Genomic DNA, 87,380 nt, shown 5'->3' with positions numbered 1-87,380 from the left:
CCCGGATCTTCAAACGCATCCGCCCCGGCTTCCGCTACGAACGCTCCCTGAGCGTCCTCACCGCCGCCAGGGAGGCGGGCCTGGTCACCAAGTCCAACCTCATCCTGGGGATGGGCGAGACCCGCGAAGAGGTCACCGAGGCGATGCGGGACCTGCACGAGGCCGGCTGTGAGCTGCTGACCATCACCCAGTACCTGCGCCCCTCCCCCCGCCACCACCCGGTGGAGCGGTGGGTCAAACCCGAGGAGTTCGTCGAGCTGAAGGACGAGGCCGACCAGATCGGCTTCGCCGGGGTGATGTCCGGACCGCTGGTGCGTTCCAGCTACCGCGCCGGCCGCCTCTACCAGCAGGCCATCACCGCCCGCCAGGCCCACTAGCCACCATGGCGATCAGTGTCTTCGACCTGTTCAAGGTCGGCATCGGCCCGTCCAGCTCGCACACGGGCGGGCCGATGGCGGCGGCCCACCGCTTCGCCCGGGGCCTGCTGCGCGACGGCCTGCTGGAGAAGACGGCGACCGTCCACGTCGTCCTCTACGGCTCGCTGGGGCTCACCGGCAAGGGTCACGGCAGCGACAAGGCCGTCATCCTCGGGCTGGAGGGCGACACACCGGAACGCGTCGACGTCGAGACGGCCGACACACGGGTCGCCGAGGTCCGCGAGCGCGGCGTCATCCGGCTGCTCGGCGAGCACGAGGTGCCGTTCGTGGTGGGCGACCACTTCGTCTTCGAGCGCAAGGTGTCGCTCCCTCACCACCCCAACGGGATGCGGTTCACCGCCCGCGACGCCGACGGCACCGAGCTGCGGGAGAAGGTCTACTACTCGGTCGGCGGCGGGTTCGTGGTCGACGAGGACGCCACCGGCGCCGACCGCATCAAGCCCGACGACACCGTGGTGCCCCATCCGTTCGCCACCGCCGCCGAGCTCCTCTACCGCACCCACGAGACCGGCCTGTCGATCTCCGCGCTGATGCTCGAGAACGAACAGGCCTTCGGCCGTGATCCGCAGGAGATCCGGGAACGACTGCTCGACCTGTGGCGCGTCATGCGGGAGAGCGTGACCCGCGGCTGCTCCCGCGAGGGCCTGCTGCCCGGCGGGCTGAAGGTACGCCGTCGGGCCCCGCATCTGCACCGCAAACTCGTCGCGGAGACTGCGACCGACCCGCTGCACGCGATGGACTGGGTGACGTTGTTCGCCCTCGCCGTGAACGAGGAGAACGCCGCGGGCGGGCGGATCGTCACCGCCCCGACCAACGGAGCCGCCGGCATCGTCCCGGCCGTCCTGCACTACTACGACAAGTTCGTGCCGGGCGCCTCCGACGACGGCGTCGTACGGTTCCTGCTGACCGCCGGGGCGATGGGCGTGATCATCAAGGAGAACGCCTCGATCTCCGGCGCCGAGGTCGGCTGCCAGGGAGAGGTCGGCTCCGCGTGCGCGATGGCGGCGGCCGGTCTCACCGAGGTCCTCGGCGGCACGCCGGAGCAGGTGGAGAACGCCGCCGAGATCGGCATCGAGCACAACCTGGGCCTCACCTGCGACCCGGTCGGCGGCCTGGTGCAGGTGCCGTGCATCGAGCGGAACGCCGTCGCCTCCATCAAGGCGATCAGCGCCGCCCGCATCGCGCTGCGCGGCGACGGCCGCCACTTCGTCTCGCTCGACCGCGCGATCAAGACGATGCGCGACACCGGCCGCGACATGCTCGACAAGTACAAGGAGACCTCGCGCGGCGGCCTCGCCGTCAACGTGATCGAGTGCTGATGCCCGACTCTGGGGGGTGACCGGTCACCCCCTAGGGTCGAGCGGGTGAGCACCTCATCTTCCTTCCCCGAGGGCGATGCCGAGACCATCGCCCGCAGAGCGTCGTCCTTCGGCGGCCAGGCGGCCGCCTACGCGGCGGAGCGCCCCGACTACCCCGACGCGGCGCTGCGCTGGGCGCTGGAGCCCGTCGCCGACCGCACTCCGCTGCGCCTCCTCGACCTGGGGGCCGGCACGGGCAAGCTCACCGAAGGTCTCCTGCGGTACACCGAGACCGTGACGGCGGTGGAACCCGACCCGGCCATGCTCGCCGAACTCCGTGAGCGCCTGCCGGAGGTGCGGGCGCTCGAGGGAACGGCCGAGCGGATCCCGCTGGCGGACGGGTCGGTCGACGCGATCATGATCGGGCAGGCGTTGCACTGGTTCGACCTGAGCCGTGCGCTGCCCGAGATGGCGCGGGTGCTCTCCCCCGGCGGCGTGCTGGCCGGGTTGTGGAACATCGATGACCACCGGGTTCCCTGGGTCAGAGGCCTCAAGGAGGTGTCCCGGGGGAAGGCGGCGCTGAAGGACTGGAACGCCGGGTCGGCGTTCGATCCGACGGCGGATTTCCCGAGGATCGAGCAGGCCGAGTTTCCGCACGCGCAGCAACGGACCGCGGAGTCGATGGCCGCGACGATCTGCACGCACTCGCACGTGCTGATCCTGCCGGAGGCCGAACGGGCGGCGTTGCGGACGAGGATCCTCGACTACCTGCACGCGACGCCGGAGACGGCGTCCGGGGAGTTCGATCTCCCGATCGTCACCCTGGCGATCCGATCGGCGCTCGCTCGCGACTCGTCGGCGTCGGGGTAATGTCCTGCGGGCACCGTGACAACGGCCTGGCGCCGGGCGGCCTGGTGGCGTCCAGACCGCCCGGTCCGGGATCCGGACGGAAGGGCGCCATCCATCTCAGTTCGCACGCCACTCGGCGCGGTCGGCGGCGAACCCGGCGTTCAGGGCATATTGCACGCTGACCACCGCCGCCTTCTTCGGCACGGCGAAGACGATGAACCCCGACCTGGCCTGACCCTGCTGGAGCTTGACGACCTTGGGGAAGCCGGGGCCGGCGGTCACCGTGGCCACGGTCGGGTCGTACGTCCGGCCGGCGCCGTCCACGACCTCCGCCCCGTAGGTCGGGCTGTCGTCGTACGCGGCGTCGCCGACGTTCTTCAGCACGAACCGCACGGCCACGAACCGCTCGCCCTTCCGGGGCTGCTGGAACGCGCCATGGCCGGTCGCCGTGGAGACGATCTGTTTGACCTTGACGGTGAGACGGAGCCGCCCCGCACCGCCCGAGTCGTCGGCGCCGCTCAGCGTGACGGCCTGGCCGACCTTGACCTGCTGGATCCGGATGCCCGGTGAGGGGGTGGGCGACTGGGAGTCCTTGGCGGTCTGCGCGGGGTTGCCGCACCCGGCGAGCAGCGCCGCCGCTCCGGCGGCAAGGATCAGCCTCCGCACGACGCCGCTCCCCCATTGGACGACCTGTCAGCACTGCTCGATCATGATAGAGGCCGCCACCGTCACCGGCGACCGAGCAGTCGCGGGTCAGGCGCTGGCCAGCCGCCGGAGTGCCAGCTCGGTGAGCAGCGCGGCCCCGTCGACCAGCACGCCGTCGTCGAAGACCGCGTCCGCCGCGTGGTTGAACGGGGCGGTGGCCGGGTCGCGGTCGGGAGGACAGGCGCCGAGGAAGACGAACGCGCCCGGCACCTCGTCCAGCACGAACGAGAAGTCCTCCGCCGCGGTCAGCGGATTCGGCGCCCAGACGAAGCGCTCCGGTCCGTACAGGTCACCGATCGTGGCCGCCGCGGCCTCCGCCTCGGCCGCGGTGTTGACCGTGACCGGGTAGCCCATCTCGTGGTGGACCTCGACGTCCAGGCCGTGCGCGGCCGCGATGCCGCGCAGCAGCTCTCCCGTGCCCTCGACGACCCGGGCGTGCGCTTCCCGGGAGAAGGAGCGGATCGTCAGGTCGAACCGTGCCTCGGCCGGGATGATGTTGGCCTTGCTGCCCGCGTGGAAGCTGCCGACCGTGATGACCACCGGGTCGAACGGGTCGAAGCGGCGGGTGGCGAACGTCTGCAGCGCCGTCACCATCTCGCAGGCCGCCGGGATCGGGTCCTTCGCCAGGTGCGGCTGCGAGCCGTGGCCGCCGGCGCCGTGGACGGTGACGTGCAGTTCGTCGGCGGCGGCCATCAGCGGACCGCGCCGGGTCATGAACCAGCCGCCCGGCAGCAGCGATGACGTGACGTGCAGCCCGTACGCTGCGACGGGCCGCGTCCCGGCCGCGTCGAGCACCCCTTCGGCGATCATGTGACGTGCCCCGGCGCTGCCCTCTTCACCCGGCTGGAACATGAAGACGACACTGCCCGCGAACTCCGCCTCCGCGAGGAGCCGCGCCGCCCCCACGAGCATCGCGGTGTGCAGGTCGTGGCCGCAGGCGTGCATCCGGTCGTCGATCCGGCTGGCGTAGTCGACGCCGGAGCGCTCGGTCAGGGGGAGGGCGTCCATGTCGGCGCGCAGCAGGACGGCGGGGCCGGGCGACGAGCCCCGCAGCACGGCGGTCACCGAGGACAGCGACCGCCCGAGGCCGATCTCCAGGGGAAGGCCGTCGAGGGCTGCGAGCACCTTCTCCTGGGTGCGCGGCAGCTCCAGCCCCAGCTCGGGCTCGGAATGCAGGTCGCGGCGGAGCCGTACGAGATCGTCCTGAAGATCGGCGGTGGCGCGCAGGGAGGGCATGGCACCTCAGGCTACGCCGCGGCCCTCTTCACGCACCACGTCGAAGATCACGACGCCGGTGATGTCGTCGCGGGCGAGCGCCGCCCGCAGGCGTGCCAGGGCCTCGTCGCGGATGCGCCGCCCCAGCCCGGCGAGGTCCGCGTCGGCGGGGCAGGTGACGCGGAGCAGCATCCGCGGGGCGGCCGCCCGGCCGGTCAGCCGCGCCCGTACCGCATGCACGCCGTCGTACGCCGTGACGTCCGCGACGACGGTGCGGACGGCGACGCGCGCGGCCATCCGCGTCGAGCCGGAGCGCGCGTCGCCGATCGCGAGCCTGCGCAGTCTCCGGTTCCGGCCGAGGGCGGCGAGCCATCCGGCCCCCAGGAGCGCGACCGCGCCGGCGATCGCGGCGGCGGCCGGCCAGAACCAGCCGTGCGCCGCGACCCACCGCGACGCCGTGGCCAGCCAGATCGGCCGGTGGGCGCGTCGTGGCCCGAACGCGCCGAGTCCCGTCGCCAGCGCCATACCGCCCGCGCACAGCAGCGCGAGGCCGGTCAGTGCGAGCCCCATCCGGTTCGTCACGTCAGTCCCTCCGCCAGTCGAGGCGTACGACGACCCGCGGCGCCCGCAGCAGGCCGATGTCGTCGATCCGCGCCCGTACGGCCTCGGCCGCGAGTTCCCGGAGGGTGCCGGGGTTCCGGTAGCCGGTGGCCGCGTACACGACAGCGCGCCGGCGAAGCGGCCCGCGCAACCGGACCCGCGCCTCGGCGATGCCGGGCACGTCCAGGGCGGCGGCCTCCAGCGCCGCGCACAGCCCCGACCGCCCGACGCCGAGGGCGCACCGGCGGGTGCTCCACACCAGCGCGGCGACGGACCCGCGACTCGGCAGCAGGGCGGCCAGCAGGAGCAGCAGCCCGGCGAGCGCGACGCCGCCCGCCATGGCGAGGACCACCGGGTCGCTCCACGCCGTCGTCCGCAGCAGCCGTGCCGCACGGGCGACGGCGGCGGTCCGCGGAACGGGGTGGCCGAGCAGGGTGGAGATCACCCTCGTCGCCGTCGCCGCGCCGGCGACCGTCAGCAGCGCGGCCGTGAGGATCCCGGCAGGCGTCCTGCGGGGCCGGAGGAGGCGTACGGCGGCCCCGCGCGCCCCGGACCGGTCGAGCGCCGGTATCTCGAGGGTCTGCACGATCGTGTCCTGCGCACCGTCGGCGTCAGCGATGGCCCGCTCCACGGCGACCTCCCGTCCGTCACCCGCCGCACGGCGCGTGACCATGCTCCTGTCGTGGGTTCGCCGGGAGGTCGAAGAGCTCACTTGAGCGTACGGAGCCCACGGTATTGGCTTCTCCCCCAGCCGGAGCAGAGGGACTCAACCCTCGCGGGTTGAGCTTTCTGCTTCACAGCCCGTTGCCGACCCGGAACACCGGCAAGGGACGGAATACCGCCCATCGGTCTTACACAAGCTCCACAGACCTGACATCCCGCCAGCCCGACGGTAGGCCCCGCGGGCTTGGTTTCTCACCCGCCGGACGAGAAGCGACACTACCATCAGTAATCGATTGCATGCACAGAGTTTGGCGGGTGTCTCCTCGGAGATTCTGGTGATCGATCCGCGGACGCCCGGGACGGGAGCTCAGCGGAAGACCACGGTTCGCTCGGCGTTGAGCAGGATCCGGTGTTCGGCGTGCCAGCGCACGGCGCGGGCGAGGGCCAGGCACTCCATGTCCCGGCCGACCGCCATCAGCTCCTCCGGTCCCTGCGTGTGGTCGACGCGGGCGACCTCCTGCTCGATGATCGGTCCCTCGTCGAGGTTCGGCGTGACGTAGTGCGCGGTCGCGCCGATCAGCTTCACGCCCCGCTGGTGCGCCTGGTGGTACGGGCGGGCGCCCTTGAAGCTCGGCAGGAACGAATGGTGGATGTTGATGATCCGGCCCGGCAGCTTCGCGCAGAAGTCGTCGGACAGCACCTGCATGTACCGGGCGAGCACGACGAGGTCCGCCTGGTAGTGCTCGACCAGCGCGAGGATCTCCGCCTCCTGCGCGGCGCGGGTCTGCGAGGTGACGGGAAGGTGGTGGTAGTCGATGCCGTACGACTGGGTCAGCGGCCGCATGTCGGGATGGTTCGAGGCGACGGCCACGACGTCGACGTCGAGCAGCCCGGAGCGCTGGCGGTAGAGCAGGTCGTTCAGGCAGTGCCCGTACTTCGACACGAGGATCAGCACCCGGGACCGGACGGCCAGGTCGTGCAGACGCCAGTCCAGCGCGAACTCCCCGGCGAGCGCGCCGAACGCCTCGCGCAGCGCGTCCTCGAGCCCTTCCGGCGCCTCGAACTGAATGCGCAGGAAGAAGCGCCCGGTGCTCCGGTCGCCGAACTGCTGGCTCTCCAGGATGTTGCAGTCGCGCTCGGCGAGCGCCCCTGACACGGCCGCCACGATGCCCGGCCGGTCGGGACAGGACAGCGTCAGCACGTATTCGGACATGGTCGTACCTTCAGGCGTCGATGCTCTGCGGTGCCGTGGCGGGGACGAACCCTTACGGACCGCGATGTCCCTACGAGACTAAGGGGCGTGACGGCCGGGACCTGCGATCACAACCAATACCGATGCCGGTCGGACGGCTCCACCGTCAGCGATGGGCAAAGACTCCGGCCGCAGGGCGGGACCGGCGGTGCGCCATGTGGGAAACGGCCATACTTCACCCTACGGACCAGGACTTTTAACGCGTACGGTAGGGCACGTTCCGACCGACGACCGTTATCCTCCGCACCGGGTTTCCGGATGCTCCAGGGAGATGATCAGGTGCTAAAAGGCCCGATCGCCGTGATCGTGTCGCTCGCCCTGACGCTGCTCGCGTCGTACGGCTCACCGGCCCGCGCCGCGACGGCGCCGCCCGCCCGGCACGCCGTGCTGATCGGCGTCCCGGGACTCCAGTGGAGCGACGTGAGCCAAGCCGCGACGCCGAACCTCTGGCGGCTCGCGCGGGGCGGTGCGACCGGGCTGCTGTCGGTCCGCGCGGTGGGCCGGCTGACCTGCCCGGGTGACGGCTGGGCCACCGTGTCGGCCGGAGCCCGGTCCGCGGCGGGCCCGTACTGCCGCCGGCCGATCACCGTCTCCCGCTCCGGGACGGGCGCCGTCGTGAACGACATCGCCACGATCCGCCGCGCCAACGCCGGGTTCGGCACCATCGGCCTGTTCGGGGACGCCGTGCGCCGGGCGGGCGGCTGCACCACCGCCGTCGGGCCCGGAGCCGCGCTGGCGGCCGGCGACTCCGGCGGACGCGTCGACACCTACGCGCCGGACATCGCCGCCCTGCCCGCCGGCGACTGGGCGCGCTGCGCCGCCACCGTCGTCGACGCCGGCGCCGTCGCCGGGTCGGACCGGGCGTCGGCGGCGCGCCGCGCCGACGCCGCGGTCGGGACGGTGCTGGCGCGCCTGCCGGCCGACGCCGACGTACTGGTCGCCGGGATCTCCGACCACGACCGGACACCCCACCTGCGGCTCGTGCTGGCGACCGGGCCGGGGACCGCCGGCCGCTACCTCGGCTCGGACTCCACCCGGCGAGCCGACATGGTGATCCTCCCCGATCTCACCGCGACCCTCATGGCCTGGCTCGGCGTGCCGACCCCGGCAGCGCTCATCGGCACCCCGCTGCTGCCCGACGCCTCCCGGCCGGCCGCGCTCGACTCGGCGGTACGGGACCTGCGGTCCCAGGACGTCGCGGCCCAGACCCACCGCGACCTCCTTCCCCGCTTCTTCGCGGCCTTCGTGGTCGTCCAGGTGCTGCTGTACGGCTCGGCGGCCATCGCGCTCCGGCTGCGGTGGGCCGGGCGGCGGCGCACCCGGATCCTCGCCGCCACACGCCTGACCGCCCTGGTCGCGGCCGCCATTCCGGTGTCGACGTACCTGGTCAACCTGGTGCCGTGGTGGCGCGGCGCCCATCCCCTCCCCTCCCTGGTAGCGGGGATCATGGCCGTGGACGCGCTCGTGGTCGCCGCCGCGGTCTGCGGGCCGTGGCGGCGCTGGGTGCTCGGCCCGGGGACCGTGATCGCGGGCGTCACCGCCGCCGTGCTCGGGGCGGACCTGGTGACGGGCAGCCACCTGCAGCTCAACAGCCTCATGGGGTACTCCCCGCTGGTCGGCGGCCGCTACTACGGCATGGGCAACATCGCGTTCGCGGTGCTGGCCACCTCGACCCTGCTGGCCGCCGCCGGGGTGGCGCAGTGGCTCGAACCCCGCCGGGGCCGCCGCGCGGCCGTCGCCGCCGTGCTCGCCATGACCTTTACCGCCGCGATCCTGGACAGCTGGACCGCGTGGGGCAGCGACTTCGGCGGCCTGATCGCCTTCGTTCCCGGCCTCGCCACGACGGCGCTGCTGGTGAGCGGCCGCCGCGTGTCCTTCATCCGCCTGCAGCTGCTGCGCGCGGCCGGCATGGCGCTCGTGCTCGGCGTGGCCTACCTCGACTACCTGCGCCCACCCGCACAACAGACGCACATGGGCCGCTTCTTCGGCCAGCTCGTCCAGGGGAACGCCCTGCCCTGGCTGGAGCGCAAGTTCACCGCCATGGTCCACACGTTCGGCAACCCGACGCTCCTGCCGATCGTGGTCGCGGCCTTCCTGTTCCTGCTCCTCGTGCTGCACCGGCCGGGCCGCGCGGGGGCCGGCGGGCTGCAACTCGCCTACGACCGCGCTCCCATGCTGCGGGCCGGCCTGTCAGGGGCGTTCGTGACCGCCCTGGTCGGCGGCGCGGTGAACGACTCGGGCATCGCGGTGCCCGCCCTCGCCCTGGCCGTGGCCGTCCCGCTGGCCCTCGCCGCGACCGTCACCGCCCTGCAGAGCCGCGAGGACACCGCCTCCCCGGCCCGCCCGGCCCCCGGCCTCACCCTCCGCCCAGCCGAAGGCTGAGCCCTCAATGGTGGCGAGAAACCAACGCTTCGTGTGAGTAGTTTTCGGGGGTTCGGGTGGGTTAGACCGGTGGCATGCGACGGGTTGCGGCGCTGGCGTTCATCGGTCTTCTTCTCCTCGGCGCGTGTAAGTCGCCGGATTCCGGACACCACGGCTCGCCTCGGGCGAAGGCCTCCTCGGGGCGCGAGGGGCCCAGGTCGGTGGGTGATGTTCCCACGGCGGCGGGCACGCATCGGATGAAGATCGATGTGGGGACGCCGGGTCATCGGGAGTATCTGGTCCACGTGCCGCCGGCCCTGGCGAAGCAGCGTTTCCATTCGGGGCGTCCCGCGCGGCCGCTTCCCGTCGTGCTGGCGCTTCACGGCGGGGCCGACAACATGACCGGGTTCGAGAAGAAGACCGGGTTCGATGGCGTGGCCGACGGCCACGGGTTCCTCGCCGTCTATCCCGACGGGGTCGCCTTCACTTGGAACGCCGGGGACTGCTGTGCGCCCGCCAAGCTGTTCCACATCGACGACGTCGGCTTTCTCACCAAGCTCATCGACCACCTGACCGGCATCGGGCTGGCCGACCCGAAACGGGTCTACGTGACGGGCTTCTCCAACGGCGGCGGCATGGCGTACCGATTCGCCTGCGAGGCCGCGGGGAAGGTCGCCGCGATCGGGGTCGTGTCCGCCGCGCTCGCCATGTCATGTCATCCCGGCCGGCCGGTGCCGGTGATGATCTGGCACGGCACCGCAGACCACAACGTCCCGTTCGACGGGGGTGGCCACCGGGACATCAACGACCGCCGCCCGTTTCCGCCGGTGAGCCGGGCGGTGGACTTCTGGCGCAGGGCGGACGGCCTGCCCGCGCTCCGGACGACCGAGGACGGCGGTTGCCGGTCGACCGGCCGCGGCGATGAGGGGGCGAAGGTCGCCCTCTGCGTCGTCAAGGGAGGTGGGCACCAGTGGCCGTCGGACGCGAGCCGGCGGCTTTGGGACTTCTTCGCCGCTCATTCCCGGACATGAAGCCTTTTCATATTCAGCCGATTTGTGGCACGCTGCGGGCATGACGCTGCGCAAACGGTACGACATGGCCACATCTCACCTAGAACCTCCGTTCGCCATGGTCGATCTCGCGGCGTTCCGCTCCAACGCGGCCGATCTGACCCGGCGCGCGCACGGCAAGCCGATCCGGGTCGCCAGCAAGTCCGTCCGCTGCCGGGCCCTCCTCGAACAGGTCCTGGCCATGGACGGGTTCGCCGGCGTCATGGCGTTCACGCTTCCGGAGGCGTTGTGGCTGGCCGAGGAGAGGGTCAGCGACGACATCCTCGTCGCCTATCCGACCGCCGACCGGACCGCTCTGGCCCGGCTGGCCGACGACGACCACGCCGCGTCCACCGTGACCGTCATGGTCGACTGCGTCGAGCACCTCGATCTCATCCACAAGGCGACCGGCGGCCGGCCCGTCCGGGTCTGCATCGACATCGACGCCGCGTGGCGCGCGGCGGGCGGCCGGATCCGCGTTGGAGCGCTCCGATCCCCGGTCCGCACGCCCGAGCAGGCCGCCGAACTGGCCCGGGAGATCGGCCGCCGCGCGGGCGTACGACTGGTCGGGCTGATGGCGTACGAGTCGCAGATCGCGGGCGTCGGGGACAACCCGCCGGGCAGGCCGCTGTTCTCCCGGGCGGTCCGGCTGGTCCAGGCGCAGTCGCGCGTCGAGCTGGCGCGCCGCCGGGCGCTGATCGTCAAGGCGGTCCGGGAGGTCACGGACGTGGAGTTCGTCAACGGCGGCGGGACCGGCAGCGTCGAGAAGACCGCGGCCGAGAAGGCCGTGACCGAGGTGGCGGCGGGCTCGGGCCTGTACCAGTCGGTGCTGTTCGACCACTACACGAACTTCTCCGGCAGCCCCGCGGCCCTGTTCGCCCTGCCCGTCGTACGGTGCCCCGCGCCGGGCGTGGTCACCGTCCTCGGCGGCGGCTACCTCGCCTCGGGCGTCGCGGACCGGAACCGGCTTCCGCAGCCGTACCTGCCCGCCGGGCTGCGCTTCGACGCGCGGGAGGGCGCCGGCGAGGTGCAGACCCCGCTGCTCGGCGAGGCCGCCGACGGGCTGCGGATCGGGGACCGGGTGTGGTTCCGGCACGCGAAGGCCGGTGAGCTGTGCGAACGGTTCGACGCCCTCCATCTGGTCGACGGCGACCGGGTCGTCGACTCCGTTCCCACCTATCGCGGCGAGGGCCGGACCTTCCTCTGACACCGGTGGTGCGGGAGCGCCCGAGGATCACCTGAGAGAGGGAAGGGGACTTCGCGAACACTCTCTCGGGAACGCTCCAGGACCGCGTACTGTCGTACGACAGTGATAAATCCCCAATTGAAGGGGAGGCGCCGTGGACCAAGTAAAACCGATGATCGCGCCGTCGGGCCGGCCGCCCGAGCCGCGGCTGGAAGACCCGTGCGTCGAGCGGGAGGTCGCCGCCGAGTTCCTGCACGGCAGTGGCGGGGGCCTGGACGTCTTCCTGGCCGGCACGGTCTTCATGGACATGATCTTCACCGGCCTGCCGGGGCTTCCGCCGCCCGGCACCGAGCTGATCACCGACGGGCTGGGGTCGGCGCCCGGCGGCATCGCCAACATCGCGGTGGCGATGAGCCGTCTCGGGCTGAACGTCGGCCTGGCCGCGGCGTTCGGTGACGACATGTTCGGCGCCTACCTGTGGCGGACCCTGTCCGAGCAGGAAGGCGTGGGGCTCGCTCACTCCCGGCGGCTGCCCGGCTGGCCCACGCCGGTGACCGTGTCGCTGGCCTACGACGCCGACCGCAGCATGGTCACCTACCACCGGCCCATGCCGGTGCTGCCCGAGGCCCTCGTCGGCGCCCCGCCCAGGGCCAAGACCTGCTTCCTCGACCTCGCCCACCCGGTGCCGACATGGGCCGCGACGATGCGCGAGAGCGGTGCCGCCGTCGTCGCCGACGTCGGCTGGGACCCCACCGAGACCTGGTCCGTCGACGTGCTCGACCGCCTGGAGCTGGTCGACGTGTTCCTGCCCAACGCCGTGGAGGCCATGGCCTACACCCGGACCAGCTCGCCGGAGGAGGCCCTCGACGCCCTGGCCGAGCGCGTCCCCGTCGTCGTGGTCAAACGCGGCGGCGACGGCGCGATCGCGATCGACACGACCACGGGCGAGCGCGCCGAGGCGGCCGCGCTGCCGGTCAAGGCCCTCGACCCGACCGGCGCCGGCGACGTCTTCGCGGCCGGCTTCGTCTACGGCACCCTCGCCGGCTGGTCCCTGGCCGAGCGGCTGCGGTTCGCCAACCTCTGCGCCGGGCTGTCCGTCCGGCACTTCAGCGGATCGCTCGGCTCGCCCTGCTGGGGGGAGATCGCGGCGTTCGGCGAGTCCGGCGAGGTCCCCGACGAGGTGCTGCGGGACTACGCCTTCATCGTCCCGTACATCCCCGACTCCTCGGTCGACACCGTCGCCCGGGCCGAGCCGACCGTACGGCAGGCGTGATCGTAACGATCCAAGACACCAGCAAGAAGATCTTCAGAGAAGATCTCGCCGCCGGTTCGGTTGACGAAGGAGCCCCCGCCATGCGGAAACCGTTCGTGGTCCTGACAGCGGCGCTTGTCGCCGTGTCCGCCTGCGCCCCCGGGTCGGGCGGCGACAAGCCCAAGCCGAAGGCGCCCTCCGCCGTCAGCACGGACATCGCCAAGGCCGGCCCGGTCACGCTGACCGTCTGGGACCAGGAGGTCCTGGGCGGTCAGAACGAGCAGATGGAGAAGCTCAACGCGGCCTTCCACGCCAAGTACCCCAACGTGACGATCAAGAGGGTGTCGCGGTCCTTCACCGACCTGGAGAAGACGCTGCGCCTCGCGCTGTCCGGCGCCAACCCACCCGACGTCGTCGAGGCCAACCAGGGGTACGGCATCATGGCCGCCCTCGTGAAGGCCGGCGCGCTCGTCCCCCTCGACCCGTACGAGCAGGCCTACGGCTTCCGTAAGCGCTTCCCCGCCGGGCTGACCCAGCTCAACAGCGTGACCCCGGACGGCAAGAGCCTCGGCTCCGGCAACCTGTACGGCGTGTCCATGACCGGCGAGGCCGTCGGCATCTACTACAACACCGACAAGCTCACCAAGCTGGGGATCAAGCCACCGACGACGTGGGCGGAGTTCGAGCAGGACCTGGCCACGGCCAAGGGCAAGGGCGAGACCCCGATCTACCTCGCCAACCTGGAGAAGTTCCCCGCCATCCACGAGTTCGGGGTGCTGCTCGGCCAGACGACGGGCAAGGACGCCCTGCGCAACCTCGTGTTCGGCCGCGGCGGCGCGTGGACCGATCCATCCATCGTGCAGGCCGCGCAGAAGCTCGCCGACTGGGCCAAGAACGGCTACTTCCCCTCCGACGTCAACGCCGGCAAGTACAACGACTCCCCCGGGCCGTTCGCCAAGGGCGAGGGCGTGTTCCTGATCGGCGGGCCGTGGTTCGCCGCGGACCTGCAGAAGAAGATGGGGGACAAGGTCCGCTACCTCCTCCCGCCGCCCGCCCAGGCCGGTGGGGCTCCCGCGGCCACGCTCGGCGGCCCCGGCCTGCCGCTCGTGATCACCTCGAAGTCCAAGCACCCCGACGTCGCCGCCGCGTACCTGAACTTCATGACCACGCCGCAGGCCATGGACGTCGTGACCCAGACCGGCGGGCTGGCCGCCGTCGCCCCGGCGAGCGCGCAGCCCACCACCGCTGTTGGGCGTGACCTGTCCGCAGCCTGGAAGACCGCGAGCGACAAGGACATCCTCGTCCCGTACCTCGACTACTCCACGACGACGTTCCTCGACACGCTCGGCGGCGTACTCCAGGAGATCATCGCGGGAAGGAAGACGGCGCAGCAGGGTATGCAGGAGGCCCAGCGCGACTACGCCGCGTTCCTGGCCAAACGGTGAAGCCCCTGCCCACCGAGACCCCCGGTACGGGCCGGGCGGGGGCCAAGCCGCCGGGCGAGCCCCGCCGCGTCGGCTACCTCTACGTGCTCCCGGCGCTGGTGGTCTACGCGGCGTTCCTGCTGTGGCCCCTGCTGCACGGCGCGTACCTCTCGCTGTTCCACTGGGACGGGCTCACCGTCGGCACCTGGGCGGGGCTCGGCAACTACACGCAGGCGATCAGCGACCCGCACCTGCGCGGGACGTTCTGGCACGCCGCCGTCCTCGTGTTCTTCTACGCCGTCCTGCCCTGCTGCATCGCCTTCCTCCTGGTCGCCGTCATGTCCCGGTCCCGGCCGCGCGGGCTGACGTTCTTCCGCACCGTGCTGTTCCTGCCGCAGGTGGTGGCGATGGTCGCGGTCGCGGTGGCCTGGCAGTGGATCTACTCCGACCACGGCCCGATCAACGGCACGCTCCGGCTCGTCGGGCTCGGCGGGCTCGCCCGCGGCTGGCTCGGCGACTTCACCTGGGCGCTGCCGTCCGTCGGGCTCATCGGCACCTGGGCCGAGATCGGGCTGGCCATGGTGCTGTTCCTGGCCGGCGTCCAGAAGATCCCCCGCGAGCTGTACGAGGCGGCGCGCGTGGACGGCGCCGGGGCCGTCCGCGAGTTCTTCGCCGTCACGCTGCCCGGACTGCGGCGGGAGCTGTCCGTGGCCCTGACGCTGACCGTCATCGCCGCGCTCCGCAACTTCGACCTGATCTACCTGACCACCGGCGGCGGTCCCGGCGACGCGACCCGGGTCCCGGCGTACGAGGTCTACAACCGGACGTTCAACACCGGGGAGGTGGGGCTGGCCTGCGCCATCGGCATCATGATCGCGATCATCGTGTTCGCCGTGACCGCCGGCGTCGGCCGCCTCGTGGAGGGCCGCGCGTGACACCCATGACCTCCCGCGCCGAGCGCACCACCACGTACGGCGTGCTGATCGTCTTCGCGGTGATCGCGGTGTTCCCGCTGCTCGCGGTCGCCTCCCAGGCGTTCGGCCTGCCGCACTTCTCCGTCGACGCCTTCACCGGGGCGTGGCGGAAGGGGCACTTCGCGCGGTACCTCACCAACAGCCTCATCGTCGTCACCGTGGTCGTCGTCGCGGCCTCGGTGCTGTCGGTCCTGGCCGGGTACGCCCTGGGAACGATGGAGTTCAAGGGCGCGACCGTGCTGTTCTACGTGTTCCTCGCCGGGCTGATGGTCCCGACCGAGGCCATCGTCGTGCCGCTGTACTTCGACCTGCGCTCGGTCGGCCTCGACAACACGCTGCCCGGCCTCATGCTGCCGCAGATCGCCCAGTCCGTGTCGTTCGGGGTTTTCTGGATGCGTGCCTACTTCCGGTCCGCGCCCCGCTCCCTCATCGAGGCGTCCCGCATGGACGGAGCCTCCAGCTGGACCACCCTCTGGCGAGTGCTGCTACCCGTCGGCCGCCCCGCGATCCTCACCATGGTCGTACTGATCGCCATGTGGACCTGGAACGAGTTCCTGCTCGCCCTGGTCATCATGAACTCCAACGAGGACCTGCGCACCGCCCCGCTCGGCCTGTCGATCTTCCAGGGCCAGCACCAGACCGAGTACCAGATGCTGATGGCCGCCGCGCTGATCGTCGCCGCGCCCGTCGTCCTCGTCTACGTCTTCCTCCAGCGCCGCTTCATCGCCGGAATGCTCTCGGGAGCGATCAAGGAATAGAACTTTTCCGATCATGAAAGTAGGCTCCGCTCGGGGAACGTGATCCCATCAAGGAGTTGACGCCCATGCGCAAGACGCTCGCCCTCTCCCTGACACTCGCCGCGGGCCTGATGGGCCTCGCACCTCCCGCCCACGCCGTCCCCCACCCGCCGGGTCGGCTCGACGTCCTCTTCGTCGGCGCCCACCCGGACGACGAGTCCTTCAACCTCTCCACGTACGGGCAGTGGCACGAGAAGGCCCACGTCACGACCGGCGTCCTGACCATCACCCGGGGCGAAGGCGGCGGCAACGCGGTCGGCACCGAGGAGGGCCCCGCGCTCGGCCTGCTCCGCGAGGGCGAGGAACGCGCCGCCGTCGCCAAGGCGGGCATCTCCGACGTCCACTACCTCGACAAGGTCGACTTCTACTACACCGTCAGCGACCGCCTCACCCGCGACGTCTGGGACCACGACTCGACCCTCGCCAAGGTCGTCCGGCTCGTCCGCGAGACACGCCCCAAGGTCATCACGACCATGACGCCGTCCCCCATCTCCGGCCAGCACGGCAACCACCAGGAGGCCGGGCGCCTCGCCGTCGAGGCGTACTACCTCGCCGCCGACCCGAAGGCCTTCCCCGAACAGCTCACCAAGGAGCACCTCAAGCCCTGGCGCGCCGCCCGCCTCCTCCACCAGGAACACCTGGTCAAGAGCGGCACCGGCCCCTCCTGCGAGTCGACCTTCACGCCCACCGACCCCAGCGCCGACGGATATGGCGTCTGGGACGGCCGCGCCTCCGCGAGCGGCAAGACCTGGGCCCAGATCGAGGCCGAGGCCGGACGCCTCTACGCCAGCCAGGGCTGGGCGCACAATCCCGACGCCCCGAGCGACCCGAACAAGATCGGCTGTGACTACTTCACCCTGGTCGACAGCCGCGTGCCGTTCACCCGCGGCAACCACGACCCCCTCGCCGCGCTCGAAGGCGCCACCTACCCCGCCAAGGGCGGCCTGCCCCTGGGCACCGAGTTCTCCCTGACGACGAGCCGCTTCGGCGTCGCCCCCGGCGAGCCGTTCACCGTCACCGCGCACGCCTCCGTCCCCGGACGCGTCGCCCTCTCCCTGCCCGCCGGCTGGACCGCCACCGGCGCCGGCACGCTCCACCAGGGCGCCGCGACGTTCACCGTCACGCCCGCCGGAAAGGCCGGGCGCGTACGGCTCGGCGCGACGCTCACCACCGGCCACGGCACCGGCACCACCGGCCGCGCCGTCGAGGTCGAACCCGCCGTCACCGGCCGCCAGCAGCCCCTCCCCCGCGTCTCCGACTTCGACGCCTGGGCCGCCGACACCGGCGTCCCGCAGCTGTCCGACCGGGTCAAGCGCGTCCTCACCCTCGCCTCCGGCGGCTCCCGCCAGGTCCGCGTCGACCTCGCCAACACCACCAAGGAGGCCCAGAAGGGCACCGTCGCGCTCAACCTGCCGAAGGGCTTCGCCGCCGACGCCGCGTCCAAGGCGTACACCCTCGCCGCCGGCGCGACCGGATCGGTGACCTTCACCGTGCGCGATACCGACACGTCACTGCCGACCTCCAACCAGGGCGGCAGCGGCGGCGACTACGACTACACGATCACCACGACGTCCTCCGGCGCCCCGGACGTCGCGAACGCCGCGCTCGAACTCGTCCCGGCCACCGCCATCCCGCATGCGGCCAAGGAACCCACGGTCGACGGCAAGGAGTCCGCCGCCGAGTACCCCGGCCCCACCCTGAACCTGTCCCGGCTCTGGGAGGGCACCGCCTGCGAGTCGGCCGCCGACTGCTCCGCCACCGGCAAGGTCACCTGGTACGACGACGCCCTCTACGTCCTCGTCCACGTCACCGACGACAAGCAGGGCGGCGTCCTCGACCCCGCCGACTGCAAACGCCACTGGCGGACCGACTCCGTCGAGATCGCCCTCGACCCGCGCGGCGACGCCGAGAACACCTCCACCACCTTCAAGACCGGCATCCTGCCCACCACCAGCGGCGGATCGCCCTGCTTCGAACGCGACGCCGACAACCACCAGGGGCCCGGCACCGACACCGCCCCCGGCATGAAGGTCGCCTCGGTCGTCGACAAGCCGTACACCGGATACACCGTCGAGACGAAGATCCCCCTCGCCGACCTGCCCGCCGCCGTCGACCCGTCCCGGCTCGGCCTCGACATCTTCATCTACGACTCCGACACCACCGACAAGACCGGCCAGACCCGCATCGGCTGGTCCACCTGGGGCGGTGTCCAGGGCGACCCGTACCGCTGGGGCCTGGCCACCCTCCCCGGCTACACCCCACCGCCCGGCCGGCCCACCACCGCACCGTCCCCGGTGATCTCCAAGACCGCGGCGCTGTCCGTCAACTCCCCGCAGTCGATCCTGCAGGCCGCCCGCATCGGCGTCCCCCTCGCCGCCGGGCTAGCCGCACCCCGATCCGACACCGCCCGCGTCGCCGGGCGGCCCACGGTGACGAACGGAGCGGTCACCTTCCGGCTCCGGGCCACCGGCCCCGGCACCGCGTACGCCTACGTCTGGAACGGGAAGATCCTCGGTTCGGCGAAGGTCGACGTCACCAGGGCCGGGACCCGCACCGTCACGGTCCCCGGCACCGCCGGCACGCTCACCGTCGCCTTCGACGCCCAGGCGGGCGGCACCGCGAGCACCGCCGTGCCCCTGCGCTGACCGCCGAGTACGACGAAGCGCCCAGGTCTTCCGCGTGGGAGACCTGGGCGCTTCGCCCGTACGATCAGCGGCGGCGCCGGCGCATGAGCAGCCGGAGCGCGACGGCCGTCGCCACGACACCGGCTCCGATCAGCACCGGACCGGTCAGCGGGCTCCGGGGACGATCCTGCGCGTCCTTCCGGACGATCGCGCCGATGTCCTCGGCGACCCGACCGGCCTCCTCCTTGGCCCTCGCCATGCCACGCTGCGCGGCGTGCTTGGGGCTCAGCCGGTCGGCGAGCTCGTCGATGCTGCGCGCCAGCTCCTCGCGCGTCTGCTCGATGTCCCGCTCAATCGCCGCTGGATCGCGGGCTCTGTCGGCCATGAGGTGTCCTTCCTGCGGTCGTCATCGGAATTCGGCGGCGTGACCCCGGGACAAGTCTGTCAGGTGCCACCGCCGAACATCGTTCCCTGGGCGACTTGTACCCCGATCACGCGCCGTATGCTGCGACACGGGTACGGTGGGACTCAGCTCGAGCGGAAGGGTGATCTTGTGACGGAGCAGCGACTGGGGCCGGGGGACGTGGCCCCGGAGTTCACGCTTCCCGACGCCGACGGCAACCCCGTCTCGCTGTCCGCCTACCGCGGACGGCGCGTGATCGTCTACTTCTACCCGGCGGCCATGACGCCCGGCTGCACCAAGGAAGCGGTCGGCTTCCGCGACGCCCTGCCCGCCCTGGAGGAGGCCGGCGTCACCGTGCTCGGCGTCTCCCCCGACGAGCCGGCCAAGCTCGCGAAGTTCCGCGACCGCGACGAGCTGACCTTCCCGCTCCTCGCCGACCCCGACACCAAGGTCCTCCAGGCGTACGGCGCGTACGGCGAGAAGAAGCTGTACGGCAAGACCATGGTCGGCGTCATCCGCTCGACCTTCATCGTCGACGCCGACGGCAAGATCGAGAAGGCCTACTACAACGTGAAGGCCACCGGCCACGTCGAGCGGATCCTCAAGGAGCTCGGCCTCTGAGCCGACCGTCCTGAGACTGTCCGACCCTGGCGCTACCTTCACGCCACGGTCAACAGAAAGTACAGATACAAGTACACTCCGGAGTTGCTCGCCGAAGCGGCCGCCGCCTCGACGAGCATCGCCGGTGTCCTGCGCTATCTCGAAATCCCACTCTCTGGAGGAGCACACGCGCATATCAGCCGCCGACTCAAGCAGGGCAACATCGACACTTCCCATTTCGGCGGCCAGGCGTGGCGCAAAGGAAAGCCGGCGGCCCATCGCCTGACACCCGATCTGGTCTTCGTTATCCGTCCGAGGAGCGCAGGGCGGCAGCGAGGGGAAATCCTGCGGCGGACATTAATCGAGACCGGCGTGACCTATCGCTGCGGCGAGTGTGGCCAGGACGAGACGTGGAACGGCAAGCCACTGATCCTGCAAGTCGACCACATCAACGGGGACTACTTCGACAATCGCAAGGAGAATCTTCGCTTCCTCTGTCCCAACTGCCACTCACAGACGCCGACGTTTGCCGGTAGAATGAACGGCAAGAAGTATGCGGGGCCGTAGCCCAATGGCAGAGGCCTACGGTTTAGGTCCGTACCAGTGTGGGTTCGAATCCCACCGGCCCCACATTGTGATGTCTCAGGACATCGGAAACCCTCCGGATCTGCAAGTTCGGAGGGTTTTCCATATCCCCGTCACCTTCACGAAGCCGGATGGTGGCGCTTCTTGGCCTTGTCGATCTGGTCGAGTAGGACGACCGCAGCGGCGATGACGAGCGCGGAGACGATCCACCAGAACGGGCCGGGCAGACGCAGCGGCAGGGAAAGTCTCGGCTTCCAGTCGAAGATCCGGGCGGCGAACGGATAGATGCCCTGGTGGATGCCGAGCCAGAGCACCACGAACGACAGCAGGTCGTACGATTTTGGATCCTTCATGGTCTTCCATGGTGGCGTGCCGGTGATCGCGTCAGAAGCGACGATGGTCTACCCGGCGGGTCCGAGGGTCTACGCGATGGGCGTCCTCCGGACCGCCTTCCGCTGCCGGTGGTCGCCGGGCGGTGGGTAGGACTGTCGTGTGCCGGAGCTCCCCGATGTCGAGGGGTTCCGCCGGGTGCTGGCCGAGCACACCGGCGAGCCGATCACGGCCGTGCGCGTAAAGGACCCGGGGGTGCTGCGCGGGACCAGCGCGCGGGCGCTGGACGACGCGTTGCGCGGCCGTCGGTTCGGGAAGCCGTGGCGGCGGGGGAAGTGGCTGGTCGCCCCGGCCGGCGGCCCGGTACTGATCCTGCACTTCGGCATGACCGGTTCGCTGTCGTGGCATTCGCCGGACGAGCCGCCGGACCGGTTCGACCGCGTCGTGTGGAGCCTCGCCGACGGTGAGCTGCGCTTCCGGGACATGCGCAAGCTGCAGGGCGTACGCCTCGCGGACGACGAGGAGCAGGCCGTGCGGGTGCTGGGCGACCTGGGCCCGGACGCCCTGGAGGTGTCCCGGGAGGACTTCGGCGGGCTGCTGGCCGGCCGGCGCGGGCGGCTGAAGTCGGCGTTGACCGATCAGTCCCTCCTCGCCGGTCTCGGGAATCTGCTCGCCGACGAGATCTGCTGGCGCGCTCGGATCAGCCCGTTGCGGGCGGTGACGGATCTGGACGAGGCGGACCTGGCGGCGCTGCACAAGGCGATGCGGTGGACGTTGCGGGAGTCGGTCAAGGTGGGGCGGGTTCCGCCGCGCGAGACCTGGTTGACCGGGGCCCGCGACGAGCGGGAGGGTGCCTGTCCGCGATGCGGCACCACGTTGTCGCGGCGCCGCGTCGCGGGCCGTACGACCGTCTGGTGCCGTAAGTGCCAGCCGACCTGACGGGGCGGGGCCGTCGGGCTCAGGGTCTGCGGGCGACGCCGGCGTACATCCAGCGGGTGTCGCTCTTCGCGCCGGGGTCGGGCCGCCACTCGGGCACCCACACCACGCCGGGTTCGAGCAGGTCGAAGCCGTCGAACAGGGCCTCGATCCCCTTCCGGTTCCGGTCGTGGATGGCAACGGAGGCGTTCTTCCAGGCGTCTCCGGCCTTCACCCCCGCCTCCCCGTGGCCCTCGCTCGTGCTGTGGGAGACGACCAGGAGGCTGCCGGGGGCCATCGCCTCCCGGAAGGCCTTGATGGTGTCGCGTACCTCGTCGTCGGTGGCGAAGTGGAGGACCGCGAGCATCAGTACGGCGACGGGCTCGTCGAAGTCGATGAGCGACCGGGTCTTGGGGTGGTCGAGGACGGCGGCCGGTTCGCGGACGTCGGCCTGGATGACGGTCGTGGTGTTGGACGGCGGCAGCAGCGCACGGGCGTGGACGAGCACGATCGGGTCGTTGTCGACGTAGACGACGCGGGCGTCCGGGGTGAGCGACTGGGCGACCTCGTGGACGTTGCCCTGGGTGGGCAGGCCGGTGCCGAGGTCGATGAACTGCCGGATGCCGCTCTCGACGGCGAAGCGGACGGCTCTCGCGAGGAAGGCGCGGTTGTCCCGGGCGGCGCGGGGGATGTCAGGCCCGGCCTCGATGGCGACCTGGGCCGCCGCCCGGTCGGCGGCGTAGTTGTCCTTGCCTCCGAGGAAGACGTCGTAGATGCGGGCCGGGCTGGGCGTCTTGACGTCGATGCCCGGTGGGGCCTGCTCTTCGCCGCGGTTCGTCCCGCTCGCCGCCGGGTCCGTTCCGTTCGTCACGGCCGCCACCCCCTCATGGTCACCGATCGACTCTGGTCGGCTCGTCAGTGATCATCGTACTGACCGGTACGGGGTACAGGTGCCGATATCGGACACAATGGCCGGCGTCCACACCCTGGGCATGCGAACGGCGGGCCCGGTGTCGCGTTCGCCGGGCCCGCCGTTCAGCCGGCCGTCAGAAGGCGCCGGTTCCGTTCGGGGTGCCGAGGCCGGTGGGGCCGTCCCAGCCGGTGCGGGCCTTGCACAGCTGCGAGGTGGAGCAGCTGCCGTTGCTGCCGGAGGTCACGTCGAACAGCGACCCGGAGTGGGAGTAGGGGTAGTTGTTGTCGATGCTCGCGGCGTTGCCGGCCAAGCCGTACACGCCGGCGATGACCGGCGCGGCGACGCTGGTGCCGCCGAAGACCATCCAGCCGCTCTGGCCCTGGTAGGCGGTGCTGTCGTAGACGGCGACGCCGGTGTTCGGGTCGGCGACGGCGGAGACGTCGGCGACGGCGCGGCGGGAGCAGCCGGTTCCCACGCCGGACTGGCCGGACAGGGCGGTGTTGTAGGACGAGCAGCCGCTGCCCGCGCCGCTCCAGGCGGTCTCGGTCCAGCCGCGGCTGTTGCTCGCGGTCTTCAGCGAGGTGCCGCCGACCGCGGTGACGTAGTGCGAGGAGGCGGGGTACTCGACGCCGTAGCCACTGTCACCCGAGCTGACGGTGATCGCTTTGCCGGGGTGGTTGTAGTACGCGCCGTACGTGGAGTCCGAGGCGTCGGAGCCGCCGTAGCTGTTGCTGATGACGTTGGCGAGTTTTGCCGCGGTGTTCTCGGCGGTGCCGAGGTTGGCGAAGGACGCGGAGGTGGCCTCGACCAGCACGATCTTGCAGTTGGGGCAGACGGCGGACACCATGTCGAGGTCGAGGGAGATCTCCTGGGCCCAGCCGCCGTCCGTGCTCGGGTAGGAGGTGCCGCCGGTCTGGTTGACCTTCTTGAAGCAGCCGTTGGCCGTGGTGCAGGCGGGCAGGCCGTACTGGCTGCGGTAGACGCCCAGGTCGGCCTCTGCGGTGGGGGCGTTGTAGGCGTCGACGATGGCGACGGTCTGGCCGGAGCCGCCGCTCGTGGACAGCTTGTAGGCGCTCTGCAGGTTCGCCGGCGAGAGGCCGGACGGGGCGGCGGCCGCGCGGCGTACGGCGGCGGCGCTGGTGGCGACGTCGCCGCGGACGAGGGCGTTGCAGCTCGCGCGACCCGCGCGCGGAGTGGAGCAGGCGTGGTGGAACGGGTGCTGCGCCACGGCTGCCGTCGGGGCGGACGCGCTCGTGGCGGCGGCCGGTGCGGCGGTGGCGGGGGTGGACAGGAAGGGGATGAGGGCGAGGATCAGCCCGCCCACCAGAGTCCCGGTGGTGCGTCGTCGCATGTGCTCTCCTCAGAGCCGGCGGGGGGAACGACGCACAAATCCTCACATAACTCGCAGTGACACCAAAAGACCTCAATTTCGTGGCATTTTCAGCAATATCTGCCAAATCTGTAAAGAGCGTTGACAGAAGCCGCGCCTGGCCACGCCATGTCGACTCCCGCTGTCAAGCCATAGACAGTAAAGCAGTGGTAAAACCGCCCGCCGAGGCGCGGGCGCCGACGGGGCCTGCCACGCCTCGGCGGGCGAATCGGGGTCAGACGACCGCAGTCACCTCGACCTCGAGGAGCGCGCCGGGCACGAACAGCCGGGAGACCTCCACGGTCGTGCTGGTCGGGGGCGCGCCGGTGAAGCGCGGCAGCCGCGCCTCGCCGTACTCGCCGATCCGGTCCATGTCGGTGAGGAACGTCCGGATGTTCACGACGTGCGCGAGCGTCGCGCCGTGCGCCGCGAGGATCTTCTCGATGGTGTCCATCACGAATTCCGCCTGGGCGCGCATGTCGTTCTCGCCGACGAGCCTCCCCTCGGCGTCGACCGCCACCTGGCCGGACAGGACGAGCATGGTCTTGTCACCGAGTTCGATCCGCGCCACGTGGGAGTACCGCCCGGGGGGCGGGGCGGGGACGGTGGTGGGGTTGTCGAAGACGGTCACTTGAGCACCTTTCCGAGGTCCGCCTCCTGGTCGGGGGCTTTGAGCAGCCTTTCTCGTACCGCGTCGAGCACGGGGAGCGCCGCGACGTCCAGCGCGAGCCCGACGTCCTTGGCGGCCAGCCCCAGCGGGAAGTCGGCGCCGGCCGCGCGGATGCGGGCGACGGCTCCGGCCAGGGGTCCCTCGGCGAGCAGGTCGAGGGGGTCGGGGACGCCGAGCCCGGCCCCGAGCTCGGCGAGGTCCGCGGTCAGCGTGACGGCGCCGATGACGGCGTTGATCAGCAGGATCTTGCGGGCCGCTCCCGCCCCGAGTTCGCCGCAGCGCACGACGGTGCCGAAGGTCGCGAGGATGTCCGCGACCCGGTCGACGTCGCCGCCGGCCAGCACGGTGAGAGTGCCGGCGGCTGCGCGGTCGACGCTGCCCATCACGGGCGCGTCGACGACGGTGGGCATCCGCGCGGCGAGGGCGCGCACGGCGGCGGGCCCGACGGTGGACATCTCGATGAGACGGGCGTCGGGGCGCATCGCCGGGGCGATCCGCTCGGCCACCGCCTCGAGTGCGGGGCCGTCCGCCAGCATCGTGATGACGACGTCGGCGGCGCTCGCGGCCTCTTCGGGCGTCGCCGCGATCGCGGCTCCGGCCGCGCCCAGGGGCGCGGCGCGCTCCGCGGTGCGGTTCCAGACGGTCAGGTCGTGCTCGGCGGACAGCAGTCGCCGGGCGAGGGGCGCTCCCATGCGCCCCAGTCCGAGAAAAGCGATCACGGAAGAGAGGCTAGGGAGAGGGGCGCCATTCCACCAGCGAATGTTCCTCATGGCATCCATGCGTCGTTAGCATGTCGGGCATGGACACCGCGCTGCTCGTCGTCTTCCAGGAGGTCGCCCGCCGGGGCTCGTTCACGGGCGCGGCGGAGGTGCTGGGGTACACCCAGTCGGCGGTCTCGCGGCAGATCTCCACGCTGGAGGGCGAGGTCGGCGCGGTCCTGTTCGACCGCCTGCCCCGAGGGGTCCGGCTCACCGAGGAGGGCCGGTGCCTGCTGCCGCACGCGTCGGCCATCACCGATCGTCTCGGGACGGCACGGGGCGACCTGCGGGCCCTCCGGGATCTGGCCGCCGGGCGGCTCCGGGTGGGAGCGTTCGCGACCGCCGACGCGGCGCTGGTGCCGCAGGCGATGGCGGCGTTCCGCGCGGCGCATCCCCAGGTCTCGGTGTCGCTGGCCGAGGGGTTCGTCCGGGACCACGTCGCGCGCCTGGAGACCGGCGAGCTCGACCTGGCCATCGTGGCGGCGGGCGCGACCGAGGAGTTCGAGGGCCTGCGCCTGCGCCATCTGCTCGACGATCCGATGTTCGTCGCCCTGCACCCGGACCACCGCCTGGCCGGGCGGGACGAGCTGCGGCTCGTCGAGCTGGCCGGCGAGGACTGGATCGCCGGCAGCTCCCGCCCCGAGAACACCCTGATCAGCGCCGCGACGCTCTCCGGATTCCGGCCGCGGATCACCTACGTCGTCGGCGAGTGGATCGCCAAGCAGGGGCTCGTGGCGGCGGGCCTGGGCGTCACGCTCATCCCGTCGCTGGCGGCCGGGGCGGCGCGACCGGACATCGTGCTGGTGCCGCTGCATCCCGACGACTCGCCGGTGCGCTCGGTGTTCGCCGCGACGGCCGCCGGGGTGACGGCGCCTCCCGCGCTGACCGCGTTCCTGGGCTTCCTCGACGAGGCGGTCGTACGGCTCCGCGGGCGGGTGCGCGGCGCCGCGACCCCGGCGTGACGCGAAGAGAATTTCCTACATATCCGGTTGACTTTGTCCGTATTCTCGCCGACCATGACAGCGTGAGTCCTGGTCAGCTTCTCGTGGTTCGCCTGCACGTCGACCTCCGTCGGCAGGCCAGCGCGCTGTGTGCGCCGGCGCGCTGAGTCCCCTCGCCGGCGATCGTGCCGGCCGGCCCTGAGCGCCCACGCGCTCCGAATCGACAGCTCACCGACGAAGGTCACACATCTCATGTCCTCACCCGCCCTGGATCTGGGGCAGGCGCGCCGGGCTGCCCGGCCGCGGGCACGCGTCCCGCGGGCCCCCGGGCTCCGGCGTCTCATCAGCCCGCTCGTTCTCATCCTGCTCTGGCAGGCCGCCAGCTCATCCGGCCTGCTGCCGGAACGCCTCATCGCCGCACCGGTGAAGATCGCCCGTACGGCGATCGACCTCACCGAGGCCGGAACCCTCCCGGAGGCGATCGCCGTCTCCCTGCAGCGCGTCGCCATCGGCTTCCTCATCGGGGCGGCCGCCGGGGTGGTGCTCGCGCTCGCCGCCGGGCTCAGCCGCCTCGGCGAGAACGCCGTCGACCCGCCGATGCAGATGCTGCGGACGCTGCCGTTCTACGGCCTGATCCCGCTGTTCATCCTCTGGTTCGGCATCGGCGAGACCCCCAAGATCGCACTGGTCGCCCTCGGGGTCGCCTTCCCGCTCTACCTCAACACCTACGCCGGGATCCGCGGCGTCGACGGCAGGCTCGTCGAGGCCGCCCGGACGCTGCGGCTCGGCCGGGCCGCGCTGATCCGGCACGTCATCCTGCCCGGCGCGCTCCCCCAGGCGCTGGTCGGGCTCCGGCAGAGCCTCGGCATCGCCTGGCTGGCCCTCATCGTCGCCGAACAGGTCAACGCCGACGCCGGCCTCGGCTGGATGATCAACGATGCCCGGGAGTTCATGCGCACCGACGTGATCGTCGTCGGGCTCGTCGTCTACAGCGTGCTGGGCCTGCTCACCGACGCCCTCGTACGGCTCATCGAGAGGAGGGCCCTCGCATGGCGGCGAGCCTTCCAACCCGCGTGACGACGACCGGCCCGGCCGACACGGCGGAGACCGACGCGACGGCGGCCGGCGCGGCGCAGGTCGACGCGGCCGGCGCGGAGCGGGCCGGCCGTGTCGCGAGCGTCTGCGGGCTCACCCGCGTCTTCGGCGAACGGACGGTCATCGACGGCCTCGACATCGACATCGAGCGGGGCGAGTTCGTGGCGCTGCTGGGACGCAGCGGTTCGGGCAAGTCGACGCTGCTGCGGGCGCTGGCCGGTCTCGACCCCGAGGCGAGTGGCGCGCTGACCGTCGACGGGACCGTCGCGGTCGCCTTCCAGGAGCCGCGGCTGCTGCCGTGGAAACGCGTGATCGACAACGTGGCGCTGGGCCTGGACCGGCCAAAGGAGGCGGCGTACGCAGCCCTGGAGGAGGTCGGCCTGGCGGGCCTGGCGAAGGCGTGGCCGCTCACGCTGTCCGGCGGGGAGGCGCAGCGCGCCTCGCTGGCGCGGGCCCTCGTCCGCGAACCCGACCTGCTGCTGCTCGACGAGCCGTTCAGCGCGCTCGACGCGCTGACCCGGATCACCATGCACCGGCTCGTGCTCGACCTGTGGACCCGGCACGCCGGCCTGGGCGTGCTCCTCGTCACCCACGACGTGGACGAGGCGCTGCGGCTCGCCGACCGGGTGCTCGTCCTCGGCGAGGGCCGCATCGCGTACGAGACGCGCGTCGGCGTCGCCCGCCCGCGTTCCACCGGGGATCTGGTCGAGCTGCGCGCCGACCTCCTCGAACAACTCGGAGTGAAAGAGGATCACCGATGAAGAGGCTTCTCGCCGTGCTGAGCGTCGCCGTCGTGGCGGCGGCCGGCTGCGGGGGTTCGGGGAGCGGCACGGACGCCGCGATCCGCAAGGACGGCTCGGTCGACCTGGGCAAGGTGACCCTCCACGTGGGAGACCAGAAGGCCGGCGTCCAGGTCATGCTGGAGGCCGCGCACGAACTGTCCGGCGTCAAGTACAAGATCGCCTGGTCGCAGTTCACCTCCGGTCCCCCACTGCTCGAGGCCGCGAACGCGGGCGCGATCGACGTCGGCGGCGTGGGCAACACACCCCCGATCTTCGCCGCCGCGGCCGGCTCGAAGATCACCGTGATCGGCGCGGGCTCCCAGGACGTACGGGCCCAGGCGGTCCTCGTGCCGAAGAACTCCCCGATCCGCACGATCCAGGACCTCAAGGGGAAGCGGATCGCCCTGGCCAAGGGCAGCTCGGCGCACGCGCTGCTGCTGGGCGTGCTGAAGAAGGCGGGGCTGGGCTTCACCGACATCCAGCCGCAGTACCTCCAGCCCGCCGACGCCCTGTCCGCGTTCAGCGGGGGCAAGGTCGACGCCTGGTCGATCTGGGACCCGTACCAGGCCCAGGCGCAGGCCCAGACCGGCGCCCGCACTCTCGTCAGCGGCGACGGGTTCACCAGCAACTACAACTTCACCGTCGCCTCGACCAAGGCGGTGAAGGACAAGGCCAAGGTCGCGGCGCTGCGCGACTATCTGGCCCGCGTCGACCGCGCGTACGTCTGGACCGCGACCCACCAGAAGGAGTGGGCGCAGACCTGGGCGCGGGAGATCGGCCTGCCCCTGCCGGTGGCGCAGGTCGCCGTCGACCGGCGGGTCACCCGGCCCGTACGGCTCGACGCGACCGTGACCGGTGCGGAGCAGTCCCTCGCGGACGCGTTCAGCGACGCGAAGCTGCTGCCCGGCCGGGTGAGGTTCGCCGACTTCGTCGACCCCCGTTTCAACGACGTCGTCCCTGGAGGATCATCGTGACCGCGTTCCACTGGTTCCTGCCCACGAGCGGCGACGGCCGCACCCTCGTCGGCGGCGGCCACGGCGCCGACGTACGCGGGGTGCAGCGCGAGCCCGACATCGAGTACCTCGCACAAATCGCCCGTACTGCCGAGCAGCTCGGCTTCGAGGGCGTGCTGACCCCGACCGGCACCCTGTGCGAGGACGCGTGGCTGACGACGGCCGCGCTGACCCGCGAGACGACGCGGCTGAAGTTCCTCGTGGCGTTCCGGCCCGGCGTGCTGTCGCCGACGCTCGCCGCGCAGATGGCCGCGACGTACCAGCGGCTGTCGCGCGGGCGGCTGCTGCTCAACATCGTGACCGGCGGGGAGACGGCCGAGCAGGCGCGGTTCGGCGACCACCTCGGTCACGACGAGCGGTACGCGCGCACCGACGAGTTCCTGTCGATCCTGCGCGGCGCGTGGGGCGGCACGCCGTTCGACTTCTCCGGCACCTACTACGACGTCGAGGGCGCCACCGTACGCGAGGCGCCGGACCCCGCGCCCCAGCTGTACTTCGGCGGGTCGTCCGGCGCTGCGGGCCCCGTGGCGGCGCGGCACGCGGACGTCTACCTGACCTGGGGCGAACCACCCGAGCAGGTACGGGACAAGATCGAGTGGGTCCGGGAGCTGGCCGCGAAGGAGGACCGTACGCCGCGGTTCGGCATCCGGCTGCACGTCGTGACCCGCGACTCGGCGAAAGAGGCGTGGGCGGCCGCGAACCGGCTGCTCGACGACCTCGACCCGGCCGAGATCGCCGCGGCGCAGAAGGGGCTGGCGCGCAGCGAGTCGGTCGGCCAGCAGCGGATGCGCGCCCTGCACGAGCACTTCCGGAGCGGCGGGTCGAGCCACGACCTGGAGATCTACCCGAACCTGTGGGCGGGCGTCGGTCTCGTACGGGGCGGCGCCGGCACCGCGCTGGTCGGCAGCCACGCCCAGGTCGCCGAGCGGATCGAGGAGTACGCCGCGCTCGGCATCGACGAGTTCATCCTCTCCGGCTACCCGCACCTGGAGGAGGCGTACTGGTTCGGCGAAGGCGTACTGCCCGAACTGGCCCGCCGCGGCCTCCTGGAGGCGGCGTGAGCACCGGGGCGGTCGCGAACGGGGACGGACCGCCCCGGAGCGGGCTCGCCGCCGGCTCGGACGTCCCCCCGCGCCTCGGGACGCGGGTCGTCGTGCTGGTCGGCAACCCGCGCCCGGAGTCGCGGACGCACGCCGTCGCCGCCCGTACGGCCCGGGCGATCGCCCCGGGGACCACGCCCGAGACGGTCGACCTGACGGAGCTCGCCGACCGGCTGTTCAGCCGGGCCCCGTCCCCGCGGCTGGACGACGCGGTGGCGAAGGTCTCCTCGGCCGACCTCCTCGTCGTGGCCAGCCCGACCTACAAGGGCACCTACACCGGCCTGCTCAAGGCGTTCCTCGACCGGGTGCCCTCCCTGTCCGGCGTGACCGCGCTGCCGCTGCTGGTGATGGGGTCGCCCCGGCACGCGCTCGCGGTCGAGGTCCATCTGCGGCCGCTGCTCGTCGAGCTCGGCGCGAGCGTCCCCACCCCGGGACTGGCCGTGGTCGAGTCCGACCTCGACCGCCTGGACGAGGTCCTGGCCGAATGGGCGGCGACCGTACGCCTCCCCGAGGCCGTCTGGTGACCGTCCCGCAGTGAAGCGGAGGCGAACGGTGATGGGCACACGTGTGGGACAGACCCCGGTGGTGGACGGGGACAGCTTCCGGCGGGCGCTGGGCCGGCACGCCGCCGGCGTGGTCGTGGTGACCGGGCCGGGCCCGGTCGGGCTGACGGCCACCTCGTTCACCTCCGTCAGCCTCGATCCGCCGCTGGTGTCGTTCTGCGTCGGGCGCGCGTCGACGACCTGGCCGGACCTGCGGGAGGCGCCGACCTTCGCGGTCAACGTGCTGGCGACCGACCAGGCGGAGATCGCGTCCCGGTTCGCCGGGCGCGGGGTCGACCGCTTCGCGCCGCCGACGTCGTGGCACATCGGGCCGGGGGACGTGCCGATCCTCGACGGGACCGCCGCGCACCTGCTCTGCGAGCCGTACGACACGGTCGCGATGGGGGACCACTGGCTCGTGGTGGGACTGGTCGTCGACACGGGTCTCGGCGCGCCGGGCGTACCCCTGCTTTACCACCGCGGCCGGTACGGCCGGTTCAGCCCGCACCCGGGTTGACCGGGGCCTTTCACTGAAAGTTTCGACGCCGGCGGTTTGCGTGAAAACGTCGTCACGCTGCGTCGTTCGCCGTATGGTAGAGGCCACCTGCCGACGTCGCGCGGGAGGAGGCACATGGAGCGCTGGTTCGCCGAGAGATCCGTCGGAGAGCTGCTGCCCGGAGACCACGCGTGGTTCTCCTATGCCGACCGGGAGGAGCAGGAGCATGTGGTGGGTGCCTTCCTCCACGACGGGCTGGCCGGATCCGACAAGGTCATCTACATCACCGACGCCGGGTCGGGCGACCTGCCCGACCTGCGGTCGCGCTACCGGCTCGACCCGGAGGCCTATCTCCGCAGCGGGCAGCTGGCGATCCTGCCGCAGGCGGAGACCTGCCTGACCGGTGGCGTGTTCGACCCCGCGCGGATGAGCGCGACGCTGCAGGAGGTCCTCGATCGGGCGGAGACGGAGCGCTTCCGCGGCGTCCGCGTCACGGTCGACATGACCTGGGCGTTCCATCAGAAGAGGGGCCGCGACGGCGTCCTCGAGTGCGAGGCTCGGGTGGACGCCGCCATCTCCCCCAGTACGATGGCCATGGCGATCTGTCAGGTCGACGCGCGCTCCTGCACACCGGAGGAACTCACCGCGCTGAAGGAGAGGCACGAGGTGCTCGTGGGCGCCGATCCCTACTTCGACGACGGAATCCTGAGCATCACCCCGACGTTCCGGCCGCGGGGTCTGCGGCTCAGCGGCGAGCTGGACGGCGCGCGGCACGCGGTGTTCGCCGAGTCGCTGCAGAAGGTCATCGATCACGGCGGTGACGTCCACCTCGACCTCGCCGAGCTGCGATTCGTCGACCTGGGTGCGCTCAGCATGATGGCGGGTGCCGCGATGCACCTCGGCTCGCGGGTGATCCTCGATCATCCGTCCGCTCACCTGGCGGACATCGTCGAGCTCGTGAGCAGCCGGCTGCTGCCGTGGCTGGAGATCGGCGATGGTGAGGCCCGATGACGCGACTGATCCACCAGGTCCTGATGTACGACAACGAGAAGGACATCCTGGACACGGTCCTGCCGTTCCTCCAGGAGGGCCTCAGCGCGGGTGAGGCGGTGCTCACGGTCGGGACGGCGCCCAACCTCGCCTGCCTACGTCAGGCGCTGGGCACCGACTCCGACGCCGTCGAGTTCGCCGACTCCGCCTCCTGGTACATCCAGCCGACGCGCACCATCGCCAACTACAGCTCGTTCATCGCCGAGAACGCCACCGCTCGCATCAGGGTCGTCGCCGAGCCCGGCTGGGAGACCGGGACCGCGGCCGAGATATCCGAGTGGACGAGATACGAGTCAATCATCAACCAGGCGTTCGCCGACATCAGCGCCTCGGTGCTGTGCCTCTACGACCGGCGCACCACCGACCCCGGGCTGCTCGACGGCGCGCTGCGCACCCATCCCCAGCTCATGGAGGGTGCCTGCTCGCGCTGTAACGACGCCTACCTCGACCCGGCGATCGTCCAGGCGGGGGTGGACCGCGATCCGCTGCCCGCCCCTCCGCCCGGCGCCGTCCGGCTCCCGATCGACGATGCCGACCTGAGCCCGCTGCGCTCCTTCATCGGCGGCCACGCCCGCCACCACGGCATGTCCCGGCCCCGGATCAACGACCTGCTGGTCGCGACGACGGAGGTCGCGACCAACGCCATCCGGCACGGCCAGGCCCCGATCAGCTGCCAGATGTGGCGGGACGACGACGACCTGATCGTCGAGGTGACCGACGCGGGTCACTGGCAGGCGGACCCGGTCCCCGGTTTCGTCCCGCCCGATCCGGCGTCCCTGTCGGGCTTCGGCCTGTGGGGGGTCCGCATGCTGTGCGCGCTGGTCCAGCTGCGCACGGGCCCGGACGGGACGACGGTCCGGCTGCACATCCCCTGCCGCTGACCGGAGTGCCGCGACGGACTCCCAGCCGTCCCGCGCCGTACGGCTCCTCGTCAGCCGAGCGCCGCGACGAAGCGTTCCGCGTCCCCGGCCGCCATGCCCGTCTCCGCCTGGACGAGCGCGACGGCGCCCGCGAAGTCACCGGTGTCGCGGATCTGCCGGGCCCGCTCGGCGACGCTGCCGGGCCCGCCGGACGCGTACCCGCCCGGTTCGGGCAGGGGACCGCTGCGCAGGGCGTCGACGATCTGCTTGGCCTCCCTGAGCCCGAGCCCGGTCGCCTGACGGACCTCCTTGACCGCCAGAATCGGCTTGTTCTCCCCCAAGAGGGTGCGCACCCGGACCTGCAGGGCGGCCGGCACCGCCATCGGCACGCCCATCGGCGTCATCGGCGCGCTCATCGGCGGCAGAGGTCCCCCCATCGGCGGAACGGGTCCGGCCACCGGCGGGACGGGTCCGGCCACCGGCCGGGACGACCCCGCGTTCCTCGCGACGCTGATGACCACAACGACGAGGACGACGACAAGGAGGACACCGGCCAGACCGATCAACACCACCATGGCACCCATGCCTGGATTCTGACAGATCAGTGATGAGTCGGCCGCGGTGCGACCGTGAGCCGCGTCGGTGATGTCCTCGGCATCGGGATGCCCGGGTGCGTGGGGCTCGGCGTCGGCGGGACCGTGGCCTTGGGGTGGCCCCCCGGTCGCCTCGTTGGCAGCGGGTGGGGACGCACCCCGGGTGTCGACGAGTTCGTCGTCCGCGGCGACGTGTGCGTCGTCGACGGTGAGGGCACGGACGTCGCGGGAGGCGGGGCCAGCGGCACGCTGCGCCGGCCTGGGTGATCGGGCTTGAGGAGTCCCCAGGTCAGCAGGGCGATGCCGGCGACCGCCGCCGCGGCGAGGAGCATCCGCGGCCACGCGGGGACGGTCCTCGTCGGCCGCGCCGAGCCCCGGTAACGGTCGATCAGCTCGGCGTCCGGCTGGATGCCCTCGGCCGCGCGCCGGTAGTGCTCGCGGAGAAGAGCGTCGAGGTCGTCACTCATGAGCCGCTCCTTCCTCCGACAGCTGCCGCCGCAGGGCGGCCATCGCCCGTGACGTGTGACTCTTCACCGTGCCCCGGGAGATGCCGAGCGCCTCCGCGATCTCGTGTTCGCTCAGGTCGCACCAGTAGCGCAGCACCACCACGGCCCGTTGCTTGACGGGCAGGGTCGCCAGGACGTCGTCGAGCGGGGCTCTTCCCGCGTCGTACGTCGAACGCGATCCGACGAGCCGCTCGACGTCGACGGTCCCCCCGACCGGCAGATCGGGTCGTCTCTTACGGCGCTTGTGGTGGTCGATGGCGAGGTTGACGAGCACCTTGCGCGCGTACGCCTCCGGCTGGTGCCCGCCGCGCAGGATCCGGGTCCAGCGCCGCGCGACCCGCTCGTACGCGATCTGCAGGAGGTCCTCGGCGAGGTGCCGGTCGTAGACGAGGAACACCGCGGTGCGCAGCAGGCGGCCCGCGGAGGCGGTGACGAACTCGTCGAACGTGAGCTCGTCACCACTCACTCCGCAGGCCTCCTCACGGCTCAGGGTGGACAGTGTGCCACCTATCCCCGGCCCGGCGTGGTCGGAACGGGCTTCGGCGGCTTCCCGCACGTGGGGGACACCGTGGGCACCGGTCGCGGCGCCCCCGGCCGGGTCGCCGACGGTCGCGGCTTCCCTGGCCGGGTCGTCGGCACCGGTCGCGGCGCGCCCGGCCGGGTCGTCGGCACCGGTTGCGGCGCCCCCGGCGGGGCCGTCGCCACACAGGTCGGCCGGGGGTGCGGCACCTTCGTCGGGGTGGGTCGCACGGTCATGGTCGGCCTCGCGGTCGGCACTCTCGTCGACGTCGGCGTGGGAACCGGCTTCTGCGTCGGCGTGGCGGCCGGGACCTTGGAGGAGTCGGCGACGTTCTTCACCCCATGGCCAGAACCCCCGGCGATGGCGGCGCCGCCCGCCCATACGCCCGCGAGCACGGCGACGGCCGCGCCGGCCCCGGCGAGAGTGAATGTCGTCCGGCGACGTCTGCGATCGGTCATTGAGAGATCCCTTCGTTTCCGTACACCCCCCTCAACCCCTCCTCCGGGCCGATCGGTTGTCACGGTCTTTGACGGAGTCGGCGCGACCGGCCAGGCTGGTGCTGATGGAGCCTTCCGACTTCCTCACCCGGCTGCGGGCCGAGAGCGCGCACATCGCCGCGTTCGCCGCCGACCGCGACCTCGGCGCGCCCGTTCCGACCTGCCCCGGCATGAACGTCGGCGAGGTCCTCCGGCATCTGGGCGGCGTGCACCGACTGGTCCTCGGCTGGGTCCGTACGCAGCATCGGCCGGAGGTCTGGGAGCGCGAGCCGCCGGGTGGGGACGTCGTCGAGTGGTTCCGGGCCGGAGCCGCCGAACTGCACGACGAGCTTGGCGGGCACCACCCCGGCGAGCCCTGCGACACCTGGTCGCCGGACGACCGCACCGTCGGATTCTGGTGGCGGCGCATGGCGCACGAGACCACCGTGCACCGCGCCGACGTCGAGACGGCGTACGGCCCGATCGGCCCGATCGACGCGCGGTTCGCCGCCGACGGCGCCGACGAGGTCCTGTCACTCTTCCTCGCCCGTCGCCGGGAGGACGAGACGCACGACCCGGTCCGCATCGTCGGCGTCGCCGCCGGGTCGCACGTGTGGCGGGTAACGCTCCGGCCCGGGTCGGCCGAGGTCGCCCGCGAGCTCCCCGACGACGCCGACGCGGTCGTGATCGGCGACCCGGTCGCCGTCTATCTGTGGCTGTGGGGACGCCGGGGCGACGACGCCGTACGCGTGTGCGGCGACCGCCGGGCGGCGACCGCACTGCGCGCCGCCCTCGCCACCGCCACCCGCTGAGCCGCCACCCTGCCGGAGGTGCTCCCCGAAGCGGAGCTCCACGACCTGGTCACCGCGGTGGTGGACCGCCTGCTCCCTGCGGACGGGCCGGACGAGGGCACCGGCTGACAGGGGCCGGACGTGCGAAGAACCCGGGCGACCGGACCGAAACGGGGCCGGTAACCCGGGCTCTGCCGGAGAAGGCGGCCCGCCGTGCGCTCTCTCAGCGGCGCGCCGGCGGGCGACCGGTCACTTGATCGTGAACTCCTTGCTGAGAACCTTGTTGGTTCCGTTGTCGCCCGTCGTGTACAGCAACTTCTGGACGGTGACCGTCACCTTGCCCACCTGGGAGGCATTCTTCGCGGTGTACGTCACCGTGAAGGGGCGGGCCTGCGGGGTGTCGGCGCTGTACTTCGCCGGCTTCTGCACCAGCTTGCCGGAGAGCTTGATACGCACGATCACGTACGCCACTCCGGTGTCGCCCGGACTGACGTCCGCCAGCTTTCCGTTGATCGTCAGCCACTTGCCCTTCTTGTGGGGCTTCGTGCCCAAGGTCCACGAGCCCCAGGTGTGGACGTACTTGAGTACCGGGTGGCTCTTCCCCTTTTCGCCCTTAGTCTGGGAATTCAGGTTCCAGGTTCCATGCGTCTTGGGCTTGGCGCCAGTGGTGGCGGCAGAGGCCGTCGACGCTCCTGCCCCGACGACGGCGAGGGCGGCGGCGACAGTGGCGGCCAGTTTCCGCATTGGCGATTCCTTCGTCGAAGATCACGGCCCGAACCCCCCGCAGGTCGGCGGGCAGGGTTCAGCCGTGAGTGATGGGTTGGATACCCGTCGACTATCGCCTCATCGGCCGGCTGAAGGTAGAGGCCCTAGGCTCAACTTCCGGCGGAGGGATTGGGTCCCCAGACCCTACGGTCGCGTATGGATACGCTCCGCGAGGGCCGTGAACGCCTTGCCACGGTGGCTGATGGCGTCCTTCTCCTCCGGCGCCAGCTCGGCGGTCGTGCGCGTGTCGCCCTCGGGCACGAAGATCGGGTCGTAGCCGAAGCCGCCCGTGCCGCGCGGCGCGTCGATGACGACGCCGTCCAGGTGACCCTCGACGGTCTCCTCCTCGCCGGAGGGCCACGCGATGGCGGCCGCGCAGACGAAGCGGGCGCCGCGGTGCTCGGCGGCCACGTCGGACAGCTGCCCGAGGAGCAGGGCGAGGTTGGCCTGATCGTCGCCGTGCCGGCCGGACCAGCGGGCGGAGAACACGCCCGGCATGCCGTTCATGGCGTCGACGCACAGGCCGGAGTCGTCGGCGACGGCGGGCAGCCCGGTGTGCGCGGCGATCGCGCGCGCCTTCAACAGCGCGTTGCCCGCGAACGTCAGCTCGGTCTCGGGGACCTCCGGCGCGTCCGGGAACTCCTCGAGCCCGACCACGTCGATGTCGGCCAGGATCCGGCGCAGCTCGACGATCTTCCCCTGGTTGCGCGTGGCTAGGACGATCTTCATGACGCGAGGGCCTCCTGCTGGATGCGGGTGAGCTCGGCGCACCCGCCCGCCGCCAGGTCGACGAGCGCGTCGAGCTCGGCGCGGTCGAACGGCTGGCCCTCGGCGGTGCCCTGCACCTCGACGAACCGGCCGTCGCCCGTGCACACGACGTTCATGTCGGTCTCGGCGGCGACGTCCTCCTCGTAGCACAGGTCGAGCCGCGGCTCGCCGTCGATGACGCCCACGCTGACCGCCGCGACCGAGCCGACGAGCGGGCTGGTCTTCAGCAGCTTGCGGCCGCGCATCCAGGCGATCGCGTCGGCGAGCGCGACGTACGCTCCGGTGATCGCGGCGGTGCGGGTGCCGCCGTCGGCCTCCAGCACGTCGCAGTCGAGGATGATGGTGTTCTCCCCCAGCGCCTTGTAGTCGACGCAGGCCCGCAGCGACCGGCCGACGAGACGCGAGATCTCGTGCGTGCGACCGCCGATCTTGCCTTTGACCGACTCGCGGTCGTTGCGGGTGTTGGTCGCGCGCGGCAGCATCGCGTACTCCGCCGTCACCCAGCCGAGCCCCGAGTCGCGGCGCCAGCGCGGCACGCTGGTCTGGACGGACGCGGCGCACAGCACGCGCGTGCGGCCGAACTCCACCAGCACGGAGCCCTCGGCGTGGGTGAGCCAGCCGCGGTGGATACGGACGGGACGAAGCTGGTCGGCTGACCGACCGTCGGGGCGAGCCATGGACGTCACCCTACCGAGAGCGTTCCCACCGCCGCGCGTGCGCCGCCCCTTCCCGGCGGCGGGCCGTGTGCCTCTCCTACAGCTCGTAGACGGCGCCCTGGGCGGCCAGCTCGATCGGGCCGCCGTAGCCGCTGGACTTGGCCTCGGCGAGGATGCTCGCCGAGTCGTTCCAGGGGACGAGGTGGGTGAGGACGAGCCGCCCCGCGCCCGCCCGGGTGGCGTGCTCCCCCGCCTGACGGGCGCTGAGGTGTAGGTCCGGGGGGAGATCGGGCCGATCGAGGAACGACGCCTCCGCCAGCAGCAGGTCGACCCCGCGGGCCAGCTCGACGAGCTCGTCGCACTCGCCCGTGTCTCCGGAGTAGGCGATCGCCGCGCCGCCGTGCTCGACGCGGAATCCGTACGCCTCGACGGGGTGACTCATCGGCGCCGTCGTGATGGTGAACGGCCCGAGGCGGAACGCCCCGGGGCGCAGCGTGTGGAAGTCGAACGCCTGACGCATCCCCGGGTCCAGGTCCAGGTCGTACGCCCGTGCCATCCGGTCGGCGACGCCCTCCGGCCCGTACACCGGGATCCGTGGCTTGGGACCTTCGGGCGCGTAGGTACGGGCGACCCAGTATCCGCACAGGTCCATGCAGTGGTCGGCGTGCAGGTGGGACAGTAGGACGGCCTCGATCTCGTACAGCCCGATGTGGCGCTGCAGCGGGCCGAGGGCACCGCTGCCGAGGTCGAGCAGGAGCGCGAAGCCGTCGGCTTCGACGAGATAGCAGGACGCCGGACTGTCCGGACCGGGGAAGCTCCCCGAACAGCCGATCACCGTGAGCCGCACGGGCCGACCTCCTAACGAGCGGTGGACGGAATGCCGACGATCGCGGATTCGACGAGCCCGATCTCCGGGCCGAGGAAGCGGCGGCCGAGGACGCCGAACGGCGTCGGATCTCCGGTCGCGAGGAACCGGTGGGCGGGCTCCGGGGAGCCCTCCGCGCGGGCCAGGCGACCGTCGTGCAACACGCGGAAGACGTCCTTGGCGGTCTCGTCGGCGCTTGATACGAGAGTTACCCCGTCACCGGCGACGTATGAGATGGCGCCGGTCAGCAGCGGGTAATGCGTGCAGCCGAGGATGAGGGTGTCGCACCCCGCGTCGAGGATCGGCCGAAGGTAGCCGCGCGCGACGTCGAGGAGTTCGTCGCTCATGGTGATGCCCCGCTCCACAAACTCTACAAAACGCGGACACGGGACACTTGTCAGTGTCACATGAGGCGCAGCGGCGAACGCGTCATCGTACGATCGACTGGTCACGGTCGCAGGAGTCGCCACCAGCCCCACGCGGCCCGTACGGCTGGCGCTGACCGCGGCGCGCACGGCCGGCAGGATCACCTCGACGACCGGGACGTCGTAGCGTTCCCGCGCGTCGCGCAGGACGGCGGAGCTGGCGCTGTTGCAGGCGATGACGAGCATCTTCACGCCCTCGGCCACGAGGCGGTCGAGCACCTCGAGGGCGTAGGCGCGGAGTTCGGCGATCGGCTTCGGCCCGTACGGGAACCGCGCGGTGTCGGCGACGTAGATCAGCGATTCGTTCGGCAACTGGTCGAGGATGGCGCGGGCGACGGTCAGCCCGCCGACTCCGCTGTCGAAGATCCCGATTGGCGCGTCAGACATGATCCCAACAGGCTAAGAGACCTCCGAACCATCGGTGGCCCGATGCGCCGTACATCACACTGTGATTTCCAGTGCTTTACGAGCGGCCGCGGCCTACACGGGCGATCTGCCGGCTCTGCGCGACGAGCCTTCCGGTGGAGTCCCAGACCTCGACCTCTTCGTCGAACCATCCGTCGCTGACGAGACGGCCCCGGCCGTGGACGGCCAGCCAGCCCGGTGCGGGGACGGCCCGCATGTGCCAGGTCAGCTCGACGGTCGGCGCCCAGCCGGACGCGCTCGTGTTGAGCACCACGGGCGGCAGCGCGTCGACGGCGAGCGCGAGGAGGATGCCGTCGGGGTCGTACGGCTCGCGCAGCCGCAGGTGGGCGCGTATCTCGGGCACACCGCTGGGCCGCCCGTCGAGCCAGCCCATGGTGGCCGGGTCGTAGCGCAGGTCGATCCGCCGGGTGAAGCCGTTGTCCGCCTCGAATGTCACGCACTCCTCGACCGGGGGGATCTTCTCCTGGCCCGCCGAGTAGTCGGGCTCGGCGTCGCCGTCGAGCGTGCCGGTGGTGATGAGCGCCTCGACCCGGTCCTGGCCCTCCTGGGCGAGGATGACGCGGGCCACCGTGGCCGTGCGCCCGGTCTTGCGAGGCTCTACCCGGATCTCTGCGGGCCCGGCCGTCACGACGCGAAGGAAGCTCGCGCTGGTGGCGACGGGGTGCGGATGCGCAGACTCGCCGATCGCCGCGCGGGCCAGCACCGCCATGAGGTAGCCACCGTTGAGCGCGTGCTGGAAGCCGTAGTCCCCGTCGAGGTCGACCGCGTAGCGCCCCTCCGCCACCTTCCGCACGGCCGTAGCCGCAGCGAAGCCGCCCATTCCCCACCTCACCGCCGAGTAGAACCGCATTCGGTCGTTACCCTACCGGCCCGATGGCCAACAACCGCGACAACAAGCACAAATAGGACGCTCGCCACACGGCGTCAGAGGTTGAGGTCGACCTCTTCCTCCTCCATCAGCCGAAGATTGATGTCCTGCGCCCACTCCGCCGCGAACCGCTTCACCCGCCGCACCTCGTCCAGCGTCAGCCCGTAGCCCTGAAACTCCTGGTCGTCGAGGAACTCGGCCGCTTCCAGCCGTGAGACCAGCCGGTGCAGGGAGAAGTCACTCTCGTGCGAGCGGCAGAGCCACTCAAGCCGTTCGAAGCTGTACTGGCCGGCGAGCGAGGCAGCGTCGATGAGGTCGCGGGCGATCCCCCGGTCGTGAACGGCTCGCATCTTCAGGCCGACCGCGTCGTCGAAACCCACGACGGGACAGGAGTCCACCACGATGGGGCTCACTCGGAGAGTGGCCTTCATCAGGTCGACCTCGCAAGCCTCTCCGGTCTGCGGGTCGCTGACAAGGAGACGGGCGAACCGGTAATTCCCCGGCTTGGCCACGACGGCGAAGCCCTTTGCCCGATATCCCGCCACGACCCGAGCGGTTAGCTCGTCGACCGGGAGTGGGTGGTCGGTCGCGAAGTCGATGTCTTTACTCGGTCGGTCGACCAGGCCATGGGCCCGCATCGCGTATCCGCCCGCCAGGAATAACCCGTATTCCTCGCACAGATCAAGCCCTGCATCGATGATCCGCCGATGAAACGGCGGCATGTTCAGGCCCATGTGGCCGCTTCCCACTCGGCGCGGGCGGCGGCGAAAGCCTCAGGAGAAGCTCCTCGCCTGGCCAGCTCCGGGAAGCGGCTTTCCCACGCCTTGACGTAGCCGTCGGCCATCCGCCGGTGCAACAGCGGCCAGGCGTCGATGAGGTGATCCGAATTCAAGAAGGCGGGGTAGTGATCCTGCAGTCCTTGCACGATCACCAGGTTGTACAGCGCGACCCTCTGGCGGAAGCGCCCCACGTCGTACCGCGTATGTCCCGACCAGCACAAATCCAGCGGGAGGTCGACGACGCCCTCACGCGGACCGTACAGGTCGGACAGTGATCGGGGGATCCAACGGGGCAGATGCTCCGTCCAGCTCGCCAACGTCTTGGGCATGAGCCCAGTATGCCAAGGATACGGAACGTACACAGGCGCTTACCGAAACTGTTTTCGAGTTCGGTAAGCGCCCGTGGGTCGTGCGCGGTCAGGCCCAGAGCTGGCCTTCGAGGCGTTCCTCGGCCTCCTCCAGGGTGCCGCCGTACGCGCCGGTCGAGAGGTACTTCCAGCCGCCGTCGGCGACGATGAACGCGATGTCGGCGCGTTCGCCCGCCTTGACGGCCTTGTTCGCCATGCCGAGCGCGGCGTGCAGCGCGCACCCGGTGGAGATGCCGGCGAAGATGCCCTCCTGCGCGAGCAGCTCACGCGTGCGCCGCAGGGCGTCCGCCGACGTCACGGAGTAGCGCGTCGTCAGCACCGACTCGTCGTACAGCTCGGGCACGAAGCCCTCGTCGATGTTGCGCAGGCCGTACACCAGCTCGCCGTAGCGGGGCTCGGCGGCCACGATCGCCACGCCCGGGACCTGCTCCCGCAGGTAGCGGCCCACGCCCATCAGCGTGCCGGTGGTGCCCAGCCCGGCGACGAAGTGGGTGATCGACGGCAGGTCGTCCAGCAACTCGGGCCCGGTCGTCTCGTAGTGGGCGCGGGCGTTGGCCTCGTTACCGTACTGGTAGAGCATCACCCAGTCGGGGTTCTCCTCCGCCAGCCCCTTGGCGACGCGCACGGCCTCGTTGGAGCCGCCGGCCGCCGGGGAGAAGATGATGCGCGCGCCCCACATCTCCAGCAGCTGCCGCCGCTCGGCGGAGGTGTTCTCCGGCATCACGCAGACGATGTCGTAGCCGCGCAGCTTGGCCACCATCGCCAGGGAGATGCCGGTGTTCCCGGAGGTGGGCTCCAGGATCGTCCGGCCCGGGGCGAGCAGCCCCTCCTTCTCCGCCTTGGCGATCATCCAGAAGGCGGGGCGGTCCTTGACCGAGCCGGTCGGGTTGCGGTCCTCGAGCTTGGCCCACAGCCGCACCTCGGGTGAGGGTGACAACCGGGGCAACCCGACCAGCGGCGTACGGCCGAGGGAGTCGAGCAGGGAGTCGAAGCGCACGTCAGCCGCCGGCGACGGCGGGCAGCACCGTCACGGTGTCGCCGTCGGAGACCTTGGTCTCCAGGCCGCCCAGGAAGCGGACGTCCTCGTCGTTCAGGTAGACGTTGACGAAGCGCCGCAGGCCCTTCTCGTCGACCAGCCGGCCGCGCAGGCCCGGATGCCTGGACTCCAGGTCGGCGAACAGCTCGTCGAGCGTGGCGCCGCCACCCTCGACCGCCTTCGCCCCATCGGTGTAGTTACGCAGGATCGTCGGAATACGAACCTCGATCGCCATCGCGAGTGTGCTCCTTCGTCGTACGGTCCCGGCATGGCTCAACACGGCCGGATGCGCGGGGATTCCGGGCTGGGGGAGTCAGCCCTGGCGACAGTCGTAGACGACTTCGGCGCGGCAGTGGCCGAAGAGAAAATTCTGCACGGGCGCGACGAGGCGGACCGGGTTCGGGCGCTCCGTCATCGTCGTCACGGGTTCAGTCTACCGAGTCGGTTTCGTTCGACTCGACGACGCGGACCTCCTCCTCGTCCACCTTGCCGTCGACGATCCGGTAGGAGCGGAACTCCGTCTCGTCGTCGTGGCGGGTGGACACCAGCACGTAGTGCGCGTTCGGCTCCGAGGCGTAGGAGAGGTCGGTACGGGAGGGGTAGGCCTCCGTGGCGGTGTGGGAGTGGTAGATCACGACCGGCTCCTCGTCCCGGTCGTCCATCTCCCGCCACACCTTGAACTGCTCCATCGAGTCGAATCGGTAGAAGGTCGGGGAGCGCTCGGCGTTCGCCATCGGGATGAACCGGGACGGCCGGTCGGAGCCGACGGCTCCGGCGACGACGCCGCATGCCTCGTCCGGGTGGTCGGCGCGCGCGTGAGCGACGATCTGGTCGACGATGGCCCGTTCGATGGTGAGCATGCGCACAGCGTATCGACGGCCGCCGCCGGCCGAAGCGGGCGGGCGGACGGGTCAGCGGAGATCACGTCCCAACGGCTCAGCAGGGATCACGTCCCATGTGCAGCCGGGTCAGCGGGGGTCGCGGCCCATGTGCAGCCGGACGACCGAGCCGTCGGCCCCGGACCGGATCTCCACCAGGTCGCACAGCTGCCGGACCGCCCACATGCCGGCGCCCGCGGGCCGGTACGGCGTGGGCGGGAAGTAGCCGAGGAACCGGTCGTCGAGGGAGGCGCCGGCGTCCACGACGTCGCAGATCAGCGTGCCGTCCGCGGACCACAACCACACCGATCCCGATCCCCCGCCGCTGCGTACGACGTGCGCGGCGACCTCGTTGACCGACTGCACCAGGGCGAGGGAGCGCTCCCGGGGCAGACCGTGCCGGTCGGCCGCGTCCGCGACGAAGGCCCGCAGCCCGGCCAGGTCCTCGCCCGCGAACCCCCGGCTCATCACCGGCTCGGCGGGCGGGGAGAGCGGGGCCCGGTTGCGCTCGGCGTAGAAGACGGCCGGGTCGGTGAACAGCGTGCTCTGCCGGCTCCCGGTGGCGCCGACGAGCTCGGGGTGGGTCCGGCTCACGTCCTCGGCGGCCTCGGGCGGCAGTGAGCGCATGTCGTACGCGCACAGGAGGCGGGTCGGGGTGCCGGCGAACGCCACGTTGAGCAGCGACTCCAGCCGGCCCCACTCCCGGATCTCCGGGCGGGTGCGGGCCCGCCAGACCGGCTCCGCGATGAGGCACAGCGGGCCTCGCGGCCACCAGTGCTCGCGCGCGTGCGCGAGGTAGGCGGTGAGGGTCCGGGCCGGTACGCCGAACCAGCAGGCCGGGTCGATGAACTCCACCCGGCCGGCCTGACGGCCGAGCCTGCGGCGTAAGAGACCGGCCCGCTCGCTGATCACGACCGGGCGGCCGCCCTGAGACACGCCCTCACGCAGGAAGGGGATCGTCACGGCGAGGAACTCGTCCTCATGGCCGTAAAGCAGGGCTCGGTGGACGAGCACATCGACGGAGTCGGTGGCGGTCACACCCGCTCCTCCCAGCGCGGAGTCCGGCGGCGACGCCCAAACTACCAAGGCGCTCGGCGACAAAAGAGAGATAACCCGCCAATCAACCATCATCCAGGGATGATGCTTACCAAAGGGCTCGTACGAGGTCCTCTTGGAGATAGGTCAGCCAGTCGTACGCGGCGAAGGGCGCGGAGCGCGGATCGTTCCAGTCCAGCGTGCGGTTCCGCTCCAGCGACTCCTCGGTGATCTCCAGGCGGGTGCCCAGGGCGAGGCGCAGATCGTTGAGCGACCGCAGCCACACCTGGGACTGCTCGGCGTCCAGGAAGATGTCCCCGCCCTCGCCGAGCGTCTTGAGCACCAGTTCGGCGGCCGCCCGCTTGTCGTCGCGCAGGGTCCCCTCGGTGTAGCGCCGGAACTCCGCCGAAGCGATCTGATCATCCTGATAGGCGTCGGGGAAGAGCCGGGCCAGCACCGGATCGTCGGAGACAGTGGTGTTCTCCGAGAAGCTGAGGTTGGGCAGGCCGTCGTCCCGGACGGCCGGCGAGGGCCCGCCCAGCAGGTCGAGGAGCTGGGTGACCAGCGCGTGGACGACAGAGGCCTCCTCCCGCGTGATCCGCAGCCGCACACCGCCACCGTGGACGGGGGTGAACCAGGTGTTCATAACTCAGACATCCTGCCGGACCGTGGCCCACAGGCCGTAGGAGTGCAGGATTTCGCAGTCGCGTTCCATCTCCTCGCGGGTACCGCTGGAAACGACGGCGCGGCCCTTGTGATGCACATCGAGCATCAGCTTCTCGGCCTTCTTCTTCGAATAGCCGAAGACAGCCTGGAACACGTACGTCACGTACGACATGAGGTTGATGGGGTCGTTCCAGACGATCGACACCCACGGACGGTCCGGACGTACATCTTCGGCGGCGTCCGGCCGATCGAGCTCGACGGGAGCCGTGGTCACTTCAGTGCCTCCTTCCGGGGTGCTGCTCGCACATCGTGTACACACCACACCGTAATCTGCCACTCGTGGATCATTCGACGGCGCTGCTGACCGACCGCTATGAACTCACCATGCTCCAGGGTGCCCTCACCGCCGGCACCGCGCACCGCCGAGCGATCTTCGAAGTCTTCGCCCGGCAGCTGCCGAACGGCCGCCGCTACGGCGTCGTCGCCGGGACGGGACGCCTGCTCGAGGCACTGGAGTCGTTCCGGTTCGGTGGGCCTGAACTGGAATTCCTCACCTCCCAGGGCATCGTGGACGAGCCGAGCGCCGCGTGGCTGGAGTCGTACCGGTTCTCCGGGAACATCTGGGGCTACGCGGAGGGCGACTGCTACTTCCCCGGCTCGCCGATCCTCGTCGTGGAGGGCAGCTTCGCCGAAGCGGTGATCCTCGAGACGCTCTCGCTGTCGATCCTCAACCATGACTGTGCGATCGCCTCCGCTGCCTCCCGAATGGTACGTGCCGCAGCCGACCGCCCGATCATCGAAATGGGATCCCGGCGCACGCACGAGATGGCGGGTGTGGCCGCCGCTCGCGCAGCCTACATCGCCGGCTTCCGGTCCACCTCGAATCTCGAAGCAGGACGCACCTATGGGGTACCCACGGCGGGCACCAGCGCGCACGCCTTCACCCTGCTCCACGACAGCGAACGCCACGCCTTCCAGGCGCAACTCAACGCGCTCGGCCCCGGAACGACCCTGCTCGTGGACACCTACGACGTCCCCCGCGCCGTCGCGGTCGCCGTCGAGCTCGCCGGGCCCGAACTCGGCGCCGTCCGCATCGACAGCGGCGACCTGAAGGAGATGGCCCGCGAGGTCCGCGAGCAGCTCGACGGCCTCGGCGCGCCCAAGACCCGGATCATCGTCACGGGCGACCTCGACGAGTACTCGATCGCCGCCCTCGCCGCCTCCCCCGTCAACGGGTACGGCGTCGGCACATCGCTGGTCACCGGATCGGGCGCGCCGACCGCGTCGCTCGTCTACAAGCTGGTGGCCCGGGCCCAGACCGACGACGGCCCGCTGCGCCCGGTGGCCAAGCACTCGGTCGGCAAGCCGAGCAAGGGCGGCCGCAAGTGGGCGGTCCGCCACCGCGACGACAACGGCCGGGCCATCGCCGAGGTCGTCTCGACGAGCGAGCCGACCTCCGGCCCGTACGACCGGCCGCTGCTGACGCCGCTCGTCGTCAACGGCGAGATCGTCGCCCGCGAGCCCCTGAGCGAGGCCCGCGACCACCACGAGCAAGCCCTGGCGGAACTCCCCCCATCGGCCTTCCAACTCTCCCGCGGCGAGGTGGCCATCCCAACGAAGTTCGTCAACGGCTCCTGAGCGGCTCCGCCCCCCGGCGCCGCCGAGCGAAAGCCACCATGATCACCGACGCATGCTATGTCCCTTTGCGCAGCATGCGCCGGTGATCAGCCGACACCGTTCGGCATCAGGGCTCCCGCGACACGGGCGCGTCGAGCCAGATGAGTCGTACGTCGGCGCGCCGGGCGAGCAGCCGCCGCGCACGGTCTGCGGTCTCGGCACGGATGAGCCTCTGACAGGAGCCGCCGGTCGGGACATAGGCGATGGCCTCGTTGCCGAAGTCCAGGCCCCACCCCACCACGGCGCCGTCGTCCTGCCGGATGTCCAGCAGTCCTAGAGCGAACCGACGCGGTGCCGTCTCGACCGACAGCTCGACGAGCTCGGCGAGCAGACGCTGCTCGCCCCACTCCTGAGACCCGTCTCTCGTTACCTCGTGCATGAAGACCCCGTTTCCGCGACGCCTGCGATTCCCAATCCGCAGCGTTTCTCGTGTTGCTGAAACAGTGACAGCACAGCGTGATGATCGCAACACTTTCCGCGACAATCGCCTGAGTATGCGGCACCGGCACCTCTAAGGTCGACGAGAAGGATCAGTAGAGGAGGCGGACGATGCCGAAACGGCCGGCGACCGTACGGGCCCGAGGTCTCGGTGCCGAGCTACGCGAGCTGCGGGAGCAGAGCCGCTTAACGACTCGCGAGGTCGCCAAGCGGCTGGGCTGGTCGGCGAGCACGGTCAGCCGCACGGAGACCGGCCAGCGCAATATCAGCAGCGAGGACGTCGCGGCGCTACTCGCGCTGTACGGCGTAACCGGCGAGGAACGCGACCGGCTGCTGGCCCTGGCCCGGAAGGCCAATCAACCGGGCTGGTGGGAGACCCACGATCCGGGACTCCCCAGCCAGCTCACCGCCCTGATCGGCTTCGAGTCTCAGGCGACACGAATCATCGACATGCAACTGGCCCTCATCCCGGGCCTGCTACAGACGCCCGAATACACCCGCTCGGTCATGGAGCGCACGGGAGTGCCCGACCACGAAATCGAGGCTCGTGTCGCGACCCGCATGGGCCGACAGGTGATCTTCAGCCGCCCAAGCCCGCCTGAGTACCTCGCGATCATCGATGAGGCAGCGCTCCGTCGTCCGATCGGCGGCAGGACGGTCATGCTCGAGCAACTCGGCCGTCTTATGCAGACGACCGAGCACTCTTACGTCAGTGTCCAGGTGATTCCGTACGACAGAGGGGCGCACGCGGGGCTGAACGGATCATTCGTGATGTTGGAATTCGCCACGGCTCCGAGGATCGTGCATCTCGAACACAAGCGTTCCTCCCTGTTCCTCGATGAGCCCGAGGATGTGTCGCCGTTCACTGCAAGCGTCGATACGCTGCGGGATATGGCGCTTGATCCGGCCAAATCGGCGGAATTCATCGCCTCGATCGCCTCCGACTACGAAAGCTGAGGGCGGAATGGACCTCTCCCGCACCGCGTGGCGCAAGTCAAGCCACAGCGGGTCCGAAACCAACTGCGTAGAGGCCGCCGTTGTCCCAGCGCTCCGACCTGGGGAAAACGATCGGGTAGCCGGCGACGAACTGATCCCTGGTGATCGCTGCCCCTAGACAGCAGCGACCGCCAGTCGAAGCCGTGCCCGGGACTCGGCGCTTGCATCAGGCCGGTACCGGGACCGGGTGCGTGCTGCGGCAGGGTTGGAAACGGGCCAAGTAGGCCAGGGTCGGGCCGCGCCGTACCTCGAAGTGGAGGCCGGACGCGTCGGCGAGGCGGTGGAGCCGGCCGAACGGGATCCAGTGCCGGTCGAAGAACTCCCCCACCACGAGCCGTCCGGCCGGCGCGAGCACACGCGCGGCCTCGCTGAGGACCCGCTCCGGCTCGGGGATCTCGCCCAGCGCGGTGACGAGGTAGACGGCGTCGAAGGTCTCCTCGGCGAACGGCAGGGTCCGGGCGTCGGACTCGGTCGCGGTGATGGTCGTGATGCCGCGCTCCTCGGCGCGGCGGGTCACGTGGTCGAGCATCTCCGGCTGGATATCGACGACGTCGAGCCGCCCCACCGGGCCGAGCTGTGGCGCCACGTGCAGCGACTGCAGCCCGGTGCCGGGGCCGATCTCAAGGATCCGTTCGCCGGGGCGGGGACGGAGCACCTCGTCGAGACCGGCGCAGGTCAGGTACGGCAGCGGGATGTCGAGCAGGCCCCGCTGGGTGTACGGGTAAGGCGCCCTGTCGCCGAACCACCACGCGGCCGCGGCGGCGCCGCCGGCGGCGGCCAGTCCCCAGCGGGTACGGCGAGCGGTCAGTACGGTCATTCTTCCTCCAGTGAATGGTGATGGTGGGGAGCCGGGGCTTCAGGCGCTGTGGGGATGGATCGACGCGGGGTCCCGGCGTGGGAACGTCCTGATGGCCAGGACGGCGCAGGTGATCGCCAGGGGCAGCTCGGGGAAGATCGCCATCGCCACGGCCGTGGTCCGGTCGCCGCCCGGCGTGGCCGTGACCACGTCGAACCAGGCGTCCACGACCGGCAGCGGAGCGGTCGCGGCCGCCACCAGGCAGCCGCGAGGGTCACGTCGCCTGAGCAGCACGCCTGTGCTGACCAGGCCGAGCGCCTCCAGGCCGTCGAACCCCGCCCATGCCGTCGACCAGTGCGCGGCCACCGCTGTGGCCGGGAGCCCGAACGCGAGCACGAACAGCCACGGGACCAGTGCCAGTCCGGCCCCGATCAGTACGAGCGCCGGCCAACGCGGCCTGTCCCGCCGCAGGTCCGGGCGGCCGGGCGCGGAAGGTGGGGAAAGCGAGGGAACAGGGGTGGTCACGGAGTCGGTCTCCTTGTAGTGCCGTGCCTTTTCACGTCGGCGCCGGAAATCGCGACGGAGGCCATGCGCGTCGCGATTTCGAACGTAGAAGGGCCGATAGGCGTCCGGCGTCATACTGATCGCCGATCTTCGGCACGTCCGCGCGACCAAAGATGTGGTCCCGCGCGGACTGCTCAGCCGGGCACGTGGGAACGGCAGCCGGCTGTGAAAGGGCGGCACCGGCCGGGACCGCGAGGTGCACGGGGCCACGCCCGCGCCGGAGACGTCCTCGCGGCGGACCGCCCTGGACCCGCAGTCCCCGATGCGAGGGTTCAGGAGGTCAGTGCTTGATGGCCGGGTTCAGTGGGGCAGGTCGTTGGTCCAGGCGGCGGTGGTGATCCGCACCCCGCCGCCATCGCTGAAGAACTCTCCTCCCCCGCCTTCGGCGAGGAAGTTGGTCTCGCGGACCTGGGAGGTCTTCGGATCGATGACCATCCGGAGCCGGTCTCCGGGCAGCACGGAGAACTGCAGGGCCTCGCCGTCGGCGACCTTGCCGACGACCTTCACGTTCGGGTACGCGGCGAACGCGCGGAACGCCGCGGCACGGACCTTCGGCGGGGCAGGCAGCGTGCTGATCAGCATGTACAGCGATTCGAAGACGTACTCCTTCTGCATCTGCGCGGTCAGGGGCCCCGCGCCGGTCCTGATGCCGCTGTGCGCGACCGTATCGGCCAGCCACGCCTTCAGCCGATCCGCCTCCGTGGGCAGCTCCTGAATCTGCTGGAGGCTCACGAACCCGACACCGAGGTCGAACGGCCGCCCCTTCGGCCGGTCCGGCAAGATGCCCTGGTGGAAGACCTCGCCCTCGGTCTTGGCGTCCCTGCGCCACACCTCGCCGTCTCGGCGGGTCCACCGCTCCCTGAGCGTCGGCTTGTCGTTCGCGCTCTCCTTCTCCTCCATCTTGACGTACCAGTACGTGCCGGAGGCCGCCGGCGCATTCTCGGCGGTGGTGGCGGCGGCGAGGAGGATCTGCCGGGCGGACAGCGTGGACGGCGCGGCCGTGGACGGCGGGCTGTTGGGGTGCGCGGTGTGCGCCGTTCCGGTCGTGCTCACGAGGATCGCCGTCGCGGCCGTGGCGGCGGTCAGGCCGAGGCCGCCGGCCAGCCAGCCGATCCTGCGCTTGCGGGCCGGCCCGCCGCGCATCGTGTTCTGCAGCCGGTGCCGGCTCCGGTCGGCCGCCTCCTGGGACGGCTCCGAGCCCCGGAGCGCCGTCGCGAGCATCGTCAGTTCATCCATTGATTGCCTCCTTGAGCTTCTTGCGGGCGCGGTTGAGCCGGGACCCGACCGTTCCGGCGGAGATCCCGAGCGCCTCGGCCACCTCGTCGTAGCTGAGCTGGCTCAGGGCGACGAGCAGGACGACGTCGCGTTCGCCCTGCGACAGCCGGGACAGGGCCCTGACCAGTTGCGGCTGCATGCGGGCTGCCGCCACCGACGCGACGACGCGGTTCTCGTGGCTGTCCGCGGCCGGCTCGACCCCCGTACGGGAGAGGGCCTTGTAGTGCCGGGCCTCTTTGCGCCGGTGCCGGGCCACGAGATTGGTGGCGATGCCGAACAGCCAGGGCCGCAGGCCGCCGCGCCGGGGGTCGAACCGGTCGCGATCGCGGAACGCCACGCAGAACGTCTCCGCGGCGATGTCCTCCGCCGTCTGCGCGTCCAGCCGCCCGGCCGCGTACAGGTAGATGGCGCGGAAGTACCGGTCGTGGACGGCGGTGAACCGGTCCGGATCTCGGCGGAACCCGTCGGCGAGCTCGGCGTCACTCGCTTGCTCGCCCACGTCGGCGGTCACGTCCCTGCCTCCGTCATACGGTGCCTCCTGGGTGAGGGGATCTGTCACCCATGCTTCGCCGGACGCCGAGATCGTCTTCCGTGCGTCCCACACCGGAGCGGCGGCGTTCGAAATCTCGGCGTCCTCCGCTGATGTTTCCGGCCCTGGCGGGGTAACTTCCTGTCGTTGGAGACTGGCGGGGAGGCTGCCGTGAGCACGGCGTTGATCATTATTGATGTGCAGAACGACTTCTGCGAGGGCGGGTCACTGCCCGTGAACGGTGGGGCGGCCGTGGCCACGGCGATCTCCACGTACGTGCAGGACAACCGCCGGGCGTACGACCATGTCGTGGCGACCCGGGACTTCCATCTCGAGCCGGGAGAGCACTTCTCCGACGAGCCTGATTTCGTCGGCACCTGGCCGCCGCACTGCGTGATCGGCACGCCGGGCGCCGACTTCCACCCGAACCTCGACCTGGCGCCGATCGAGACGGTGTTCAGCAAGGGTGAGCGGAAGGCCGCCTACAGCGGGTTCGAGGGCGCAGCCGACGACGGCACAGCGCTGACCGAGTGGCTGCGCAAGCACGAGGTCGACTCGGTGGACATCGTCGGCATCGCCACCGACCACTGTGTGCGCGCCACCGCCGTCGACGCCGTACGGGCCGGGTTCACCACCCGGGTGCTGCTGGGCATGACGGCCGGGGTGGCGGAGCAGACCACGGAGCGGGCGCTGGAGGAGATGGGCACGGCGGGCGTGCAGCTGTCCGGGCAGCCGATCGTGCGGGGCTGAGCGCTCCTCAGGGGCCGTCCGCCCGGGCGCCCCGGTCTGTCGGTACGTTGCGGGGTATGCAGAACCCGATAGTCCTCGTCATGGGCGTTTCCGGCAGTGGGAAGACCACGATCGGCGCGATGCTGGCCGGTCGGCTCGGGTGGAAGTACGCCGAGGCCGACGACTTCCACCCGCCCGCGAACGTCGAGAAGATGCACAACGGCATCCCCCTGACGGACGAGGACCGCTGGCCGTGGTTGCGGGCCATCGCCGCGTGGATGCAGGAGCAGACCGACCCGGCCGTGGTGACCTGCTCGGCGCTGAAGCGCAAGTATCGGGAGCTGCTGCGCGAGGGCCGCCCGGACCTGCACCTCGTCTACCTGGACGGCAGCAAGGAGCTGATCTCCGGGCGCCTGGCCGCCCGGCACGGGCACTTCTTCCCCAAGCAACTGCTGGACACCCAGTTCGCCGACCTCGAGCCGCCGCAGGCGGACGAGGACGCGCTGACCGTCTCGATCGACCAGCCGCTCGAGAAGATCGTCCAGGAGATCTACGAACGGCTCGGCCTCGCCCGCTGAGCCCTGCCCCCAGCGATCAGTCGCGGACGCGGGGGGTCGGGCGGGCGGCCCACTCACGGATCTTGGCGATGCGGTTGCGGACGTCCTCGCTACTGGCCTGGGCGCTGGGCGGACCACCGCAGACCTTGCGCAGCTCGGCGTGGATCACCCCGTGCGGCTGGCCGGTGCGGTGGTGCCAGGCGCCGACGAGGTTGTTGAGCTCCTTGCGGAGCGCGTGGAGGTCCTCGGCGGCGGTGTGATCCTCGGGTGTCGCCCCCTCGCCCGTGCCCTTGGTCTTACGCTGCGCGGCGAGCTGCTCGGCCTGCCGCTGTTTCAGCAGCTTCGCGACGTCCTCCGGCTCCAGCAGGCCAGGGATGCCGAGGAACTCCTCCTCCTCGGGCGATCCGGGGGCGGCGGTCATGCCGAACTCGCCGCCGTCGAACACCACCCGGTCGAACGTCGCCGACGCCTCGACCGTCTCGAACGGCAGCTCCTCGCCGACGTCGGGGTTGTCGCGCTGCCGGTTGGCCTCGGCGAGCAGGTCGTCGTCGAGGCCGTCCTCGCGGACCGGCCGGTCGAGGACGTGGTCGCGCTCGGTCTCCATCTCGGCCGCGTGCCCCATCAGCGTGGGCACGGACGGCAGGAACACCGACGCCGTCTCGCCGCGCTTACGGTTTCGGACGAAACGACCGATCGCCTGGGCGAAGAACAGGGGCGTCGAGGTCGAGGTGGCGTAGACGCCGACGCAGAGGCGCGGGATGTCGACGCCCTCGGACACCATCCGCACCGCGACCATCCAGCGGTCCTCCGACGCGCTGAACTGCTTGATCTTCTTGCTCGCCGTCGGGTCGTCGGACAGGACGACGGTCGCCTTGGTGTTGGTGATGTCGCGGATCATCTTGGCGTACGCCCGCGCGGCCTCGTGGTCCGACGCGATGATCAGGCCGCCGGCGTCGGGGACCCCCCGGCGCACCTCGGTGAGCCGCCGGTCGGCGGCGGCGATCACCTGCTTGATCCAGTCGCCCTTCGGGTCGAGCGCGGCGCGCCACGCCTGGGCGGTCTGGTCCTGGGTGAGCGGGTCGCTCAGGCTGGCGGTGATCTCGTCCCCGGCGCGCGTGCGCCAGCGCATGTCGCCGGCGTACGCCAGGAAGATCACCGGGCGGACGACCCCGTCGGCGAGCGCCGGGCCGTAGCCGTAGGTGTAGTCGGCGCGGCTGCGGCGGATGCCGTCCGGTCCCTCCTCGTACAGCACGAACGGGATCGGGTTGATGTCGGTGCGGAACGGCGTGCCGCTGAGCGACAGCCGCCGGGCGGCCGGCTCGAACGCCTCACGGACCGCGTCGCCCCACGAGCGGCCGTCGCCCGCGTGGTGGACCTCGTCGAGGATGACGAGGGTCTTCTGCGACTCCGTGCGGTTGCGGTGCAGCGCGGGGTGCGCGGCGACCTGGGCGTACGTCACGGCGACGCCCTGAAAGTCCTTGGCCGTACGGCCCTGGGAGTTCTTGAACTCTGGATCGATCTTGATGCCGACGCGGGCCGCCGAGTCGGCCCACTGCCGTTTCAGGTGCTCGGTCGGGCAGACGACGGTGACGCGGGCGATGGCCTTGCGGTGCAGAAGCTCGACCGCGAGGCGCAGCGCGAACGTCGTCTTACCGGCGCCGGGCGTGGCGACGGCGAGGAAGTCGCGCGGGCCGGTGCGGAAGTATTCCTCCAGCGCCCCCTGCTGCCAGGCACGCAGCGCTGTCGCGGTGCCCCAGGGTGCCCGGTTGGGCAGCGCGGGTGGGGTGTCTGATGCGGCGAACGTGCTCACGGTGAAGAGAGGCTACCGCGACCGACTGACAGGACGGGCCTGGCTTTGAGGGGTGTCCGAGACGCTTGGCGCCCTCGTTACCGCTGTCACACCGGCATGGTCACCTCCGTGACCGGCTGCGATGTGACCGATCTCGCACGGCGCCGCCGGTTCGCACCCGCGCCGTCACCGGTTGGGCGCCTGGACGGCCGACGGCGCGGCGAGGCCGATCCGGTACACGGCCAGCATCGCGCGGATCCGCCGGCCCTGGCCGGGCGTGAACTCCCACATGCAGCTGTCGAAGCCGTAGTCCATGATGTTGTGCACCGGGTCGGTGCCGGGCGCCGGGCAGGTGTCCTTGGACACCGGGCAGCCGATGGTGGGCATCGCCTCGTACGGCGTGTCGTCGACGCCGTCGCCCGGCGGCTGGCAGCCGTTCTCGAACGTGTGGAACAGCCCGAGCCAGTGACCGATCTCATGGACCGCGGTGAGCCCCCGGTTGAAATGCGGGAACGACCCGCCGGGAAGGCTCCGGTAGTCGACCACGACGCCGCCTTGTCCGGGGCGGTCCCGAGCCCACTGCGGGAACGTCGAGAACCCGAGCATGTCGAAGCCGACCGCGGCGGTGTAGAGGTTCAGCGTGCCGAGCCCGCCTCGCGCGAGCGCCGCCTCGATCTCGGCCCGGTGGTCGTGCGGCCGCTGGAACCACTGGACGTTGGTCGTCATGTCCACTGCGTCGAGCCGGAAGGACACCCCCGTGTCGGCGGCCTGAACGCCCCTGGTCGTGGCCCGCGCCGCACCCGCCAGCCGTCCGCCGTAGGCCGCGTTGAGGACGGCCACCTGCTGCTCCACGGCGGCGCGGGACAGCCGACCGCCCTGGCCGTCGGTGAGCACGTGGAACCGCAGCGGGACCACGATCCGCGACGGAATCCGGCGGGCGGCCGCCAGCGCGCGCTCGTCGGTGGTGCCGTACCGCGCGCGGAGCCTGGCGGCGAAGTCGCGCAGCATCGCCCCGATCTGTTCCGGGGTCAGCGTGTCACCGTCCGCGGGCCGCTCTGACTGGGCCGCCGTCGTACGGCGCGCGCACGAGGGCGCCGTCCCGTAGGCCGGCTGGACGCGCGGGCTCCCGGGTATGGCGGCGCACGACGCCAGAACGACGCCGAACAGGCAGCTCAGACCTCTCCGTCTCATCATGATCCCCCCGAGACGGAGAGGCTAGCCGTCACGCCGTCGGGCGTGGCCCGACGCGCGGATCCTTCACGCCGATTTGACGATCACTCGTCGCCGTCGCCGGCGGCCATCGATTCGTAGATCTCCTTGCACTCCGGACACACCGGGTATTTCTTCGGGTCGCGGTTGGGCACCCAGACCTTGCCGCAGAGCGCGATCACGGGAGTGCCGCTGACGGCACTCTCCATGATCTTGTCCTTCTGCACGTAGTGCGCGAACCGCTCGTGATCACCATCGCCGTGGGAGAGATCAGGCCTGGTGTCGCTCTCAGGAAGGATCTTCGTACTCACGTGCTCAGTTTAGTGACGGATCCTCGGGAAACGTCGCCACGAAGGCGAGTTCGCCGCCCTGGCGGCGCAGAACGGCGGGCCACAGCCCGTCCGGGTCCTCGGCGAAGACGTCTCCGGACTCCGCCGGAAGGACGTACCACGCGCCGTCTTCGATCTCTGACCGAAGCTGGCCGGTCCCCCAACCGGCGTATCCGGCGAAGACCCGGAACCGCACGACCTCCGGCGCGATGATCTCCGGCGGGACGTCCAGGTCGACGAGGCCGACTCTGGCCACCGCCGGGCTGCCGTTCAGCGCCCGCCAGCCGAGCGGCTCGTCGGTGCCCGGTACGTGCGCCAGGGCGAGCGCGCTATCGAGCGCCACGGGCCCTCCCTGGAACACCACCGAAGGCCCGGTCACCAGCTCCGACCAGGGCGGAAGGACCTGATCGACCGGCACCTCGGTCGGCCGGTTCAGCACGACACCGAGCGTGCCGCCCTCCGGCTCGTGCTCCACGATCAGAACCACGCTGCGCCGGAAGTTCGGGTCGACCAGCTGCGGCGTCGCTACGAGCAGCCGGCCGGTGGAAATGCCGTCGTCCATGCCTTCATCATGCTTTGCTCGGGGGCGGAGGGAACACAGGACGGTCGGGTCGGTCGGTTACGCGCGCGAGGAGCGTGGGTAATCGGCAGAATACCGGCGTAGATCATCACCCCCCCGGAGGATGCGATGCCGCTGTCCAGGGTCGCGATAGCGGCCGTGTTCTTCATCGTCGGGGCACTGATCATCTTCCCGATGGTCGCGAGCTCGTCGTCGTCATCGCGTACGGCCGATGGCACCCGCTCGCCCAGCGTCAGCGTCTCCGCCAGCACGACGCCGCATCCGAGCAAGAGCTCCCGGCCGACGCACAAGGCATCCCCGTCGCACAAGTCCACCCGGCACTCGACCACGGAGCCGATGCCGACCGTCAGCGCGTCGGCGCCGTTCAAGGTACAGATCGGCAAGGTCCGGTGCCCCGGCCGTACGGTCCAGGTGTCGGTGGTCAACACCAGCGCGCAGGCCGAGGACTACGCCATCCTGACCGACGGATCGATCTCGGTGGCGGATCGCATCCCGGCGGGGGCGACCCGCAGGTCGAGCGTCAACGTCAAAGAGGACCACACGACGACCGTCGCCGTGACCTGGCGCAACCTGCCGGTCGCCAGCGTCGACCGGCACGCGAACTGCGTCCACAAGACCTCGGACCAGACGCTGCCCCACACCGGCCCCGACAGCGGGATGATCGTCGCCCGGGTCGCGACCGGCGTGGCCGCCATGCTCACCGGCATCATCATCTTCTGGTACGGCCGCCAGTGGCCGCGCCGCCGCGACAAGATGTTCGACGACACCCACTGAGGAAGGCCCGACCGCCCCGCCGCGGAGACCTGCTCAGCGGCGGGGGTGCGCCTCACCCGTGAGGCGCCCTGCTCACAGCGCTCGTCGGGCGAGTGCCGTCTAGCGCGCGGCTTCGGCGGCCTTCTGGACGGCGGCGGCGACGGCGTGGGCGACGTCCGGGTGGAAGACGCTCGGCACGATGTAGTTCGGGCCGAGCTCCCCGTCGGTGACCACGTCGGCCAGCGCCCGCGCGGCCGCGTGCAGCATCTCCAGCGTGACCGTACGGCTCTGCGCGTCCAGCAGCCCGCGGAAGACGCCGGGGAAGGCGAGTACGTTGTTGATCTGGTTGGGGTAGTCGCTGCGGCCGGTGGCGACCACGGCGGCGTGCTCGCGCGCGGCGGCCGGGTCCACCTCCGGGTCGGGGTTGGCCAGCGCGAAGACCACGGCGCCGTCGTTCATCGTGGCAATGTCGTCGCCGGTGAGGATGCCGGGGGCGGACACGCCGATGAAGACGTCGGCGCCGCGGACCGCTCCACGCAGGTCGCCGTCGTAGCCCTCGGGGTTGGTGTTCTCGGCGACCCAGCGCAGGGAGTCGTCGAGGTCGTCGCGGCCGGAGTGCACCGCGCCGTACATGTCGCAGACGACGACGTGCTTGGCGCCGGCGTGCAGGAGCAGCCTGAGGACGGCGTTGCCGGCCGCGCCGGCCCCGGCCATGGCGATGCGCACGTCGGCGATGTCCTTACCGACGACGCGCAGGGCGTTGGTCAGCGCGGACAGCACGACGATGGCGGTGCCGTGCTGGTCGTCGTGGAAGACGGGGATGTCGAGCAGGTCGCGGAGCCGCCGCTCGACCTCGAAGCAGCGGGGCGCGGAGATGTCCTCGAGGTTGATGCCGCCGAACGCCGGCGCGAGGATCTGGACCGTACGGACGATCTCGTCGGTGTCCTGCGTGTCGAGGCAGATCGGCCAGGCGTCGATGCCGGCGAACCGCTTGAACAGCGCCGCCTTGCCCTCCATGACCGGCAGCGCCGCCGCCGGCCCGATGTTGCCGAGGCCGAGCACCGCGGAGCCGTCGGTGATCACCGCGACGCTGTTGCGCTTGATGGTCAGCCGCCGGACGTCCTCCGGGTTGCGGGCGATGGCCAGGGACACCCGCGCGACGCCGGGGGTGTAGGCCATCGACAGCTCGTCGCGGTTGCGCAGCGGCACCTTCGACTGCATCTCGATCTTTCCGCCGAGGTGCATCAGGAAGGTGCGGTCGCTCACCTTGTGGATCGTGACGCCGTCGAGCTGCTCGAGGGCGTCGACGATCTCCTGGGCGTGGTCGGTGTCGCGGGTGGCGCAGGTGACGTCGATGCGGAGCCGGTCGTGGCCGGCCGGGGTCAGGTCGAGCGCCGTGACGATGCCGCCGGCGCCCTCTACCGCTCCGGTGAGCTGGCTCACGGCCTTGCCCCCCGCGGGGACCTCGAGGCGGACGGTGATCGAATAGGACACGCTCGGCACGCTGGCCACGTCAACTGCTCCTTCGTGAGGCGAGACTCCGCACGCCAATGGTGTCATCCCTGCGTAAAGAGTCGATTATGAGGTCAGCTGATCGCGTGCGCCGCCGTCACCACGATGTCGACGCAGGCAGCCGCGGCCAGCCGCGTACTGTCGATGACCAGATGATAGAGCCCGGGATTCGCCGGATCGGCCCGGTAGAAGTGTTTGACGTACGCGGTGCGCGCCCGGTCGTTGTCGGCGAGGAGACGCTCGGCCTCCTCGGCGGAGACCTCCAGCGACTCCCGGACGCGGGCGATCCGCCGCTCGCGGGGGCCGTCGAGCCGGACGTGCAGCGTCGCGGGGTGCCCGGCGAGCACGATCTGCGCGGCGCGGCCGAGGATCACCGCTCCCTCGCCCCGGTCGGCGACCTCCTTGATCACCTGCTCGGTGCGGGTGACGAACTCCTCTTCGGGGACGACGCCGCGCTGCGGCAGGTAGACGTCCATGCCGCCGAGCGTGACGTTCGGCAGGCGGGCGGCGTTGGCCAGGATGCGGCCGAGCCCGTGCTCGGCGCGGTCGTCGTGGACGAGCGCCTCTTCGAGCGAGCAGCCGATGTCGGCGGCCACGGTGTAGGGGATGGCCCGGTCGACGAACGGCACGCCGAGTCGCTCGGCGACGGCGGGGCCGATGACGCTGCCACCGGCCCCGAACGTCGCGGAGATCGTGACGACTGCGGCCATCACACGCTCATCTCATGAGGCTAGAAGAGCGCCGAGGCGAGCTTTCGCCGGGCGTGGGTCACGCGCGGGTCGTCCGGCGGAAGCACCTCGAACAGCCCGACCAGGTGCTTGCGGGCCGTCTCCCGCTCGTCCCCGGAGGTGCGGCGCACGGTGCCGATGAGCCGGTCGAAGGCCTCCTCGACCCGTCCTTCGACCAGTTCCAGGTCCGCGACCTTGGCCTGGGCGGCCGCGTCGCCGGGGCGCTCGGCGGCGTCCTTGCGCACGGCGGCCGGGTCGTAGGACTGCGTACGGCGCTGGAGCTCGACGAGGGCGAGACCGCTCTTGGCGAACGGGTCGTTCGGCGCGGTCTCCAGGATCCGGCCGAAGGCCGCGCCGGCCGCGTCGAGGTCGCCCCGCTGAAGCGCGGCCTCCGCCTCGATCTCCAGCGGATCGGCGGCGGGCTGCTGGGCGGCCTCGGGCCCGTCGCCCTCGGGCAGCAGCCCCTGCTGGCGGAGCGCCTCGAACAGCTGGTCCAGCACCTGGCGGACCTGGGGCTCGGGCGCGGCGCCGTTGAGGACGGGCAGCATCTGGCCCGCGACCACGGCCGCCACGAACGGGATGCCCTGGACGCCCATCCGGGAGAGCTGCTGGGCCAGGGCGGGGTTCGCGTCGATGTCCACCTTGGCGAGCACCCAGCTGCCGGCCGCCTCGCCCGCGAGCTTCTCCAGGATCGGGCCGAGCTGCTTGCACGGCTGGCACCAGTCGGCCCAGAAGTCGACGAGCACCGGGACGCTGCGCGACCGGTCGACGACCTCGGTGTTGAACGTCGCGTCGGTCACGTCGATGACGTGAGGAGAGTCTCCCGAGTCTCCCGAGTCCCCCGAAGCTCCCGAGGCGGCACGCTGCTGCTGTTTCTGAGCCGCGGCACGCCGCGCACCGAGGTCGATCGCGCCGTGCAACGAGAAGTCCGATGACGTCATGAGTCCATCCTGCCGCATGCGCCGCCGAACCAATACGCGCGCCCGCAAGGTGATCGATCAAGCGGTCTTCACGGTCGCGCGGATGAGCCGCGACCGTGGCGAACCTCCCATGTCGGGCCGGGTGTCAGAAGCGGGCGGGCTCGGAGTAGTCGCCCCACTCCTCCCGGAGCACGCCGCAGATCTCGCCGAGGGTCGCCTCGGCCCGTACGGCGTCGAGCATGGCGGGGATGAGGTTGTCCTCGGTCCGGGCCACCTCGATCATCCGCCGCAGCGCCGCCTCGACGGCCGCCTGGTCCCGGGCCGCGCGCCGCTCCGCGAGGAGGCGGTTCTGCTCCCGCTCGACCTCGTGGCCGACCCGCAGAATCTCGAGCGGCTCCTCGATGCTCTGGGTGTGGCGGTTCACGCCGACGATCTTCTTCTCGCCCTTCTCCAGCTGCTGCTGGTACGTGAAGGCCGCGTCGGCGATCTCGGCCATGAACCAGCCGTCCTCGATGCCGCGCAGGATGCCGCCGGTCATGGACCCGTCCGGGCTCATGTCCTTGATCCGCGCGAAGATCCGCTCGGCCTCCTCCTCGAGGCGGTCGGTGAGCGCCTCGACGTACCAGGAGCCGCCGAGCGGGTCGACGACGTTGACCACGCCGGTCTCCTCCATGATCACCTGCTGGGTGCGCAGGGCGATCTCGGCGGCCTTCTCGCTCGGCAGGGCGAGGACCTCGTCGAGGGCGTTGGTGTGCAGGGAGTTCGTGCCGCCGAGCACGGCGGCGAGGGCCTCGACGGCGGTGCGCACGACGTTGTTGTCGGGCTGCTGGGCGGTCAGCGACACCCCGGCGGTCTGGGTGTGGAACCGCAGCCACTGCGCCTTCTCCGACGTCGCGCCGTACACGTCGCGCAGCCAGCGCGCCCAGATCCGCCGCGCGGCGCGGAACTTCGCGATCTCCTCGAAGAAGTCGACGTGGGAGTCGAAGAAGAAGGACAGGCCGGGAGCGAAGGCGTTGACGTCGAGACCGCGCGACAGGCCGAGCTCCACGTACCCGAAGCCGTCGGCGAGCGTGAACGCCAGCTCCTGGGCGGCCGTGGAGCCGGCCTCCCGGATGTGGTAGCCGGAGACGCTGAGCGGCTTGTACGCGGGGATCTCGGCGGCGCAGAACTCCATCAGGTCGCCGATGAGGCGCAGGTGCGGCTCCGGCGCGAACAGCCACTCCTTCTGCGCGATGTACTCCTTGAAGATGTCGGTCTGCAGCGTGCCGTCGAGGCCGTGGACGTCGGCGCCCTGGCGTTCCGCCGCCACGAGGTACATACAGAAGATCGGCACCGCGGGACCGGAGATCGTCATCGAGGTCGTGGTGTCGCCCAGCGGGATGCCGTCGAACAGGACGTCCATGTCGGTGGCGGAGTCGATGGCGACGCCGCAGTGGCCGACCTCGCCGAGGGACCTCGGGTCGTCGGAGTCGCGGCCCATGAGCGTCGGCATGTCGAAGGCGACCGACAGGCCGCCGCCGCCCGCGCCGAGGATCATCTTGTACCGCTCGTTGGTCTGCCGGGCGTTGCCGAACCCCGCGAACTGCCGGATCGTCCAGGTGCGCCCGCGGTAGCCCGTGGCGTACAGGCCGCGCGTGAAGGGGTACTCCCCCGGCCAGCCGATGCGCTCGAACCTCGGGTCGGCGGCGGGCGGCCCGTACACCGGCTCGACCTCGACGCCTGAGAGCGTGGTGAAGTCGGCGTCGCGTCGGCGGGAAGAGTCGTACCGCTCCTGCCAGCGACGGCGGCCCTCTTCGATGTCCCGGATGTCCATGAGCGCTCCTCAGGCCGATGACTCCCTAGATACTAGGATGTCCTAGTAACTAGGCGGCAACCCTCCCCGCTCGACCCGATCGAGCCTCCTCAGTCCGTGAAGTCGCCGACGGCGACGCGGAGGCCGCGCAGCACGTCGACGATCTGATCCAGTTCACCGTCGTCGTACGCGCCCATGCCGAAGTCCGCGGCGAGCAGGTCCGCCGTGGCGCGCTCGACCGTCTCCCGGCCGCTGTCGGTGATCTCCGCGAGCACGCCGCGGCCGTCGCGGGGGTTGGGGCGGCGCCGGACGTACCCCTGGCGCTCCAGCCGGTCGATCGTGTTGGTGACGCTCGTCGGGTGCACCATCAGCCGCTCGCCCATCTTCGACAGGGGCAGCGCGCCCTTCCGGCTGAACGTCAGCAGCACCAGCGCCTCGTACCGGGCGAAGGTGAGGCCGTACGGCTTCAGCAGGGCGTCGAGTTCGGCGATCAGGATGGCCTGCGCCCGCATGATCGAGGTCACCGCGAGCATGGCGGGCGACCGACCCCAGCGACGCTCCCAGAGATCTCCGGCGCGGGCGATCGGATCGAAAGGCAGGTTGAGCGGCTTGGCCACTCACATACGCTATCGCCCCACCGGCCCCGGATCCGCCGAATCACGCTTGATATCGCCGCGTCCGCCCTGCTAATCACCGCGAATCAGCCGCAATCCCGGCGGCCGACAAAGGAACGCTGACACTCATCATCAAGGCAAGTTATAGTTCCATTGTCGACGCGTGCGGACGACGGCAAAGAGGGGCGTCCACGCAGCCGTTCAGTGCAGTGATCGCCCCCGGCCCTCGCGCACGCGTCGCCAATTCGGGGGGTAATTATGATCGGGGATTTTTCCGCGATCGTGGCTCGGGGCCTGGGGATCCGCCGCAGCAGACGGTGGTTGCTGCGTCCCACCACGTTCGAGGTGACACACGGTGTCGTGGGCCTGGCCGGCCCGGCCGGCCCTGCGAGGTCGGCCCTGCTGGAGACGCTGGCGACCCTGCGCAGCCCGTCAACGGGCGACCTGGAGGTGCTGGGTCACGACGTGACCCGGCGGGCGGGGCGGCGCGCGGTGCGCGCCCGGCTCGGCCTGCTGCCCGCGCGATTCGCCTGGGCGTCGGGGCTGTCGACCCACGACTTCGTCGCCTACGCGTCCTACTACAAATGCACACCCCGCCGGGCGGTCGACGCGATTCTGGAGCGATTCGGACTCAGCGATGCGGCGGCGTTCGAAATGGACATGCTGCCGCAAGATCTGCGGTTGCGCGCCGGTCTGGCGGCCACCTGCGTGCATGAGCCGGAGGTCGTCTTTCTCGACGAGCCGCTCAGCGGTATCGGTGATTCCGAGCGCGAAGAGTTGATCCCGTTGCTGCGGGGCCTGGCCCCGGCCGTGGTGGTCACGGCCGCCGATCCGGCGGAGCTCACGGGATGGTGCGATCGGGGTTTCAGCATGGTCCGGGGGCGCCTCATCGAGTCGCCGTGCGTCCCTCTCCCGCGGGCGCGGGTGCCGGCCGGTGTCTGACCTTGGGCGGGTGCTGCGGATCGACGCGCGCCGTACGGCCTTGTTCCTGGCCGTGCCGGCGCTGGCGTTCCTCGGCGCCGTGGCGGCCTGGCGGGCGATGCTGCCCGGCGTCGCCTACTGGGACGACGCCGTCGCGGCGCTGTTCTCGTCGGTGTGCCTGCTGGGTCCGGCGTCGGCGGGGTTCGCCGCGTGGGTGGCCCTGCGCGAGCACCGACTGGACTACCTGCGAGGGCTGACCGCCCGCTCACCCGCCCTGGGTCCCCTGCTCGACCTTCTCCTGCTCGGCATCGTCACGCTCTGCGCCTACGCCGTGGTGGCCGCGGTCGTGGCCGCCAAGACGATGATCCATGTGGAGGCCGGCCATCCGAAGCCGATCGGGCCGCTCGCCGGCGCGCTCACGCTGCTGGTGTACACCGTCGTCGGCTATCTCGCCGGCCGCCTGGTCCCGCGCCTGCCGACGGTTCCGGCCGTCGCGGTGGTCACCTACCTGTGGGCGGCCGCCCGCCCCGAGCCCTGGGCGGACCTGCTGCCGCCTCCGGGGGTGGGGCACGTCGGGCTGTTCGCCGCGCTGCGCACCGAACTGCTCGCGGCCCAGGCGCTGTGGTCGTTCGGGCTGGGGGCGGTCCTGGTCACCGGCTACCTGTGGGCGCTGACCCGGCACGCCTGGCTGGCGCTGCCGACGGTCGCGGCGGCGGGCGTCGTCACGGGCACCACCCTGTGGCTGCACGGGCAGCAGCGCACCCCGGCCGTCGTGCCGCGCGCCTTCGCGTACTCCTGCCGCCAGTGGCCGCTCACGGTCTGCGTACACCCCGGCCTGCACACGGCCCTGCCGTCGCTGGAGGCGGCGCTGACCCCCCTCGCCGCGCGGCTGAGCGGCACCCCGGGCCGCTTCGTCCGGATCGAGCACCGGCCCGACAACGACTTCCCCCGTCCCGGCCACGGCGTCGTCTACATCCACCTCAGCGACCTGTCCCCCGGATACGCGCACCGCGCGGCGCAGGAGATCGAGATCAGCCTGCTCGACGCGCGGACCTGCGGCGATCCCCGGCACGCCGTCGGCGCGCGCTACAGCGCGCTCGTCTCGGCATGGCTGCTCGACGAGGGCCCGCCGCGGCTCGACGACGCCGTCGCCGCCCGCGCCTTCGCCCGCTGGGACGAACAGCGGCGGCGCCGGTGGCTGCACACCCACTACGCCCGCTACCACTCCTGCACCCTGCGCGGCCGAGACTTCCACGAGCGGTGAGCACACGGCCGACGCGCCGCGTCGAGTGGCACACCACGAGTTACGTGCTCTTCGTCCCGGTATTCACTATCGTCGGGCCGTGGACTGGAGCCTGCGGAAGTGTGCCCGAGCTGGGCACGTCACTTATGCCCCCAACGAGCCGGCGCTGCGCGACCGGCTGCACGTCGCCACGCCCGCAGGTGAGGCGTGGCGCTGCCTGCGCTGCGGCACCTACGTCCACGGCGAGCCGCACGGGCGGGGGCCCGCCGACCACGCCCCGCTCGTCATGCGCGGCCGGGAGCTGCGCGACCAACTGCTGATGCGCTTCTTCGCCATCGAGCGGGTGATCCGCGGTCTGTTGATCATCGCGGCGGCGTACGGCGTGTGGCGTTTCTCGGCCAACCGCGGCTCGATCCAGCGGGTCTTCGAGAAGGACATCCCGCTGCTGAAGCCGCTCGCCAACCAGGTCGGCTGGGACCTCGACCACTCCCGCATCATCGAGAGCATCCGCCACGTCTTCACGCTGAAGGCGACCACGCTGACCTGGTTCGCGATCGGGATCCTGGCGTACGCCGTGATCGAGCTCGTCGAGGCGGTCGGCCTGTGGCTGGGCAAGCGGTGGGGCGAGTACTTCGCGGTGGTCGCCACGTCGTTCGGCCTGCCGCTGGAGATCTACGAGCTCACCGAGCGCATCACCGCCGTCCGCATCGGCGCCCTGGTGATCAACGTCGGGCTGGTCCTGTACCTGCTGATCTCCAAGCGGCTCTTCGGCATCCGCGGCGGCAAGGAGGCCTACGAGGCGAAGCGGCGCGGCGAGTCGCTGATCGAGGTCGAGCAGGCGGCCGTCACCCCGCACGCCGGAGCCGCCGGGTAGCCCCACCCGCCGAAGCCGAGCAGGCGGCCGCAGGCCCGAGACCACCGGAAGCAGCCTCCGGGGCCGAGCCGGCGGCCCGCCGCGCCGTACGCCCGAGACCACCGAAAGTTGCCGTACCCGCCGGGGCCGACCCGGCGGCCCGCCACGCTGTACGCCCGAGACCGCCGGATAGCGGCATTCGTCGAGGTCACGCGCCTGCGCCTTCATGGCCGCGCGAACTTGGGATGAGTCGCTCTCTTCCGGGGTAATGCGTGCATAGCCGAACCCCCCAGAGGTGAGACGAATGGTGCGACCGGAAGCCCCCGAGGACGAGCCGTCATCCCGGCCGCCGCGGCGCCCGGGCCTTCGCTTGATCGCGTTCCTCGTAGTGCTCCTCGCGCTGGCGTACGCCGTGCTGCAGGCCGTTCACGCGCTTCCGCACTGGCTCAACCCGTTCAGCGAGCAGACGAAGGACCGCAGCGGGCCCGCCGTCCTGCAGTCGATCCAGAACATCTCCCGGTACGAGGCGGCGACGGGCCAGTTCCAGGTCGTCGTGGACCTGGAGAAGGACGCGCAGTTCCTGCCCAGCCAGATCCGGGGCCGGCGGACGCTGTTCGTCGGCACGGGGAGCGTCGACTCCTACGTCGACTTCTCGCACCTGGGCAACGGAGCGGTGACCACCGACAAGAACCGCACGTCCGTGACGATCCGGCTGCCGCACGCCCGGCTCGAGAAGACCAATCTGGACACGAAACGCAGTTATGTCTTCGCCCAGGAACGCGGACTGTTCGACCGAATCGGCGATTTCTTCAGCTCGAACCCCAATCAGCAGCAGCAGATGTACCAGCTGGCGGCACAGAAGATCCAGGACGCGGCCGGGGCCAGTGGCCTGGCGGCGCGGGCCGACGAGAACACCAAACAAATGATCATGAACTTGTTGCGCGGCCTGGGATTCAAAAACGTTACGGTGACTTACGCCACATCACCGTGATCTTATCGATACCGGCCCACGGGGAATAGCACTAAATAAGGGCCGGTTACGGATAAACCGGGGTGATCGCTGTGTCCGTGGCAGGCACGTCAACACTTCATCGCAGACCCACCTGGCCGCTCGCCATCCCGATCGCGGCGGCCGCGGTGGCCGTCGCACTCCCGGCGATGGGCGGCTCCACACCCGAGCGTCCGGCGCATCTCGTCATCGGTGAGCTCTTCCCGAACGGCCAGGAGTTCGTCCTGGCGCTGATCCTCCTCGCCACCGCGCGCGGGGTGCTCCTGCGCCGCCGGGTCGCCTTCTACGTCGTCCTCCTGCTCACCGGACTGTCGGCCCTGGACGCCCTCAACACCTGGCAGCTCGGCCGCCTCATGCTCCTGGTCGCGGCGTTCACCGCCTTCATCCGGTTCCGCGGGGAGTTCACGGCCTCGCCCAGCCGGGTCCGCACCGCCGTCCGCGCCGGCCTCATCACGTACGGCCTCGCGATCGCGTACGGCCTCGCGGTCATGATCCTCCAGTGGCATCAGATGTCCCCCGGGCCCACGCCCGAAGATGCGGGACGCGAGATCCTCGCCGGCCTGACCGCGTCGGGTCCCGGCCCCGTCCACTTCACCGGCGCGGCCGACCACTGGTTCGAGGCCAGCCTGGGCCTGATCGGCGGCGGCGGGCTGCTCGCCATGCTGGTCACGATGCTCACGCCCGCGCCACCGCCTCCGGCGGGCTCCGAACTCGAACGCGCCGAGGCGGCGCGCCTGGTCGACGACGAGGGGTCCGACACGCTGGCCCCCTTCGTCCTGCGCAGCGACAAGTCGTACGTCTTCAGCCCCGACCGGCGCGCCGTCATCGGATACCGCGTGCTGTACGGCGTCGCCGTCGTGGGCGGCGACCCGGCCGGCGACCCGCGCTCCTACCCGGCTTCCGTCGCCGAGTTCGCCGCGCTGGCCGAGCGCTCCGGGTGGCGGATGGCCGTGCTCGGCGCCCGCGGCGACCTGCTCGACCTGTGGCGCCCGTACGGCCTGCGCTCGATCGGCATCGGCGACGAGGTCGTCCTGACCCCGACCGAGTTCGGCCTGAGCGGCCGGAGCATGCGCAACGTCCGGCAGGCGGTGCAGCGCACCCGCAACGCGGGCGTGACCACCGAGGTCGTGTGCGAGGGCGACCTGAGCGCCGACGAGCGCGCCCGGCTCCAGGCGGTCGCCGCCGAGGCCATGGGCGGCACCGACGAGCGCGGCTTCTCGATGAACCTCGACGACCTGCTGACGGGCCGGCACGCCTCCTCGGTCGTCGTGGTCGCCCGCGACGCCGAGGGCGCGCCCATCGGCTTCCAGCGGTACCTGCCGAGCGCCTGCGGACGGCGGCTGTCCCTCGACGCGATGCGCCGCGCGCCCGACGGCCCGAACGGGCTCAACGAGCGGATGATCGCCGACGTCATGGCGTACGCGCGCGAACGCGGCATCGACGAGGTGTCCCTCAATTTCGCGGCGTTCCGCGAGCTGTTCGACACCGCCGAGCGCGGGCTCCTCGAACAGGGCGGCTACCGCCTGATCCACCTGCTCGACCCGTTCATCAAGGTGGAGTCGCTGTACCTGTTCAACCGGAAGTTCCGGCCGCGGTACGTGCCGCGCGCGGTGGCCTTCCCGTCGTGGGCGAGCCTCCTGCCCGTCGCGGCGGCGCTGCTCACCCTGGAGTTCGGCCACCGCCGCCCGCCCCGCCCCGAGCCCGCCCCGGCCGCCGACCCGGTCCCCGAGGACGGCTACGTCGCCTCGCCGTCCCGGTGACCGGCCGGATCACTCGTTCGTGAGGCCTGCGACGAGTTCGTCGGCGGCGGAGTAGGGGTCGCAGTCGGCGGAGAGGACCTTCGCGGCGAGGACGTCGAGGCGCTGGTGGCCGTGCAGGTCGCCCATGCGCTCGCGGAGCGTGGTGACGGCGATGGCCTCGATCTCGTCGCGGACCCGGGCCAGCCGCCGCCGCTGGAGCTCGCCGGACTCCTCCATCCACGCGTAGTGCTCGTCCAGCCGCCGTACGACGTCGTCGACGCCCTCGCCCTTGACCGCGACGGTCGGCACGATCGGCGGCTTCCACCCCACGTCGCCGGCCAGCGCGATCATGTTGCGCAGGTCGCGTACGGTCTGCTGGGCGCCGTCCCGGTCGGCCTTGTTGACCACGAAGACGTCGGCGATCTCCAGGATCCCGGCCTTGGCGGCCTGGATGGAGTCGCCCATGCCCGGCGACACCAGCACGATCGTCGAGTCCGCGAGCGAGGCGATCTCCACCTCCGCCTGGCCGACCCCGACGGTCTCCACGAGCACGACGTCGCAGCCCGCCGCGTCGAGGACGCGGATGGCCTGCGGGGCCGCCCAGGACAGGCCTCCCAGGTGGCCGCGGCTGGCCATCGAGCGGATGAAGACGCCGGAGTCGGCGGCGTGGTCCTGCATCCGGACGCGGTCGCCCAGCAGCGCACCGCCGGTGAACGGGGACGACGGGTCGACCGCCAGCACGCCGACGCGCAGCCCGCGCTTCCGGAACGCCGTGACCAGCGCGCCGGTCGACGTGGACTTCCCGACGCCGGGCGCGCCGGTCAGGCCGACGACCCGGGCCCGGCCGGCGAGCGGGTTCAGCGCGGCCATGATCGGCCGCAGCTGCGGCGAGGCGTTCTCCACCAGGGAGATCAGCCGCGCCAGCGCGCGCGGCTGCCCCTTCCTCGCCCGCTCGACCAGATCCCCGACGTCGACGTTGCGCGCCACCCGCGTCCTCAGACCTTCAGGATGAGGGCGTCGCCCTGACCGCCGCCCCCGCACAGTCCGGCCGCGCCGGTCCCGCCGCCCCGGCGGCGCAGCTCGTACGCCAGGTGCAGCACGATCCGGGCGCCCGACATGCCGATCGGGTGGCCGAGCGCGATGGCGCCGCCGTTGACGTTGACCTTGCCCGCGTCGACGCCGAGGTCGCGCATCGACTGGATGCCCACCGACGCGAACGCCTCGTTGATCTCGATGAGGTCCAGGTCGCCGACGGTCAGCCCCTGCTTGCCGAGCGCGTGCTTGATGGCGTTGGCCGGCTGGGACTGCAGGGAGTTGTCCGGACCGGCGACGTTGCCGTGCGCGCCGATCTCGGCCAGCCAGGTCAGCCCGAGCTCCTCGGCCTTGGCCTTGGACATGACGACGACCGCGCACGCGCCGTCGGAGATCTGCGAGGACGAGCCGGCGGTGATCGTGCCGTCCTTGCTGAAGGCGGGCCGCAGGCGGCCGAGGGACTCGGCCGTGGTGTCGGCGCGCACCCCCTCGTCGGCGGAGAAGACGACCGGGTCGCCCTTGCGCTGCGGGATCTCGACGGGGACGATCTCGTCGTCGAACAGCTGGTTCTTGATCGCGTCGGCGGCCCGCTGGTGCGAGCGGGCGGCGAACTCGTCCTGCTCCTCGCGGGAGATGCCCAGCTTCGCGTTGTACCGCTCGGTCGACTCGCCCATCGAGACGCCGTCGAAGGCGTCGGTGAGGCCGTCGTGGGCCGTGGCGTCGAGCACCTCGACCGAGCCGTACTTGTAGCCCTGGCGCGCCTTCGGCAGCAGGTGCGGGGCGTTGGTCATCGACTCCATGCCGCCCGCGACCACGACGTCGAACTCGCCCGCCCGGATGAGCTGGTCGGCCAGGGCGATGGCGTCCAGGCCCGACAGACAGACCTTGTTGATCGTCAGCGAGGGGACGTCCATGGGGATGCCGGCCTTGACGGCGGCCTGGCGGGACGGGATCTGCCCGGCGCCCGCCTGCAGCACGTGGCCCATGATGACGTAGTCGACCTGGTCGCCGGTGAGGCCGGCGCGTTCGAGGGCGGCGCGGATGGCGATCGCGCCGAGGTCCACCGCTGCGAAGTCCTTGAGAGAGCCGAGCAGGCGCCCGATGGGCGTCCGCGCTCCGGCGACGATGACGGATCCGGCCATGGAACGAGACCTCCGCGAAAGATGGGGGCGACGTTTGCCAACATACCCATAAGGAAGCCGGGACGTTCAGGGAGGCCAGCGCCATGCTCACGCGGATCGATCATGTCGGCATCGCATGCCATGATCTTGAGGAGAAGATCGCTTTCTACGAGAGCACATTCGGTCTGATCGTGGCGTCGCGGGAGGTCAACGAGGAGCAGGGGGTCAAGGAGGCGATGCTCCACGTCGCCGACGGGCCCGCGGGCTCGTCGTACGTCCAGCTGCTGGAGCCGCTGCACCCCGATACGCCGGTGGGGAAGTTCCTGGCGAAACGGGGAGAAGGTGTGCACCACGTCGGATACGGCGTCGACGACGTGACGGCGGCGCTGGAGGCCATCGGGGCGAAGGGCGTTCGGCTGCTGGACGAGCGTCCCCGGCACGGCTCGATGGGGGCGTCGATCGCGTTCCTCCACCCCAAGGACGTCGGCGGCGTGCTGACCGAACTCGTCCAGGCGCGACGGCTCGAGCACTGACCCGGAGCCTCGACGATGAGGACAGGGGCCTTACCCGGGCGCTACATGGGATCTAACAATTACGACAAACTGCCCAGGACGTAAAGTTGAGCCCCCAACACGGCAGTGTCCGGAGTACTCTGCTGTCGCCGGAAAGTGGTCCCGCACGTGCCGTACCCCGTAACACGCAGTACTCGCGCGGCCATCGTCTGGTACCTCCACTCACTTGTAGCCGTCTCGTCACAGCAGGATTGAGCCTCATGCAGTCCGACATCGACGCCCAGCTCAGCAACTTCTTCGAAGACAGCACGCCCCCACGCGAGTTCGACGTGGTGCTGCGCGGCTACGACCGGCACCAGGTCGAAGAGCACATCAAGCAGCTCGACGCCGAGGTTCGCCAGAGCCGTGAGCAGACCCAGGCGATGCAGCGCGAGCTCTCCGACGCGCATCGGCAGCTCCAGGAGCAGGAGCGACCCACCTATTCCGGTCTCGGCGCGCGCATCGAGCAGTTGCTGCGCCTCGCCGAGGAGCAGGCGACCGAGCTCGTCCAGGCCGCCCGCACGGAGGCCAACGAGATAAAGGCCGCCGCCAAGGTCGACGCCGCGGAGCTGCGCGCCGCCGCGGAGAGCGAGGCGTCCGACGTCCGCGCCACCGCCAAGCGCGAGGGCGACGACATGCGCAACACGGCCGAGCGTGAGGCCGAGGAGGTGCGCACCACGGCCCGCCGGCACGCCGACGAGCTGACCTCCACGACCGAGCGCGAGGTGGCCAAGCTGCGCGCCACCGCCGACCACGAGGTCGCCGAGAAGCGCGCCGCCGCCGAGCGGGAGATCGCCAAGCTCCGCACCACCACCGAGCGGGAGGTCGCCCAGCTGCGGGCGTCCACCAAGCGGGAGCGCGACGAGATCCTCACCACGGCCAAGCGCCAGGCCGACGAGATGCGGGCCCAGGCCAACCGCATCCTCGAGGAGAGCGAGGCCCAGCGGGCGCAGGCCGAGGCGGAGTTCGAGATCCAGCTGGCCGCCCGGCGCGAAGAGGCCGAGCGGCAGGACGCCGAGCGGCACGCGGCGGCGCAGAGCGCCACGCAGAAGCTCGTGGCCGAGGCCGAGCAGCGCGCCGCGTCCGCCGAGCAGCGCGCCACCAAGGCGACCCAGCAGGCCGAGCAGACGCGCCGCGAGGCCGACAGCCACGCCAAGCAGCTCGTCGCCAACGCCCGGAAGAACTCCGAGCAGATCATCGCCGAGGCGAAGTCTCAGGCCGAGCAGTTGCTCACCGAGACCAAGAACGAAGCCGAGCGGATGCGCACCACCGCGCAGCGCCAGGTGGACGAGCTCACGCGCCAGCGCGACAGCATCACCAGCCACCTCAACCAGCTGCGTCAGCTCATCGGCGGTGTCTCTGGGCCGCTGGGTGGCGGCGGGGCCGACGAGGCCATCTCCGCGCCGCCGGAGAAGCCCGCGATCGCTCCGGCCGAGCCGAAGCCCGCGCCCAAGCCGGCGCCCGCCGCGGCCACCCCGCCGCCGGCGGAGGCCAAGAAGAAGGACGAAGAAGACGACTGGTGGCAGGAGTAAGCCTGACGAGCGAGCTGAGTGAGCGCCCGAGGAACGAGGGTGCTCACGAGGCGAGTGAGGTGGGCGAGCGACCATGAGGGCGAGTGAGCCGACCGGCCCCTCGGCCTCACTGAGCGGGAGGCGATGACCGGTCCGCGGTGACCTCCATCACCGCGGACCGGCGCACGAGATGGTGAAGAGCCTAGGAGTGATCTCCTAGGCTCTTCTTTACCATCGGGACGACTCAAGGAGACGTGCGTGCCTGCCGAACCCCCCATCGACGGCGAGCAGCGCGAGGAGACCGGGACCCTCGCGGAGAGTTCCGGATCCGTGGGCGAGGTGGCCGCCCTCGATCCGGTCACCGACCTCGAGGCCCGGCAGCGTGAGGCTGGCGTCGACGCACTCTTCCCCTTCGGCCGTCCGGGCCGGCCGCTCACCCGCGGCCACCCGTTCATCTTCGGCTTCTGGGGCGCGCTCGGGGTGCTCGCCGCGTACATGCTGGTCAAGGCGGCCGGCGACGCCCGCGAGGTGATCATCCTGATCGTCGTGGCGCTGTTCCTCGCGGTCGGCCTCAACCCGGCGGTGGAGGCGCTCACGCGGGTCGGGGTGTCCCGCCGGTGGGGCGTGCTCGTCGTGTTCCTGTGCCTGGTCGGGTTCTTCGTCGGGTTCGGCTTCGCGATCGTGCCGCCGCTGACCGAGCAGATCACCGCGTTCGTCAACAACCTCACCAGCGGCAACGGATACATCGAGCAGCTGCAGAACAACCCGAAGCTGCAGGACTGGGACCACCGCTACCACCTGCTCCAGCGCGCCAAGGACGCGCTGCAGAGCAAGGACCTCGGCAAGCAGGCCGCCAACGGCATCCTCGGCGTGGGCCAGGTAGTGATCAGCGGGGTGTTCAGCACCTTCACGGTGCTGATCCTCACGCTCTACTTCCTGGGGTCACTGCCGAGCATCACGAGCTTCATGTACCGTCTCGCGCCCCGGTCCCGGCGGGCCCGCGTCGCGCTGCTGGGCGACGAGATCCTCGCCCGCATCGGCGGGTACGTCGGCGGCAACGTCCTGATCTCGATCATCGCCGGCGTCACGGCGTACATCTTCCTGCTGATCGTGGACGTGCCGTACGCCATCGCGCTGGCGCTGCTCGTGGCCATCACCGACCTGATCCCGCTCATCGGCGCGACGATCGGGGCGGTCCTCGTCACCGCCATCGCGTTCTTCTCCGGCTTCTGGATCGGCATCGCGTCCCTGATCTACTTCCTGATCTACCAGCAGGTCGAGAACTACGTGATTCAGCCGCGCGTGATGAAGAAGTCCGTCGACGTCCAGCCGGCCGTCACGGTCATCGCGGCGCTGATCGGCGGCGCGCTCCTCGGCATGATCGGCGCGCTGCTCGCCATCCCCACGGCGGCCGCGGTCGCGCTGATCATTCGCGAGGTCGTCATGCCTCGCCAGGAGCGGCTCTGATCCGGCGTCAGCGGATCGTACGGCCCAGCGCGGCGACGAACTCCCCGACCGCCTCGTTGAACAGCTGCGGCTGCTCGACGGGGGGAAGGTGGCCGGAGCGGGGCACGAGGGTGAGCTCGGCGTTCGGAAGCGCCTCGGCCATCGCCCGGGCGTCGTCCTCCGTCGTGATCTCGTCCTCCGCGCCGTGGACGATGAGGGCGGGGGCATGGAGCCCGGCGAGCGTCTCCAAGGCGTCCGGGCGGGCCGCCATGGCGCGCTGTGCCCACGCCGCGGCGGACGCGGGCGCCGACTGCACCAGGCCGCGCACGCGACCGTAGATCAGGGCCCGCTGCCGCATAGTCGTCGGCCCGACCAGCCGCGGCAATAATCCCTCGAGGAGGACGTCGACGGTCTTGTCCGCCTCCAGCCGCTCGGCGATGCGCAGCCGGTCGGCCCGGGCCGTCTCGGTGTCCGCCGTGGCCTTCGTGTCGGCGAGGACGGCGCCGAGGACCCGGTCGGGGTGCCGCCGGCAGAACGCCAGCGTGACGTAGCCGCCCATCGACAGGCCGCCGACGACGGCGCGGTCGATGCCCTTGGCGTCGAGCAACGCCGCCACGTCGTCCGCCATGACGTCGACCGACGGTTCGGCGGTGCCGAGGGGCGAACCTCCGAAGCCGCGCAGGTCCGGCGTCACCACCCGGAACCGCTCGGCCAAGGCCTCCCGTTGGGCCAGCCACATGGCCGACGACAGCGGGAACGCGTGCAGAAGCACCAGGGGTGTCCCGTCCCCGACGTCGCGGCTGTACAGCTGCACGACTATCACCTCATCAGGTACGAATGCGGCCCAGCCCGGCGAACGCACGAGCACAGCTCATCCTCACCGCTGCGATTCGATCCGCCGAGAGGGTGGCCGTGTCCGGTCGCAGAGGTTTAGAAACCTCAGACGACGGTCGAAAAGCTCTTACCCCGATGCGACGAAACCTTCTACTCCACCTCGGTGGGCAGCGGGTACGTTTCCGGCGCGACGCGGCGCACGATCTCGTTCAACACGATCCGCACGTACGGCTCGCCGACCCACAGGTGCTTGGCGTCGTCGACGGCGACGACCTCCGCCTGAGGCACCCGCTTGAACCGCTCGCGCGCCTCCGCCGGCTTCAGGTAGTCGTCGTGCTCCGGGACGAGTGCGACCAGCGGCCGGCCGAACTCCGCCCAGGCGTCGAGGTCGGCGTCGGTCGCCCGGTGCAGCGGCGGGGACAGCAGGATCGCGCCCTCCACGAGCGGGTCCCGCCCCCACTTGAGGGCGAGCTCGGTGCCGAACGACCAGCCGAGCAGCCACGCCCGCGGCAGGTCGTGGTACTCGGCGTACTCGAGCGCCGCCGCGACGTCGTACCGCTCGGAGTCGCCCCCGCCGAACTCCCCCTCGCTCGTCCCACGGTCGCTGCTCGTGCCGCGCGTGTTGAACCGCAGCACGGCGAGTCCGGCGAGCGCCGGCAGCCGGTACGACGCCTTGCGCAGGACGTGACTGTCCATCATGCCGCCGTGCGTCGGCAGCGGGTGCAGGCAGATGAGGGTGGCGACCGGCGGCCGGTCCTCCGGGAGGGCCAGCTCACCGACGAGGGTAAGGCCGTCGGCGGTCCGCAGCTCGATGTCCGTACGGCGCGCGGGCAGCACCGTGCTCGCCCGGATCTCCCCCATCGCGATCCCTTCAGTAACGCGGGCCACGGCGGGACCGCTGGACGTTCGGCAGCCGGTCGAGGCGGTGGTTCCAGCAGGGCCGGTGCCAGTGCCGCCGGTCGTCGAGCCCGCCGCCCTCGGCGGGCCAGGCCACGATGTGCCCGACGCCCGGCGCGATCTCCTGGTCGCACCCGGGACAGCGGTACGCCTTCGTCCCGCCCGCGACCGGCCGTACGATCCAGTCGCCGTCGGGCCCCTCCTCGGTCCGCTGCGGACCGCCGTACGCGCCGGCCCCGGTCTCCCGGACGGCGTCGTTGCTACGGCGGTTCTTGCGCGGACTCATGCCGTTCAGGGTACGGGGACCGGGACCGTACGGGACGAACCGGTACTCAGCGGAATGTGCGGCCCGCGGTGAACAGTTCCTCCAGCAGCGCGGCGGGCGCGTACGCGGGCTCGCGGTGCTCGGTGTAGAGGGCGCGCAGCACCTCCACCGCGTGGCCCAGGCCGATCCGGTCCAGGTCGGCGATCGGGCCGATCGGGTACCCGCAGCCGTACCGCATCGCGGCGTCGATCGCGTCGGCGTCGGCGTACCCGGACTCGAGCATCCGGACGGCGTCATTGAGGTACGGGACACGCAGCGCGTCGACGATGAAGCCGGCGCGGTCCCGGCAGCGCACCGGATGCTTGCCGAGCGCGGTGACGTACTCGGTGGCCCGTCGCACGACCTCCGGAGCGGTCACCACGGTCGCGGCGATCTCGGTGAGCTCGCCCTCCGGGTCGGGCAGGTGCAGCCCGACGACGTCCTGCGGCCGGTCCGTGGCGGCCGCCAGCTCGATCACCGGCACGGTCGTGGCCGTCGTGGCGAGGATGGCACCCGGCTTGGCGACGTCGTCGACGGCGGCGAACAGCGACCGCTTCACCGACGTGTCCTCGGCCACCGCCTCGATGATCAGGTCGCACTCGGCGAGCAGCGCCAGCTCGGTGCCGCCCTCGGCAGACCGCTCCAGGCCGCCCTCGGCGGACTGCTCCAGCGCCGCGCCGACGGCTTGCGCCTTCTCCTTGTCGCCGGCGACGAACCGGACGTCGGCGCCGGCTCGCAGGCAGCCCCGGATGAGGGCGACGGCAAGCGGGCCCGACCCGACGACCCCGACGCGGGGCGGCGGCCCGGCGGTCGCGGCCTCGGCCGGCGCGGCGGGCTCGTCGTAGGAGTAGAAGCCGCGGCCGGTCTTGCGGCCCAGCAGCCCGGCGGTGACGAGCTGCCGCAGGATCGGCGCGGGCGCGTGCCGCCGGTCGCGCGTCTCCCGGTAGATGGCCTCGCACACTTCCAGGGAGACGTCGAGTCCGATGAGGTCCATCAGCGTCAGCGGTCCCATCGGCAGGCCGGTCGCCTTCATCGCGGCGTCGATGTCCTCACGGGTCGCGTGCCCGGAGTCGTACATCGCCGCGGCCTGGTTCAGGTAGCCGAACAGCAGCCGGTTCGCGATGAACCCGGCGCGGTCGCCGACGGTGACCCCGATCTTGCCGAGCCGCTCGACCAGGTCCTGGACGACGGCCAGGGCCTCCGGCCGGGTCAGCACGCTGTGGATGATCTCCACGAGCCTCATCACCGGCGCGGGGTTGAAGAAGTGCACCCCGACGACCTGCTCGGGGCGGTTCGTGCTGACGGCGATCTCGGTGACCGACAGCGACGACGTGTTGGTGGCGAGCACGGTGTCGGCCCGGCAGACCTCGTCGAGCTGCTCGAACACCCGGCGCTTGAGCCCGAGCTGCTCCGGCACGGCCTCGACGACCAGGTCGCAGTCGCTCAGGGCGCCGAACGAGGTGGACAGCTCGATCCGGTCGAGGATCGCGCGCTGTTCCTCGGCCGAGAGCCTGCCGCGCTTCACGGCCCGGCCGGTGGAGTTCTCCAGGTGCCCGCGGCCGCGCTTCAGCGCCTCGTCGCCCACCTCGATCCCGACGACGGCCAGGCCGCTCCGTGCGAGCACCTCGGCGATCCCGGCCCCCATCGTGCCGAGCCCTACGACCCCGACCTTGTTCAGCGAAGCACCCATGCCCGCAGTCTCCCAGAGCTCTCGGCCCTGCTGAAAGGCCGACTCGGGCGGATTGGTTATATCTGTATAATAGTTATATGTCCATAACTAGACGCGATGCCGACAGGTCGCCTGCCCCCAGCGACACCGCCGTGCCGGACCAGCGGCGACGCCTGCTGATCCTCGCGATCTGTTGCATGAGCCTGTTCATCGTCGGCCTGGACAACACGATCGTGAACGTCGCCCTGCCCTCGATCCAGCGCGACCTCCACGCCTCCGTCTCCGGCCTGCAGTGGATCATCGACGCCTACATCGTCGTGATCGCGGCCCTATTGATGCTGTCGGGCTCGACGGCGGACCGGATCGGCCGGCGGCGGACGTTCCAGACCGGCCTGGTCCTGTTCACCGCGGGCTCCCTGTTGTGCTCCCTGTCGCCGAGCCTGGGCTGGCTGGTCGCCGCGCGCATGGTGCAGGCGGTCGGCGGCTCCATGCTCAACCCGGTCGCCATGTCGATCATCACGAACACCTTCACCGACCCCCGGGAACGGGCCCGCGCCATCGGCGTGTGGGGCGGCGTGGTCGGCATCAGCATGGCGCTGGGCCCGCTGGTCGGCGGTACGCTCGCGGCCTCCGCCGGCTGGCAGGCGATCTTCTGGATCAACATTCCGGTGGGCCTGATCGCGTTCGCCCTGTGCGCGCGGTTCGTACCCGAGTCGCGCGCCCCGCGCCCGCGCCCGGTCGACCCGGTCGGCCAGCTCCTGATCATCGTGCTGCTCGCCGGCCTCACGTACGGCATCATCGAGGCGCCGAGCGCCGGATGGGGATCCGCGCAGACGGTGGGCTGCTTCGCGGCGGCCGCCATCGCGCTGGCCTGCCTCATCCCGTACGAGCTGCGCCGCGCCGAGCCGCTGATCAACCCCCGGTTCTTCCGCAGCGCCCCGTTCGCGGGAGCGACGGTCATCGCCGTCTGCGGGTTCGCCTCGCTCGGTGGCTTCCTCTTCCTCAACACCCTCTACCTACAGGACGTCCTCGGCCACTCCGCGTTCCACGCCGGCCTGCTCACCCTGCCGATGGCCGGGATGACCCTGGTCTGCGCCCCGCTGTCCGGCCGCATCGTCGGCGCCGCCGGGCCGCGCATACCGCTGGTCGTCGCGGGCGGGACGATGGTCGCGAGCGCGCTGATCCTCACGGGCCTGACCGCCCACACCCCGACATGGCGGCTCATGGCGGCGTACGTGCTGTTCGGGCTCGGGTTCGGCATGGTCAACGCGCCGATCACCAACACCGCCGTCTCCGGCATGCCGCGCACCCAGGCCGGAGTCGCCGCCGCCGTCGCCTCCACAAGCCGACAGATCGGTCAGTCCCTGGGCGTCGCCGTCACCGGATCCCTGGTCACCTCGGCCGTACACGGCCCGCTGCGCACCGGATTCCCTCAGGCCAGCCATCTCGGCTGGTGGGTCGGCGCGGGTTGTGGCAGCGTGATCCTGGTGCTCGGTATCCTCACGACCGGCCGCTGGGCCAGGCAGACCGCCGCGCGCACCGCCGAGCGGCTCGACCACGGCTCGACCAGGACGGCGGACACCTCATGAGCGACGCGACGGACGGCCCCATGGACGTGGCGGAGCCGGATGCGGCCGTCCGCGCCTGGGCGACGATGTGCGACCTCGTCCTCCGCGGAGAGGACCGCCGCAAGGAGATCACCGACACACTCGGCATAAGCTTCTTCCGCGCCAAGGCGCTGCGCCGCCTGCGGGGCGGCCCGCTCACCATGCGCGAGCTCACCGCCCGTCTGAGCACTGAGAAGCCGTACACCACCCTGGTCGTCGACGACCTCGAACAACGCGGCTACGTCGAACGTAGCGTCCACCCCGAAGACCGCCGCTCCAAGATCGTCTCACTCACGCCGGCCGGGGCCGCAGTCGCCCGCCAGGCGGACGAAATCCTGGCCCGGCCGCCCCGCTCCCTGCTCGCCCTCGATCCGGACGAGCTCGCCGCCCTCGACCGGATCATGGCCAAGCTCCAGCCATCGGACGCGTAGCCCGCGGCGCCCTCGCCGCCGGTCACGTGCGGCAGCGTCAGGCCGGCATCGGCCGGCGCCAGGTCGTGGGCTGCCGCGGTCTCGCCGCCGGTCACGCGCAGCGGCGTCAGGCCGGCATCGGCCGGTGCCGGGTCGCGTCGGTCTCCTCGGCTCAGCCGATGACGCCGCAGGCGACGCGCCGTCCGGCGTCACCGGCCTTACGGGTCTCGGCGTCGGGCCCGGTCCCACCCGCGTGACGGTACCGGGCCGGGATGTTGGCCTGGTTGTCCGGCAGGGCGTGGATGACGATCGCGCTGCCGTCCCGATCGCGTAGCTGCGCCATGCGGAACCGGTCGGTCGTGAACGAGGCCCGCCCGGACCCATCACGGTTGACCAGCAGATCGGGCAGGTCGCCGGAGTGGTCGGGATGCGCGCTCGACGTGAGGTCGAAATGCGGGCCCGCGCTGAAGAACGGAGTCCCGGTGGCCGGGTCGGTCGACTTGGGATCGCAGACGCCTTTGGCGTGAACGTGGATGCCGTGGTAGCCGGCGGGCAGGCCGTTCACCGTGACCGTGACCATGGCCCGGCCGTTCCCGTCGTCGGCGATGCGCAGCGACCCGACCGTCTTTCCGCTCACGTCCTTGATGACGGCGCCGGCCGCCGAGACCGCCCGACCGAACATCGCGTCGGCCGCCGCGCTCGCGCCGAGCACGACCGCTCCGCCACCGATGACGCCCACCACCGCGAGATGCACCTTGCCTGGCATGCGGTTCCCATACCCGGCCGACGTCGGCCGGTCGCCCACCACCCGGACCCATACGCGGACCTGGGCAAATGATTGCCGAACCAGCGCACCGCCCGGCGCCTCAGCGGGCGCCGACGGCCTCCAGGACGAACCGCGCTCGTTCCACGACACCGGTACGCGGCAGGAAGACCGGCTCGTACCCCTGCTCGGCGTACGCCTCGACGCATGCGTGACAGGTCCGCTCCGCCTCCTCGGGGCTCTGCCGGCGCTCCTGGTCCCGCTCGTAGATCTCCGGCCAGTACGGAGCGACGAACACCCGCCGGTCGTACCGGAACCGCTGAGCAGCGGCCTGCAGGTGCGGTGGGACCGGCAGCCGCATGAGCCGGAGGTAGCCGATGACGTCGACGACGCCGCGATCGAAGAAGACCGGTGCCGTCCCGGACGTCCGCCCATCCGCGTACTCCGTCGCGTGCCGGTAGGACCGCAGGTCCCAGGCCAGCATGAGCTCGGCGAACAGGGCGGGATCGCGCCACGGCAGCGCTCCACCACCGATGGCCGCCTGATCCTGGATGATGGCGCGGCCGCCCTCCGGCGCACACGCGAACCGCTCGCGGCGCAACTGGTCGATCAGCGTCGTCTTCCCGGCTCCGGGCCCTCCGGTGATGACGATGAACCTGTACTGCGGCTGGACGGACATCCAAAATCCTCCTGAGAACGGCGACGGGCAGGCGTCAAGGCATGCGGGGGAAGGGAAAAGGACTGGGTCACGCGCTAAGGGATGGGTCACGCGCTGAGGAGCAGCGGGGAATCCGCGTGTGGCTCACTGGAGCGGAACGGCGAGAATGCGCCCCATGACCGGCCGGGCATTAGCCCCGGAGGCGGAACCAGGTGGTGGTGCCGTCGCGTTCGGCCTCCACACCCCATTCGGCGGCGAGGGCCGTCACGATCACAATACCCCGGCCGTTCTCCGCGAAGAGGTCATCTCGTACGTGTGGCAGTTCTCCGTCAGCACCGTCGTCCGCGACGCAGATCTCCAGCACGTCACCGTCCCGGGCGACGGTGACGGTGACGCGGCCGCCCTTTCCGGAGTCGGTGTGCACGACCGCGTTGGTGACCAGTTCACTGGCGCACAGCTCGGCGTCGTCGACGGCCGGGTGGTCCTCCCCGACCAGGTCGCGGACGAAGCGGCGGGCGTGCGCGACACACCGCTCGCTGCCCGGAAGCGTCAGCGTCCCCAGTACGACCATCGCCCCCATGACGACTCCTCTCCTCGATGTCGCCGCAAGCATCGTCGCGAGGCGTAACGCGTTCAATACGCTTCGTTAAAAGAGAGTGACGGCGAGGAGCCGATTTGCACATCGCCGAATCGCGTGGCGGCCGATCTTCTGCCTGGTCAGAATGCCGACATGGCCACCATCACGCCGACGATCCGGCTGCGCAGGCTGGGCATGGCCCTTCGCGACCACCGCGAGGCGGCCGGCCTGACGTTAGACGACGCCGCCCACGTCCTCATGCGCTCGCCCTCGTCGCTGAGCCGCATCGAGAAGGGCCTGCACCACCTCCCGGTCCGCGACCTGGAGTACATCCTCGGCAAGTACGGCGTCACCGACCCCGCCGTGACCGGCCGCCTGTTCGACTGGTGCCGCAACGGTCGCAAGAAGGGCTGGTGGCAGCGCTACGCCACCGACCTCTCCCCCGAAATGATGGACTTCATCGGCCTTGAAGCCGACGCGGCGTCCATCGCGCTGTTCGAGTTGATCCTCGTGCCTGGGCTCCTGCAGTCCGAGGCCTACGCCCGTGCACTCATGGAGACAGGGCCATTCGCAGACGATCCCGAGCGCGTCGACCGGCTGGTCGCCGTGCGCATGCGCCGCCAAGAACTGCTGCAACGACCAAGCCCGCCGCAGCTTCGGACGATCATGGACGAGGCAGCGTTGCGGCGGCAGGTCGGCGGCCAGAAACTCATGCGAGCTCAACTTCGGCTTCTGCTCGAGATTTCGGTTCTACCCGACGTGACCATTCAGGTGATCCCGTTCACTAGTGGTGCACACTTGGGCGTGGCCAGCGCGTTCGGAATCCTCGACGTCGGCGACCATGGCGACCTACGGGTTGTCACAGTCGACTCTTTGACTGCGATGTCGTACCGCGAAGAGGAATCTGATATCCAGGCCTACAGCTCTACCTTCGATCACCTCCAAGCCGCCGCTCTATCCGAGCAGGACTCCCAAAAGCTGATTCAACAGCTACTGTCTGAACTATGACGATTCGTATCTCGTTTCAGACGCCCTGGCGGACAAGCAGTCACAGCGCGAACCAGGGCGGGACATGCGTGCAGGTGGCCGCCGCATGGCGGACCAGCGGCCACAGCGCGGAACAGGGCGGCGAATGCGTGGAGGTAGCCCTCGTCAGGCCTGAACGCAGCACCCGCTAGCTGATCTGTACCACAAAGCTGGACAAATTTCCCCCGCGGGAGGTCGCTCCCTCCTGCACTGTCTACTCAGGTGAAAAAATTCTCACCTGAGTAGACAACCCTGAGAGACACGCCCTCTCCGCACGAGAGTCCCAAAAGCTGATCGCCGGGCTATTGTCAGAGCTATGACGACTCTCCATTCGCCTCGGCCCACGTGGCGGACGAGTCGTTACAGCGGAAACCAGGGCGGGACGTGCGTTCAGGTTGCCGCCGTGTGGCGTACCAGCAGCCACAGCGCGAATCAGGGCGGCGAGTGCGTGCAGGTCGCTGTCATCCGGCCTGGCGGCAGGAGCCGATAGCAGGCCCTCCGACTCACCGGTCAGGCGCGCGGGTCCATGTTCCACGTGGCGGGAAGCTGTGCGTCGCAGAGGGCGCAGTGGAAGTCGTCGTCGCGGACGATGTTCCGTTCGTGGCAGGCCGGGCAGCGGCGGAAGACGACCGGATGCGTGAAGCCGCCCGGGTGGTCGAGTCCTGCTCGGTCGAGGGCGTCGCGGACCGCCGTCCAACTCGTGACGTCCGGGCAGTAGCCGGTCGACTGGTTGCTGATCTCCTCGACGATCCAGCGGCCCCGCTCGCGGCGGAACATCACCTCTCCGGCGCCCAGAACGGGGGCACCGCCGGCGCATGCGACGTGCTCACTTCGCCTCGGCGCCAGCCGCAACGTCCCGGTGAGGTCGACGACGTACGTGACGGGTTCGTCGAGTTCGGCGTCGCCGCGGCCGGACGACCAGGCGGTGAGGTCGTTCGGACAACGGATCGCGTACCCCTCCCCGCCGGATCGCACGGTGTCGAGGAGGTCGGAGGGGCCCACGTACGGGTAGGGCCGTTCAATCACCGGACACCACGACCTGTCAGGCGGGCCGGCGTGCGGTGCAGCTGAACCGCCTGCCAGCCGTCCTGGCCCTTGCCGTGCCAGATGATGTGGTCGGCCAGGTCGCGCACGCCGTCGAGGTCCGGGAGAGACCGATCACTGCCCGCCACCAGGAAGGTGCCCCAGAATCCCATGGCCGGGATTATCGGGCATGGACCCCGGTAATCAGGGCACTCGTCGGATACCGACGTCGCCTTCGGCTTGGCCGGCCGCCGTCGGTCAGCCGCTCATGATGCCCGGGAGCCGATCCCGGAAGTCCACGACGCCTGCCCACGTGGGGCGCAGCGCGATGCGCGCCATCCTCGTGTCCGGGTGCTCGGCCTGGGCGACGTACCCGGCGCCACCCTCCTCACCGAGAAAGCGGCGTGCCGCCTGCGCCTGCTCAGGCACCATGCCGTCGACCTCGGTGATCGACACCCGGCCGCGCAGGAGGAGCACCTCCGGCGGCTGCGGCTCCGTGTCGATCGTGACGGCCACGTCGGGGTTCGCGCGCAGGGCGCGCAGTCGCGCGGCCGGGCGCGTGATCCCGAGCGGTGGACAGTGGACGTACGTCGCCATCACGAGCTCACCACCGGTCCAGACGAACCACGTCGACATCACCCGAGGTGTCCCGTCGGTCGCCACGTAGGCGAGCCGTGCCGGGATCGTCGAGTGCAGCAGACGCTGTGCGATGTCCGTCTCGAGCAGCCGCAGGTCGCCCTGTGCGAGTTCCATGAGTCATCTCCTTCGGTCGACCGTACTGACCGGAGAGCCGCCACGAATTCATCGCCGATCCCACGCGCCAGGTCCTGGCCGCCCGCGCCGGACATACTGCTAAGGACGCAGGTCCAGGGAGATGTGCGGGGACAGCGCGCGGAGGAAGTCGGGCGCGTCGAAGAGTTCGCCGGCGGAGGCGACGCCGACCGTCGAACGAGGCAGGAGGCCTCAGCGCCGCACGCGGTAACGAAGGTGGGTGACGCGCTCGCCCTGGATCACGACCGGGTCGTCGAAGCGGTGCGGTGCGCCGGTCAGGTCGGTGAAGTACGGGATCCCCTCGCCGAGGAGCACCGGTACGAGGCTGATGCAGACCTCGTCCACCAGGCCCATGTCGAGGGCCTGCCGTGCGATGTCGGCGCTCGCGATACTGACGTCCTTTTCGCCGGCGATCTCCTTGGCGCGCGCGATGCCTTCCGCGACGCCGCCGACGAAGGTGGTTCGCGGCCGCTTCGCCGCGTCCTGGGGCGCGTTGTGGGTCACGACGACGACCGGTGCCCCTATCGGGTGGCTGTCGTCCCAACCATCGGTCAGGTCGAAGAGCCGGCGGCCGCAGACGAGCGCACCGGCGCCGGAGAGGGTCTCGCGCAGCATCGCCGCGCTGTTCGCGTCGACCTGGAACGACCAGCGCTCGTCGGCACTCGGCACGGTGACGTCGCCGGCGCCGTACCAGCCGAACAGCTCACCGGTCCCGTCCTCCGGGTCGGCGATGTAGCCGTCCAGGGACATCGTCATGTGCGTGTAGACCTCGGCCATGTGGACCTCCCGTGGGTTCTCTACGGATAGAACGTCCCGGGCGACGAGAACTCATCGGTCGGCCTGGCGACGTTCACGTCCGACGCTGCGGCACGATGAGCGGGTGACAGCCGACGAGGCGCCTGGGGCACGGAGCATGGGGGACGCGGTCGACGAGCTGTACGGGGTCTTCGGTCTGATCCGCCGGCCGGCGCGGGTGGAAGGGTGCTCCCACTGTGTGGGCCCGGACGAGGATCGGCGGCTGCTGGACCGGCCGCTGCGCTCGCTGCCGCCCGAGGATCTGGCGCGGTACGCGGCCAAGGCGTTGAACACGTGGGGCGGTGCCGAGGAGTTCCGCTACTTCGTGCCCCGGCTCCTGGAGTGCGCCGCGGCCGACGCCTTCGGCTATCCGGATCCGGAGATCGTGTTCGGCAAGCTGGTCACGGCCGAGTGGAGGACCTGGGTCGCCGACGAGCGGGCCGCTGTGGAGGCGTTCCTGAGGGCGTGGTGGGCCGAGGCTCTTGAGGACCATCCCGTACGGCCCGGCATCGCGACACGGCTGAGTTGCCTCGCCACCACCGGGGTCGGTCTCGATCCCTTCCTCTCCGCCTGGGGCCGGTTGGCGACCACCGCGGCGATCCGGCATCTGCGCGAGTTCGTGATCGATGACGTCGAATGGTGGCCCGACCCACGGCTCATTGTGTTCTGGGATCGGCACGGTCCCGGATATCGGCAGGTCATCACCTGGCTGACGGATGGCCGTCTGGTGGCCGCCGTCGAGGCCGCGTTCGAGGGTGAGACGCGGGATGACGTGCTCGAGTTGCTCGCCGAGATCCATACGGCGTTGGCACCGGGATGACCCCGGGCCCGCCCCGTGGCGGGACGGGGCGGGGCGGGACGGTCAGGGAGTGGCGTCGGGGTTCACGGCGACGACGATGGTGGCGAGCAGGCCGTGGGTGGTCGGTCCCTTGTGCAGGGGGCGGAGGGTGACCAGGCCGGCTGAACCGCCGTTGCGGTAGATGCCGTCCTCGTCCAGCGTCGTGCGGTGCGTGGTGTTGATCGCGTACGGCTGGAGCTTGGCGATCCGCTCGGTGACGTTCTCGTCGAAGAAGAACTGGCCGGTGTGCGCCACGTGGCCGCCGGTGTACTTCCGGCCGACGACCTTGCCGCCGATGTGGACCTTGGCGTGAATGTGAATGGCCCGGCCCATGTACCAGCCGGGATACAGCGTCCGGAACTCTACGACGCCGCGCCGGTCGGTGAGCTGGACGCCCCGGAGGAAGGTGAGCTTGTCGGTCGGCTCGGCGTGGCCTCCGCCGCCGCCCGGAGGCGGGGAGCCGGGC

Annotated in this window: 101 protein-coding genes and 1 tRNA gene (1 of these 102 cut by a window edge); 45 read left to right on the top strand and 57 right to left on the bottom strand. The window is 71.0% G+C overall.

Going from position 1 to position 87,380, the window contains the following annotated elements; genetic code table 11:
* From ABEA24_RS39220 to ABEA24_RS39210, 3 genes are all read left to right on the top strand, one after another.
* Positions 1 to 377: lipoyl synthase (locus ABEA24_RS39220; RefSeq protein WP_486303931.1), on the top strand; the 377-nt coding region annotated here is incomplete at its 5' end.
* 5 nt (positions 378 to 382) lie between these two features.
* Positions 383 to 1,756, top strand: a complete 1,374-nt coding sequence (locus ABEA24_RS39215) for an L-serine ammonia-lyase (protein WP_345438087.1) — start codon at positions 383 to 385, stop codon at positions 1,754 to 1,756.
* 45 nt (positions 1,757 to 1,801) lie between these two features.
* On the top strand, positions 1,802 to 2,605 hold the full coding sequence (locus ABEA24_RS39210) for a class I SAM-dependent methyltransferase (RefSeq protein WP_345438085.1): 804 nt from the start codon (positions 1,802 to 1,804) through the stop codon (positions 2,603 to 2,605).
* 96 nt (positions 2,606 to 2,701) lie between these two features.
* Here ABEA24_RS39210 and ABEA24_RS39205 read toward each other — a convergent pair whose 3' ends face one another.
* The 5 genes from ABEA24_RS39205 to purU form a co-directional block, all read right to left on the bottom strand.
* The gene (locus ABEA24_RS39205) at positions 2,702 to 3,250 is read right to left on the bottom strand and encodes a DUF4352 domain-containing protein (protein WP_345438083.1); all 549 of its coding nucleotides are present in this window, start codon (positions 3,248 to 3,250) and stop codon (positions 2,702 to 2,704) included.
* An 87-nt stretch (positions 3,251 to 3,337) separates the two neighbouring features.
* Positions 3,338 to 4,525, bottom strand: a complete 1,188-nt coding sequence (locus ABEA24_RS39200; RefSeq protein WP_345438081.1) for a M20 metallopeptidase family protein — start codon at positions 4,523 to 4,525, stop codon at positions 3,338 to 3,340.
* Between the two features lie 6 nt (positions 4,526 to 4,531).
* Entirely contained in the window at positions 4,532 to 5,086 is a 555-nt protein-coding gene (locus ABEA24_RS39195) for an alkaline shock response membrane anchor protein AmaP (protein WP_345438079.1), read from the bottom strand.
* Between the two features lies 1 nt (position 5,087).
* Entirely contained in the window at positions 5,088 to 5,777 is a 690-nt protein-coding gene (locus tag ABEA24_RS39190; protein ID WP_345438077.1) for a DUF6286 domain-containing protein, read from the bottom strand.
* A gap of 357 nt (positions 5,778 to 6,134) precedes the next feature.
* The gene (gene purU, locus ABEA24_RS39185; protein WP_345438075.1) at positions 6,135 to 6,980 is read right to left on the bottom strand and encodes a formyltetrahydrofolate deformylase; all 846 of its coding nucleotides are present in this window, start codon (positions 6,978 to 6,980) and stop codon (positions 6,135 to 6,137) included.
* A 318-nt stretch (positions 6,981 to 7,298) separates the two neighbouring features.
* On the opposite strand from purU, the gene ABEA24_RS39180 reads away from it, so the two are divergent.
* From ABEA24_RS39180 to ABEA24_RS39145, 8 genes are all read left to right on the top strand, one after another.
* Positions 7,299 to 9,401 (top strand): hypothetical protein, encoded by a 2,103-nt coding sequence (locus tag ABEA24_RS39180; RefSeq protein WP_345438073.1) that lies wholly within the window; start codon positions 7,299 to 7,301, stop codon positions 9,399 to 9,401.
* 200 nt (positions 9,402 to 9,601) lie between these two features.
* Positions 9,602 to 10,411 (top strand): CE1 family esterase, encoded by an 810-nt coding sequence (locus ABEA24_RS39175; protein WP_345438070.1) that lies wholly within the window; start codon positions 9,602 to 9,604, stop codon positions 10,409 to 10,411.
* Between the two features lie 40 nt (positions 10,412 to 10,451).
* Entirely contained in the window at positions 10,452 to 11,636 is a 1,185-nt protein-coding gene (locus tag ABEA24_RS39170; RefSeq protein ID WP_345438068.1) for an amino acid deaminase/aldolase, read from the top strand.
* 133 nt (positions 11,637 to 11,769) lie between these two features.
* A complete protein-coding gene (locus tag ABEA24_RS39165; protein WP_345438066.1) occupies positions 11,770 to 12,888 on the top strand; it encodes a carbohydrate kinase family protein in 1,119 nt (372 codons plus the stop codon).
* An 80-nt stretch (positions 12,889 to 12,968) separates the two neighbouring features.
* On the top strand, positions 12,969 to 14,312 hold the full coding sequence (locus ABEA24_RS39160; protein ID WP_345438064.1) for an ABC transporter substrate-binding protein: 1,344 nt from the start codon (positions 12,969 to 12,971) through the stop codon (positions 14,310 to 14,312).
* A complete protein-coding gene (locus tag ABEA24_RS39155; protein WP_345438062.1) occupies positions 14,309 to 15,226 on the top strand; it encodes a carbohydrate ABC transporter permease in 918 nt (305 codons plus the stop codon). Before ABEA24_RS39160 ends, ABEA24_RS39155 begins: the two co-directional genes overlap by 4 nt.
* 5 nt (positions 15,227 to 15,231) lie before the next feature.
* A complete protein-coding gene (locus ABEA24_RS39150; protein WP_345438109.1) occupies positions 15,232 to 16,023 on the top strand; it encodes a carbohydrate ABC transporter permease in 792 nt (263 codons plus the stop codon).
* A 65-nt stretch (positions 16,024 to 16,088) separates the two neighbouring features.
* Positions 16,089 to 18,707: a sugar-binding protein gene (locus tag ABEA24_RS39145; RefSeq protein ID WP_345438060.1), complete on the top strand. Its 2,619-nt coding sequence runs from the start codon at positions 16,089 to 16,091 to the stop codon at positions 18,705 to 18,707.
* Between the two features lie 64 nt (positions 18,708 to 18,771).
* On the opposite strand, the gene ABEA24_RS39140 is transcribed toward ABEA24_RS39145, so the two are convergent.
* Positions 18,772 to 19,071 (bottom strand): DUF3618 domain-containing protein, encoded by a 300-nt coding sequence (locus ABEA24_RS39140; protein WP_345438058.1) that lies wholly within the window; start codon positions 19,069 to 19,071, stop codon positions 18,772 to 18,774.
* Between the two features lie 168 nt (positions 19,072 to 19,239).
* On the opposite strand from ABEA24_RS39140, the gene bcp reads away from it, so the two are divergent.
* From bcp to ABEA24_RS39125, 3 genes are all read left to right on the top strand, one after another.
* On the top strand, positions 19,240 to 19,710 hold the full coding sequence (gene bcp / locus ABEA24_RS39135; RefSeq protein ID WP_345438056.1) for a thioredoxin-dependent thiol peroxidase: 471 nt from the start codon (positions 19,240 to 19,242) through the stop codon (positions 19,708 to 19,710).
* A gap of 84 nt (positions 19,711 to 19,794) precedes the next feature.
* A complete protein-coding gene (locus ABEA24_RS39130; protein WP_345438054.1) occupies positions 19,795 to 20,256 on the top strand; it encodes an HNH endonuclease signature motif containing protein in 462 nt (153 codons plus the stop codon).
* Positions 20,247 to 20,319 (top strand) — tRNA-Leu (locus ABEA24_RS39125). Before ABEA24_RS39130 ends, ABEA24_RS39125 begins: the two co-directional genes overlap by 10 nt.
* Positions 20,320 to 20,393: 74 nt before the next feature.
* Here ABEA24_RS39125 and ABEA24_RS39120 read toward each other — a convergent pair.
* Positions 20,394 to 20,627, bottom strand: coding sequence for a hypothetical protein (locus ABEA24_RS39120; protein WP_345438052.1), 234 nt, complete (start codon positions 20,625 to 20,627; stop codon positions 20,394 to 20,396).
* Positions 20,628 to 20,766: 139 nt separating this feature from the next.
* On the opposite strand from ABEA24_RS39120, the gene ABEA24_RS39115 reads away from it, so the two are divergent.
* On the top strand, positions 20,767 to 21,543 hold the full coding sequence (locus tag ABEA24_RS39115; RefSeq protein ID WP_345438050.1) for an Fpg/Nei family DNA glycosylase: 777 nt from the start codon (positions 20,767 to 20,769) through the stop codon (positions 21,541 to 21,543).
* Positions 21,544 to 21,562: 19 nt separating this feature from the next.
* Here ABEA24_RS39115 and ABEA24_RS39110 read toward each other — a convergent pair whose 3' ends face one another.
* From ABEA24_RS39110 to ABEA24_RS39095, 4 genes are all read right to left on the bottom strand, one after another.
* Positions 21,563 to 22,390 carry an SAM-dependent methyltransferase gene (locus ABEA24_RS39110; protein WP_345438048.1) on the bottom strand — a complete coding sequence of 276 codons (828 nt, stop codon included), beginning with the start codon at positions 22,388 to 22,390 and terminating at the stop codon, positions 21,563 to 21,565.
* 175 nt (positions 22,391 to 22,565) lie between these two features.
* The gene (locus ABEA24_RS39105) at positions 22,566 to 23,783 is read right to left on the bottom strand and encodes a S53 family peptidase (RefSeq protein ID WP_345438046.1); all 1,218 of its coding nucleotides are present in this window, start codon (positions 23,781 to 23,783) and stop codon (positions 22,566 to 22,568) included.
* A gap of 253 nt (positions 23,784 to 24,036) precedes the next feature.
* Positions 24,037 to 24,432, bottom strand: a complete 396-nt coding sequence (locus ABEA24_RS39100) for a RidA family protein (protein WP_345438044.1) — start codon at positions 24,430 to 24,432, stop codon at positions 24,037 to 24,039.
* On the bottom strand, positions 24,429 to 25,190 hold the full coding sequence (locus ABEA24_RS39095) for an NAD(P)-dependent oxidoreductase (protein WP_345438042.1): 762 nt from the start codon (positions 25,188 to 25,190) through the stop codon (positions 24,429 to 24,431). The genes ABEA24_RS39100 and ABEA24_RS39095 overlap by 4 nt, the downstream gene beginning before the upstream one ends.
* Before the next feature lie 80 nt (positions 25,191 to 25,270).
* On the opposite strand from ABEA24_RS39095, the gene ABEA24_RS39090 reads away from it, so the two are divergent.
* The 9 genes from ABEA24_RS39090 (at position 25,271) to ABEA24_RS39050 (ending at position 33,129) form a co-directional block, all read left to right on the top strand.
* Positions 25,271 to 26,191, top strand: a complete 921-nt coding sequence (locus tag ABEA24_RS39090; protein WP_345438040.1) for a LysR family transcriptional regulator — start codon at positions 25,271 to 25,273, stop codon at positions 26,189 to 26,191.
* Positions 26,192 to 26,422: 231 nt separating this feature from the next.
* A complete protein-coding gene (locus tag ABEA24_RS39085; protein ID WP_345438038.1) occupies positions 26,423 to 27,247 on the top strand; it encodes an ABC transporter permease in 825 nt (274 codons plus the stop codon).
* Positions 27,220 to 28,026 (top strand): ABC transporter ATP-binding protein, encoded by an 807-nt coding sequence (locus ABEA24_RS39080; protein WP_345438036.1) that lies wholly within the window; start codon positions 27,220 to 27,222, stop codon positions 28,024 to 28,026. Before ABEA24_RS39085 ends, ABEA24_RS39080 begins: the two co-directional genes overlap by 28 nt.
* A complete protein-coding gene (locus tag ABEA24_RS39075; RefSeq protein ID WP_345438034.1) occupies positions 28,023 to 29,021 on the top strand; it encodes an ABC transporter substrate-binding protein in 999 nt (332 codons plus the stop codon). Before ABEA24_RS39080 ends, ABEA24_RS39075 begins: the two co-directional genes overlap by 4 nt.
* Positions 29,015 to 30,121 (top strand): LLM class flavin-dependent oxidoreductase, encoded by a 1,107-nt coding sequence (locus ABEA24_RS39070; protein WP_345438107.1) that lies wholly within the window; start codon positions 29,015 to 29,017, stop codon positions 30,119 to 30,121. The genes ABEA24_RS39075 and ABEA24_RS39070 overlap by 7 nt, the downstream gene beginning before the upstream one ends.
* A gap of 92 nt (positions 30,122 to 30,213) precedes the next feature.
* A complete protein-coding gene (locus ABEA24_RS39065; RefSeq protein ID WP_345438105.1) occupies positions 30,214 to 30,684 on the top strand; it encodes an NADPH-dependent FMN reductase in 471 nt (156 codons plus the stop codon).
* 31 nt (positions 30,685 to 30,715) lie between these two features.
* On the top strand, positions 30,716 to 31,219 hold the full coding sequence (locus ABEA24_RS39060) for a flavin reductase family protein (RefSeq protein ID WP_345438031.1): 504 nt from the start codon (positions 30,716 to 30,718) through the stop codon (positions 31,217 to 31,219).
* A 114-nt stretch (positions 31,220 to 31,333) separates the two neighbouring features.
* A complete protein-coding gene (locus tag ABEA24_RS39055) occupies positions 31,334 to 32,209 on the top strand; it encodes an MEDS domain-containing protein (protein WP_345438029.1) in 876 nt (291 codons plus the stop codon).
* Positions 32,206 to 33,129 (top strand): anti-sigma factor RsbA family regulatory protein, encoded by a 924-nt coding sequence (locus ABEA24_RS39050; RefSeq protein ID WP_345438027.1) that lies wholly within the window; start codon positions 32,206 to 32,208, stop codon positions 33,127 to 33,129. Before ABEA24_RS39055 ends, ABEA24_RS39050 begins: the two co-directional genes overlap by 4 nt.
* Positions 33,130 to 33,179: 50 nt before the next feature.
* Here the strand turns inward: ABEA24_RS39050 and ABEA24_RS39045 are convergent, their stop codons facing one another.
* Genes ABEA24_RS39045 through ABEA24_RS39035 form a run of 3 tightly spaced genes read right to left on the bottom strand, consistent with a single transcriptional unit; the run spans position 33,180 to position 34,673 of the window.
* The gene (locus tag ABEA24_RS39045; RefSeq protein ID WP_345438025.1) at positions 33,180 to 33,692 is read right to left on the bottom strand and encodes a ribosomal protein L7/L12; all 513 of its coding nucleotides are present in this window, start codon (positions 33,690 to 33,692) and stop codon (positions 33,180 to 33,182) included.
* 17 nt (positions 33,693 to 33,709) lie between these two features.
* Positions 33,710 to 34,168: a hypothetical protein gene (locus tag ABEA24_RS39040; protein ID WP_345438023.1), complete on the bottom strand. Its 459-nt coding sequence runs from the start codon at positions 34,166 to 34,168 to the stop codon at positions 33,710 to 33,712.
* Positions 34,161 to 34,673 (bottom strand): SigE family RNA polymerase sigma factor, encoded by a 513-nt coding sequence (locus tag ABEA24_RS39035; RefSeq protein WP_345438021.1) that lies wholly within the window; start codon positions 34,671 to 34,673, stop codon positions 34,161 to 34,163. Before ABEA24_RS39035 ends, ABEA24_RS39040 begins: the two co-directional genes overlap by 8 nt.
* Positions 34,674 to 35,289: 616 nt before the next feature.
* Between ABEA24_RS39035 and ABEA24_RS39030 the strand changes: the two genes are divergently transcribed.
* The gene (locus ABEA24_RS39030; RefSeq protein ID WP_345438019.1) at positions 35,290 to 36,015 is read left to right on the top strand and encodes a maleylpyruvate isomerase family mycothiol-dependent enzyme; all 726 of its coding nucleotides are present in this window, start codon (positions 35,290 to 35,292) and stop codon (positions 36,013 to 36,015) included.
* Between the two features lie 228 nt (positions 36,016 to 36,243).
* Here ABEA24_RS39030 and ABEA24_RS39025 read toward each other — a convergent pair whose 3' ends face one another.
* The 14 genes from ABEA24_RS39025 to clpS all read right to left on the bottom strand — a co-directional run bounded on the left by ABEA24_RS39025 (position 36,244) and on the right by clpS (position 45,803).
* Positions 36,244 to 36,738, bottom strand: coding sequence for a hypothetical protein (locus tag ABEA24_RS39025; protein WP_345438017.1), 495 nt, complete (start codon positions 36,736 to 36,738; stop codon positions 36,244 to 36,246).
* Between the two features lie 165 nt (positions 36,739 to 36,903).
* Entirely contained in the window at positions 36,904 to 37,488 is a 585-nt protein-coding gene (gene rdgB, locus ABEA24_RS39020) for an RdgB/HAM1 family non-canonical purine NTP pyrophosphatase (protein WP_345438015.1), read from the bottom strand.
* Complete coding sequence (gene rph, locus ABEA24_RS39015) at positions 37,485 to 38,204, bottom strand: ribonuclease PH (RefSeq protein WP_345438012.1); 720 nt, start codon at positions 38,202 to 38,204, stop codon at positions 37,485 to 37,487. Before rph ends, rdgB begins: the two co-directional genes overlap by 4 nt.
* A 76-nt stretch (positions 38,205 to 38,280) precedes the next feature.
* On the bottom strand, positions 38,281 to 39,030 hold the full coding sequence (locus tag ABEA24_RS39010) for an MBL fold metallo-hydrolase (protein ID WP_345438010.1): 750 nt from the start codon (positions 39,028 to 39,030) through the stop codon (positions 38,281 to 38,283).
* Positions 39,031 to 39,041: 11 nt separating this feature from the next.
* Positions 39,042 to 39,860: a glutamate racemase gene (murI, locus tag ABEA24_RS39005; protein WP_345438008.1), complete on the bottom strand. Its 819-nt coding sequence runs from the start codon at positions 39,858 to 39,860 to the stop codon at positions 39,042 to 39,044.
* 76 nt (positions 39,861 to 39,936) lie between these two features.
* Positions 39,937 to 40,692: a thioesterase family protein gene (locus tag ABEA24_RS39000; RefSeq protein WP_345438006.1), complete on the bottom strand. Its 756-nt coding sequence runs from the start codon at positions 40,690 to 40,692 to the stop codon at positions 39,937 to 39,939.
* 131 nt (positions 40,693 to 40,823) lie between these two features.
* Positions 40,824 to 41,501 carry a nucleotidyl transferase AbiEii/AbiGii toxin family protein gene (locus ABEA24_RS38995; protein WP_345438004.1) on the bottom strand — a complete coding sequence of 226 codons (678 nt, stop codon included), beginning with the start codon at positions 41,499 to 41,501 and terminating at the stop codon, positions 40,824 to 40,826.
* Positions 41,492 to 41,875: a hypothetical protein gene (locus ABEA24_RS38990; RefSeq protein WP_345438002.1), complete on the bottom strand. Its 384-nt coding sequence runs from the start codon at positions 41,873 to 41,875 to the stop codon at positions 41,492 to 41,494. The genes ABEA24_RS38995 and ABEA24_RS38990 overlap by 10 nt, the downstream gene beginning before the upstream one ends.
* 88 nt (positions 41,876 to 41,963) lie before the next feature.
* Positions 41,964 to 42,911, bottom strand: coding sequence for a PLP-dependent cysteine synthase family protein (locus tag ABEA24_RS38985; RefSeq protein ID WP_345438000.1), 948 nt, complete (start codon positions 42,909 to 42,911; stop codon positions 41,964 to 41,966).
* Position 42,912: 1 nt separating this feature from the next.
* Positions 42,913 to 43,185 carry a MoaD/ThiS family protein gene (locus tag ABEA24_RS38980; RefSeq protein WP_345437998.1) on the bottom strand — a complete coding sequence of 91 codons (273 nt, stop codon included), beginning with the start codon at positions 43,183 to 43,185 and terminating at the stop codon, positions 42,913 to 42,915.
* A gap of 193 nt (positions 43,186 to 43,378) precedes the next feature.
* The gene (locus ABEA24_RS38975) at positions 43,379 to 43,810 is read right to left on the bottom strand and encodes a M67 family metallopeptidase (protein ID WP_345437996.1); all 432 of its coding nucleotides are present in this window, start codon (positions 43,808 to 43,810) and stop codon (positions 43,379 to 43,381) included.
* 108 nt (positions 43,811 to 43,918) lie between these two features.
* Positions 43,919 to 44,866 (bottom strand): anti-sigma factor RsbA family regulatory protein, encoded by a 948-nt coding sequence (locus ABEA24_RS38970; RefSeq protein WP_345437994.1) that lies wholly within the window; start codon positions 44,864 to 44,866, stop codon positions 43,919 to 43,921.
* 106 nt (positions 44,867 to 44,972) lie between these two features.
* Positions 44,973 to 45,509, bottom strand: a complete 537-nt coding sequence (locus tag ABEA24_RS38965; RefSeq protein ID WP_345437992.1) for a DUF2017 domain-containing protein — start codon at positions 45,507 to 45,509, stop codon at positions 44,973 to 44,975.
* Between the two features lie 3 nt (positions 45,510 to 45,512).
* A complete protein-coding gene (clpS, locus tag ABEA24_RS38960) occupies positions 45,513 to 45,803 on the bottom strand; it encodes an ATP-dependent Clp protease adapter ClpS (RefSeq protein ID WP_252845094.1) in 291 nt (96 codons plus the stop codon).
* A 65-nt stretch (positions 45,804 to 45,868) separates the two neighbouring features.
* Between clpS and ABEA24_RS38955 the strand changes: the two genes are divergently transcribed.
* The gene (locus tag ABEA24_RS38955; RefSeq protein WP_345437986.1) at positions 45,869 to 47,167 is read left to right on the top strand and encodes a nicotinate phosphoribosyltransferase; all 1,299 of its coding nucleotides are present in this window, start codon (positions 45,869 to 45,871) and stop codon (positions 47,165 to 47,167) included.
* 106 nt (positions 47,168 to 47,273) lie between these two features.
* Here the strand turns inward: ABEA24_RS38955 and ABEA24_RS38950 are convergent, their stop codons facing one another.
* Complete coding sequence (locus ABEA24_RS38950; RefSeq protein ID WP_345437984.1) at positions 47,274 to 47,585, bottom strand: hypothetical protein; 312 nt, start codon at positions 47,583 to 47,585, stop codon at positions 47,274 to 47,276.
* Between the two features lie 170 nt (positions 47,586 to 47,755).
* Between ABEA24_RS38950 and ABEA24_RS38945 the strand changes: the two genes are divergently transcribed.
* Together ABEA24_RS38945 and ABEA24_RS53810 are read left to right on the top strand one after the other, a co-directional pair.
* Positions 47,756 to 48,601: a helix-turn-helix domain-containing protein gene (locus tag ABEA24_RS38945; RefSeq protein WP_345437982.1), complete on the top strand. Its 846-nt coding sequence runs from the start codon at positions 47,756 to 47,758 to the stop codon at positions 48,599 to 48,601.
* Positions 48,483 to 48,758, top strand: coding sequence for a DUF397 domain-containing protein (locus ABEA24_RS53810; RefSeq protein ID WP_425551288.1), 276 nt, complete (start codon positions 48,483 to 48,485; stop codon positions 48,756 to 48,758). The genes ABEA24_RS38945 and ABEA24_RS53810 overlap by 119 nt, the downstream gene beginning before the upstream one ends.
* 48 nt (positions 48,759 to 48,806) lie before the next feature.
* Here ABEA24_RS53810 and ABEA24_RS38940 read toward each other — a convergent pair whose 3' ends face one another.
* The 4 genes from ABEA24_RS38940 to ABEA24_RS38925 all read right to left on the bottom strand — a co-directional run bounded on the left by ABEA24_RS38940 (position 48,807) and on the right by ABEA24_RS38925 (position 51,786).
* Positions 48,807 to 49,457, bottom strand: coding sequence for a class I SAM-dependent methyltransferase (locus ABEA24_RS38940; RefSeq protein WP_345437980.1), 651 nt, complete (start codon positions 49,455 to 49,457; stop codon positions 48,807 to 48,809).
* A 39-nt stretch (positions 49,458 to 49,496) separates the two neighbouring features.
* Positions 49,497 to 49,961 carry a hypothetical protein gene (locus ABEA24_RS38935; RefSeq protein WP_345437978.1) on the bottom strand — a complete coding sequence of 155 codons (465 nt, stop codon included), beginning with the start codon at positions 49,959 to 49,961 and terminating at the stop codon, positions 49,497 to 49,499.
* 339 nt (positions 49,962 to 50,300) lie between these two features.
* The gene (locus tag ABEA24_RS38930; protein WP_345437976.1) at positions 50,301 to 51,236 is read right to left on the bottom strand and encodes a CU044_5270 family protein; all 936 of its coding nucleotides are present in this window, start codon (positions 51,234 to 51,236) and stop codon (positions 50,301 to 50,303) included.
* Positions 51,229 to 51,786: an RNA polymerase sigma factor gene (locus tag ABEA24_RS38925; protein ID WP_345437974.1), complete on the bottom strand. Its 558-nt coding sequence runs from the start codon at positions 51,784 to 51,786 to the stop codon at positions 51,229 to 51,231. The genes ABEA24_RS38930 and ABEA24_RS38925 overlap by 8 nt, the downstream gene beginning before the upstream one ends.
* 189 nt (positions 51,787 to 51,975) lie before the next feature.
* On the opposite strand from ABEA24_RS38925, the gene ABEA24_RS38920 reads away from it, so the two are divergent.
* A complete protein-coding gene (locus ABEA24_RS38920) occupies positions 51,976 to 52,554 on the top strand; it encodes a nicotinamidase (RefSeq protein ID WP_345437972.1) in 579 nt (192 codons plus the stop codon).
* Positions 52,555 to 52,610: 56 nt separating this feature from the next.
* Entirely contained in the window at positions 52,611 to 53,111 is a 501-nt protein-coding gene (locus ABEA24_RS38915; protein ID WP_345437970.1) for a gluconokinase, read from the top strand.
* A gap of 16 nt (positions 53,112 to 53,127) precedes the next feature.
* On the opposite strand, the gene ABEA24_RS38910 is transcribed toward ABEA24_RS38915, so the two are convergent.
* From ABEA24_RS38910 to ABEA24_RS38890, 5 genes are all read right to left on the bottom strand, one after another.
* Entirely contained in the window at positions 53,128 to 54,900 is a 1,773-nt protein-coding gene (locus ABEA24_RS38910; RefSeq protein ID WP_345437968.1) for a DEAD/DEAH box helicase, read from the bottom strand.
* Positions 54,901 to 55,065: 165 nt separating this feature from the next.
* Positions 55,066 to 56,070 carry a zinc metalloprotease gene (locus ABEA24_RS38905; protein WP_345437966.1) on the bottom strand — a complete coding sequence of 335 codons (1,005 nt, stop codon included), beginning with the start codon at positions 56,068 to 56,070 and terminating at the stop codon, positions 55,066 to 55,068.
* Positions 56,071 to 56,153: 83 nt separating this feature from the next.
* A complete protein-coding gene (locus ABEA24_RS38900; RefSeq protein ID WP_345437964.1) occupies positions 56,154 to 56,399 on the bottom strand; it encodes a DUF3039 domain-containing protein in 246 nt (81 codons plus the stop codon).
* Between the two features lie 4 nt (positions 56,400 to 56,403).
* The gene (locus ABEA24_RS38895; RefSeq protein ID WP_345437961.1) at positions 56,404 to 56,979 is read right to left on the bottom strand and encodes a YqgE/AlgH family protein; all 576 of its coding nucleotides are present in this window, start codon (positions 56,977 to 56,979) and stop codon (positions 56,404 to 56,406) included.
* Positions 56,943 to 57,365, bottom strand: a complete 423-nt coding sequence (locus tag ABEA24_RS38890) for a hypothetical protein (protein WP_345437959.1) — start codon at positions 57,363 to 57,365, stop codon at positions 56,943 to 56,945. Before ABEA24_RS38890 ends, ABEA24_RS38895 begins: the two co-directional genes overlap by 37 nt.
* Here ABEA24_RS38890 and ABEA24_RS38885 point away from each other — a divergent pair.
* Positions 57,334 to 57,771 carry a hypothetical protein gene (locus tag ABEA24_RS38885; protein ID WP_345437957.1) on the top strand — a complete coding sequence of 146 codons (438 nt, stop codon included), beginning with the start codon at positions 57,334 to 57,336 and terminating at the stop codon, positions 57,769 to 57,771. The two genes, ABEA24_RS38890 and ABEA24_RS38885, sit on opposite strands and share 32 nt — an antisense overlap.
* Before the next feature lie 99 nt (positions 57,772 to 57,870).
* Here ABEA24_RS38885 and ABEA24_RS38880 read toward each other — a convergent pair whose 3' ends face one another.
* The 5 genes from ABEA24_RS38880 to ABEA24_RS38860 all read right to left on the bottom strand — a co-directional run bounded on the left by ABEA24_RS38880 (position 57,871) and on the right by ABEA24_RS38860 (position 63,319).
* Positions 57,871 to 59,262, bottom strand: coding sequence for an NAD-dependent malic enzyme (locus ABEA24_RS38880; protein ID WP_345437955.1), 1,392 nt, complete (start codon positions 59,260 to 59,262; stop codon positions 57,871 to 57,873).
* Between the two features lie 74 nt (positions 59,263 to 59,336).
* Positions 59,337 to 59,972: a cytidylate kinase-like family protein gene (locus ABEA24_RS38875; RefSeq protein ID WP_345437953.1), complete on the bottom strand. Its 636-nt coding sequence runs from the start codon at positions 59,970 to 59,972 to the stop codon at positions 59,337 to 59,339.
* 20 nt (positions 59,973 to 59,992) lie between these two features.
* On the bottom strand, positions 59,993 to 60,931 hold the full coding sequence (locus ABEA24_RS38870) for a tetratricopeptide repeat protein (protein WP_345437950.1): 939 nt from the start codon (positions 60,929 to 60,931) through the stop codon (positions 59,993 to 59,995).
* A gap of 124 nt (positions 60,932 to 61,055) precedes the next feature.
* Positions 61,056 to 62,723, bottom strand: coding sequence for a coenzyme B12-dependent isobutyryl-CoA mutase large subunit (icmA, locus tag ABEA24_RS38865; protein ID WP_345437948.1), 1,668 nt, complete (start codon positions 62,721 to 62,723; stop codon positions 61,056 to 61,058).
* An 89-nt stretch (positions 62,724 to 62,812) separates the two neighbouring features.
* On the bottom strand, positions 62,813 to 63,319 hold the full coding sequence (locus ABEA24_RS38860) for a MarR family transcriptional regulator (RefSeq protein WP_345437946.1): 507 nt from the start codon (positions 63,317 to 63,319) through the stop codon (positions 62,813 to 62,815).
* Positions 63,320 to 63,661: 342 nt separating this feature from the next.
* Here ABEA24_RS38860 and ABEA24_RS38855 point away from each other — a divergent pair, with 342 nt between their 5' ends.
* From ABEA24_RS38855 to ABEA24_RS38835, 5 genes are all read left to right on the top strand, one after another.
* The gene (locus ABEA24_RS38855) at positions 63,662 to 64,258 is read left to right on the top strand and encodes an ATP-binding cassette domain-containing protein (protein WP_345437944.1); all 597 of its coding nucleotides are present in this window, start codon (positions 63,662 to 63,664) and stop codon (positions 64,256 to 64,258) included.
* Complete coding sequence (locus ABEA24_RS38850; RefSeq protein WP_345437942.1) at positions 64,251 to 65,501, top strand: hypothetical protein; 1,251 nt, start codon at positions 64,251 to 64,253, stop codon at positions 65,499 to 65,501. Before ABEA24_RS38855 ends, ABEA24_RS38850 begins: the two co-directional genes overlap by 8 nt.
* Before the next feature lie 79 nt (positions 65,502 to 65,580).
* A complete protein-coding gene (locus ABEA24_RS38845) occupies positions 65,581 to 66,354 on the top strand; it encodes a DUF2127 domain-containing protein (RefSeq protein WP_345437939.1) in 774 nt (257 codons plus the stop codon).
* 283 nt (positions 66,355 to 66,637) lie between these two features.
* Entirely contained in the window at positions 66,638 to 67,324 is a 687-nt protein-coding gene (locus tag ABEA24_RS38840) for a DUF4230 domain-containing protein (RefSeq protein WP_345437937.1), read from the top strand.
* Between the two features lie 77 nt (positions 67,325 to 67,401).
* Positions 67,402 to 69,102 carry a bifunctional lysylphosphatidylglycerol flippase/synthetase MprF gene (locus ABEA24_RS38835; RefSeq protein ID WP_345437935.1) on the top strand — a complete coding sequence of 567 codons (1,701 nt, stop codon included), beginning with the start codon at positions 67,402 to 67,404 and terminating at the stop codon, positions 69,100 to 69,102.
* Between the two features lie 9 nt (positions 69,103 to 69,111).
* On the opposite strand, the gene meaB is transcribed toward ABEA24_RS38835, so the two are convergent.
* Positions 69,112 to 70,068, bottom strand: a complete 957-nt coding sequence (meaB, locus tag ABEA24_RS38830) for a methylmalonyl Co-A mutase-associated GTPase MeaB (protein ID WP_345437933.1) — start codon at positions 70,066 to 70,068, stop codon at positions 69,112 to 69,114.
* Between the two features lie 8 nt (positions 70,069 to 70,076).
* Positions 70,077 to 71,255 carry an acetyl-CoA C-acetyltransferase gene (locus ABEA24_RS38825; RefSeq protein ID WP_345437931.1) on the bottom strand — a complete coding sequence of 393 codons (1,179 nt, stop codon included), beginning with the start codon at positions 71,253 to 71,255 and terminating at the stop codon, positions 70,077 to 70,079.
* An 83-nt stretch (positions 71,256 to 71,338) separates the two neighbouring features.
* Between ABEA24_RS38825 and mce the strand changes: the two genes are divergently transcribed.
* The 3 genes from mce to ABEA24_RS38810 all read left to right on the top strand — a co-directional run bounded on the left by mce (position 71,339) and on the right by ABEA24_RS38810 (position 74,763).
* Complete coding sequence (gene mce, locus ABEA24_RS38820) at positions 71,339 to 71,767, top strand: methylmalonyl-CoA epimerase (RefSeq protein WP_345437929.1); 429 nt, start codon at positions 71,339 to 71,341, stop codon at positions 71,765 to 71,767.
* 239 nt (positions 71,768 to 72,006) lie between these two features.
* On the top strand, positions 72,007 to 73,317 hold the full coding sequence (locus tag ABEA24_RS38815) for a DivIVA domain-containing protein (protein WP_345437927.1): 1,311 nt from the start codon (positions 72,007 to 72,009) through the stop codon (positions 73,315 to 73,317).
* Between the two features lie 237 nt (positions 73,318 to 73,554).
* Positions 73,555 to 74,763 (top strand): AI-2E family transporter, encoded by a 1,209-nt coding sequence (locus ABEA24_RS38810; protein WP_345437925.1) that lies wholly within the window; start codon positions 73,555 to 73,557, stop codon positions 74,761 to 74,763.
* A 7-nt stretch (positions 74,764 to 74,770) separates the two neighbouring features.
* On the opposite strand, the gene ABEA24_RS38805 is transcribed toward ABEA24_RS38810, so the two are convergent.
* The 4 genes from ABEA24_RS38805 to ABEA24_RS38790 all read right to left on the bottom strand — a co-directional run bounded on the left by ABEA24_RS38805 (position 74,771) and on the right by ABEA24_RS38790 (position 78,467).
* Positions 74,771 to 75,556 (bottom strand): alpha/beta fold hydrolase, encoded by a 786-nt coding sequence (locus tag ABEA24_RS38805; protein ID WP_345437923.1) that lies wholly within the window; start codon positions 75,554 to 75,556, stop codon positions 74,771 to 74,773.
* 170 nt (positions 75,557 to 75,726) lie between these two features.
* The gene (locus ABEA24_RS38800; protein ID WP_345437921.1) at positions 75,727 to 76,437 is read right to left on the bottom strand and encodes an alpha/beta hydrolase; all 711 of its coding nucleotides are present in this window, start codon (positions 76,435 to 76,437) and stop codon (positions 75,727 to 75,729) included.
* Positions 76,438 to 76,447: 10 nt separating this feature from the next.
* Positions 76,448 to 76,759, bottom strand: a complete 312-nt coding sequence (locus tag ABEA24_RS38795; protein ID WP_345437918.1) for an ATP/GTP-binding protein — start codon at positions 76,757 to 76,759, stop codon at positions 76,448 to 76,450.
* 46 nt (positions 76,760 to 76,805) lie between these two features.
* On the bottom strand, positions 76,806 to 78,467 hold the full coding sequence (locus ABEA24_RS38790; protein WP_345437916.1) for a 3-hydroxyacyl-CoA dehydrogenase family protein: 1,662 nt from the start codon (positions 78,465 to 78,467) through the stop codon (positions 76,806 to 76,808).
* A gap of 77 nt (positions 78,468 to 78,544) precedes the next feature.
* Here ABEA24_RS38790 and ABEA24_RS38785 point away from each other — a divergent pair, with 77 nt between their 5' ends.
* Positions 78,545 to 80,035: an MFS transporter gene (locus ABEA24_RS38785; RefSeq protein ID WP_345437914.1), complete on the top strand. Its 1,491-nt coding sequence runs from the start codon at positions 78,545 to 78,547 to the stop codon at positions 80,033 to 80,035.
* On the top strand, positions 80,032 to 80,484 hold the full coding sequence (locus ABEA24_RS38780) for a MarR family winged helix-turn-helix transcriptional regulator (RefSeq protein WP_345437912.1): 453 nt from the start codon (positions 80,032 to 80,034) through the stop codon (positions 80,482 to 80,484). The genes ABEA24_RS38785 and ABEA24_RS38780 overlap by 4 nt, the downstream gene beginning before the upstream one ends.
* Positions 80,485 to 80,635: 151 nt before the next feature.
* On the opposite strand, the gene ABEA24_RS38775 is transcribed toward ABEA24_RS38780, so the two are convergent.
* The 3 genes from ABEA24_RS38775 to ABEA24_RS38765 all read right to left on the bottom strand — a co-directional run bounded on the left by ABEA24_RS38775 (position 80,636) and on the right by ABEA24_RS38765 (position 82,464).
* On the bottom strand, positions 80,636 to 81,229 hold the full coding sequence (locus ABEA24_RS38775; protein WP_345437911.1) for a superoxide dismutase family protein: 594 nt from the start codon (positions 81,227 to 81,229) through the stop codon (positions 80,636 to 80,638).
* A gap of 100 nt (positions 81,230 to 81,329) precedes the next feature.
* Positions 81,330 to 81,905 (bottom strand): AAA family ATPase, encoded by a 576-nt coding sequence (locus tag ABEA24_RS38770; protein ID WP_345437909.1) that lies wholly within the window; start codon positions 81,903 to 81,905, stop codon positions 81,330 to 81,332.
* Between the two features lie 169 nt (positions 81,906 to 82,074).
* Entirely contained in the window at positions 82,075 to 82,464 is a 390-nt protein-coding gene (locus ABEA24_RS38765; protein ID WP_345437907.1) for an ATP-binding protein, read from the bottom strand.
* Positions 82,465 to 82,614: 150 nt separating this feature from the next.
* Here ABEA24_RS38765 and ABEA24_RS38760 point away from each other — a divergent pair, with 150 nt between their 5' ends.
* From ABEA24_RS38760 to ABEA24_RS53805, 3 genes are all read left to right on the top strand, one after another.
* A complete protein-coding gene (locus tag ABEA24_RS38760; protein WP_345437905.1) occupies positions 82,615 to 83,469 on the top strand; it encodes a helix-turn-helix domain-containing protein in 855 nt (284 codons plus the stop codon).
* Positions 83,466 to 83,639: a DUF397 domain-containing protein gene (locus ABEA24_RS38755; protein WP_345437903.1), complete on the top strand. Its 174-nt coding sequence runs from the start codon at positions 83,466 to 83,468 to the stop codon at positions 83,637 to 83,639. Before ABEA24_RS38760 ends, ABEA24_RS38755 begins: the two co-directional genes overlap by 4 nt.
* Positions 83,640 to 83,803: 164 nt before the next feature.
* Positions 83,804 to 83,977: a DUF397 domain-containing protein gene (locus ABEA24_RS53805; protein WP_425551287.1), complete on the top strand. Its 174-nt coding sequence runs from the start codon at positions 83,804 to 83,806 to the stop codon at positions 83,975 to 83,977.
* Between the two features lie 20 nt (positions 83,978 to 83,997).
* Here ABEA24_RS53805 and ABEA24_RS38750 read toward each other — a convergent pair whose 3' ends face one another.
* From ABEA24_RS38750 to ABEA24_RS38735, 4 genes are all read right to left on the bottom strand, one after another.
* Positions 83,998 to 84,513 carry a hypothetical protein gene (locus ABEA24_RS38750; protein ID WP_345437901.1) on the bottom strand — a complete coding sequence of 172 codons (516 nt, stop codon included), beginning with the start codon at positions 84,511 to 84,513 and terminating at the stop codon, positions 83,998 to 84,000.
* A complete protein-coding gene (locus ABEA24_RS38745) occupies positions 84,510 to 84,683 on the bottom strand; it encodes a hypothetical protein (protein WP_345437899.1) in 174 nt (57 codons plus the stop codon). The genes ABEA24_RS38750 and ABEA24_RS38745 overlap by 4 nt, the downstream gene beginning before the upstream one ends.
* Before the next feature lie 85 nt (positions 84,684 to 84,768).
* Complete coding sequence (locus ABEA24_RS38740; protein WP_345437897.1) at positions 84,769 to 85,263, bottom strand: pyridoxamine 5'-phosphate oxidase family protein; 495 nt, start codon at positions 85,261 to 85,263, stop codon at positions 84,769 to 84,771.
* A 210-nt stretch (positions 85,264 to 85,473) separates the two neighbouring features.
* Entirely contained in the window at positions 85,474 to 86,058 is a 585-nt protein-coding gene (locus ABEA24_RS38735) for a dihydrofolate reductase family protein (RefSeq protein ID WP_345437895.1), read from the bottom strand.
* A 103-nt stretch (positions 86,059 to 86,161) separates the two neighbouring features.
* On the opposite strand from ABEA24_RS38735, the gene ABEA24_RS38730 reads away from it, so the two are divergent.
* Positions 86,162 to 86,896, top strand: a complete 735-nt coding sequence (locus tag ABEA24_RS38730; protein ID WP_345437893.1) for a hypothetical protein — start codon at positions 86,162 to 86,164, stop codon at positions 86,894 to 86,896.
* 42 nt (positions 86,897 to 86,938) lie between these two features.
* On the opposite strand, the gene ABEA24_RS38725 is transcribed toward ABEA24_RS38730, so the two are convergent.
* A protein-coding gene (locus tag ABEA24_RS38725; protein ID WP_345437891.1) for an intradiol ring-cleavage dioxygenase crosses the window boundary here: on the bottom strand, positions 86,939 to 87,380 show its 3' portion. 455 nt of this gene lie beyond the right edge of the window; the window shows 442 of its 897 coding nt (coding positions 456–897); the start codon falls outside the window, past its right edge; its stop codon occupies positions 86,939 to 86,941.

It is taken from the genome of Actinoallomurus vinaceus, from assembly GCF_039542055.1.
In the GTDB taxonomy this organism is placed as follows: Bacteria; Actinomycetota; Actinomycetes; order Streptosporangiales; family Streptosporangiaceae; genus Actinoallomurus; species Actinoallomurus vinaceus.
Note: the sequence above shows the minus strand (reverse complement) of the source record. Positions and strands in the feature narration are given on the sequence as shown.

Coding starts and splice junctions, on each gene's coding strand:
- ABEA24_RS38905 (WP_345437966.1), bottom strand. CDS start 56,070: ATGAGACGGAGAGGTCTGAGCTGCCTGTTCGGCGTCGTTCTGGCGTCG.
- ABEA24_RS38800 (WP_345437921.1), bottom strand. CDS start 76,437: ATGGGGGAGATCCGGGCGAGCACGGTGCTGCCCGCGCGCCGTACGGAC.
- ABEA24_RS38930 (WP_345437976.1), bottom strand. CDS start 51,236: ATGGATGAACTGACGATGCTCGCGACGGCGCTCCGGGGCTCGGAGCCG.
- ABEA24_RS39055 (WP_345438029.1), top strand. CDS start 31,334: ATGGAGCGCTGGTTCGCCGAGAGATCCGTCGGAGAGCTGCTGCCCGGA.
- ABEA24_RS38755 (WP_345437903.1), top strand. CDS start 83,466: ATGACGATTCGTATCTCGTTTCAGACGCCCTGGCGGACAAGCAGTCAC.
- ABEA24_RS39120 (WP_345438052.1), bottom strand. CDS start 20,627: ATGAAGGATCCAAAATCGTACGACCTGCTGTCGTTCGTGGTGCTCTGG.
- ABEA24_RS38815 (WP_345437927.1), top strand. CDS start 72,007: ATGCAGTCCGACATCGACGCCCAGCTCAGCAACTTCTTCGAAGACAGC.
- ABEA24_RS39045 (WP_345438025.1), bottom strand. CDS start 33,692: ATGGGTGCCATGGTGGTGTTGATCGGTCTGGCCGGTGTCCTCCTTGTC.
- ABEA24_RS38975 (WP_345437996.1), bottom strand. CDS start 43,810: ATGCTCACCATCGAACGGGCCATCGTCGACCAGATCGTCGCTCACGCG.
- ABEA24_RS39200 (WP_345438081.1), bottom strand. CDS start 4,525: ATGCCCTCCCTGCGCGCCACCGCCGATCTTCAGGACGATCTCGTACGG.
- ABEA24_RS39215 (WP_345438087.1), top strand. CDS start 383: ATGGCGATCAGTGTCTTCGACCTGTTCAAGGTCGGCATCGGCCCGTCC.
- ABEA24_RS38990 (WP_345438002.1), bottom strand. CDS start 41,875: ATGCCCAAGACGTTGGCGAGCTGGACGGAGCATCTGCCCCGTTGGATC.
- ABEA24_RS39080 (WP_345438036.1), top strand. CDS start 27,220: ATGGCGGCGAGCCTTCCAACCCGCGTGACGACGACCGGCCCGGCCGAC.
- mce (WP_345437929.1), top strand. CDS start 71,339: ATGCTCACGCGGATCGATCATGTCGGCATCGCATGCCATGATCTTGAG.
- icmA (WP_345437948.1), bottom strand. CDS start 62,723: ATGGACATCCGGGACATCGAAGAGGGCCGCCGTCGCTGGCAGGAGCGG.
- ABEA24_RS38795 (WP_345437918.1), bottom strand. CDS start 76,759: ATGAGTCCGCGCAAGAACCGCCGTAGCAACGACGCCGTCCGGGAGACC.
- ABEA24_RS38895 (WP_345437961.1), bottom strand. CDS start 56,979: ATGGACGACGGCATTTCCACCGGCCGGCTGCTCGTAGCGACGCCGCAG.
- ABEA24_RS53810 (WP_425551288.1), top strand. CDS start 48,483: ATGAGCCCGAGGATGTGTCGCCGTTCACTGCAAGCGTCGATACGCTGC.
- ABEA24_RS38825 (WP_345437931.1), bottom strand. CDS start 71,255: ATGGCCGGATCCGTCATCGTCGCCGGAGCGCGGACGCCCATCGGGCGC.
- ABEA24_RS39085 (WP_345438038.1), top strand. CDS start 26,423: ATGTCCTCACCCGCCCTGGATCTGGGGCAGGCGCGCCGGGCTGCCCGG.
- ABEA24_RS38980 (WP_345437998.1), bottom strand. CDS start 43,185: ATGGCGATCGAGGTTCGTATTCCGACGATCCTGCGTAACTACACCGAT.
- ABEA24_RS38780 (WP_345437912.1), top strand. CDS start 80,032: ATGAGCGACGCGACGGACGGCCCCATGGACGTGGCGGAGCCGGATGCG.
- ABEA24_RS38950 (WP_345437984.1), bottom strand. CDS start 47,585: ATGCACGAGGTAACGAGAGACGGGTCTCAGGAGTGGGGCGAGCAGCGT.
- ABEA24_RS38945 (WP_345437982.1), top strand. CDS start 47,756: ATGCCGAAACGGCCGGCGACCGTACGGGCCCGAGGTCTCGGTGCCGAG.
- ABEA24_RS39160 (WP_345438064.1), top strand. CDS start 12,969: ATGCGGAAACCGTTCGTGGTCCTGACAGCGGCGCTTGTCGCCGTGTCC.
- ABEA24_RS39150 (WP_345438109.1), top strand. CDS start 15,232: ATGACCTCCCGCGCCGAGCGCACCACCACGTACGGCGTGCTGATCGTC.
- ABEA24_RS38740 (WP_345437897.1), bottom strand. CDS start 85,263: ATGGAACTCGCACAGGGCGACCTGCGGCTGCTCGAGACGGACATCGCA.
- ABEA24_RS38940 (WP_345437980.1), bottom strand. CDS start 49,457: ATGACCGTACTGACCGCTCGCCGTACCCGCTGGGGACTGGCCGCCGCC.
- ABEA24_RS38965 (WP_345437992.1), bottom strand. CDS start 45,509: ATGAACACCTGGTTCACCCCCGTCCACGGTGGCGGTGTGCGGCTGCGG.
- ABEA24_RS38765 (WP_345437907.1), bottom strand. CDS start 82,464: ATGGGGGCGATGGTCGTACTGGGGACGCTGACGCTTCCGGGCAGCGAG.
- ABEA24_RS38770 (WP_345437909.1), bottom strand. CDS start 81,905: ATGTCCGTCCAGCCGCAGTACAGGTTCATCGTCATCACCGGAGGGCCC.
- ABEA24_RS38840 (WP_345437937.1), top strand. CDS start 66,638: ATGGTGCGACCGGAAGCCCCCGAGGACGAGCCGTCATCCCGGCCGCCG.
- ABEA24_RS39190 (WP_345438077.1), bottom strand. CDS start 5,777: ATGGTCACGCGCCGTGCGGCGGGTGACGGACGGGAGGTCGCCGTGGAG.
- ABEA24_RS38745 (WP_345437899.1), bottom strand. CDS start 84,683: ATGGGATTCTGGGGCACCTTCCTGGTGGCGGGCAGTGATCGGTCTCTC.
- ABEA24_RS39075 (WP_345438034.1), top strand. CDS start 28,023: ATGAAGAGGCTTCTCGCCGTGCTGAGCGTCGCCGTCGTGGCGGCGGCC.
- ABEA24_RS39030 (WP_345438019.1), top strand. CDS start 35,290: ATGGAGCCTTCCGACTTCCTCACCCGGCTGCGGGCCGAGAGCGCGCAC.
- ABEA24_RS39040 (WP_345438023.1), bottom strand. CDS start 34,168: ATGAGTGACGACCTCGACGCTCTTCTCCGCGAGCACTACCGGCGCGCG.
- ABEA24_RS39060 (WP_345438031.1), top strand. CDS start 30,716: ATGGGCACACGTGTGGGACAGACCCCGGTGGTGGACGGGGACAGCTTC.
- ABEA24_RS38775 (WP_345437911.1), bottom strand. CDS start 81,229: ATGCCAGGCAAGGTGCATCTCGCGGTGGTGGGCGTCATCGGTGGCGGA.
- ABEA24_RS39090 (WP_345438040.1), top strand. CDS start 25,271: ATGGACACCGCGCTGCTCGTCGTCTTCCAGGAGGTCGCCCGCCGGGGC.
- ABEA24_RS38790 (WP_345437916.1), bottom strand. CDS start 78,467: ATGGGTGCTTCGCTGAACAAGGTCGGGGTCGTAGGGCTCGGCACGATG.
- ABEA24_RS39105 (WP_345438046.1), bottom strand. CDS start 23,783: ATGCGACGACGCACCACCGGGACTCTGGTGGGCGGGCTGATCCTCGCC.
- ABEA24_RS39140 (WP_345438058.1), bottom strand. CDS start 19,071: ATGGCCGACAGAGCCCGCGATCCAGCGGCGATTGAGCGGGACATCGAG.
- ABEA24_RS39170 (WP_345438068.1), top strand. CDS start 10,452: ATGACGCTGCGCAAACGGTACGACATGGCCACATCTCACCTAGAACCT.
- ABEA24_RS38995 (WP_345438004.1), bottom strand. CDS start 41,501: ATGGGCCTGAACATGCCGCCGTTTCATCGGCGGATCATCGATGCAGGG.
- ABEA24_RS38735 (WP_345437895.1), bottom strand. CDS start 86,058: ATGGCCGAGGTCTACACGCACATGACGATGTCCCTGGACGGCTACATC.
- ABEA24_RS38885 (WP_345437957.1), top strand. CDS start 57,334: ATGCCGACCGTCAGCGCGTCGGCGCCGTTCAAGGTACAGATCGGCAAG.
- ABEA24_RS53805 (WP_425551287.1), top strand. CDS start 83,804: ATGACGACTCTCCATTCGCCTCGGCCCACGTGGCGGACGAGTCGTTAC.
- rdgB (WP_345438015.1), bottom strand. CDS start 37,488: ATGAAGATCGTCCTAGCCACGCGCAACCAGGGGAAGATCGTCGAGCTG.
- ABEA24_RS39050 (WP_345438027.1), top strand. CDS start 32,206: ATGACGCGACTGATCCACCAGGTCCTGATGTACGACAACGAGAAGGAC.
- rph (WP_345438012.1), bottom strand. CDS start 38,204: ATGGCTCGCCCCGACGGTCGGTCAGCCGACCAGCTTCGTCCCGTCCGT.
- ABEA24_RS38875 (WP_345437953.1), bottom strand. CDS start 59,972: ATGGCCGCAGTCGTCACGATCTCCGCGACGTTCGGGGCCGGTGGCAGC.
- ABEA24_RS38915 (WP_345437970.1), top strand. CDS start 52,611: ATGCAGAACCCGATAGTCCTCGTCATGGGCGTTTCCGGCAGTGGGAAG.
- purU (WP_345438075.1), bottom strand. CDS start 6,980: ATGTCCGAATACGTGCTGACGCTGTCCTGTCCCGACCGGCCGGGCATC.
- murI (WP_345438008.1), bottom strand. CDS start 39,860: ATGTCTGACGCGCCAATCGGGATCTTCGACAGCGGAGTCGGCGGGCTG.
- ABEA24_RS38785 (WP_345437914.1), top strand. CDS start 78,545: ATGTCCATAACTAGACGCGATGCCGACAGGTCGCCTGCCCCCAGCGAC.
- ABEA24_RS39145 (WP_345438060.1), top strand. CDS start 16,089: ATGCGCAAGACGCTCGCCCTCTCCCTGACACTCGCCGCGGGCCTGATG.
- ABEA24_RS38870 (WP_345437950.1), bottom strand. CDS start 60,931: ATGACGTCATCGGACTTCTCGTTGCACGGCGCGATCGACCTCGGTGCG.
- ABEA24_RS38760 (WP_345437905.1), top strand. CDS start 82,615: ATGGCCACCATCACGCCGACGATCCGGCTGCGCAGGCTGGGCATGGCC.
- ABEA24_RS39025 (WP_345438017.1), bottom strand. CDS start 36,738: ATGCGGAAACTGGCCGCCACTGTCGCCGCCGCCCTCGCCGTCGTCGGG.